General features: G+C 63.6%; 102 protein-coding genes and 1 riboswitch (1 of these 103 cut by a window edge). Of the genes, 66 read left to right on the top strand and 36 right to left on the bottom strand.

Annotation, left to right across the window (positions count from 1 at the left end; all coding sequences use genetic code 11):
* Both C2L66_RS15865 and C2L66_RS15860 read right to left on the bottom strand, forming a co-directional pair.
* Window positions 1-888, bottom strand: partial view of a DegT/DnrJ/EryC1/StrS family aminotransferase gene (locus C2L66_RS15865; RefSeq protein WP_082670301.1) — the 5' portion only. 354 nt of this gene lie to the left of the window's left edge; only the first 888 of its 1,242 coding nucleotides appear in the window; its start codon is at window positions 886-888; its stop codon lies off the left edge, out of view.
* 208 nt (window positions 889-1,096) lie between these two features.
* On the bottom strand, window positions 1,097-2,800 hold the full coding sequence (locus tag C2L66_RS15860; protein WP_060599527.1) for a methyltransferase domain-containing protein: 1,704 nt from the start codon (window positions 2,798-2,800) through the stop codon (window positions 1,097-1,099).
* 558 nt (window positions 2,801-3,358) lie between these two features.
* Between C2L66_RS15860 and C2L66_RS15855 the strand changes: the two genes are divergently transcribed.
* The 7 genes from C2L66_RS15855 to C2L66_RS15825 are packed head-to-tail and all read left to right on the top strand — an operon-like array spanning window position 3,359 to window position 15,116.
* Complete coding sequence (locus C2L66_RS15855) at window positions 3,359-4,048, top strand: glycosyltransferase family 2 protein (RefSeq protein ID WP_054929289.1); 690 nt, start codon at window positions 3,359-3,361, stop codon at window positions 4,046-4,048.
* A gap of 32 nt (window positions 4,049-4,080) precedes the next feature.
* Window positions 4,081-6,210, top strand: a complete 2,130-nt coding sequence (locus C2L66_RS15850) for an O-linked N-acetylglucosamine transferase, SPINDLY family protein (RefSeq protein WP_060599528.1) — start codon at window positions 4,081-4,083, stop codon at window positions 6,208-6,210.
* Entirely contained in the window at window positions 6,207-8,090 is a 1,884-nt protein-coding gene (locus C2L66_RS15845) for an O-linked N-acetylglucosamine transferase, SPINDLY family protein (RefSeq protein WP_082670302.1), read from the top strand. The genes C2L66_RS15850 and C2L66_RS15845 overlap by 4 nt, the downstream gene beginning before the upstream one ends.
* A complete protein-coding gene (locus tag C2L66_RS15840) occupies window positions 8,087-9,028 on the top strand; it encodes a UDP-glucuronic acid decarboxylase family protein (protein WP_098021570.1) in 942 nt (313 codons plus the stop codon). The genes C2L66_RS15845 and C2L66_RS15840 overlap by 4 nt, the downstream gene beginning before the upstream one ends.
* A complete protein-coding gene (locus tag C2L66_RS15835; RefSeq protein WP_060599529.1) occupies window positions 9,025-10,230 on the top strand; it encodes a class I SAM-dependent methyltransferase in 1,206 nt (401 codons plus the stop codon). The genes C2L66_RS15840 and C2L66_RS15835 overlap by 4 nt, the downstream gene beginning before the upstream one ends.
* 20 nt (window positions 10,231-10,250) lie before the next feature.
* Window positions 10,251-12,623, top strand: coding sequence for a tetratricopeptide repeat protein (locus C2L66_RS15830; RefSeq protein ID WP_060602424.1), 2,373 nt, complete (start codon window positions 10,251-10,253; stop codon window positions 12,621-12,623).
* Between the two features lie 48 nt (window positions 12,624-12,671).
* A complete protein-coding gene (locus C2L66_RS15825) occupies window positions 12,672-15,116 on the top strand; it encodes a tetratricopeptide repeat protein (protein ID WP_060599530.1) in 2,445 nt (814 codons plus the stop codon).
* A gap of 150 nt (window positions 15,117-15,266) precedes the next feature.
* Here C2L66_RS15825 and fliT read toward each other — a convergent pair whose 3' ends face one another.
* From fliT to C2L66_RS15810, 3 genes are all read right to left on the bottom strand, one after another.
* Window positions 15,267-15,560 carry a flagellar protein FliT gene (gene fliT, locus C2L66_RS15820; protein ID WP_224101592.1) on the bottom strand — a complete coding sequence of 98 codons (294 nt, stop codon included), beginning with the start codon at window positions 15,558-15,560 and terminating at the stop codon, window positions 15,267-15,269.
* Window positions 15,561-15,593: 33 nt separating this feature from the next.
* On the bottom strand, window positions 15,594-17,027 hold the full coding sequence (gene fliD / locus C2L66_RS15815) for a flagellar filament capping protein FliD (RefSeq protein ID WP_060599531.1): 1,434 nt from the start codon (window positions 17,025-17,027) through the stop codon (window positions 15,594-15,596).
* 163 nt (window positions 17,028-17,190) lie between these two features.
* Entirely contained in the window at window positions 17,191-18,009 is an 819-nt protein-coding gene (locus C2L66_RS15810; RefSeq protein WP_054929282.1) for a flagellin domain-containing protein, read from the bottom strand.
* A 240-nt stretch (window positions 18,010-18,249) separates the two neighbouring features.
* Between C2L66_RS15810 and C2L66_RS15805 the strand changes: the two genes are divergently transcribed.
* A complete protein-coding gene (locus C2L66_RS15805; RefSeq protein ID WP_060599532.1) occupies window positions 18,250-19,191 on the top strand; it encodes an aldo/keto reductase in 942 nt (313 codons plus the stop codon).
* 294 nt (window positions 19,192-19,485) lie between these two features.
* Window positions 19,486-19,698 (top strand): 30S ribosomal protein S21, encoded by a 213-nt coding sequence (rpsU, locus tag C2L66_RS15800; RefSeq protein ID WP_007581560.1) that lies wholly within the window; start codon window positions 19,486-19,488, stop codon window positions 19,696-19,698.
* Between the two features lie 150 nt (window positions 19,699-19,848).
* Here rpsU and C2L66_RS15795 read toward each other — a convergent pair whose 3' ends face one another.
* Both C2L66_RS15795 and C2L66_RS15790 read right to left on the bottom strand, forming a co-directional pair.
* Complete coding sequence (locus C2L66_RS15795) at window positions 19,849-20,274, bottom strand: hypothetical protein (protein WP_054929280.1); 426 nt, start codon at window positions 20,272-20,274, stop codon at window positions 19,849-19,851.
* Between the two features lie 442 nt (window positions 20,275-20,716).
* Window positions 20,717-21,373, bottom strand: coding sequence for a DNA-3-methyladenine glycosylase I (locus C2L66_RS15790; protein ID WP_176056852.1), 657 nt, complete (start codon window positions 21,371-21,373; stop codon window positions 20,717-20,719).
* A gap of 97 nt (window positions 21,374-21,470) precedes the next feature.
* Between C2L66_RS15790 and C2L66_RS15785 the strand changes: the two genes are divergently transcribed.
* A complete protein-coding gene (locus C2L66_RS15785; RefSeq protein ID WP_060599533.1) occupies window positions 21,471-22,355 on the top strand; it encodes a glucosamine kinase nucleotide-binding domain-containing protein in 885 nt (294 codons plus the stop codon).
* Between the two features lie 91 nt (window positions 22,356-22,446).
* Window positions 22,447-23,268, top strand: coding sequence for a Cof-type HAD-IIB family hydrolase (locus C2L66_RS15780; protein WP_060599534.1), 822 nt, complete (start codon window positions 22,447-22,449; stop codon window positions 23,266-23,268).
* A 136-nt stretch (window positions 23,269-23,404) separates the two neighbouring features.
* Here C2L66_RS15780 and C2L66_RS15775 read toward each other — a convergent pair whose 3' ends face one another.
* Window positions 23,405-23,719, bottom strand: coding sequence for a PXPV repeat protein (locus C2L66_RS15775; RefSeq protein WP_060599535.1), 315 nt, complete (start codon window positions 23,717-23,719; stop codon window positions 23,405-23,407).
* A gap of 360 nt (window positions 23,720-24,079) precedes the next feature.
* On the bottom strand, window positions 24,080-24,829 hold the full coding sequence (aqpZ, locus tag C2L66_RS15770) for an aquaporin Z (RefSeq protein WP_060599536.1): 750 nt from the start codon (window positions 24,827-24,829) through the stop codon (window positions 24,080-24,082).
* Window positions 24,830-25,128: 299 nt separating this feature from the next.
* Here aqpZ and C2L66_RS15765 point away from each other — a divergent pair, with 299 nt between their 5' ends.
* Window positions 25,129-25,431, top strand: a complete 303-nt coding sequence (locus tag C2L66_RS15765) for an H-NS histone family protein (RefSeq protein ID WP_007581545.1) — start codon at window positions 25,129-25,131, stop codon at window positions 25,429-25,431.
* Between the two features lie 313 nt (window positions 25,432-25,744).
* Here the strand turns inward: C2L66_RS15765 and C2L66_RS15760 are convergent, their stop codons facing one another.
* Complete coding sequence (locus tag C2L66_RS15760; RefSeq protein ID WP_054929274.1) at window positions 25,745-26,809, bottom strand: glycosyltransferase family 4 protein; 1,065 nt, start codon at window positions 26,807-26,809, stop codon at window positions 25,745-25,747.
* A gap of 673 nt (window positions 26,810-27,482) precedes the next feature.
* Here C2L66_RS15760 and flhD point away from each other — a divergent pair.
* From flhD to flhA, 17 genes are all read left to right on the top strand, one after another.
* Window positions 27,483-27,803: a flagellar transcriptional regulator FlhD gene (flhD, locus tag C2L66_RS15755; RefSeq protein WP_007581541.1), complete on the top strand. Its 321-nt coding sequence runs from the start codon at window positions 27,483-27,485 to the stop codon at window positions 27,801-27,803.
* Window positions 27,804-27,933: 130 nt separating this feature from the next.
* Window positions 27,934-28,545, top strand: coding sequence for a flagellar transcriptional regulator FlhC (flhC, locus tag C2L66_RS15750; RefSeq protein WP_060599537.1), 612 nt, complete (start codon window positions 27,934-27,936; stop codon window positions 28,543-28,545).
* Window positions 28,546-28,704: 159 nt separating this feature from the next.
* Entirely contained in the window at window positions 28,705-29,565 is an 861-nt protein-coding gene (motA, locus tag C2L66_RS15745; protein WP_007581537.1) for a flagellar motor stator protein MotA, read from the top strand.
* A 12-nt stretch (window positions 29,566-29,577) separates the two neighbouring features.
* Complete coding sequence (gene motB, locus C2L66_RS15740; protein ID WP_060599538.1) at window positions 29,578-30,696, top strand: flagellar motor protein MotB; 1,119 nt, start codon at window positions 29,578-29,580, stop codon at window positions 30,694-30,696.
* A 70-nt stretch (window positions 30,697-30,766) separates the two neighbouring features.
* Window positions 30,767-31,129: a response regulator gene (locus C2L66_RS15735; RefSeq protein ID WP_035987510.1), complete on the top strand. Its 363-nt coding sequence runs from the start codon at window positions 30,767-30,769 to the stop codon at window positions 31,127-31,129.
* Window positions 31,130-31,202: 73 nt separating this feature from the next.
* The gene (cheA, locus tag C2L66_RS15730) at window positions 31,203-33,512 is read left to right on the top strand and encodes a chemotaxis protein CheA (protein WP_060599539.1); all 2,310 of its coding nucleotides are present in this window, start codon (window positions 31,203-31,205) and stop codon (window positions 33,510-33,512) included.
* Window positions 33,513-33,551: 39 nt separating this feature from the next.
* A complete protein-coding gene (locus C2L66_RS15725; protein ID WP_035987516.1) occupies window positions 33,552-34,079 on the top strand; it encodes a chemotaxis protein CheW in 528 nt (175 codons plus the stop codon).
* 43 nt (window positions 34,080-34,122) lie between these two features.
* Window positions 34,123-35,910: a methyl-accepting chemotaxis protein gene (locus C2L66_RS15720; protein ID WP_060599540.1), complete on the top strand. Its 1,788-nt coding sequence runs from the start codon at window positions 34,123-34,125 to the stop codon at window positions 35,908-35,910.
* A gap of 248 nt (window positions 35,911-36,158) precedes the next feature.
* Window positions 36,159-37,097, top strand: a complete 939-nt coding sequence (locus C2L66_RS15715) for a CheR family methyltransferase (protein ID WP_054929351.1) — start codon at window positions 36,159-36,161, stop codon at window positions 37,095-37,097.
* The gene (gene cheD, locus C2L66_RS15710) at window positions 37,094-37,894 is read left to right on the top strand and encodes a chemoreceptor glutamine deamidase CheD (protein WP_054929269.1); all 801 of its coding nucleotides are present in this window, start codon (window positions 37,094-37,096) and stop codon (window positions 37,892-37,894) included. The genes C2L66_RS15715 and cheD overlap by 4 nt, the downstream gene beginning before the upstream one ends.
* A gap of 5 nt (window positions 37,895-37,899) precedes the next feature.
* A complete protein-coding gene (locus C2L66_RS15705; protein ID WP_054929350.1) occupies window positions 37,900-39,003 on the top strand; it encodes a protein-glutamate methylesterase/protein-glutamine glutaminase in 1,104 nt (367 codons plus the stop codon).
* A gap of 74 nt (window positions 39,004-39,077) precedes the next feature.
* Complete coding sequence (gene cheY, locus C2L66_RS15700) at window positions 39,078-39,473, top strand: chemotaxis response regulator CheY (RefSeq protein ID WP_028364056.1); 396 nt, start codon at window positions 39,078-39,080, stop codon at window positions 39,471-39,473.
* 1 nt (window position 39,474) lies between these two features.
* Window positions 39,475-40,194, top strand: a complete 720-nt coding sequence (gene cheZ / locus C2L66_RS15695) for a protein phosphatase CheZ (protein ID WP_054929268.1) — start codon at window positions 39,475-39,477, stop codon at window positions 40,192-40,194.
* Window positions 40,195-41,197: 1,003 nt separating this feature from the next.
* Window positions 41,198-41,764: a DUF2844 domain-containing protein gene (locus C2L66_RS15690; RefSeq protein WP_054929266.1), complete on the top strand. Its 567-nt coding sequence runs from the start codon at window positions 41,198-41,200 to the stop codon at window positions 41,762-41,764.
* A 16-nt stretch (window positions 41,765-41,780) separates the two neighbouring features.
* Entirely contained in the window at window positions 41,781-43,067 is a 1,287-nt protein-coding gene (locus tag C2L66_RS15685; RefSeq protein ID WP_060599541.1) for a DUF3443 domain-containing protein, read from the top strand.
* A gap of 242 nt (window positions 43,068-43,309) precedes the next feature.
* A complete protein-coding gene (gene flhB / locus C2L66_RS15680) occupies window positions 43,310-44,518 on the top strand; it encodes a flagellar biosynthesis protein FlhB (protein ID WP_060602425.1) in 1,209 nt (402 codons plus the stop codon).
* Window positions 44,515-46,611, top strand: coding sequence for a flagellar biosynthesis protein FlhA (gene flhA, locus C2L66_RS15675; protein ID WP_054929264.1), 2,097 nt, complete (start codon window positions 44,515-44,517; stop codon window positions 46,609-46,611). The genes flhB and flhA overlap by 4 nt, the downstream gene beginning before the upstream one ends.
* A gap of 723 nt (window positions 46,612-47,334) precedes the next feature.
* On the opposite strand, the gene C2L66_RS41250 is transcribed toward flhA, so the two are convergent.
* Window positions 47,335-47,529: a hypothetical protein gene (locus tag C2L66_RS41250; protein ID WP_167352340.1), complete on the bottom strand. Its 195-nt coding sequence runs from the start codon at window positions 47,527-47,529 to the stop codon at window positions 47,335-47,337.
* A gap of 98 nt (window positions 47,530-47,627) precedes the next feature.
* Between C2L66_RS41250 and flhF the strand changes: the two genes are divergently transcribed.
* Genes flhF through C2L66_RS15655 form a run of 3 tightly spaced genes read left to right on the top strand, consistent with a single transcriptional unit; the run spans window position 47,628 to window position 51,088 of the window.
* Window positions 47,628-49,469: a flagellar biosynthesis protein FlhF gene (gene flhF / locus C2L66_RS15665; RefSeq protein WP_060599542.1), complete on the top strand. Its 1,842-nt coding sequence runs from the start codon at window positions 47,628-47,630 to the stop codon at window positions 49,467-49,469.
* A complete protein-coding gene (locus C2L66_RS15660; protein WP_054929262.1) occupies window positions 49,462-50,331 on the top strand; it encodes a nucleotide-binding protein in 870 nt (289 codons plus the stop codon). The genes flhF and C2L66_RS15660 overlap by 8 nt, the downstream gene beginning before the upstream one ends.
* Before the next feature lie 22 nt (window positions 50,332-50,353).
* Window positions 50,354-51,088 (top strand): RNA polymerase sigma factor FliA, encoded by a 735-nt coding sequence (locus tag C2L66_RS15655; protein WP_028364064.1) that lies wholly within the window; start codon window positions 50,354-50,356, stop codon window positions 51,086-51,088.
* Between the two features lie 1,019 nt (window positions 51,089-52,107).
* On the opposite strand, the gene C2L66_RS15650 is transcribed toward C2L66_RS15655, so the two are convergent.
* The 3 genes from C2L66_RS15650 to flgA all read right to left on the bottom strand — a co-directional run bounded on the left by C2L66_RS15650 (window position 52,108) and on the right by flgA (window position 54,362).
* Window positions 52,108-52,554, bottom strand: coding sequence for a flagella synthesis protein FlgN (locus tag C2L66_RS15650; RefSeq protein WP_035991474.1), 447 nt, complete (start codon window positions 52,552-52,554; stop codon window positions 52,108-52,110).
* 98 nt (window positions 52,555-52,652) lie between these two features.
* Window positions 52,653-52,994, bottom strand: a complete 342-nt coding sequence (gene flgM, locus C2L66_RS15645) for a flagellar biosynthesis anti-sigma factor FlgM (RefSeq protein ID WP_054929261.1) — start codon at window positions 52,992-52,994, stop codon at window positions 52,653-52,655.
* Between the two features lie 105 nt (window positions 52,995-53,099).
* Complete coding sequence (flgA, locus tag C2L66_RS15640; RefSeq protein WP_060599543.1) at window positions 53,100-54,362, bottom strand: flagellar basal body P-ring formation chaperone FlgA; 1,263 nt, start codon at window positions 54,360-54,362, stop codon at window positions 53,100-53,102.
* 242 nt (window positions 54,363-54,604) lie between these two features.
* Here flgA and C2L66_RS15635 point away from each other — a divergent pair, with 242 nt between their 5' ends.
* The 12 genes from C2L66_RS15635 to flgL all read left to right on the top strand — a co-directional run bounded on the left by C2L66_RS15635 (window position 54,605) and on the right by flgL (window position 67,817).
* A complete protein-coding gene (locus C2L66_RS15635) occupies window positions 54,605-55,096 on the top strand; it encodes a flagellar basal body rod protein FlgB (RefSeq protein WP_054929259.1) in 492 nt (163 codons plus the stop codon).
* A 110-nt stretch (window positions 55,097-55,206) separates the two neighbouring features.
* Entirely contained in the window at window positions 55,207-55,632 is a 426-nt protein-coding gene (flgC, locus tag C2L66_RS15630; RefSeq protein WP_042316746.1) for a flagellar basal body rod protein FlgC, read from the top strand.
* Between the two features lie 11 nt (window positions 55,633-55,643).
* Window positions 55,644-56,357 (top strand): flagellar hook assembly protein FlgD, encoded by a 714-nt coding sequence (locus C2L66_RS15625; RefSeq protein WP_054929258.1) that lies wholly within the window; start codon window positions 55,644-55,646, stop codon window positions 56,355-56,357.
* 33 nt (window positions 56,358-56,390) lie between these two features.
* The gene (locus C2L66_RS15620; RefSeq protein ID WP_060599544.1) at window positions 56,391-57,899 is read left to right on the top strand and encodes a flagellar hook protein FlgE; all 1,509 of its coding nucleotides are present in this window, start codon (window positions 56,391-56,393) and stop codon (window positions 57,897-57,899) included.
* A 22-nt stretch (window positions 57,900-57,921) separates the two neighbouring features.
* A complete protein-coding gene (flgF, locus tag C2L66_RS15615) occupies window positions 57,922-58,680 on the top strand; it encodes a flagellar basal-body rod protein FlgF (RefSeq protein WP_060599545.1) in 759 nt (252 codons plus the stop codon).
* Between the two features lie 52 nt (window positions 58,681-58,732).
* On the top strand, window positions 58,733-59,521 hold the full coding sequence (gene flgG / locus C2L66_RS15610; RefSeq protein WP_035991488.1) for a flagellar basal-body rod protein FlgG: 789 nt from the start codon (window positions 58,733-58,735) through the stop codon (window positions 59,519-59,521).
* Window positions 59,522-59,559: 38 nt separating this feature from the next.
* Window positions 59,560-60,270: a flagellar basal body L-ring protein FlgH gene (flgH, locus tag C2L66_RS15605; RefSeq protein WP_054929255.1), complete on the top strand. Its 711-nt coding sequence runs from the start codon at window positions 59,560-59,562 to the stop codon at window positions 60,268-60,270.
* 2 nt (window positions 60,271-60,272) lie between these two features.
* The gene (locus tag C2L66_RS15600; RefSeq protein WP_060599546.1) at window positions 60,273-61,463 is read left to right on the top strand and encodes a flagellar basal body P-ring protein FlgI; all 1,191 of its coding nucleotides are present in this window, start codon (window positions 60,273-60,275) and stop codon (window positions 61,461-61,463) included.
* Between the two features lie 12 nt (window positions 61,464-61,475).
* Entirely contained in the window at window positions 61,476-62,408 is a 933-nt protein-coding gene (gene flgJ, locus C2L66_RS15595) for a flagellar assembly peptidoglycan hydrolase FlgJ (RefSeq protein ID WP_054929253.1), read from the top strand.
* Window positions 62,409-62,825: 417 nt separating this feature from the next.
* Window positions 62,826-63,575 (top strand): flagellar brake protein, encoded by a 750-nt coding sequence (locus tag C2L66_RS15590; protein WP_054929252.1) that lies wholly within the window; start codon window positions 62,826-62,828, stop codon window positions 63,573-63,575.
* A 1,033-nt stretch (window positions 63,576-64,608) separates the two neighbouring features.
* Window positions 64,609-66,582 carry a flagellar hook-associated protein FlgK gene (flgK, locus tag C2L66_RS15585; RefSeq protein WP_054929251.1) on the top strand — a complete coding sequence of 658 codons (1,974 nt, stop codon included), beginning with the start codon at window positions 64,609-64,611 and terminating at the stop codon, window positions 66,580-66,582.
* 14 nt (window positions 66,583-66,596) lie between these two features.
* Window positions 66,597-67,817, top strand: a complete 1,221-nt coding sequence (gene flgL, locus C2L66_RS15580) for a flagellar hook-associated protein FlgL (RefSeq protein WP_054929250.1) — start codon at window positions 66,597-66,599, stop codon at window positions 67,815-67,817.
* 934 nt (window positions 67,818-68,751) lie between these two features.
* Here flgL and fliR read toward each other — a convergent pair.
* The 13 genes from fliR to fliF all read right to left on the bottom strand — a co-directional run bounded on the left by fliR (window position 68,752) and on the right by fliF (window position 81,080).
* Window positions 68,752-69,534: a flagellar biosynthetic protein FliR gene (fliR, locus tag C2L66_RS15575; protein ID WP_060599547.1), complete on the bottom strand. Its 783-nt coding sequence runs from the start codon at window positions 69,532-69,534 to the stop codon at window positions 68,752-68,754.
* 31 nt (window positions 69,535-69,565) lie between these two features.
* The gene (gene fliQ, locus C2L66_RS15570) at window positions 69,566-69,835 is read right to left on the bottom strand and encodes a flagellar biosynthesis protein FliQ (RefSeq protein WP_054929246.1); all 270 of its coding nucleotides are present in this window, start codon (window positions 69,833-69,835) and stop codon (window positions 69,566-69,568) included.
* A gap of 22 nt (window positions 69,836-69,857) precedes the next feature.
* Entirely contained in the window at window positions 69,858-70,715 is an 858-nt protein-coding gene (gene fliP / locus C2L66_RS15565; protein ID WP_098021501.1) for a flagellar type III secretion system pore protein FliP, read from the bottom strand.
* On the bottom strand, window positions 70,715-71,335 hold the full coding sequence (gene fliO / locus C2L66_RS15560) for a flagellar biosynthetic protein FliO (RefSeq protein ID WP_060599548.1): 621 nt from the start codon (window positions 71,333-71,335) through the stop codon (window positions 70,715-70,717). The genes fliP and fliO overlap by 1 nt, the downstream gene beginning before the upstream one ends.
* Window positions 71,332-71,796, bottom strand: a complete 465-nt coding sequence (gene fliN / locus C2L66_RS15555) for a flagellar motor switch protein FliN (RefSeq protein WP_035991507.1) — start codon at window positions 71,794-71,796, stop codon at window positions 71,332-71,334. Before fliN ends, fliO begins: the two co-directional genes overlap by 4 nt.
* Window positions 71,789-72,787 carry a flagellar motor switch protein FliM gene (gene fliM, locus C2L66_RS15550; RefSeq protein ID WP_035991509.1) on the bottom strand — a complete coding sequence of 333 codons (999 nt, stop codon included), beginning with the start codon at window positions 72,785-72,787 and terminating at the stop codon, window positions 71,789-71,791. The genes fliN and fliM overlap by 8 nt, the downstream gene beginning before the upstream one ends.
* Window positions 72,788-72,852: 65 nt before the next feature.
* On the bottom strand, window positions 72,853-73,356 hold the full coding sequence (gene fliL / locus C2L66_RS15545) for a flagellar basal body-associated protein FliL (protein ID WP_054929244.1): 504 nt from the start codon (window positions 73,354-73,356) through the stop codon (window positions 72,853-72,855).
* 596 nt (window positions 73,357-73,952) lie between these two features.
* The gene (locus C2L66_RS15540) at window positions 73,953-75,467 is read right to left on the bottom strand and encodes a flagellar hook-length control protein FliK (RefSeq protein WP_060599549.1); all 1,515 of its coding nucleotides are present in this window, start codon (window positions 75,465-75,467) and stop codon (window positions 73,953-73,955) included.
* A gap of 65 nt (window positions 75,468-75,532) precedes the next feature.
* A complete protein-coding gene (gene fliJ / locus C2L66_RS15535; protein WP_060599550.1) occupies window positions 75,533-75,982 on the bottom strand; it encodes a flagellar export protein FliJ in 450 nt (149 codons plus the stop codon).
* Between the two features lie 18 nt (window positions 75,983-76,000).
* Entirely contained in the window at window positions 76,001-77,656 is a 1,656-nt protein-coding gene (fliI, locus tag C2L66_RS15530; RefSeq protein WP_054929241.1) for a flagellar protein export ATPase FliI, read from the bottom strand.
* Window positions 77,650-78,327, bottom strand: a complete 678-nt coding sequence (gene fliH / locus C2L66_RS15525) for a flagellar assembly protein FliH (RefSeq protein WP_082433735.1) — start codon at window positions 78,325-78,327, stop codon at window positions 77,650-77,652. The genes fliI and fliH overlap by 7 nt, the downstream gene beginning before the upstream one ends.
* Window positions 78,314-79,309: a flagellar motor switch protein FliG gene (fliG, locus tag C2L66_RS15520; RefSeq protein ID WP_054929240.1), complete on the bottom strand. Its 996-nt coding sequence runs from the start codon at window positions 79,307-79,309 to the stop codon at window positions 78,314-78,316. Before fliG ends, fliH begins: the two co-directional genes overlap by 14 nt.
* Entirely contained in the window at window positions 79,299-81,080 is a 1,782-nt protein-coding gene (fliF, locus tag C2L66_RS15515; protein WP_060599551.1) for a flagellar basal-body MS-ring/collar protein FliF, read from the bottom strand. The genes fliG and fliF overlap by 11 nt, the downstream gene beginning before the upstream one ends.
* A gap of 233 nt (window positions 81,081-81,313) precedes the next feature.
* On the opposite strand from fliF, the gene fliE reads away from it, so the two are divergent.
* From fliE to C2L66_RS15490, 5 genes are all read left to right on the top strand, one after another.
* Window positions 81,314-81,649, top strand: a complete 336-nt coding sequence (gene fliE, locus C2L66_RS15510) for a flagellar hook-basal body complex protein FliE (RefSeq protein WP_035991525.1) — start codon at window positions 81,314-81,316, stop codon at window positions 81,647-81,649.
* Window positions 81,650-82,029: 380 nt separating this feature from the next.
* Window positions 82,030-82,464, top strand: a complete 435-nt coding sequence (gene fliS / locus C2L66_RS15505) for a flagellar export chaperone FliS (RefSeq protein ID WP_007577111.1) — start codon at window positions 82,030-82,032, stop codon at window positions 82,462-82,464.
* Window positions 82,461-82,790: a flagellar protein FliT gene (locus C2L66_RS15500; protein ID WP_035991528.1), complete on the top strand. Its 330-nt coding sequence runs from the start codon at window positions 82,461-82,463 to the stop codon at window positions 82,788-82,790. The genes fliS and C2L66_RS15500 overlap by 4 nt, the downstream gene beginning before the upstream one ends.
* A gap of 68 nt (window positions 82,791-82,858) precedes the next feature.
* Window positions 82,859-84,253, top strand: coding sequence for a flagellar hook-length control protein FliK (gene fliK, locus C2L66_RS15495; RefSeq protein ID WP_054929238.1), 1,395 nt, complete (start codon window positions 82,859-82,861; stop codon window positions 84,251-84,253).
* Window positions 84,250-84,585, top strand: a complete 336-nt coding sequence (locus tag C2L66_RS15490) for an EscU/YscU/HrcU family type III secretion system export apparatus switch protein (protein ID WP_054929237.1) — start codon at window positions 84,250-84,252, stop codon at window positions 84,583-84,585. Before fliK ends, C2L66_RS15490 begins: the two co-directional genes overlap by 4 nt.
* Window positions 84,586-84,594: 9 nt before the next feature.
* On the opposite strand, the gene C2L66_RS15485 is transcribed toward C2L66_RS15490, so the two are convergent.
* Both C2L66_RS15485 and C2L66_RS15480 read right to left on the bottom strand, forming a co-directional pair.
* The gene (locus tag C2L66_RS15485; protein WP_060599552.1) at window positions 84,595-86,013 is read right to left on the bottom strand and encodes a coniferyl aldehyde dehydrogenase; all 1,419 of its coding nucleotides are present in this window, start codon (window positions 86,011-86,013) and stop codon (window positions 84,595-84,597) included.
* Between the two features lie 39 nt (window positions 86,014-86,052).
* Window positions 86,053-87,726, bottom strand: coding sequence for an isovaleryl-CoA dehydrogenase (locus tag C2L66_RS15480; protein ID WP_060599553.1), 1,674 nt, complete (start codon window positions 87,724-87,726; stop codon window positions 86,053-86,055).
* A 307-nt stretch (window positions 87,727-88,033) separates the two neighbouring features.
* On the opposite strand from C2L66_RS15480, the gene C2L66_RS15475 reads away from it, so the two are divergent.
* Together C2L66_RS15475 and C2L66_RS15470 are read left to right on the top strand one after the other, a co-directional pair.
* Window positions 88,034-89,674 (top strand): GMC family oxidoreductase, encoded by a 1,641-nt coding sequence (locus tag C2L66_RS15475; protein ID WP_060599554.1) that lies wholly within the window; start codon window positions 88,034-88,036, stop codon window positions 89,672-89,674.
* Window positions 89,675-89,855: 181 nt separating this feature from the next.
* Complete coding sequence (locus C2L66_RS15470) at window positions 89,856-91,640, top strand: OmpA family protein (protein WP_060599555.1); 1,785 nt, start codon at window positions 89,856-89,858, stop codon at window positions 91,638-91,640.
* Window positions 91,641-91,704: 64 nt separating this feature from the next.
* Here C2L66_RS15470 and C2L66_RS15465 read toward each other — a convergent pair whose 3' ends face one another.
* Window positions 91,705-92,664 (bottom strand): LysR family transcriptional regulator, encoded by a 960-nt coding sequence (locus C2L66_RS15465; protein WP_054929232.1) that lies wholly within the window; start codon window positions 92,662-92,664, stop codon window positions 91,705-91,707.
* A 114-nt stretch (window positions 92,665-92,778) separates the two neighbouring features.
* Between C2L66_RS15465 and C2L66_RS15460 the strand changes: the two genes are divergently transcribed.
* The 14 genes from C2L66_RS15460 (at window position 92,779) to C2L66_RS15395 (ending at window position 108,988) form a co-directional block, all read left to right on the top strand.
* Complete coding sequence (locus C2L66_RS15460) at window positions 92,779-93,270, top strand: CidA/LrgA family protein (RefSeq protein ID WP_054929231.1); 492 nt, start codon at window positions 92,779-92,781, stop codon at window positions 93,268-93,270.
* A gap of 24 nt (window positions 93,271-93,294) precedes the next feature.
* On the top strand, window positions 93,295-94,017 hold the full coding sequence (locus tag C2L66_RS15455; RefSeq protein ID WP_060599556.1) for an LrgB family protein: 723 nt from the start codon (window positions 93,295-93,297) through the stop codon (window positions 94,015-94,017).
* Window positions 94,018-94,108: 91 nt separating this feature from the next.
* Complete coding sequence (locus C2L66_RS15450) at window positions 94,109-94,918, top strand: glycosyltransferase family 2 protein (protein ID WP_060599557.1); 810 nt, start codon at window positions 94,109-94,111, stop codon at window positions 94,916-94,918.
* 49 nt (window positions 94,919-94,967) lie between these two features.
* Window positions 94,968-95,082, top strand: a riboswitch (S-adenosyl-L-homocysteine riboswitch).
* A gap of 31 nt (window positions 95,083-95,113) precedes the next feature.
* Window positions 95,114-96,535 (top strand): adenosylhomocysteinase, encoded by a 1,422-nt coding sequence (gene ahcY, locus C2L66_RS15445; protein WP_054929248.1) that lies wholly within the window; start codon window positions 95,114-95,116, stop codon window positions 96,533-96,535.
* 170 nt (window positions 96,536-96,705) lie between these two features.
* The gene (locus C2L66_RS15440) at window positions 96,706-97,059 is read left to right on the top strand and encodes a phage holin family protein (RefSeq protein ID WP_035991550.1); all 354 of its coding nucleotides are present in this window, start codon (window positions 96,706-96,708) and stop codon (window positions 97,057-97,059) included.
* A 17-nt stretch (window positions 97,060-97,076) separates the two neighbouring features.
* Window positions 97,077-97,907 (top strand): methylenetetrahydrofolate reductase [NAD(P)H], encoded by an 831-nt coding sequence (gene metF / locus C2L66_RS15435; protein WP_054929228.1) that lies wholly within the window; start codon window positions 97,077-97,079, stop codon window positions 97,905-97,907.
* A 233-nt stretch (window positions 97,908-98,140) separates the two neighbouring features.
* Window positions 98,141-99,412, top strand: coding sequence for an IS256 family transposase (locus C2L66_RS15430; protein WP_409372571.1), 1,272 nt, complete (start codon window positions 98,141-98,143; stop codon window positions 99,410-99,412).
* A gap of 781 nt (window positions 99,413-100,193) precedes the next feature.
* On the top strand, window positions 100,194-101,837 hold the full coding sequence (locus C2L66_RS15425) for an ABC transporter substrate-binding protein (RefSeq protein ID WP_060599559.1): 1,644 nt from the start codon (window positions 100,194-100,196) through the stop codon (window positions 101,835-101,837).
* A 185-nt stretch (window positions 101,838-102,022) separates the two neighbouring features.
* A complete protein-coding gene (locus C2L66_RS15420; protein WP_054929225.1) occupies window positions 102,023-103,654 on the top strand; it encodes an ABC transporter substrate-binding protein in 1,632 nt (543 codons plus the stop codon).
* Between the two features lie 154 nt (window positions 103,655-103,808).
* Complete coding sequence (locus tag C2L66_RS15415; RefSeq protein WP_054929224.1) at window positions 103,809-104,822, top strand: ABC transporter permease subunit; 1,014 nt, start codon at window positions 103,809-103,811, stop codon at window positions 104,820-104,822.
* Window positions 104,823-104,826: 4 nt separating this feature from the next.
* Window positions 104,827-105,744, top strand: a complete 918-nt coding sequence (locus tag C2L66_RS15410) for an ABC transporter permease subunit (protein ID WP_054929223.1) — start codon at window positions 104,827-104,829, stop codon at window positions 105,742-105,744.
* A 1-nt stretch (window position 105,745) separates the two neighbouring features.
* Window positions 105,746-106,750, top strand: a complete 1,005-nt coding sequence (locus C2L66_RS15405) for an ABC transporter ATP-binding protein (protein WP_054929222.1) — start codon at window positions 105,746-105,748, stop codon at window positions 106,748-106,750.
* A complete protein-coding gene (locus tag C2L66_RS15400; RefSeq protein WP_060599560.1) occupies window positions 106,747-107,784 on the top strand; it encodes a peptide ABC transporter ATP-binding protein in 1,038 nt (345 codons plus the stop codon). The genes C2L66_RS15405 and C2L66_RS15400 overlap by 4 nt, the downstream gene beginning before the upstream one ends.
* Entirely contained in the window at window positions 107,777-108,988 is a 1,212-nt protein-coding gene (locus tag C2L66_RS15395) for a TraB/GumN family protein (RefSeq protein WP_060599561.1), read from the top strand. Before C2L66_RS15400 ends, C2L66_RS15395 begins: the two co-directional genes overlap by 8 nt.
* A 36-nt stretch (window positions 108,989-109,024) precedes the next feature.
* Here C2L66_RS15395 and C2L66_RS15390 read toward each other — a convergent pair whose 3' ends face one another.
* The 6 genes from C2L66_RS15390 to pxpB all read right to left on the bottom strand — a co-directional run bounded on the left by C2L66_RS15390 (window position 109,025) and on the right by pxpB (window position 114,488).
* Entirely contained in the window at window positions 109,025-109,747 is a 723-nt protein-coding gene (locus C2L66_RS15390) for a tetratricopeptide repeat protein (RefSeq protein ID WP_060599562.1), read from the bottom strand.
* Window positions 109,748-109,967: 220 nt separating this feature from the next.
* Window positions 109,968-110,924 (bottom strand): DUF979 domain-containing protein, encoded by a 957-nt coding sequence (locus C2L66_RS15385; protein WP_054929218.1) that lies wholly within the window; start codon window positions 110,922-110,924, stop codon window positions 109,968-109,970.
* Window positions 110,921-111,706: a DUF969 domain-containing protein gene (locus C2L66_RS15380; RefSeq protein WP_060599563.1), complete on the bottom strand. Its 786-nt coding sequence runs from the start codon at window positions 111,704-111,706 to the stop codon at window positions 110,921-110,923. The genes C2L66_RS15385 and C2L66_RS15380 overlap by 4 nt, the downstream gene beginning before the upstream one ends.
* A gap of 310 nt (window positions 111,707-112,016) precedes the next feature.
* Complete coding sequence (pxpA, locus tag C2L66_RS15375) at window positions 112,017-112,769, bottom strand: 5-oxoprolinase subunit PxpA (RefSeq protein ID WP_060602426.1); 753 nt, start codon at window positions 112,767-112,769, stop codon at window positions 112,017-112,019.
* Between the two features lie 16 nt (window positions 112,770-112,785).
* Window positions 112,786-113,838 carry a 5-oxoprolinase subunit C family protein gene (locus C2L66_RS15370; RefSeq protein ID WP_054929216.1) on the bottom strand — a complete coding sequence of 351 codons (1,053 nt, stop codon included), beginning with the start codon at window positions 113,836-113,838 and terminating at the stop codon, window positions 112,786-112,788.
* The gene (gene pxpB, locus C2L66_RS15365) at window positions 113,835-114,488 is read right to left on the bottom strand and encodes a 5-oxoprolinase subunit PxpB (protein ID WP_060599564.1); all 654 of its coding nucleotides are present in this window, start codon (window positions 114,486-114,488) and stop codon (window positions 113,835-113,837) included. The genes C2L66_RS15370 and pxpB overlap by 4 nt, the downstream gene beginning before the upstream one ends.
* A gap of 191 nt (window positions 114,489-114,679) precedes the next feature.
* Here pxpB and C2L66_RS15360 point away from each other — a divergent pair, with 191 nt between their 5' ends.
* A complete protein-coding gene (locus tag C2L66_RS15360; RefSeq protein WP_007577159.1) occupies window positions 114,680-115,192 on the top strand; it encodes a winged helix DNA-binding protein in 513 nt (170 codons plus the stop codon).
* Window positions 115,193-115,343: the final 151 nt, after the last annotated feature.

Genomic DNA, 115,343 nt, shown 5'->3' with positions numbered 1-115,343 from the left:
CCGGCGGTAACGCTCGTCAATGAGCGCGCGTTGTGCAAGCACGCGATCCATGTACTTCAATTGCAGGAGGCCGAATGCGGCCTGTACCTCGTTCATCTTTCCGTTGATGCCAGGCGCCACCACGGTCGTTTCGTCGACGAAGCCGAAATTCTTAAGATTGTCGATGCGACGCTTGGTCTTCTCGTCCCGGCAGATAATTGCACCACCCTCGAACGTGTTGAACACTTTTGTGCCGTGAAAGCTCAGCACCGACATGTCGCCGTATTCGAGAATCGAGCGATCGCGAATGCGAACGCCAAAGGCGTGGGCTGCGTCGTAGATGACACGCAGGCCATAGGTATCTGCGATCGTTTCGATACGCTCCACATCGCACGGATTTGCGTACACATGGACCGGCAAGATTGCGGTGGTCTGCGGCGTGATGGCCGCTTCGATCCTTTCCGGATCGAGGTTCATGGTGACGGGGTCGATGTCTGCAAATACCGGTTTGATGCCATTCCAGTGCAGCGCATGAGTTGTAGCCACGAAGCTGAACGGTGTGGTAATCACTTCGCCTGTGATCTTCATCGACTGCAACGCGGTAATGAGCGCCAGCGTGCCGTTGGAGAACAGGGAGAGGTGTTCGATGCCGAGGTACTCGCACAGTTGCTTTTCGAGTTCCCGATGGAAGACGCCGTTATTCGTTACCCATTTGCGCTCCCAGATTTCCTCGAGGTACGGCTGAAATTCGTCGAGCGGCGGCAGGAAGGGCTGCGTGACGGGGATCGGGCTGCCGGGCGCGCCGAGTCCGGACACGCTATGCGAGGCGTGGCTGGCAAGCGCCCGAGCGTCTGGCTGTGCCGGGGCTTCCACCGCGTGAGGATGGGCAAACAAGGTATCGGTGGTCATGAAAGGGATCCGCCTCTTGAGTCGATTTCGTCCGTGCTCGCGCCTCGGAGCAGGAAACTTCGCCTTCAATCAGGGTCGAAGGCGGGCTATTTCAAGTTTGTCACCGACCCGTAAGAGACAGTCGGTGAATTAGCGGGGCGAACACGTGTCAATTCGGCGAAAAGAGGGCGGGCATGCGTTGGCGTCCCTGCGAGTCCAACCACCCGGCTCAGTTCAGGAATGCCGGTGCGGGCCCCTTTGCGAAGAGGAAGAAAGGCTCGCGTTCATTGCAGCCCCAGGCGTTCGGGTCGATATCGCCAAGCACCGTCGTGTGGGGATACAGGTCGCCGTTCAATCCTGCTGCGCGAATGCGGCTGAGAAGATCGCTGCCGAAAAGGCGCACGTGATCACCTTGCCCGAAGTACCGCGTGGCAAAAGGCTTGGACGGGAAAACATTGAGCTCAAACGTGTGCTTGAGTAACGGCGAATAGGGCGTTTGCGCGACAAGATGGCCGCCTGGTGCGAGGCATCGGGTGAATTCGGCGAGCGCTGTATCCGGCCTGTCGACGTGCTCCAGCACATGATTGCAGACGATCAGATCGAAGTAGCCGTCGGGGTAGTCGATCCGCTCGACGTTGATCGCACGGTGGTCGGGCTTTTGTGGAGAAAGATCCCCAGCGACATATTCGAGCGGCGCCAGCGCGCGTACGCGCCGCTCGATCCCGGCCTCGGGCGCAATGTGCAGGATGCGCTTCTGGGCGATGCCTTTGAGGATCTGCGCCCGATCGAGATACAGCCATAGATGCCGCTCGCGATCGTTGCAGTTGCAATGCGGGCATAGATGATTTTCGAGCGTGGAGCCGACCGCACCCATCTGCTGCATGAAGTCGCGGCTGCTATTTGCTTCGGGGTGGGGTATCCAGCCTTCAACCGGAGTCTCGCAGACCGCGCAGAATTTTTGTGCTGGCGAGGCCGAGGCTGCCTTCCTGCGGGCTGCTATACGCGTGGTCAAGGCCTTGCGCGCGTGAGCGAGGTCTGCCTGGAACTGGACCGAATCAAGCAACTCGAGCGGATTGCTTTCGACCAGTTCGTCGAGATTGGCGGCAAAGCGCGCAATCTCTGGCAACGGAACGGCCCAGTGCGTATAGAGTTGCGCGAGTTGACGTTTCACAACTTCAAGCGCGGCGCCGCTCAGATGTCCAGCAGCGGCCTCACTACGTGCGATCAGTTCCCATTCGTACAGTCCTGCGCTGATATGCGGGCTGAACTGATTGGAGGCCTGTTCGGCGTGCCGCCTGAACGCACTGAAGTATCCGCCGACGGCGACGATAGGCGCCTGCTCGGACGCGTTCAGATATGTCGCCACATCGCCAAGGTAGTCAAGTCGCTGCGACCGGTATTCGAATAGTCGCGCCGGATCGAACCGCTCACGATCCAGCATGACATTGCTCGGCTCGCCGATGAAGTTGTTCATCCCGCCCACCATGTTTTGGACCAGGAAGCCACGTTCAATGCGGGCGATCTGGCCATCAGCGAGCAGGCGCGGCGGGGCCGACGTCACCTTGTCGTCGGCGTCGACGAACACCCGCTCGTGAAAGGCCAGCAGCGAATCCGGGTTGGCACGCAGCCCGGCGACCAGCGTCTCAACGGAGGTCGGCAAGAGGATGTCGTCGTCGAAGAGAAACTTGATGTATTTGCCTTTCGCGCGCTCCCACAGTGCAAGGATATTGCGCGTGCCCTTCTGAAAGCCGTGGTGAAAGTAGTGGAGACGAGCGTCGCTCACACCTTTGACGATTCCTTCCAGATTTCCGTCGGGCGTGTCGTCGCCCACGAGAATCTCAATGTCTGTGAATGTCTGATGCTGCGCGCTGATGATCGCCCGCACGAGGTATTGCGGTTTGTACGCAGGTATCAAGATACTGACCGTTGCCATTAAAACGAACTCTCCCGTATTCAATCTGTTGTGGGCGTCACGGCTTTGGTCGGCTGCAGGCCGTTGAGTAGCCTGTACGCGAGCACGGTAGACGCAGCCTGTCAGCGATGCGTCGAGACTACCGCTGATTGCCGCGCCTTAATCCGGGAAACAGACCACTATTTGACGCTTAATTCGCAGGTCTCAACGTGAAGGCCGCGTGTCACGGGCTTCGCAAACCTGATCAGAGGGCGCATTTGCGTTTTTGCTTGCGCCCATGTCGCGCTTGGGTTTCGCGCCGGCGCCGTCAATCCAGCTGTCAGTCCGCTTCTAACGCGCGTGCTGGTCGAGGTTTGGCCGTTTGAACAGTACGGGGAATAGCGACCGTTTACATGGCCTTATCCATCGATCAAGCGCGGCTTGTAGCAACCAGAATGGCGGCAAGGTTCATGCGTCGCGTGATCCGAAGTTTGGTGTCGGGGCGGCAGCGGCGTAGCTTCCTGCGTGACGACAGCATGCACCCGTGCGGGCGCGCCCCGCTGTTGCTGGATCATTCGTCTTTTCCTGGATTTTCCTTTGATGAAGCCCATTCGCCTGGTTTGCGGCACCCGCGCCTCTTACGACGATTTCCCGCAGAAGACCGCGCTCGGCCGGTCGCTTTCGCTGTTCCGTCACGCGAGCCCGCCGCAGCTGATGCTGTTCGACGACAACCGGGCCGGCCTTTCGTCGATCTACAACTACGCGATCGAACAGTCCCGCAACGATCCGGCGATCCTCGTCTTCCTGCACGACGACCTGCATCTGTGCGACTTCTACTGGATGGACCGCATTCGAGACGCCGTCACGCAATTCGACATCGTCGGTCTGGCGGGCAACACGCGCCGCTTGCCTGGCCAGCCGTCCTGGTACTTCAGGGACGCGTCGTTCACACGCGACGACGCTCAATATCTGAGCGGTGTCGTCGGACACGGCAGCGGCTTTCCGTGCACGAACATGTCGATCTACGGGCCGCCCGGCCGCGAATGCAAGCTGCTCGACGGACTCCTGCTCGCCGCCGATAGCGAGCGCCTGATCGACAGCGGCCTCACCTTCGACGAGCGCTTCGACTTCCATTTCTACGACCTCGATTTCTGCCGCCAGGCAGAGTCGCGCGGACTGCGCATGGGAACGTGGCCGATGAGCGTCGTCCACGAAAGCGGCGGATCGTTCGGCACCCCCGCGTGGCGCGGCGGCTACGAGCGCTACATGCAGAAGTACATGGGCGTGTAAGCGCGTCGTTTCGCGTCACGTCAGGATCCCCGATGCAAGCGCCTGCCGACCACGAATCCCGCTCAAGCGGCGACGTCCAGATGGACGGGACGGCGCACGCGCCGTCGTCGGCTGCGCCCGCATTCGATGCCGCCGCCGTGCTGCAAGCCGCATTCGCGCATCATCAGGCGGGCCGCACGGCCGAGGCCGCCGAGTGCTACAAACTGATTCTCCAGCACGACGGCGCGCATGCCGACGCGCTGCATTTTCTCGGCGTCCTCGTGTGCGACGTCGGCAACCTGCCGGCCGGCATCGACCTGATCGAAAAGTCGATCCAGTTGCATCCGAACGCGATCTACCTGAACAATCTCGGCAACATGCGCGGACGCGCGAGCAATCATCAGGGCGCGATTGCTGCATATCGCGCGGCGCTGTCGCTCGCGCCCGATTACGCGGAAGCGCACAGCAACCTCGGCCATGCGCTGCGCCAGGCGGGGGATTCTCTGGCCGCGGTCGGCAGTTGCACGCGCGCTGTCGAGCTCAAGCCGGAGTTCGCGCAAGCCTGGATCAATCTCGGCAACGCGTTGCTGGATCTGGGTAGCGACGAAGACGCGCTCGACAGTTACATCAAGGCGCTCGCGCTGAATCCGAACGACGCGAACGCGCACAACAACGTCGGCAACATCCTGGAAAAGTACGGCCGCGCCGCGCGCGCCGCCGAGGCGTACCGGCGCGCGCTCGCGCTGGAACCGGGGCGCGCGCCACTGCACAACAACCTCGGCAACGTGCTGCGCGATCAGGGCTTGCTCGATCAGGCGACGGCCAGCTACCGGCAGGCTGTCGCGCTTGATCCCGGCTTCGCGCAGGCGCACAGCAATCTGCTGCTGTTGCTGAACACGCGGCCCGATGTGAGCTTGCGCGAGCAGTTCGATGAAGCGCGGGCGTTCGGCGAGCGTCAGTCGGCGAAGGTGCTGCGGGTCGGACATCCGCCGCACGCCAGCGAGATAAAAAAGCGCCTGCGCGTCGGCTTCGTATCCGGGGATCTGAACTCGCATCCCGTCGGCTTTTTCCTCGAAAGCGTGCTCGGCCATCTCGACCGGGAACGCATCGAACTCGTCGCCTACGCGACGCGCCAGCGCGACGACGCGGTATCGCAGCGCCTGATGCCGCACTTCAGCGCGTGGCACGACGTCTCGCGGCTCGACGACGAAACCTGCGCACGCCGCATCCGCGACGACGCGGTCGATATTCTCGTCGACCTGTCCGGGCACACGAATCACAACCGCCTGCCCGTGTTCGCGCGGAAGCCCGCGCCCGTTCAGGCGACGTGGCTAGGCTACTTCGCGACGACGGGCCTTGCGTCGATCGATTACGTGATCGCGGATCGCCACGTGTTGCCGTTCGACGAGTCGTCGCAATTCGTCGAAGCGCCATGGCATCTGCCCCACAGCTATCTGTGCTTCACGCCGCCGCCTTTCGATATCGAGGCCGGTCCTCTGCCCGCCGGCGCACACGGCGCGATCACGTTCGGCTGCTTCAACCATCTGGTGAAGCTCAACGATGCCGTCATCGCGTTGTGGTCGCGCGTGCTCGACGCCGTGCCCGGGTCGCGTCTGCTGTTGAAGACGCGCCAGCTCGACGATCCAGCCGCGCAGCGCGCCACGCTCGAACGGTTCGCCGTGCACGGCATCGACGGCGCGCGTCTGCTGCTCGAAGGCCAGTCGCCGCGCGCCGAACTGCTCGCGGCCTACCAGCGCGTCGACATCGCGCTCGACCCGTTCCCGTATGCGGGCGGCACGACGAGCGTCGAAGCGCTGTGGATGGGCGTGCCCGTGCTGACGCGCCGCGGCGAACGCTTTCTATCGCACGTCGGCGAAAGCATCGTGAACACGACGGGCTTGCCCGAATGGATCGCTGTCGACGACGCCGACTATCTGAACAAAGCCGTGCGCTTCAGCTCGCAGCGCGATGAACTGGCAGCGCTCAGAAGCACGTTGCGCCAACGTCTTCTGGCTTCGCCGCTATGCGATGCGCCGCGTTTCGCGCGGCATCTCGAAGATGCATTTCACGGCATGTGGGCGCGCCACGCCGCATGCCATCACCCCAACAGCGGGCTGCCCGCCCAACCGGATCGACATTCATCAGGAGACGCCCGCCAGCACGCGGAGCGCAATTTCGCATGACAGACTTCAATCAGAATCAGAACGGCTCGTGGCAGCGCATTCCGACGCCTGCCAATTTCGGTGCGGCGTCGCAGCCGCAAGCAGCGCCCGACGCGGCGGCGCGGGCGCAGGTCGCGTCGATGCTGCAGACGGCCGTCGAGCATCACGAGGCCGAGCGCTTCGACGAAGCGGAAACGCTGTACCGCCAGATTCTCGCGATCGATCCGAACCACGCGGATGCGATGCATCTGCTCGGCCTGATCGCGCATGAGTTCGGCCAGTACCAGACCGCCTGCGATCTGATCATGGCGGCCATCACGCGCAATCCGCAGGCGTTCTATTACTACAACCTCGGCAACGTGATGCAGGCCAACAACCGGCCGGCCGCTGCCGCCGAATGTTTCCGCCAGGCGCTCGTGCTGCAGCCGGATTACGTCGACGCGCACAACAACCTCGGCAACGCGCAGCGCGCGCTGAAGGATCATCACGGCGCTGTGCAGTCGTTCTGCCAGGCCATCAACCTGAAGCCGGATCACGCGCGCGCCTACAACAATCTCGCGAACACGCTGATGGAACTCGACGAGCTCGAGGCCGCCATCGAAGCGTGGCGCAACGCGATCGCGCTGCGTCCGGATTTCGCGGAGCCGCGCAGCAACCTGCTGTTCGCGCTGAACTATCAGCAGCAGACCACGCCGCAAGCGTATCTGGAAGAAGCGCTGCGCTTCGGCGAAGCCATGGAGGCGCGCGCGCAGCCGTTCACGACGTGGCTCGCCGACACGGGCTCGCGCGCGGACCGTCCGCTGCGTGTCGGCATCGTGTCGGGCGATCTGAAGAAGCATCCTGTCGGTTACTTCATCGAAAGCGTGCTCGCGAATCTCGATGCTTCGCGCGTGCAGCTGGTGGCCTACCCGACGCGCGATGTCGAAGATGAACTGACGGCGCGCATCAAGCCCGCGTTCTCCGCGTGGACTAGCATCGCCGGTGTCGGCGACGAAGCGGCCGCGCAGCGCATCCGCAACGACGGCATCGACATTCTGATCGACGCTTCGGGCCACAGCACCTATAACCGTCTGCCGCTTTTCGCATGGAAGCCGGCGCCTGTGCAGGTCACGTGGCCGGGCTACTTCGCGAGCACGGGCGTGCGCGCGATCGACTACATCCTCGGCGACGCGCATGTGCTGCCGGAAGCGGAGGAAGCGCATTTCGTCGAAAAGCCGTGGCGCCTTCCCGATAGCTATCTGTGCTTCACCCCGCCCGCCGAATCCGTCGAAACGGGCACGCTGCCGGTGCTCGCGAACGGTCACATCACGTTCGGCTACTTCGGCAATGTGACGAAGGTCACGGATCATGTCGTCGCCGTGTGGTCGACACTGCTGCAGAAGGTGCCGGGCGCGGTGCTGTTCCTGAAGTCCGGCCAGTTCGACGACGCGCACGTGCGCGATTCGTTCGTGCGCCGCTTCGCGATGCGCGGCGTTCCGGCGACGCGGCTGATTATCGAAGGGCGCTCGGCGCGCGACGCGTACCTCGCCGCCTACCGCCGTGTCGACATGATGCTGAGCCCGTTCCCGTACGGCGGCGGCACGACGACGGCCGAAGCGTTCTGGATGGGCGTGCCTGTGCTGTGCCGGGGCGGCGATCGCTTCGTCACGCACATTGCAGAAACGATGTGTCACACGGCAGGCCTCGCCGACTGGATCGCCGCCGACGATGCCGCCTACGTAGACAAAGCCGCCGCCTTTGCCGCGGATCGCGAACGGCTGTCGGCGCTGCGCGGCAGTCTGCGCGCGCAACTGCTCGCCTCGCCGCTGTGCGACGCGACGCGCTTCGCACGCAATCTGGAAGCCGCGCTGCACGGCATGTGGGAAGCGCGCGTCGCGCAGGTCGCGGAGGCGGCGCAGTGAGTGCAAAGTCGGTGCTGATTACGGGCGGCGCGGGGTTTCTCGGCTCGCATCTGTGTGACCGGCTGGTGGCAGCCGGTCACGACGTGATGTGCGTCGACAACTTTCACACAGGCAGCAAGCAGACCGTTCACCACCTGATCGGCAAGGTGAATTTCGAACTGATCCGCCATGACGTGTGGCTGCCGCTCTATGTCGAAGCGGACCGCGTGTTCAACATGGCGTGCCCGGCGAGCCCCGTGCATTACCAGAGCGATCCTGTATCGACGGTGAAGACGGCCGTGCTCGGCGCGATCAATATGCTCGGGCTCGCGAAGCGTTGCGGCGCGCGCATCCTGCAGGCATCGACAAGCGAAGTGTACGGCGACGCGCAGCAGCATCCGCAGCCGGAAACGTATTGGGGCAACGTGAATCCGAACGGCCCGCGCGCGTGCTATGACGAAGGCAAGCGCTGCGCCGAGACGCTGTTCTTCGACTATCACCGGCAACACGGCGTCGACATTCGTGTCGCGCGAATCTTCAATACGTACGGCCCGCGCATGCGTCCCGACGATGGCCGCGTCGTCTCGAACTTCATCATGCAGGCGCTGCAGGGCGAGCCGATCACGCTGTACGGCGACGGCAGCCAGACGCGCTCGTTCTGCTATGTCGACGATCTCGTCGAAGGACTGATGCGCCTGATGGATCACGAAGGTGAGCCGGGGCCGTTCAACATCGGCAATCCGAGCGAGATCAGCATCCGCGAACTGGCGGAAACGGTGCTGCGTCTGACGGGTTCGCGCTCGCGCATCGAATATCGACCGCTGCCGTCGGATGACCCGGTGCAGCGGCGTCCCGACATCGCAAAGGCCCGCCAGCATCTCGACTGGGAGCCGGGCGTGACGCTCGAAGACGGTCTCAGGGAGACCATCGCGTACTTCAAAAAGGTAGTGAAGCAATGAGTTGCGATCTGATCGAAGCGGTTTGCCCGGTTTGCTCGAACACCGTCGCCGCGCGCTTTTTTCCGGCGGGCGAACAGACACTGGCGACACTCGCGTGGCCCGGCTCGGCGGATGCCGCGCAAGCGCTGCCGCGTCATGCGCAGGATTTCGTGCAGTGCCCGTCGTGCACGCACGTGTGGAATCACCGCTTCGAGTACGACGCCATTCCGTATCAAAGCAATCCGAACCGGATGTTCAACAACGGCAGCATCTGGAAAGGCCATCTCGCGGACACGCGCGATCTCGTGCTGTCGCGCCTGCCCGATGCGCCGAACGTCGTCGAAATCGGCTGCGGCGAAGGGCACTTCGTGCGCGGACTCGCGCAGGCACGGCCGGGCGGCCGCTTTATCGGCTTTGATCCGAATGCGACGCCTGAGACGGGACTGGGCGTGGAGTTTCATCCGCGCCTGTTCGAGCCGCTCGCCGACATGAAAATCTTCCAGCCAGACGCCGTCGTGATTCGCCACGTGCTCGAGCATCTGACGGAGCCGGCGCGGCTCATCGAAGCGCTGGCGTGGGGCGCCGTATCGACAGGCAGGGACAGCTGGCTGTTCGCCGAAGTGCCGTGCATCGACCGTGTGTTCGACACGCAGCGTCTCGCCGACTTCTTCTACGAGCATGTGTCGCACTTCACCACGGATTCGTTCCGCGCGCTGATGTCGCGCGCCGGCGAAATCGTCACGCTCGATCACGGCTACGACGGCGAAGTCGTCTACGCGCTCGTGAAACTCGCGGTGCCTGCGCAGGCGCGCTCGCGCGCGGAAGCCGCGACGCGTTTTGCCGCGCGCACCGTCGCGAGCCGCGCGGCCATCGCGCAGCAGTTGTCGCAACTGAGCGCGTCGGGCAAGCGCGTTGCCATCTGGGGCGGCACGGGCAAGGCGGCGGCGTTCATCCATCACTTCGGCGCGGATGCCGAGCGCTTTCCGCTGGTCGTCGATTCGGACCCGGGCAAGGTCGGCACCTTCGTGCCCGGCACGGGACAGCGGATCGAGTTCCGCGATGTGCTGAAGCAAACCGATGTCGACGTGATCGTGATTCCGACTCAATGGCGCGCGCGCGACATCATTGCCGAAATGACGCGCGAAGGCATCGCGACGAAGAGCGTGATGATCGAGCACGACGGCGGTCTCGTCGATTTCTTCGCACAGTCGCATCCCTATTGAAGGCGGCCCGGACGTTGATCATGCACGACATTCCGAGCCTTTTGAACGCAGCGCTCGCCCACCATCAGGCGGGACGGCTCGCCGACGCGCAGACGCTGTACGACACCATTCTTCAGCGCGATCCCGCGCAATCCGACGCGCTGCATTTCTCCGGGCTGCTCGCGTGCCAGACGGATCGCGCGGACGCGGGTATCGCGTTGATGCGCGCGTCGATTGCCGCGAATCCCGATGCGGTCTACTACAACAACCTCGGCAACGTGTTGCTCGGACGCCGCCAGTTCGGTGAAGCGATCGAAGGCTACCGGCATGCCGTGACGCTGCGCCCTGATTACGCGGAAGCGCACAACAATCTCGGCAATGCGCTGCGCGCAGCGGGCGACGCCAACGCGTCGATGCTCAGTTGCGCGAGGGCGATCGAGTTGCGGCCCGGCTATGCGGAGGCCTACAACAATCTCGGCAACGCGCTGAAGGATCTCGGCGATCTCGACAACGCGGTGCTCGCGTATGGGAAGGCCGTGTCGTTCAAGCCCGACTACGCGGACGCGTTCAGCAATCTCGCGCGCGCGCAGGCGGGGCGAGGCAAGGCGGACGAGTCGATTGCAGCGTTCCGTCGCGCGATCGAACTCGATCCGGGGCGCGTCGACAGTCACGACAGCCTTGCGACGCTGCTGCACGCAAGCGGCGACGCGGATGCGGCAATCGCCGCGCTGCAACGTGCAGCGCAACTCGCGCCTGCCGATGCCGCGCGTCACCGCAAGCTCGCCCAATGGCTGCGCGGCCGCAAGCGTTGGGATGAAGCGGCGCAATCGCTCACGCGCGCCGTGGAGCTTGCACCGAACGACGCATCGGGTTATCTCGAACTGGGCGACACATACGAACACGGCGACAAGCTCGACGCCGCGATCCTCTGTTACCGGACGGCAACCGAACTCTCACCGCGCGACGGGCCTGCGCACCATCGGCTGGCTGTCGCGTTGCTCAAGCAGCGCCGCGCCGATGAGGCGCTCGAGAGCGCGCAAAAGGCGGTCGAGCTGGAACCGCATTCAGCCGTGCCGCGCGTGAATCTGGGCGATGTGTTGAGCGTGCTCGGCGACGCGGAGGGCGCGATTGCGAGCTACCGGCGCGGCATCGCGCTCGATGGTGAAATGGAGCTCGCGCATAACCGGCTGCTGTTCGATCTCGCGACCCACGCGCCGACCCCGCCTTCCGTCACGCTTGCTGCCGCGCGCGAATTCGGCGCGCGCATGGCCGCGCGTGCCCGCCGCTGCGAACATCCGGCGCCGCAAAACGATGGACGCAAGCTGCGCATCGGTTTCGTGTCGGGCGATCTGCAACTGCATCCCGTGGGCATTTTCATTGAATCGGTGATGGAGCATTTCGCGGACGGCAGCTTCGATCTGATCGCCTATTCGACGCGCGCCAAGGAAGACGATATTACGGCGCGGCTGAAACAGCGCTTCACCGCATGGCGCAGCCTCATGAACGTGCCCGACGAACAGGCCGTGCAGATGATTCGCGACGATCGTATCGACATCCTCGTCGACCTGTCGGGTCATACGGTGTACAACCGCTTGCCGGTGTTCGCGTGGAAGCCCGCGCCCGTGCAGGTGAGCTGGCTAGGCTACTTCGGCACGACGGGGTTGAATGAAATCGACTACGTGCTCGGCGATCCGCACGTGCTGCCCGTCGACGAAGCGTCGCACTATGTCGAGAAGACGTGGCGGCTGCCCGACAGCTATCTGTGCTTCACGCCGCCCAAAGACGATGTGGCGGTCGGCCCGCTGCCGATGACGCTCAATGGCCACGTCACCTTCGGCTATTTCGGCAAGCTGGTGAAGATCACGCCCAATGTGATCGTCGAATGGTCGCGCATTCTGCATGCGGTGCCGGACGCGAAGCTGATGATGAAAGCGCACGAACTCGGCGCGGAACATGCGCGCCGTTCGACGCTGGAACAATTCGCCGCGCAGGGCATCGACGCGTCGCGTCTGATTCTCGAAGGCGGCTCGCCGCGTCACGAGTATCTCGCGTCGTACAACCGCGTCGACATCATGCTGAGCCCATTTCCGTATCCGGGCGGCACGACGACGGCGGAAGCGCTGTGGATGGGCACGCCTGTTGTCGCGCTCAAGGGCGACCGGTTCGTCACGCATATCTGTGAGAGCGTGCTGAACGCGGCGGGACTTGCCGAATGGATCGGGCGCGATGAAGACGAATATCTCGCGCTGGCCTGCACGTGGGCCGCGCAGGCCGAGCGCCTTGCTGCGTTGCGCGCGGGTTTGCGCGCGCAGACGCTCGCGTCGCCGTTGTGCGATGCGCGGCGCTTCGCGAAGAATCTCAAAGCGGCATTCGAAGGCATGTGGGCGCAGTACCTCGCGCCGCAAGCTGCATGACGCGAGGCGGGCGCGCTCGTCCCGCCTCCGAAGAACCAAAGGATCACAGTGGATCACGCTAAACTTCTCAACACTGCGCTCGCGCATCATCAGGCCGGCAGGCTCGCCGAAGCCAAGGCGATCTACGACGAGATCCTGCGCGTCAATCCGCGGCATTCGGATGCGCTGCACTTTCTCGGGCTGCTCGCGTGCCAGATTCAACAGCACGACGCGGGCATCACGCTGATGCGCCAGTCGATCGCGATTCTCCCGAACGCGATTTATCACAACAACCTCGGCAACGCATTGCGCGAGCACGGCCAGCTGAAGCAGGCGATCGACAGTTATCGCGAGGCTGTGGCACTCAATCCGGGTTACGCGGAAGCGCACAACAATCTCGGCAATGCGCTGCGCGAAGACCGTCAGCCGGATGCAGCGATGCGCAGCAGCGCGCAAGCTATCGAATTGCGGCCGGGTTACGCCGAAGCCTATAACAACCTCGGCAACGCGCTGAAGGATCTCGGCGAGATCGACAGCGCGGTGCTCGCCTATCGCAAGGCGATTTCGTTCAGGCGCGACTACGCCGACGCACACAACAACCTCGGCAACGCGCTGATGGAGCAGGGCAAGTACGACGAGGCGATCGACAGCTATCGCAGCGCGATTGCGCTCGATTCGAACCGCGCGCTGATGCACAACAGTCTCGGCACGCTGCTGCTCGCACGCGGCGAACTCGCCGAGGCAGCGGCAAGCCTTCGCAGGGCAGTCGAACTCGACCCCGATCGGCCCGGCGTGCACAACAATCTGGCCAATACGCTGCGCGATATGGGCGAGCGCGAGGCCGCGGCGATGCATTACTCCGAAGCGATGCGGCTTGCGCAGGCGACCGTCGATTCCTGGCTGGGCGGGGCGGCAACGGCAGTGCCCATGAAGCGCGCGCATTCTACCGAGCCGCGCATGACGTTGGCCGAAGCCTATGCGACGCTCGGCAATGCATGGTACGGACTGTTCCGCTACGTAGAAGCGATCGACAGTTATCAGCGCTCGGTCGCGCTCGCGGACGACGATGCCGAAGTGCATCACAATCTCGCGGTCGCGTATCTGAAGACGGAGCGCCCGAGCGAAGCGCTGCACCATGCGCACAAGGCGCTCGAGCTGAAGGACGGCTCGTCGCGGATGCACATCAACCTCGGCGACGTGTTGCGCTCGCTGGGTGAGCTCGACGCGGCCGCGAGCAGCTATCGGAGCGCGATTGAGCGCTCGCCCGATGCCGATGTCGCGCACACGGCCCTGCTGTTTTGCGAGGCCAGCATGTCGCAGCGGCCCGTCAGCGACTATCTCGCCGACGCCGTCTATTTCGGCAAGCGTATCGCCTCTCAAGTCACGCCGTTTTCGCATACGCGCGCGCCACGCGGGCAACGACCGTTGCGCGTCGGCTTCGTGTCGGGCGATCTGCGCACGCATCCCGTCGGCATCTTCACCGAGAGCGTGCTGCGTCACATCGATAGGTCGCGGGTCGAACTGATCGCGTACCAGACCAACGACATCGAAGACGAAATCACGCAACGTCTGAAGCCGCTCTTCGACGTCTGGACCCCGCTATGGAAGCTCTCTCGCAACGCCGCCGCGCAGCGCATCTTCGACGACGGCATCGACATCCTGCTCGACATGGCGGGCCATACGGCATTCAACCGTCTGCCCGTATTCGCGATGAAGCCTGCGCCCATTCAGGTGACGTGGCTTGGTTTTTTTGCGTCGACAGGTATTGCGGAAATCGACTATGTGCTCGGCGATCGCTACGTGCTGCCGCCAGAAGAAGCGCATCACTTCATCGAAAAGCCATGGCGTCTGCCCGACGGCTATCTATGCATGACGCCGCCGGAGTGCGATGTTCCCGTTGGTCCGCTGCCGATGCGAACCAATGGCTTCGTCACGTTCGGCTATCTCGGCAAGCTCGCAAAAATGACGGATGACGTGCTCGATCTGTGGGCCCGCGTGTTGCGCGAGGTACCCGGCTCACGTCTGCTAGTCAAGGCGCACGAACTCGACCGCAAGCATGCCTTCGATGCGACGCTTCAGCGCTTCGCGGAGCGCGGTATCGACGCCTCGCAACTCATCCTGGAAGGCGGATCGAAGCGCAACGAGTACTTCAAGACGTACCATCACGTGGACATCGTGCTCAGTCCTTTCCCGTATCCGGGCGGCACGACGACGGCCGAAGCGCTGTGGATGGGCGTGCCCGTCGTGGCGATGAAGGGCGACCGCTTCCTTGGCCATATCTGCGAGAGCGTGCTGCATTCCGCCGGCTTCGGCGAATGGATCTCCGACGATCAGGATGGCTACGTCGAGAAGGCCCGCGAACTGGCGGCCAACGTCGATGCACTGGCGACGCTGCGCGCCGGAATGCGCGAGCATGTGCTCGCCTCTGCAATGTGCGACGCGCGGAGATTTGCGAGCAACTTCGAGGACGCGCTGGAAGGAATGTGGCGCGTCTACGAGGAAGGCGCCAACTAGATCCTGCTCGGGCATCTGCGATTGCGCCGGTATGGCGCGGTCGCAGATGCCAGACACGCAGAAGACAAAAAAAAAGCTGCATCGCTGCAGCTTTATCAATCCGCGCATTTTTTTTGGACTACATCGCGCGGTGTTCTTCAGTTCGATTCCTTAGAGCATGCCCGTCGAGTGATACAGGCTCACCGACTTGATGCGCTGCAACGCATTGCCGTGCCGCTCGGTAAGGCGATCCATGCCGGTGCGGGTTTGCTGGCTGATGGCGGCGTCGATGCGCTGGATCGCGCGGATCTTCTCCAGCGCTTCCGGCGTCTGTTCCGGGCGCAGCGACATCAACAGCGGCGAACGCTCTTCGACGATCGCAGACGCGCGTGCCCAGTCTTGTTGCGAAACCGCGGCTTCGAGAGCGCGGGTCAGGTCGAGTGCGCGTGTCAGCGAATCGTTCATCGTCAGTTCCATTGAGCGGAGTGTCTACCCGCGTTATTTCGCGTTCAGCGAGCCCGTCAGGCCGCCGCCGCCGAACAGCTGGTTCAGGTAGGCCGTGTTGTTGGCCATCGTCGTCATCAGTGTGTTCAGCGCCGAGAACTGCGCGTTGTACTGGTCGGTCAGCGTGCTCTGATAGTTTGTGAGCTGCGTCGCCTGATCCGCCAGACTGCTCAGGTCGGTGTTCAGGTTCTGCGTGCGCTGATCGATCGTGCCGCTCGTCTGCGTGTATGTGTTGATGAACGAGTTCAGCGTCGTGCCGATACCGTTCGTCTTGTTGAACACAGCCGCGACAGCCGAACTGTTGCTCGTCAGCGCGGTCTGCAGCGTGGTCGAGTCGACCGACAACGTGCCGTCGTGCTGCAGGTTGATGCCGATCGACGACAAGCTGAAGGTCTTGCCGCCGACGGTGATGCCGCCGGCGACCAGGCCGCCCAGACCGTTCGTGATCGTGTTCGTCATCGAATCGCCGAGCAGCGCGCCCGCTTGCGAGCCCGTCGCCGCCGTCGGGTCCCAGGTCAGGCCCGTTTCGGTCGTGATGTAACTGTTGTACGCCGTGACGAAGTCGTTGATGGCCTTCGTCGACGCCGTCGTGTCGTTGGTGATCGAGATCGTCTGCGTGCTGTTCGCCGACGCGCCCGAGATGTCGATGCTCACGCCCGTGAGTGCGTTCGTGATCGTGTTGCTTGCGCTCGTGATCGTGTTGCCGTCGACTGAGAGCGTGGCGTCCTTGCCGGCCGCGACCTGCGTGAAGCTGGCCGTGTTCAGGCCGGTATCGAGGCCTGCCCCTGCGGAAACCGTCACGGTGTTGGCCGCGCCCGTCTGCTTCGACGTCAGGACCAGATGCTGGCCGTCCGCTGCCGTGATGACGGCTGCCGATACGCCCGGATTGTTGTTTGCCGAATTGATCGCAGTGGCGATGTCCGACAGCGAATCAGTCGATGCGACGTTGATCTGCATCGAGCTGCTGCCGACGCCGACCGTCAGCGTGCCGCTGCCCAGGCTCGCGCCCGACGCGTACGCCTGCGAGGAAATCTTGTTGGCCGTCGCGATGTTGGTGACGGCGAGTGTGTAGTTGCCGGCCACCGCGCCTTTGCTCGGGTCGGCTGTTGCCGTGACACCCGTGCCCGTGCCGCTGACCGCGGCCGCGAGCTGATTTAGCGCCGTGCCGTCCGAGAGGCCGCTCAATGCGGTCTGCAGCGACGCGAGCGCCGATTTGATCTTGCCGATTGCAGAGAGTTCGGCGTTGTCCGAATTCTGCTTGTTCACAATTGCCGACGATTGAGCCGCTGTTTTTGCCGTTACGAGCGCCGACACCAGCGAGTTGACATCGAGCGTCGACTTGGTCGAGCCGCTGATAATGGACTGCGCCGCCTGCTGTAGGAGGGACGTGACGTCAGTTGATGAATTCGAAGTCGACGTGGTGGTCATGCGGGTGCTCCGATTGGCGAAACAGGATGCTATTCGTTCGTGGCTTGTAAATGCATGTTGGGAGGCGAACCTCCCAACCATGCGATCCAGTTGCGTACCGAAGCCGGGCGCGAGCCGCGGCTTCGGGGCGCGGCGCCGTGCTGCGCGCCGCTAGTCGTCACTCTTACTGGAGGAGCTTCAGAACCTGTTGCGGCATCGAGTTCGCTTGCGCGAGCACCGAGATACCAGCTTGCTGCAGAACTTGAGCCTTCGACAGGTTCGCCGTTTCCGTTGCGAAGTCTGCGTCGGTGATCTGCGAGCGTGCTGCGCTCATGTTCGTTGCTTGCGTGTTCGTCGTCGAGATTGCTGCCGAGAACGTGTTTTGCGTTGCGCCCAGCGTTGCCTGGAAGGTGTTGACGCTCGTCAGGACGGTGTCGATCGTGCTCATTGCTGCCTGAGCGCCCGAAGCCGTCGAAACCGACACGCCGCTCACGCCGAGGCTGTTCGAGTCCCACTTCTGCGTACCGAAGTTCGCCGTGATCTGCTGGCCGTTGAATGCGCCGATCTGGAAGTTGACCGAGCCGATGCCGTTCAGGACCGATTGGCCGTTGAACGTCGTTTGTTGCGCGACGCGGGTGATTTCCGTCAGACGGGTCGACACTTCCGACTGGAGGTTAGCCAGTGCGTTCGAGTCGAGCGAGCCGTCGCCTGCTTCCACTGCCAGCTGGCGGATACGTTGCAGGTTGTCGACGATCGATTGCAGCGCGCCGTTCGTGGTTTGCACCATCGAAATGCCGTTGTTCGCGTTTGCAGCACCTTGCGTCAGTGCGTTGATCGAAGCCGTTTGCGACGTCGAGATCGCGAGACCTGCCGCGTCGTCAGCAGCGGTGTTCACACGCTTGCCCGACGACAGGCGGTTGATCGCCTGCGACAGCGCGCTTTGCGAACCCGAGAGGTTGTTCTGCGCGGTCAGCGAAGCGATGTTGGTGTTGATGTTCAGCATTTTGCGTCCTCGTTTTTAAAACGCCTCAGAGAGAGGCTGTTTTTGGCTCGGCGTCGCGCTTACTGTGTGCATTGCGTCGCCGCCTGTCCTGGTTGACGGCGTGGTCAGAAGAAAACTTTAGGGGCGATCTCGCGAAATTTGGGGGCGCATGGGTGTGGCGCGGGGCGCGAGGGCGCGTCTGTGACGAATGTCAGGAGGGCGTATTCTTGTTGGCCCGCCTTCCTTGCTCGTGGAGATGTCATGCAGAAACGCAATCTCGGCACGTCGCAATTGCAGGTCGCGCCGCTGATGTTCGGCGGCAATGTGTTCGGCTGGACGGCCGACGAAGCGACGTCGTTCTCCATCCTCGACGCGTTCGCCGACGCCGGCCTCAATTTCATCGATACGGCCGACGTCTATTCCGCCTGGGTGCCGGACAACCACGGCGGCGAATCGGAGGCGATCATCGGCAAGTGGTTCGCGAAGTCGGGCAAGCGCGACAAAATCGTGCTGTCGACCAAGGTCGGCATGCTGGGGAGCCGCAAGGGATTGTCGGCGGGAAATATCCGCGCCGCTGTCGAAGATTCGCTGCGGCGCCTGCAAACGGACTATATCGACGTGTATTTCTCGCATCTCGACGACGAGGAAACGCCGCTCGCGGAAACGCTGGGCGCGTACCAGCAACTGGTCGAAGCGGGCAAGGTGCGGGTGATCGGCGCGTCGAACTACGGCGGCGCGCGCTTGCAGGAAGCGCTGCAGATCTCGCGGGACAACGGTTTGCCGCAATATCAGGTGATCCAGCCGGAGTACAACCTGTACGACCGCGCGGCCTATGAAACCGACCTCGAGCCGGTTGCGCTCGCTGCGCGGCTGGGCGTCGTCTGCTATTACAGCCTCGCGAGCGGCTTTCTGTCGGGCAAGTACCGTTCGCGCGACGACCTGTCGAAGAGCGCGCGCGGCCGTAAGGTCGAGGGCTATCTGAACGAACGTGGCTTCACGATTCTCCATGCCCTCGACGAGGTGGCGCAGCGGCACGGCAGCACGCCTGCCACGGTGGCGCTCGCATGGCTGATCGCGCGGCCCAGCATCACCGCGCCGATCGCCAGCGCGACGTCCGTCAAACAGCTGGAAAGTCTTGTCGCGGCAGTGCATTTGACGCTCACGGACGCGGATTTGCGCATATTGAACGATGCAAGTGCCTGAGCAGAATCGTTAAAATGCTGGTCTGAAAGCGAATTTCCTGGTATGATCGGGAGTGAATTGAGATCTTTGCTCGTTTCGTCATGGGTTGCTGGTGGCGAAACGCTAGCTAGGCGCGGCGCCGCAACGTGCGCTGCCCGCGTTTCGCGGTGAACTCCCACCTCTCTTTTCCGGCCTCCGTGGCCGCATTGCCTCTCGTTTCAGTTGTGCTTCGCCAGTCTGAGACGACCGGAGGGCCGGCGCGTGAGTGGGTTGACCGCCACGCCATTAACCGTATCAAGCGTTTTTAGGAATTTCATGACGACGATTCTTCTGAAGGAAAACGAGCCGTTCGAAGTGGCAATCCGCCGCTTCCGCCGCGCAATCGAAAAGAATGGCCTGATCGCAGAACTGCGTGAGCGCCAGGCGTACGAAAAGCCGACGACGGCACGTAAGCGCAAGAAGGCAGCTGCAGTGAAGCGCCTGCACAAGCGCCTGCGCAGCCAGATGCTGCCGAAGAAGCTGCACTAAGCACGCTTCCTCCGGTACGCGAAAGCACGCCAACGGCGGTGTGAGCTTCGAAAGAAGCCACACCGCCGTTTTTCGTTTGTGGGTTTTAGTTCGCTTGCCGGATAGGGCGCGCGAAGCTTCGCGCGCTGAGGCCGCTCGTTACGCTGAATGTCAGGCGGCTGATTTCACGCGTTCGTCGGAAAGGACGAATTGGCGGGCAATCGAGCGTAACCGGTCGCGCCATTCCCAGGTCCCGAAAACGTCGTGCACGTTTTGCAGGCAACTGAGCAATTCGACGGTGACGGGATCGTAGATATTCAGGCGCGAGCGCAACAGCGCCTTCTTCAGCGCGGCCACGCCGACGTCCATGTACATGGGCGTTTCTGAAGCGGTCTTGCCGACGTATCGCACGGGAATGCCTTCCATCGCCGTCATGTAGTCGCGCGGATGGATAAAGCTGCCGACCGGGCAACCGCCGCAATAGCCGCGGTAGGCGCCGCCGCCGCGCGGCAGCAGCGCCGCGCGACCCTGGCCGAACAGATGCTCGACTGCCCGGTCGAAAATTTCCTGATGCGTCAGGAAGTTATGATTTTTCATGTTGGTCTCCCCCCGCGCACTGCGCAGCGGTCATTCGTTTCTGGTGCAATCGCCGACAGTATTCCGTGATGTGCTCACGCCCGAAGCCGCGACGAGGGCATCATTTACCGCCCAATTCACGGCATGCAAAGCGCACACCCTGCACCAGCGACGCCGCCGACGTCCGGCTGACCAGCCCCGTCCGGAGGTGCGTCGAACGACGTCGCATGCATTAGTTATAACGAGCGCAATGCGGTAAAGGTCAGCCGTTGTGTTGGCTAGCGCTCAATGCGGGCACGGACCGCCCGCGCCGCGCTCGTCAACCTCTGTTCGAGGCCTTGCGGGAAGCGGGTTTGCGGGTGACGCCATGCAGCACACTCCGCCCGTTCAAGCCGGGCGCGATTATGCCATGTGTTGCAACGGCGCGACACATACGCACAACACGTTGGAACAAGCCGCGCCGTCACTTCGCGCTCTTTTTGCGGCCTTTCTTCCCGAGCAGAGCGCACCGCGAATAGCAGGCGCAATCGGTCTGATGGTCGTTGACCATACCGACTGCCTGCATGAACGCATAGCAGATGGTTGTGCCCACAAATTTGCAGCCATAGCCTTTGAGCGCTTTGCTGAGCGCGTCCGACACATCTGTCGAAGCGGGCGCATGCGTGTAGCTCGTCCAGGCGTTCTGGATCGGCGTGTCGTCGACGAAGGACCACACAAAATCCGCTAACGATCCATGCTCCGCCTGAATCTGCCTGACCGCTTTGGCATTGAGGACCGTCGACTCGATCTTGCCGCGATGGCGCACGATGCCTTCGTCGAGCACGAGCGCGTCGATTTTTTTCGGCGAGTAGCGAGCGACCTTGTCGATGTCGAAGTTCGAGAAGGCACGCCGGTATCCGGCGCGCTTGTTCAGAATCGTCGACCACGACAGCCCGGCCTGCGCACCTTCGAGCACCAGCATCTCGAACAGATGCTGGTCATTGCGCGAAGGGACGCCCCATTCGGTGTCGTGATAGTGTGCGAGCGCTTCGCTCGTCGTCGCCCAGTTGCATCGCTGCTCCGCCACGTTCAGGCTCCTGCATGGTTGGTTGGTCGCCCGTCTGGCGGGCCACGCCAGCATAGCGGAACGGGTTGCCGCCGCAACCTGGCCGATCGGCTAATTGTCGCGGGCGAAAAGACCTGCCACGCTATGCGGTAACACATCAACGAGCATATCGATGAATCAAGACCTCTATCTGATCGGCGTCGACGGTGGCGGCACCGGCACGCGCGTCGTGCTGGCGAACGCCGAAGGGCAGGAACTCGCGCAAGGCACGGCGGGGCCGTCCGGCCTTGCGTTGGGCGTCGAGCGCGCGTGGAACGCGATTCTCGCCGCGAGCGCGCAAGCGTGCGAGCGTGCCGGTATCGTCGCCGACTGGACGCGCTTCGTGTTCGGCTGCGGGCTCGCGGGCGTCAACAATCGCGACTGGCTGGCGGCATTTCGCGCGAAGGCGCCTGCGCTCGCCGGTCTCGCTATCGAAAGCGACGCCTATTCGACCTTGCTCGGCGCACACGGCGGCGAGCCGGGCGTGATCGTCGCGCTGGGAACGGGCAGCGTCGCGGCTGTGCTGGACCGTGACGGCCAAAGCCGGATGGTCGCTGGCTACGGTTATCCGTCTGCCGACGAGGCCGGCGGCGCCTGGTTCGGCCTGCGCGCCATCGTGTACGCGCAGCAGGCGCTCGACGGCCGCATTCCCGCCGACGAACTCTCGCAGGCACTGATCGAGCACGTCGGCGCGACCGATCGCGACGGGCTGGTGGTATGGCTGTGCGACGCGAACCAGACGGCTTATGCGAGCCTCGCGCCCGTCGTCGTCGCGCATCGCGAGCACCCGTTTGCCGCCCGGCTGCTGCGCGAAGCCGGCCAGGAGATCGGCAAGATGATTGCAGCGCTCGACCCAACCGGAAGCTTGCCTGTCGCGCTGTGCGGCGGCCTTGGCAAGCCGCTGAGCGACTATGTGCCCGCGCCCTATCGCGAGCGTCTGCGCGCGCCGCTTTCGGATTCGGCGCACGGCGCATTGCAGATGGCTCGGCGGGCGGCTGCGCAACCCGGCGGTGCATGACGGGCTAAACGCATGGGAGCGGCTGGAAACGGAAGGTGCCGCGCCGAGAGGCGATAAAATGGAGCTTTCCGACGCCGTCTGCCGCCCGCCCATGTACAAAGTCATTGCCAGCGATCTCGATGGAACGCTGCTTAACAGCAACCATCAGGTGGACCCCTTCACGATCAGCACGGTGCGCGCGCTCGAAGCGCAGGGCATACACATCGTGATCGCGACGGGGCGCCACTATAGCGACGTCGCGGGAATTCGCGATGTGCTGGGCATCCGGCCATATCTGATCACGTCGAACGGCGCGCGAGTCCATTCGCCCGACGACGAAATGATCTTCGCCGACGATCTTCAGGCGAACGTGGTCCAGAAACTGGTGAAGCCGGAAATCGCGGGCGAGCATGGACGCGTGATCGTCAATCTGTTCGCCGACCGGGAATGGCTGATCGACCGCGATGCGCCCGAGTTGCTGCGTTATCACCAGGACTCGGGCTTCACCTACAACGTGACCGATTTGCAGCAGCACGACGGCGCGGATATCGCGAAGGCGCTGTACATCGGCGATCCCAAAGATCTTGCCGTGGTCGCTGCCAACCTCGAGCGCAGGTTCGGCGAGGCGCTTTACGTCACGTACTCGTTGCCGGACTGTCTGGAGGTGATGACGGCGAACGTATCGAAGGGGCGTGCATTGCAGTTCGTGCTCGATCGTCTGGATGTTCCGGCCGCAAAGTGCGTTGCGTTCGGCGACAACATGAACGACATCGACATGCTGGAAACGGCGGGCCATCCGTTCATGATGAATAACGCGAACCCCGATCTCATCAAACGTCTGCCAAATGTGCCGCGTATCGGCAATAACTTTGAAGCGGGCGTCGCGCACCACCTGCGCAAATTGTTCGAACTGGACGACGAATTGACGGCGTAGATTCCGTCTGCCGAATGCACATGGCGCGCCCCTGTCTGGAAACGCGCCATGCCGGAGTGAAGCCTGCTAAACAGGGCGGAAGCCTGAAGCCGGCCAGCGTAAGCGTAAGACGATTTACGCCGCCAAAGCCAACTGCTTAGTCACGATAGCCGCCACGGTGGTTGTCGTTTCCCCGGTAGCCATTGCTGTTATCCCAACGGTTGCCGTGATTCCAGCGGCCGCGATCCCAGCCGCGGTCATGCCGATAGCCGTCGTAGCGGCGGTCTCCCCAATACCGGTTGCCGTAGTACACCGGCTGCGGCGCAGGCGCAACGTACGCGGGCGCCACGTCGGCAGGGGCAGGCGTCCCGAGCGACAGGCCGATGCTCAGATTCGAGTGCGCCTGTGCGACACCGCATGCGCCAGCGGCGAGGCCAACTGCAACGAGCATGTGAGTGACGATGCGCTTCATTGTGATTCTCCTGTGAATGCGGCGTGTTTGCCGTACAGGTTCAATCTACGCGTCGCCAGCGAGCGGCACTGCGACAGGATGTTACGAAGTGAAAGCATGCAATGCCGCCGTATCCGCGGGCTTGCGGCGTTCGCGCAATGCTTTCCAGACAGCGCCTTGCGAGTGCCCGGCATTTGCCCGTATAGCGCGGAGCGGAGCGAAGCGGACCTTTCAAGAAGCTAAGGCGCTTCTTCAATGTCGATGAATCCCGCCGTAAACCAGCCTTACATTTGAACCATCTATTAATGCTGGAAGGGATTCGCTAAAACGAAAACGGGGTGCCGAAGCGCCCCGTTTTCATTCAGACGGGATAGCCAGCAATCAGGCCGTCACGCGCACGCGTTCTGCGTCCGCGACATGCCGGGCATCACCAGCCACCGCGGGATAAACGATCGCGGCAATCACGGCGCCGAGAATCGGCGCGACCCAGAAGAGCCACAACTGGTCGACGGCAGCGCCGCCGACGAACAGCGCGGGCCCCGTCGATCGCGCCGGATTCACCGACGTATTCGTCACGGGAATCGAGATCAGATGGATCAGCGTGAGGCAGAGGCCAATCGCGATCGGCGCGAAGCCTGCCGGCGCGCGCTTATCCGTTGCGCCGAGAATCACGAACAGGAAGAAGGCCGTCATCACCGTTTCGCAGACGAACGCAGCCGGCAACGCGAAGTGGCCCGGCGAACGGTCGCCATACCCGTTGCTCGCGAAGCCGCTCGCGACCAGATGGAAGTCCGGATTGCCCGAGGCGATGACGGACAGCACGTACGCGCCGAGCACGGCGCCCAGCACCTGCGCCACGATGTACGGAACGAGGTCGCGCGCCGCGAAGCGCCCGGCGACAGCCAGGCCCACGCTCACGGCCGGATTCAGGTGACAGCCGGAAATATGCCCGATCGCATACGCCATGGTCAGGACGGTCAGGCCGAAAGCGAGCGAAACGCCCACGAAGCCGATGCCGAGCCCATGCACGGGACCGGCGAAATTTGCTGCAAGGACGGCGCTGCCGCAACCTCCGAGTACGAGCCAGAAGGTGCCGAACAGCTCCGCCGCGAGGCGCCTGGAGAGGTTCATCGTGTGTAATCCTAATAAGTACGGGAAAGTACGGGAATTCAAGGACGAGAGCGCATGTGCTACCCGGCACTTGGGAGCGCAAATTTTAAGCAACGTTGCACAAATGGACTGTCAAGAATTGTCATTCACGAACGCGGAATTATTTCGCGATAAAAGTCCAGCGGTTTGAACGATTCAGTGCCGCTTTATAAATACTCAGACGAAAACTTTTGATAACGCGGTATTAGCCGCCATTGCGAATTTCGTTAGCACGGGCTAATCTCCGTGCTAACCACTTTTAGAAAAAGAGGGGAGCCCAAATGTCACAATACGCAGATCTCAAGGCGCAGATTGCCCGCTTGCAGCAGGAAGCGGACGAAGCACGCCGTAGTGAAGTAGGCAATGTGATTGCCGAAATCCGCCAGAAAATCGCCGAATACGGCCTTAACGCGCATGACCTCGGTTTTGCGGAGGCGGCTCGCCGCGGACGCCCGCCCAAAAAGGCGCCGTTGCCCGCGAAGTATCAGGATCCGAAGTCCGGAAACACGTGGAGTGGCCGGGGAAAGCCGCCCAAGTGGATTGCCGGCAAGAACCGCGAGCGCTTTCTGATCGGCCAGGCCTAATTAGGCGAAACGGCGAAAGCCGGCTGAAGGCGATCTGGCGATATGCGCCGCCTTTCAGACTCTGTTAATGCGCGGTAAGGCGTCTGAAGCGGGGATAGCTTCATTCGCTAAAAGAGCGCATTGCGGCGCATTGAAGAAAGCGCTTCCATTGCCGTTCCGGTTCCGAACGCCGGAAAAGAAAAAGCCGCCTGGGGAGGCGGCTTTTTCGTGTGAGCGGCGCAGTAGCTGTCTTTGAATGACAGCGCAAACGTTCAAGTGAACAAATTACGCAATATGTCGGTGCATCGGCAGAGTTGACCTGTGCAATCCAGCTTCAACCCACGGCCACGCGGCGCAGCATCGGACGGCGCGTTGCTTCCAGCATCGCCGAATAGCTGTCGACATAGTTTTGCGCCATGATCTTCGAGCTGAAACGGCGCTCGAACTGCGCGCGGATTTCCGTGCGCGACAGCTCGTCGATGCGTTGCAGCGCGGCCACGGCGCCCTGCACGTCTTCGCAGATGAAGCCCGTCACGCCGTGGTCGATTACCTCCGGCACCGAACCCCGGTTGAACGCGATCACGGGCGTGCCGCAAGCCATCGACTCGATCATCACCAGGCCGAACGGCTCCGACCAGTCGATCGGGAACAGCAACGCCTTCGCCCCCGACAGGAATTCCGGCTTTTGCGCCTCGTTGATCTCACCGATGAACTCGACGTGCGCCTGCGACAGCAGCGGCTCAATTTCCGTCTTGAAGTATTCCTGGTCGGCCTTGTCCACCTTGGCGGCGATCTTCAGCGGCAGACCGCTTTGTGCAGCGATCTTGATGGCTGTATCGACGCGCTTTTCCGGGCAGATCCGGCCGAGGAACGCGAGGTATTCCGGCTTCTTGCCCGTCTGCGGCGTGAGCAGCTGCTCCGGCAGGCCGTGATAGATCGTGTTCAGCCAGTTAGCCTGTTGCAGCGGCAGACGCTGCGAATCCGAAATCGAGATTACGGGCGCATCGGTGAACGTATCGAACACCGGCTGCAGCTCGGGCAGGTCCAGACGGCCGTGCAGCGTCGTCACGAACGGCGTGTCCAGCGTCGAAAATAGCGGGAACGGCAGGTAGTCGAGGTGGAAGTGCAGCACGTCGAACTCGTGCGCGAGCTTGCGCACCTTTTCGAGCAGCAGCATATGCGGGGCGAGCGCGTCGCGAACGGTCGGGTCCAGGCGCAATGCGCGCGGCCACGACGCTTCGAGTTTCGCGGACGTCACCGAATCGCCGCTCGCAAAGAGCGTCACATCGTGACCCAGATCGACCAGCGCTTCGGTCAGATACGACACGACGCGTTCTGTGCCGCCATAGAGTTTCGGTGGGACAGCTTCATACAACGGTGCGATTTGTGCGATTCGCATGCGGGATCTCCTTGTGCAAAGGGGCTTCGCGCGCGCTGCCTTGCGTGTAGCAAAAAAGCGGAAGCCTTTCGGACGGTTGGGCGCGGTGTGCCGCCGCCCGTGGCAGGATGCCCAAATGGGGTTATCCCTAGGTCTCATTATCGGGATCGCGGCCGGCAATTCGAGTTATTTTTCAAACGCTTAACGTTGTTACAGCGCGAAACATGATGCGTAACAACTGCGCGGATGGTGCCGGAAAGCTCGCGGGTATGGGCATCGAGGCAATATCCACCGCACTTCGGGTCGATCGGCGCAGCATGTTGCACCGTCATTTCGTCAGATCAAATGGTGCGGTGCCGAACGGATCGCTGCGAAATTCGCTTGGTTTCCGCCCAAATATGGGCGCATAATCCGCTTCCCAAACCTTTCACGCTTGGTCTCGCGTGTAAGCAGTCGGCGCTTTCCGCCCGGCACTGCCCTCCAAAATCCCCCGTCACAAAAATTTGTAGGAAAAACTCCTACAGAAATCCTGGATTTATCCGTCAATCAGTTGGGGTGACTGTCCGATTTTCGTTCGCCGCCCCTTTCGGGAAAATCCATGCTGACCATAAGCGTGCCGTTCGTGGTTTTTTTTAACGCGAGCGAGCAAACGTTTTACCAGGCCTGACCAGCCAGTTTCGAATCGGGGGATTCAATGAGCACTCAAAGTGACATGCTCAATGAAATTAGGGAAGTGAACTTGTCCTATCTGCTACTCGCGCAGCGACTGCTGCGTGAAGACAAGCCAATGGGCATGTTCCGCATGGGCATCTCGGAGCAGCTCGCCGACGTGCTCGCCAACCTGTCGCTCGCACAGACTGTCAAGCTGGCCGCATCGAACCAGGTGTTGTGCCGCTTCCGCTTCGACGATCACCAGATCCTCTCGTCGCTGGCCGACAAGGGCAAATCGTCCGCCGTCGCCCAGGCGCATTCCGCAATCCTGATGGCGGGCCAGCCCGTCGAGCAGATCGGCTGAGACTGGCCGACGGCCGGCGCGCAGGCGCCGGGACAGACGCACCCTACGCGCGCCGGCGACGGCGCTTTTATCGTTTTTTCCGGCCGGTTCGCGGTCTGGAAAACGACAACGGACGCGGGAAGCCAGGCGGATGGCACAGAAAAGCGTGGTGCTCGAAGTCAGGGAAATCACCCTGGCGATTGAACTGATCGAACTCGGCGCGCGCTTGCAGCTGCTCGAAGCGGAGACGACGCTGTCGCGCGACCGGCTCATCAAGCTGTACAAGGAAGTGAAGGGCGTATCGCCGCCCAAGGGCATGCTGCCGTTTTCGACCGACTGGTTCATGACGTGGCAGCCGAACATTCACTCGTCGCTGTTCTACAACATCTACCGCTTCATGTCGGGGCTGGGCGGCTGCGTGACGATCCAGTCGATCGTCAAGTCATACCGGCTCTACCTCGAACACGCGCGCATGCACCACGACGAACCGGCGCTGAGCCTGACGCGCGCGTGGACGCTGGTGCGCTTCTTCGACTCCGGCATGCTGCAGATGACGACCTGCACGCGCTGCCGCGGACAATTTGTCGCACACGCGCACGATCCGCAGCACGGCTTCGTATGCGGCCTGTGCGCGCCGCCGTCGCGCGCCGGTAAGACCCGGAAAGCCGCCGACGCGCGTTGCGAGGAAGCTCAGGCTGCCCTCGGCGCGCCACTCGGGGATGCGCTTGCAGCCTTGCCTGAGGCCGTCGTCACGGCCGCCTGACGCGCGGCGGGTGCGCCCGTCGCGTCGCCTTCTTCGGGTGCACGGCGGCACTCTGGTTAACACCGCCCCGCTCCGGCGCGCATTCCGCCAAAGTTTTCCGACTGCTTGCCGTAAACCTGAATAACGACGGTCTCCGTCGCTTTTCGAGAGGGCTCGGCAGTGCTGATTTTCGTGGGAACACTCGTTACGCTGTTGTCCGTCTTCGGCGGCTATGCGCTGGAGGGCGGCCACCTGGGCGCGCTTATGCAGCCCGTCGAAGTGCTGATGATCGCGGGCGCGGGTCTCGGTGCGTTCATCCTCGGCAACGGGATGAAGACGATCAAGGCTACGTTGCGCGTGATTCCGACGCTGTTCAAAGGCGCCAAGTACAACAAGGACGTTTACATGGAGCTGATGGCGCTCCTTTACGTCCTGCTGGCGAAGGCGCGCAAGGAGGGCACGCTCACGCTCGAAGCCGATATCGACGATCCGCAGAAGAGCCCGATCTTCACGCAGTACCCGAAGATTCTTGCGGACCATCACATTGTCGAATTCCTGACGGACTATCTGCGCCTGATGGTCGGCGGCAACATGAATGCGTTCGAGATCGAAAGTCTGATGGACGAAGAAATCGAAACGCATCACGCCGAAGGCGAAGCGCCCGCACACGCGCTGATGAAGGTCGGCGACGCGATGCCCGCATTCGGTATCGTCGCGGCCGTGATGGGTGTGGTGCACACGATGGCCTCCGCCGACAAGCCGCCCGCCGTGCTCGGCGAAATGATCGCGCAGGCGCTGGTCGGTACGTTCCTCGGCATTCTGCTGTCGTACGGTCTGATCGGCCCGCTCGCGAGCGTCGCGGAACAGCGCGTCACCGAGTCGACCAAGATGTTCCAGTGCATCAAGGTAACGATCCTCGCGAGCCTGAACGGCTACGCGCCCGCAATCGCTGTCGAATTCGGCCGCAAGGTGCTCTTCTCGACCGAACGCCCGTCGTTCGCCGAGCTTGAAGAACACGTGCGCCGCGTGAAGGCGAAATAAGGAACGCGGGCGATGAGCAAGGACAAAGACCGCGCAATCGTTGTCAAGCGCGCAGCGCCGAAGAAAGGCGGCCATCACGGCGGCGCGTGGAAGCTCGCGTATGCGGACTTCATGACGGCGATGATGGCGTTCTTCCTGCTGATGTGGCTGCTCAGCTCGGCCTCGACGGTGCAGTTGAAGGGCATTGCCGATTACTTCAACCAGCCGCTGAAGATCACGCTGTGGGGCGGCGACCGCAGCGCTGTCGATTCGAGCCAGATTCCGGGCGGCGGGCGCGACATTTCGACCGACAAGGACGGCATCACGCGTCAGACGGACGGTTCGACCAATCGTGCCGAGCACACGGCCGCACGCGCCGACGACCAGGCGCTGCAGCAGTTGCAGGGTGCAGTGGAGCGCCGCGAGCAGGTTCGCCTGCACGACCTGCAGGTCAAGCTGATGGCCGCGATCGAGGCGAACCCGGTGCTGCGCCAGTTCAAGCAGCAGATCCGCATCGATTCGACGCTGCAGGGCTTGCGCATCGAGATCGTCGACACGCAGAAGCGTCCGATGTTCGCGACCGCGCAGGCGATCGTCCAGCCGTACATGCACGACATTCTGCAGGCGATCGGCAACACGCTGAACGACGTGCCGAACCGCATCGTCGTGCAGGGCCACACCGACGCCGTGCCGTATGCCGGCGGCGAGAAGGGCTACAGCAACTGGGAATTGTCGGCGGACCGCGCGAACGCGTCGCGCCGCGAGCTGATCGCGGGCGGCATGGACGAAGCCAAGGTACTACGCGTGCTGGGCCTCGCGTCGACGCAGAACCTGAACAAGGCCGATCCGCTCGACCCGGAAAACCGGCGCATCAGCATCATCGTGTTGAACAAGCGCTCGGAAGACGCGCTGATGCAGGACGACTCGTCGTCGACCACGTTGTCGAACGATGCGGCGGGCGCGAACAAGCCGCTGCTGCAAAAGATCATCCAGCCGGCTTCACCGCCCGCCGCGCAACCGCCGTCGCCGCCCGCCAAAGCGCCGCACGCGATGCAAAAGGACGCGGAGCCAATCAGCGCCGTCGCGCAGGGCGAGGCGAAACCGGCTGAAGCGACAGACAAGAGCGCGGCGCCTGCAACGGCGACGCAATGACAGATAGCGGGATAACGGATGCGCCGATGGCGGCGCTACCTTGATCCAACGTGAGCGCAGTGAGGATTGAATGATCAGGCACATTCTGGCAATCGACGATTCGGCAGCGATGCGGCAAATCCTTGCCGCGACGCTGACGGGTGCCGGCTATCAGGTGACGCTCGCGGCCGACGGCGACGAAGGGCTCGAAAACGCGCTCGCGATGCCGTTCGACCTCGTGCTGACCGACCAGCACATGCCCGGCCGGACGGGCCTCGATCTGATAGCCGCGCTGCGCGGCAACCCCGCGTACCGCGAAACGCCGATCCTGGTCCTCACGACCGAATCCGGCGAGCCCTTCAAGGCAGCGGCGCGCGATGCGGGCGCCACAGGATGGATCGAAAAACCGCTGGACCCCGACATGCTGACCGAACTGGTCGCGGCGCTCGCCTGAGCGCGGCAGCCAGCAGGCAGCAACCGATATTTGGAAGTGGCATAGCAGCCAGGACTCTCGCGGTGACACACGCATGACACTCGACATCACTCAGTTCTACCAGACGTTCTTCGACGAAGCGGACGAGCTGCTCGCGCAGATGGAGCAGCTGCTCCTGAACCTGGACGTCGGCCATCCCGATCCCGAGGATCTGGCCGCCATCTTTCGCGCGGCGCACTCGATCAAGGGCGGTGCGGCCACCTTCGGCTTCACGGCGCTGACCGAGACGACGCACATTCTCGAATCGCTGCTGGACCGCGCGCGCAACAACGAGATCGTGCTGCGCAAGGACATGATCGACACGTTCCTCGAAACCAAGGACGTGCTCTCGGGCCAGCTCGCCGACTATCGCGCGAGCGCCGAGCCGGATGCGGCCGTCGCCGCCGCGATCTGCGCGAAGCTCGAACAGCTCCATAAGGAAAGCAGCGGCGCCGCGCCCGCAGCAGCGGCACCGGCTCCGGCCGCAGCACCGGCAGCAGCGCCCGCCGTCGCGGATGGGCACGCGCCGGAGCATGTGGTCGAACAGGCTGAACAGGCAGTAGAAGCCGCAGGCGTTTGGGCAGACAACGAACCGGCAGAGACCGGCGCTGCTACATCCGATGCGGCTGCAGGACCCCATCTGAAAATTACGCTACGGGGCGTTGGGGAAAAGGACCAGGAACTGCTCACCGAAGAGTTGGGCAACCTGGGTCGTATCGTCGGGCAGGTGAAGACGGGCAGCGATATCACGCTGTGGCTGGAATCCGATGTGTCGTCCGACGATATCGTCGCCGTGTGCTGCTTCGTGATCGACGAAAGTCAGATCGTGATCGGCCGCGGCGCGGCGCCGGCGAGCGGCGCGGAACAGGGTGCGCCTGGAGCATCCGAAGCCGCGCAAAGCGAGCCGGTCAATGCGGGGGGCACGGCGAGCGGCGGCGCGGGGGCGCCGGCCGCTGTCGTGCAGCCGGCAGTGGCTGCTGCGCCGGCGCCTGCCGCCGCGCAGCCGGTCGCGCAACCCGCAGCACCAGCGACGCCGGCTCCCGCCGAGCCCGCAATCGTTACACCAGCCGCCGCAGCCGCGCCGGCTGCGACTGCGCCTGCCGCGCCGAAGGCCGCGCCTGCATCCGCTGAAGGCGATCGCAAGGCGCGTCCGGCGGCCGCTGCGAACGCAGGCGAAGGCAGTTCGATCCGCGTGGGCGTCGAGAAGGTCGACCAGCTGATCAACCTGGTCGGCGAACTGGTGATCACGCAGGCCATGCTGGCCGAGACCACCAGCACCTTCGACCCGGCGCTGCACGACCGCCTCTTCAACGGCATGGCGCAACTGGAGCGCAATGCGCGCGATCTCCAGGAAGCAGTCATGTCGATCCGCATGATGCCGATGGATTACGTCTTCAGCCGCTTCCCGCGTCTGGTGCGCGATCTGGCAGCGAAGCTCGGCAAGCAGGTTGAACTCGTCACCTTCGGTCAGGCGACCGAACTCGACAAGAGCCTGATCGAGCGCATCATCGATCCTTTGACTCACCTCGTGCGCAACAGTCTCGACCACGGCATCGAAACGGTCGAGGCGCGCAAGGCGGCGGGCAAGGATTCGACGGGCCAGCTGGTGCTGTCGGCCGCGCATCACGGCGGCAACATCGTGATCGAAGTCAGCGACGACGGCGCCGGTCTGCGCCGCGACAAGATTCTCGCGAAGGCCGCCAAGCAGGGCATCACCGTCAGCGACACGATGACGGACGACGAAGTCTGGAACCTGATCTTCCTGCCGGGCTTCTCGACGGCGGAGCAGGTGACGGACGTCTCGGGGCGCGGCGTCGGCATGGACGTGGTGAAGCGGAACATCCAGTCGATGGGTGGTCACGTCGAAATCACGTCGCATGCGGGCAAGGGCAGCACGACGCGCATCGTGTTGCCGCTGACGCTCGCGATTCTCGACGGCATGTCGGTGAAGGTAGGCAGCGAGATTTTCATTCTGCCGCTGAACTTCGTGATGGAGTCGCTGCAGCCGCAAGCCGACGACATCTACACGGTGGCCAACGGCGAGCGCGTCGTGCGCGTGCGAGGCGAATATCTGCCGCTCGTCGCGCTGCACGAAGTGTTCTCCGTCGAGGACGCGCGCACCGATCCGACGCAGGGCATCGTCACCATCATGCAGACGGAAGGACGGCGCTTCGCGATGCTGATCGACGAACTGGTCGGCCAGCAGCAGGTGGTGGTGAAGAACCTCGAAACGAACTACCGCAAGGTACACGGCATTTCAGCCGCGACCATTCTCGGCGACGGCAGCGTCGCGCTGATCGTGGACGTGGCGGCACTGAACCGCGAGACGCGTGCGTCGCATAGTGCGTCGCTGGCGATCGCCTGAAACTGAAATTCAACTCATCCCAACCGTTTGGGGGCTAACGTGGCAGAAGTCCAATCCATCAATTCGAACGGCGTAGCCGGTTCGATCGGCCGCCGCGACGCGCAAGCCGACGCGAGTGGTCAGGAATTCCTGATCTTCACGCTCGGCGCCGAAGAGTACGGCATCGACATCCTGAAGGTGCAGGAAATCCGCGGCTACGACAGCGTGACGCGGATCGCGAATGCGCCGGAGTTCATCAAGGGCGTCATCAATCTGCGCGGCATCATCGTGCCGATCGTCGACATGCGCATCAAGTTCCACCTCGGTCGCGTCGAGTACGACCATCAGACGGTGGTGATCATTCTGAACGTTGCGGGCCGCGTGGTCGGCATGGTCGTGGACGGCGTGTCGGACGTGCTGACGCTCGCGACCGACCAGATCATGCCCGCGCCGGAATTCGGCGCGACGCTGACGGCGGAGTATCTGACGGGCCTCGGCACGGTCGACGGCCGCATGCTGATCCTGATGGACATCGAAAAGCTGATGACCAGCCGGGAAATGTCGCTGACGGAAACGCTGGGCAAGTAACGAATCATCTTCAGGCATCTTCAGGCAATCAGGGAGTACAACAATGCTGAGCAGATGGTCGATCCGGACGACGCTGACCGTCGTGGGGATCATTCTCGTTGGGCTGACGGTGATCGTCGGGGCGCTCGGGCTCACCGCGCTGAGCCGTTCGGGCGACGCGCTCGACAGCATGGCGCACGGCGACATGGTCGCGATCCGCACGCTGAACGACTCGGGTTCGTTCCTGCTGCGCTCGCGCCTGTCGCTCGACCGCGTCAACGCGCTGACGGCGGCAGGCGAGATCGAGCAATCGAAGCAGGTGCTCGACCGCGCAGCCGAACTGCTCGGCAAATCGAACGAAAGCTGGCAGGCGTTTCTGAATACGCCGAAGAATGGCATCGATCAGTCGCTGATCGACGCCGTGGTCGCGAAGCGCACGGCGCTCATCAACGACGGCGTGAACCCCGAGTTCACGGCGCTGCGCGCCAGCGATCTGTCCGGCTATCACGCGATCGCCGACACGAAGATCAGCCCGATGTTCGTCGCCTACGACAACGCGGCATCGCCCGTCGCCAAGGCATTGCAGGCACACGCCGAACAGCAGCAGGCGGACACCGTCGCGCAGATGTCGATGCTGCGCGCGGCGATTATCGGCGTCATCGTGGTGGCGCTGGTGCTGGTAGTGGCGCTCCGCTTCGCGATGCGCGGCATGATCGTGCAGCCGCTGGATAATGCCATTACCTGCTTCGAGCGCATCGCGAAGGGCGACCTGTCGCAACAGGTGGATGCGTCGGGCACCAATGAGATCGGCCGCCTGTTCAAGGCCGTCAAGGTGATGCAGGACAGCCTGTCGACCATGATCCGGTCGGTGCATACGAGCGTCGAGTCGATCGACACGGGTGCGCGCGAAATCGCCATGGGCAACACGGACCTGTCGCAGCGCACCGAGCAGCAGGCCGCGTCGCTACAGGAAACGGCGTCGAGCATGGAGCAGCTGACGGGCACCGTGAAGCAGAACGCCGACAACGCGCGTCAGGCGAGCCAGCTGGCCGTCAACGCGTCGGACATTGCGACGCGCGGCGGCGAAGTAGTGGGTCAGGTGGTGAGCACGATGCAGGGTATCGCGACCAGCTCGAACAAGGTCGTCGATATCATCAGCGTGATCGAAGGCATTGCTTTCCAGACCAACATCCTCGCGCTGAACGCAGCCGTCGAAGCGGCCCGCGCCGGTGAACAGGGACGCGGCTTCGCGGTCGTCGCAGGCGAAGTGCGCAGCCTCGCGCAACGCAGCGCGAGCGCGGCGAAGGAAATCAAGGAACTGATCGGCGACTCGGTCGACAAGGTCCAGAGCGGCTCGGCGCTCGTCGGCCGCGCCGGCACGACGATGGACGAGATCGTGCAGGCCGTGCGCCGCGTGACGGACATCATGGGCGAGATCAGCGCGGCGTCGGAAGAGCAATCGGGCGGCATCGAACAGGTCAACCGCGCCGTCGTGCAGATGGACGAAGTGACGCAGCAGAATGCGGCGCTGGTCGAACAGGCTGCCGCTGCGGCGGCGTCGCTCGAAGAGCAGACGCGCTCGCTGCAGACGGTGATCGGACAGTGGCGCGTGAGCGGCGCGCAGCAGGCAACGAAGACGCTACCGACGGCCAACACGGCGAAGAGCCGCGTGAAGGCGGCCGTCGCTCACGCGAAGCCGGTTCACGCGCAACCTGCCGTCGCGAAGCCGGAAGCGGCAGCGCACCCGCGCGCCGAACCGGTGGCGCGCAAGGCGAGTGCCGCGGCGGCTGAACCCGCGCCGCGCCAGGCGGCTGTGGCAGCCACGTCGGATGCCGACTGGGAAACGTTCTGAAGGACGATGGATCGAGATGCGGACTTCCGGCACATCGTCCCGCGATGGACGTTTCAGCGCGACGCGTCGTGAAGGCGCGCGTGCGGCAGGCTGGACCGGGCCGCTGGCAGTGCAGTGGGAACAGGTAGAACAGAAGGCCGCAGCGCTGACGACGGCGCATGCAACATCGCAAGCAGTATCGACGGCAACAGCGGCATTGGCGGGATCGACGGGCGGTGCGGCGCTCCTTATGGCAGACGGAAGACATCATGATGGCAACGCGCGCGCAATCACGCCCTGAGCGGGCAGAGCCGGGAAGATCCGGCGAACAGGCACGCGACTTCGAGTTCACTTCGGCGGATTTCGCGCGGATTCGTGAACTGATTCATCGCAGCGCAGGCATTTCGCTGTCCGACCACAAGCGCGACATGGCGTACAGCCGTCTCGCCCGGCGGCTGCGGGCGCGCGGGCTCGACTCGTTCCGCCAGTATCTCGACATGCTCGAGGCGGACAACGATCCCGCCGAGTGGGAAGCCTTCACGAACGCGCTCACGACCAACCTCACCGCGTTCTTTCGCGAAGCGCATCACTTTCCGATCCTCGCGGACTTCGTTGCGCGCCGGCCGGCGCCCGTGTCGGTGTGGTGCTCGGCGGCATCGACGGGCGAGGAGCCGTATTCGATCGCGATGACGCTGATCGAAGCGCTCGGCGACCATGCCGCGCGCCAGGCGACGGTGCTCGCCACCGACATCGACACGCAGGTGCTCGCGAAGGGCGAAGCGGGCATGTACCAGTTCGACCAGGTCAAGCATCTGTCGCCGGAACGGCTCAAGCGCTTCTTTCTGAAGGGTACGGGCGCGCACGCGGGCATGGTGAAGGTGCGTCCCGAAGTGCGCGCGATGATCCGCTTCGAACAACTGAACCTGACGGATCGCGATTACCGGCTGAACACGCAGTTCGACGCGATCTTCTGCCGCAACGTGATGATTTACTTCGACAAGCCGACGCAGGGGCAGGTGCTGTCGCGCTTCGAGCCGCTCGTGAAGCCGGGCGGCCTGCTGTTCGCCGGGCATTCGGAAAACTTCACCTACGTCACGCAGGCGTTCCGTCTGCGCGGACAGACCGTCTATGAACTGACACGCGATGGCGGCACCGCGACGGCTGCCGGCCGTGCGGCGCAACGTGCAACGAGCGGGGTGCCAGCATGAGCAGCACCCTGCCGATCGCAACCAACCTGTATTACGACAATCACTTCCAGCGCCCCGGCGTGAAGCTGTTGCCGAACGAGTTCTACACGACGAGCGAAGACATGGTGCTCGTCACCGTGCTCGGCTCGTGCGTGGCGGCCTGCATCCAGGACCGCACGGCGGGCATCGGCGGCATGAATCACTTCATGCTGCCCGACGATGGCGCAGACGTCGCGCAAGCCGCGTCCGACTCGATGCGCTACGGCGCGTACGCCATGGAAGTGCTGATCAACGAGCTGATCAAGGCGGGTGGACGGCGCGAGCGCTTCGAAGCGAAGGTGTTCGGCGGGGCGGCCGTGCTGGCCGGTATGACGACGATGAACATCGGCGACCGCAACTCCGAGTTCGTGCGCCGTTACCTTGCGCTCGAAAAAATCCGCATCGTCGCCGAGGACTTGGAAGGCAAGCATCCGCGCAAGGTCGCGTTCATGCCGCGCACCGGTCAGGTGATGGTGAAGAAGCTGCGTCTTCAGCAGGAAGAAGGCGTCGCGGAACGCGAACAGGCGCTCGCCCGGCAATCGGCCGAAGAGCGCGCCGAGCGGCTCGCGAAAGCACGCGCGCGCGTCGAGTTGTTTTCGTCGCCCGCTGCCGCGAAGCCGCGCATCGAGCTGTTTGGCTCGGGCGGATCGGCGGGAGCCAACCAGGCTTCGGGAACGGGCGCCGCGCGCCCGGCTGGCGCGAAACCGCGTATCGAACTATTTGGCGCCACCGGGCGCCCGGCCCAACCAAATAACGCCAGGACAGTAGAGGAGGCGTGAGCACCGTGCAAAAGATCAAAGTATTGTGCGTCGATGATTCGGCGTTGATTCGTAGCCTGATGACGGAAATCATCAATTCGCAACCCGACATGACGGTCGTCGCCACCGCGCCCGATCCCCTCGTCGCGCGAGACCTCATCAAGCAACACAATCCGGACGTGTTGACGCTCGACGTCGAAATGCCGCGCATGGACGGCCTCGACTTTCTCGAGAAGCTGATGCGCCTGCGTCCGATGCCTGTCGTGATGGTGTCGTCGCTGACCGAGCGCGGCTCGGAAATCACGCTGCGCGCGCTCGAACTCGGCGCCGTCGATTTCGTGACGAAGCCGAAAGTCGGCATTCGCGACGGCATGCTCGACTACTCGGAAAAACTCGCCGACAAGATCCGCGCGGCAGCCCGCGCGCGCGTGCGCCAGGCCGCGCCCGTGCAGCATGCTGCAGCGGCCGCCGGGCACCCGGGCGCCGCCGCGCATGCCGCGTCGCCTGCGCCGCTCTTCAACAATCCGCTCGTGTCGACGGAAAAGCTGATCATCGTCGGCGCGTCGACGGGCGGCACGGAAGCGATTCGCGAAGTGCTCGTGCCGCTGCCGCCCGATGCGCCCGCTGTGCTCATCGCGCAACACATGCCGCCCGGTTTCACAAAATCTTTTGCGCAACGCCTTAATGGTTTGTGCCGGATTACCGTTAAAGAGGCAGAGCACGGCGAACGCGTGCTGCCCGGTCATGCGTATATCGCACCCGGCCACGCTCACCTGTTGCTCGCCCGTAGTGGGGCCAACTATATTGCGCATCTGTCAGACGACCCGCCGGTCAACCGGCATCGTCCGTCTGTCGATGTGTTGTTCCGCTCGGCGGCGCAGCATGCGGGGAAGAACGCGGTCGGCGTGATTCTCACGGGCATGGGACGCGACGGCGCAGCGGGTCTGCTGGACATGAGGAAAGCGGGTGCGTACACGCTCGCGCAGGACGAAGCGAGCTGCATCGTGTTCGGCATGCCGCGCGAGGCGATCGCGATGGGCGCCGCGGACGAAATCGCGTCGCTGTCGGAAATGAGTCGGCGCGTGATGACACGTTTGTCCGCAATGGGCGATCGCGTTCAACGCGTATGATGCGAGCCTCGGCGCAAAATTGAGATAAGCCGAAGACCACCGCACGATCTGGATTGGGGAAAAAGGAACAGGAAATGGATAAGGGAATGAAGATTCTGGTTGTGGACGACTTTCCGACGATGCGCCGGATCGTTCGCAATCTGTTGAAGGAACTGGGTTACTCGAACGTCGACGAAGCGGAAGACGGCGCGGCGGGTCTTGCGCGTCTGCGCAGCGGTGCGTACGAGTTCGTGATTTCGGACTGGAACATGCCGAACCTGGACGGCCTGGCGATGTTGAAGGAGATCCGCGCGGACGCGACGCTCTCGCACCTGCCGGTGCTGATGGTGACGGCCGAATCGAAGAAGGAGAACATCATTGCGGCGGCTCAGGCTGGCGCAAGTGGCTATGTGGTGAAGCCGTTCACGGCTGCGACGCTCGACGAGAAGCTCAACAAGATTCTCGAGAAGATGGCAAAAACCGGGAGCTGACGTGAACCCACCCATCGACGAGCAGGGCGCGAGAGAAGACGGCACCGACCTCGCCACCGACCGCATCCTTGCGCGCATTGGACAGTTGACGCGCACGCTGCGCGATTCGATGCGCGAGCTGGGGATCGACAAGCATGTCGAGCGCGCGGCGGAGGCGGTGCCGGATGCTCGCGACCGTCTGAAGTACATCGCGACGATGACCGAGCAGGCGGCCGAGCGCGTGCTGTCGGCGCTCGAAGTGGCGAAGCCGATGCAGGAGCAGTTGCAGCAGGATGCGGCGGAACTCGACGCGCGTTGGGAGCAGTGGTATGCGGCGCCCATCGAGCGTGAGGAAGTGCGGGCGCTGATGAACGACACGCGGACTTTTCTCCGCGGGGTGCCGGAGGTGACGACTGCGACCAACGCGCAGATGCTCGAGATCATGATGGCGCAGGACTTTCAGGATCTGACGGGGCAGGTGATCAAGAAGATCACGGATGTTGTTTATCTGATCGAGCAGCAGTTGCTCGGGGTGCTGATCGACAATATCGCCGCCGAGCGGCGGGAGCAGTTTGCTGCTACGGCGCAGCAGCTTGTTGCCGAGGCGCAGCATGAGGCGATTTCTCCGACGGGGAGTCCGGAAAGTTTGCTGAATGGGCCGCAGATTAATCCTGAAGGTAAGGCCGATGTTGTGCAGGATCAGGGGCAGGTTGATGATCTGCTGGCTAGTCTCGGGTTTTGATTTGGGTTTTGGTTTGGGTTTGGTTTTTGGTTTGTCTGCGACGCGGGGTGGTCTGCCGGGGTTTGCGCTGGCATCCGCGTTTTGCTTTTGCTTTCGCTGGCATCCGCGATTCGCTAGCGTGCTTCACGCGTCGCCCCTGTGCGGGGCGGCACCTACTTTTCTTTGCCGCCGCAAAGAAAAGTAGGCAAAAGAAAGCGGCTCACACCGCCAGCGCTAATTCTTGCCTGAGGGCCCCCAAAGGTTCTTACGCTTCACACGGCAATCACGTGACCCACGTTCGTTGCCAACGCTCTGAATGAGCGCCTCACCCGCTTCACGCCCCCGCTTTTCAGCACGCCGCGCCAGACAGTCTACCGCCGCCCAGGTGGCAAACTGTGTGTAGGCCGTGGTGCCTCGCACGCCTCACTCCGGACCGATAGCGCACGCGTCCCACCCTGTAAGAGCGCCAAGCCATACGACGCGACAACCTACACACAGTTTGCCACCTGGGCGGCCCATACCGTTCGCTGCCGCTGGCCTTTGTACGGGAGTCTGAAGCGGGTGAGGCGCCAGTTCGAAGCGTTGGCAACGCACACGAACAAGGGCGTTGCCGTGTGAAGGGTGGGGACGTTGGGGGCCCGTGGGTAAACGTCAAGAATTGGCGGTGTGAGCCGCTTTCTTTTGCCTACTTTTCTTTGCGGCGGCAAAGAAAAGTAGGTGCCGCCCCGCACAGGGGCGACGCGTGAAGCGCGCTAACAATTCGCGGATGCCAGCAAAAGCAAAAGCAAAAGCAAAACCAAACCAAACAGCGTCGCAGACAAGAAACCCAAAAACCCGTCACAGACACAAACCACTGTCATACTACCCATAAGGGAGACAGGCGAAGACAGTCCCGCGACGCGATCGACGCCCCATTACGCATAACGCGCATCAGCACGCGCCGTGCCGCTTGCTCCCTGAATCAACAAGCCGGGCCCGCGAATTGCGGGCATTGTCCGCTGTCGATGGTGGGAGGCTCACAACCATGTTGATCCGCTTCAGCCGTGCTGTGTTTGCTTCAGCTCTGGGATTCTGCTGCTCGCTGCCCGTCCTGCTCGTTCCCCTACCCGCGAACGCCGCGCTAGGCGGAGATCCAATGGCGCCGCCCGCAGGGTCCAGCGCTACCACCCGCACCATTGCCGCGCCATCGTCGAATGGCATTGCAGTGATGCGCAGCGCGTCATCCGCCAGTTCGGGGGCCGCAACACCCTCTTCCTCGACCGGCGCATCGGCGTCATACACCGTCCGGCAAACGACGCTCGGCAACGGCACGGTGATCCGCGAGTACATCTCGGCGGCGGGCAGCGTGTTCGGCCTCGCATGGAGCGGGCCGCAAATGCCCAATCTGTCCGAGCTGCTCGGCAGCTACTTCCCGCAATACGTGGCAGGCGTGACCAGCGCGCGTCAACTGCGCGGCGGCGGCCACGGCCCGGGCATCGTGCAGGACAGCGGACTCGTCGTGCATTCGGGCGGCCACATGGGCGCGTTCTCCGGCCAGGCCTATCTGCCGCAGGCATTGCCCGCCGGCGTGAGCGGCACCGACATCCAGTGACGACGGGAGATCCATCATGCGATTTGCGTTGAAGCTCGAAGCGTGCGCCAGCGTCGTGAAGGCCGTGCTCGCCGTGTCCGTCGTCGCGATGACGGCATTCGTCGCCGGCTGCGGCGGCGGAGGCGGCGATTCGTCGTCGTCTTCGTCGAACAACAACAGCAACAGCGGCCCCAACCAGCAGCCGATCGCCGCGAATGCGGCAAACACGGTGGCCGTTTCCGTGGGACGGGGCGTCGCGGGCATCATCAATATTCCGACCGTTTCCGTGACGGTCTGCGCGCCGAACTCCACAACCAACTGCACGACCGTCGATAACGTGCTGCTCGACACCGGCTCGTTCGGCTTGCGCGTCATCAATTCGGCACTCGGCTCGCTCGCGAACTCGCTGCCCGTCCAGCAGGCCACGGCAGGCGGCCAGCTCGCCGAATGCACGCACTTCGCGGACGGCTTCACGTGGGGCACGACGCGCACCGCGACCGTCAAGATCAGCGGCGAAGTGGCAAGCAACATCCCGATCCAGGTCATCGGCGACATGCCCGATTCGACCATTCCCGCGAGCGGCTGCGTGAATGGCGCGAACGAGAACACGGCCAGTGCGCTCGGCGCAAACGGCATCCTGGGCCTTGGCGTCGCGCCCGTCGATTGCGGTGCGGCCTGCTCGGTGCAGGCCAACGTTGCACAGTTCAGTAACTATTACGCATGCCCGAACGGCACGAACTGCACGCGCACGCTGGCCGAGACGGCGAAACAGGTGGCCAACCCGATCCCGAACTTCCCCGTCGACAACAACGGTGTGATCGTGCAGATGGCGCCGATTTCGTCCAGCGGCGCGGCGACGGCGACGGGAACGGTCGTATTTGGCATCGGCACGCAGTCGAACAACGGCAACGCGGCCGCCACGACCTATACGACCGATGCGTCCGGCGACCTCGTCGCCAGCACGTTCAACGGTTCGACGATCCGCACGTTCATGGATTCGGGCTCGAACGGCTACTTCTTCCAGGACAACTCGCTGGCGCTGTGCGGCGGCAACCTGGCGTCGTTCTATTGCCCGGGCTCGACCCAGCAGCGCACCGTGAACCTGGTCGGCGCAAACGGCGCGACGGGGGCCGTGACGATCAACATCGCGAACGCGCAGACGCTGCTCAGCAACGCGAACAACTACGCGTTCAACGATCTCGGGGGGCAGATCGGCTCGCTGAGCGCGTTCGACCTCGGCTTGCCGTTCTTCTTCGGGCGTTATGTCTACTACGGCGTCGACAAGCGCGCGACGGGCGGCGCGGCGCCATTTGTCGCGTTCTGACGCCGCTGCCTGCTGGCCGGGTTTCCGGCCGAATTTCGATGCCGGCGCGGCGGACCGCTCCCCGGCGGGCCGCCCCGCGTCGCGCCATGCCCGCCCGGAAAGCCGGCGGCGCGCCCTTGCGCCGTCCATCGGTTGAAATACCCCGGTTTCCCCGCCCTTATCCGCCAATCGCCACTCGACGTCTGCAGGAATAATCGCTCTCACTGAAAAAGGGCATGGTGCCCGACCAGCTGGAGAGCGCATTGGCAGAGGATAGCGACCTCGAAAAAACCGAATCAGCCACTCCCCGGCGCCTGGATAAGGCGCGGGAGGAGGGGCAGGTTGCGCGTTCGCGGGAGCTGGCAACGTTCGCGCTCGTCGCGGCCGGGTTTCTCGGCGCGTGGGCCATGTCCGACATGATCGGTGAGCACGTGCAGACGATGCTGCGCACCGCCTTCACGTTCAACCACGACACGGTCTTCGACCAGAAGCGCGCGCTGGCGAGTGCTGGCACGGTGGCGCGCGAGGGCGGCTTCGCGCTGCTGCCGCTGCTCGTGCTGACGGGCCTCGCGGCGCTGCTCGCGCCGATGGCGCTCGGCGGCTGGCTGCTGTCGACCAAATCGCTGGCGCCGAATTTCGAGCGGCTGAACCCGGTCACGGGCCTTGGCCGCGTCTTTTCGATCAACGGCGTGATCCAGCTCGGCATGTCGATGGCGAAGATCCTCGTGGTCGGGGTGATCGCCGCGACGGCGATCTGGCACCGGCGCGACGACATGCTCGCGCTGGCGACGCAGCCGCTCCACATCGCGCTGTCGAATGCCGGGCATCTGGTTGCCGTGTGCTGCGCGATGACGGTCGCGGGCATGTTCGTGATCGCCGCGCTCGACGTGCCGTATCAACTGTGGAGCTTTCACAAGAAGCTGCGCATGACGAAGGAAGAAGTGAAGCGCGAGCACCGCGAAAGCGAAGGCGATCCGCACGTGAAGGCGCGCTTGCGTACGCAGCAGCGTGCGATGGCGCGGCGCCGGATGATGGCGAACGTGCCGAAGGCGGATGTCGTCGTGACCAACCCGACGCACTTCGCGGTCGCGCTGCAATACACGGACGGCGAAATGGGCGCGCCGAAGGTGGTGGCGAAGGGCGTGAACCTGGTGGCCGCGCGCATCCGCGAACTGGCTGTCGAGAACAACGTGCCGCTGCTCGAAGCGCCGCCGCTCGCACGTGCGCTGTATCACAACGTCGAACTGAATCGCGAGATTCCGGGCGCGCTGTACGGCGCTGTGGCGGAAGTGCTGGCGTGGGTCTATCAACTGCGCCGCTTCAAGGAAGACGGCGGCGTCGCGCCTGTTGCACCGAAGGATCTTGAAGTGCCGGCGGAACTGGACAAGGGCGGCGTGCGGGACGACGACGCCGACCAGGAAGCTGCCGATGCGCTCGGCGGCGACAATCAAAGTAATGGAGTATCAGCATGAACGCGCGCGCGGGTTTCCTTTCACGACGGCCGGACGCGCTGAGCGGCACGAACTTGCGGGCGCTGGCGGGCCCGCTGCTGATCTGCATGATCCTCGGCATGATGATCCTGCCGTTGCCGCCGTTCCTGCTGGATCTGCTGTTCACATTCAACATCGCGCTGTCGATCATGGTGCTGCTCGTCAGCATGTACACCATGAAGCCGCTCGATTTCGCTGCCTTCCCGAGCGTCCTGCTGTTCTCGACGCTGCTGCGGCTGTCGCTGAACGTCGCATCGACGCGTATCGTGCTGCTCGAAGGCCACACCGGCCCGGGCGCGGCAGGCGCGGTGATCGAGGCGTTCGGCCACTTCCTCGTGGGGGGCAACTTCGCGGTCGGTATCGTCGTGTTCGTGATCCTGATGGTGATCAACTTCATGGTGATCACGAAGGGCGCGGGGCGTATCGCGGAAGTGTCCGCGCGCTTCACGCTGGACGCGATGCCCGGCAAGCAGATGTCGATCGACGCCGACCTGAACGCCGGCATGATCAACGAGGACCAGGCCCGCAAGCGCCGTCTGGAAGTCGGGCAGGAAGCCGAGTTCTACGGCTCGATGGACGGCGCGAGCAAGTTCGTGCGCGGCGACGCGATTGCCGGTCTGCTGATCATGGTGATCAACATCATCGGCGGGCTGATCGTCGGCGTCGTGCAGCACGGCATGGACTTCGCCGACGCGGGCAAGACCTACACGCTGCTGACCATCGGTGACGGTCTGGTCGCGCAGATTCCGTCGCTGGTGATTTCGACGGCAGCGGGCGTGATCGTGTCGCGCGTGGCGACCGACGAAGACATCGGCACGCAGCTGACGGGCCAGCTCTTCACGAACCCGCGCGTGCTGATGATCACGGGCGCGATTCTCGTGCTGATGGGTTTGATCCCTGGCATGCCGCACTTCGCGTTTCTGCTGCTGGGTGGCGGCGCGATCCAGCTTGCCCGCACGATGAAGAAGCGCGCGGCGCAGAGCAAGACCTCGACGGCCCTCGCCGAAGTTGCGCCGCAGGCGCTCACGCCGGCGGATGGCGCGGAAGCCAGCTGGGACGACGTGACGATGATCGACGCGCTGGGGCTTGAAGTGGGTTATCGGCTGATTCCGCTTGTCGACAAGAACTCGGATGGCGAGTTGCTCAAGCGCATCAAGAATATCCGCAAGAAGTTCGCGCAGGAAATCGGCTTTTTGCCGCCGGTCATTCATATTCGCGACAATCTGGAGTTGCGGCCGAACGGTTACCGGATTGCGCTGAAGGGCGTGGAAGTGGGCGTCGGCGAGGCTTATCCGGGGCAATGGCTGGCGATCAATCCTGGGCAGGTGACGGCCGCGTTGCCGGGCACGCCGACTACTGATCCTGCGTTTGGCCTGCCGGCGATCTGGATCGATACGAATTTGCGTGAACAGGCGCAGGTGTACGGCTACACGGTGGTGGACTCGAGCACGGTCGTCGCGACGCACCTGAATCACCTTGTCGTCACGCACGCGGCGGAGTTGCTCGGCCGCCAGGAAGTGCAGGCGCTGATCGAGCGGATGCAGAAGGATGCCGCGCCGCTGGTCGACGATGTGGTGCCGAAGATGTTGCCGGTTGCCACGTTGCAGAAGGTGCTGCAGAACCTGCTTGAAGAGGGTGTGCCGATCCGGGATATGCGGACGATTCTCGAAGCGCTGTCGGAGCATGGGTCCAAGATTACCGATCCGCATGATCTCACCGCGGCTGTGCGGCTATCGCTTGGGCGCGCGATCACGCAGCAGTGGTTCCCTGGCAATGGCGATATTCAGGTGATGGGGCTTGATGCGCATCTGGAGCGGCTGTTGACGCAGGCGCTTGCGACGGGGGCGAATCCGGGTCTTGAGCCGGGCCTCGCGAATACGCTGTTGATGGAAACGCAGAAGGCGATGACGCGGCAGCAGAATATGGGGCTGTCGCCGGTTATGCTTGTGCAGCATTCGCTGCGGGCGATGTTGGCCAGGTTTTTGCGGCGTAGCTTGCCGCAGTTGAAGGTGCTTTCTTATGCGGAAGTGCCGGATACCCGGCATGTTAGGGTTGTTAATGTGGTTGGGACGTAAGGGTTTGGTTTTTGGTTTTTGGTTTGTCTGCGACGCTGGGTGGTTTGCTGGCGTTTGCGCTGGCATCCGCGTTTTGCTTTTGCTTGCGCTGGCATCCGCGTTACGTTAGCTCGCTTCAAGCGTCGCCCCTGTGCGGGGCGGCACCTACTTTTCTTTGCCGCCGCAAAGAAAAGTAGGCAAAAGAAAGCGGCTCAAACCGCCAGCGCTAATTCTTGCCTGAGGGCCCCCAAAGGTTCTTACGCTTCACACGGCAACCACGTGACCCACGTTCGTTGCCAACGCTCTTGCGATGCGCCTCACCCGCTTCACGCCCCCGCTTTTCAGCACGCCGCGCCAGACAGTCTACCGCCGCCCAGGTGGCAAACTGTGTGTCGGCTTTCGCGCCATACGCGCACCACTCCAGACCGATAGCGCATGCGTCCCACCCTGTAAGAGCGCCAAGCCATACGACGCGACAACCTACACACAGTTTGCCACCTGGGCGGCACATACCATTCGCTGACGCTGGCCAAAGTACGGGTGTTTGAAGTGGGTGAGGCGCTCATTCGAAGCGTTGGCAACGCACACGAACCAGGGCGTTGCGGTGCGAAGTGTGGGGACGTTGGGGGCCCGTGGGCAAACGTCAAGAATTGGCGGTGTGAGCCGCTTTCTTTTGCCTACTTTTCTTTGCGGCGGCAAAGAAAAGTAGGTGCCGCCCCGCACAGGGGCGACGCGTGAAGCGAGCTAACGTAAAGCGGATGCCAGCGCAAACCCCGGCAAACCGCCCGGCGTCGCAGACAAACCAAAACCAAAACCAAAACCAAAACCAAAACCAAAACCACACAAAAAACCCACATCCCATCCCGCAAAGTCACAAACCCGAGCCCCTTGCGGGGAACCCGCAAAAACATTCCATCGCCCGAATTGCCAGCGTTTCACCGTCTTTATTGCCCGATGGCCAATAGACGTCTACCGCAATAATTCATCTCATCGGGAAACGGTATGTCACCGGACCGGGCAGCTCATCGGAGATCAGCTTGAACATTCGCAAATTTGTCGGTGCAACGAGTCGTGACGCGCTGCGTCTCGTCCGCGAGGCATTGGGCTCCGATGCAGTCGTGCTGTCGAACCGCACCAACGAAGATGGCAGCGTCGAAATCGTCGCCGTCGCCGACCGCGACCTGAGCGCGATCACGCCGCGCAGCCAGGAAGGCGCCGCCAGCCAGGGCACAGGCCCGACCGCGACGCCCGCCGGCGCACGACCGATGCTCCCCTCGATGCCCGTCAACAACCCGTATGCGAGCGGAATGCCCGACGTGTTCTCGTCGGTATTCGGCGCGAGCCCCGAGGCAGGCACGGAACGCATGCCCGCCTCAAGCGAAGAGAAGACCGAGCCGCAAACGGCATCCGCCGAAAACGCGGCAGCCGAAAGCCAGCCGAACCCCGCGCGCCCAACGGACGACGTGCGTGTCGACCTGCGCAGCGAAATGCCCGCCGCATCGGCGAAACCCGCAGCGGCAGCCATGCCGGAAACATCGGCCCGTCACCGCACGATGGCCGAAACGAACCCCTGGCTGATCGATCACGCGCGCCGCATCGCGTCGAAGGACGTGGTCCACGCGGCCAATCCGACGATGACGCCCGCCGCCGCCATGGCGCGCGGCCTGGGTACGCCCGTCGATGCCGTCCAGGAAGAAGCGAAGCCCGACTGGGCCCGCGAAGCCGCACAACTCGCCGCGCGCCGCGCCACGCAGAAAAACAACGTGATTCCGACGACGGCGGAGGGCGCAGGCGACATCAACATGTCGCGCGACCCGCGCAAGAACGCAGCCGCCGCCGACATGACGCCGAAGCAGGCCGCCGCGCTGACGGAATCGATCAAGTCGCGCATCGAGCAGATTGTCAACGAGACCGTGATGCAGGAACTGACCTCCATGCGCGGCATGATGGAAGAACAGTTCGCCGGTCTCGTGTGGGCCGACCGCCAGCGCCGCAGCCCGACGCATGCCGCATTGACGCGGCACCTGTTCGCGGCCGGCTTCTCGGCGCAGCTCGTAAAGATGGTGATCGACAACCTGCCCGAAGTCGAAGGCATGGACGAGGGCATGGAGTGGGTCAAGACGGTGCTCGAATCGAACGTGCCCGTGATGGAAAACGAAGACGCGCTGATGGAGCGCGGCGGCGTGTTCGCGCTGATGGGCCCGACGGGCGTCGGCAAGACCACGACCACGGCCAAGCTCGCCGCGCGCTGCGTGATGCGCTTCGGCGCCAGCAAGGTCGCGCTGCTCACCACCGACAGCTACCGGATCGGCGGTCACGAACAACTGCGTATCTTCGGCAAGATTCTGGGCGTGTCGGTGCATGCCGTGAAAGACAGCGCCGACCTGCAGCTCGCACTCTCCGAGCTGCGCAACAAACATATCGTGCTGATCGACACGATCGGCATGAGCCAGCGCGATCGTCTGGTTTCGGATCAGATCTCGATGCTGTGCCGCGCGGGTCAGCCCGTGCAGCGCCTGCTGCTGCTGAACGCGACGAGTCACGGCGACACGCTGAACGAAGTCGTGCAGGCGTACCAGAACGCACCGGACCAACAGCCGCTCGCCGGCTGCATCCTGACCAAGCTCGACGAAGCGACCAACCTGGGCAGCGTGCTCGATACGGTGATTCGCTACAAGCTGCCCGTGCACTACGTGTCGACGGGACAGAAGGTGCCGGAGAACCTGTACGTCGCGACGAAGAAATTCCTGATCAAGAGCGCCTTCTGCATTCCGCGCGAGAACTCGCCGTTCGTCCCACAGGACGAGGACGTGCCGGCGTTGCTGTCGGCCCTGTCGGCCCGCTCGACCGCCGATCTGCACGAGGTTCGCTTTGGATAAGTTCGTGCTGGACCAGGCTGAAGGACTGCGGCGTCTGCTTGCGCGCTCCGGCTCGCGGGTCATAGCGGTCGCAGGCGGCTCGCACGGCGTAGGCGTGACGACGACGGTGGTGAATCTCGCCGCTGCGCTCGCCGAGCAGGGCAAGGATGTGCTCGTCATCGACGAAAGTCTCGGCGCGCGTTCGGTGAGCACGATGCTGGGCGGCGTGCGCGGCGCGGGCAATGTCGCTGCCGTGATGCGCGGCGAGATGACGCTCGACGAGGCGGCTGGACGGCACGCGCTGGGCTTCGCGGTGCTCAACGCGTCGCGCGGCAATCGCGAGAGCTGCACGCGCGAACAGATGGGCGTGGTGCTGAGCGGACCGGCGGACGTGGTGCTGATCGACGCGCAGGTGGACCGCGAAGGCTCGCTGTCGGCGCTCGCGATGCAGTCGCACGACGTGATGGTGGTGACGCGTGTCGCGGCGCAGGCGATCACCGATGCGTATGCATGCATGAAGCGTCTGCATTTTGCGCACGCGATCGCACAGTTCCGCGTGCTCGTGAATCACGTGCAGAGCGTGGCCGATGCACACACTGCGTTTGAGAACCTGGCGGGCGTGGCGGGGCGTTATCTCGCTGTGTCGCTTGAAGATGCTGGCTGCGTGGCGGCCGATCCTTTGATGGCGCGGGCCATGGAGTTGTCGCGTTGTGTCGTCGATGCGTTCCCATCGGCACCTGCTGCGCGCGATTTCCGTCATATCGCAGCCGAACTGCAGTACTGGCCGATGCGGCCAGCGATTTCGTCACGGACGCATGGCGTGCCGCCGACGACCGTAACAACGGCGCAATACGCCGATCAACCGTCAGCGCAGCACGCGTGAAGGCAAGGACAAGGGGAGCACGATGTACAACGCTCAAGGAAAAATCTCGCAAGCCGAGGTTCTGACGAAGTACGCACCGCTGGTGCGCCGTCTCGGCTTGCAGCTCGTGGCGAAGATGCCGGCGAGCGTGGATCTCGACGATCTGATTCAGGCGGGCATGATTGGTCTGCTGGATGCGGCGAGCCGCTACAAGGAAGACCAGGGCGCGCAGTTCGAGACATACGCGAGCCAGCGGATTCGCGGCGCGATGCTCGACGAGTTGCGCAGTAATGACTGGTTGCCGCGGAGTTTGCGGCGCACGTCGCGCGAGGTGGAGTCGGCTGTGCATCAGGTTGAGCAGTCGCTCGGGCGCTCGGCGAGCGAGACCGAGATTGCTGAGCATCTGAAGATGCCGCTCGATGAGTATCAGTCGATGTTGCAGGATCTGCACGGCAGTCAGCTGATCTATTACGAAGACTTTGATCGTTCGGCCGATGATGAGCCGTTTCTTGACCGGTACTGCGTTGATCATTCCGATCCGTTGTCGGCATTGCTCGATGAGTCTTTGCGTGGCGCTCTGGTCGAGGCGATTGACCGGTTGCCCGAGCGGGAGAAGCTCTTGATGTCGCTGTATTATGAGCGTGGGTTGAATTTGCGCGAGATCGGCGCGGTGATGGAAGTCAGCGAATCGCGGGTTTGTCAGTTGCATTCGCAAGCTGTTGCAAGGCTTAGGACTCGTTTGCGGGAGCAGGCATGGGCTTCTGCTGAAACTAGCTGATGCGCTGTTGATTTTTGCTTTTGCTTTTGTTTTTTTGCCCTGCGGGCTGCTTTGCTCGTTTCTTACTCTTCGAGAGCCGATCTTTCTTTAAGGTCGGCTTTTGCTTTTTGGTTTGGCTGCGGCGCTGGGCGGGTTATCTGGGTTTGGCGCTCGCATCCTTTTGCTTTTGCTTTCGCTTTCGCGGGCATCCGCGTTACGTTAGCGTGCTTCACGCGTCGCCCCTGTGCGGGGCGGCACCTACTTTTCTTTGCCGCCGCAAAGAAAAGTAGGCAAAAGAAAGCGGCTCACACCGCCAGCACTAATTCTTGCCTGAGGGCCCCCAAAGGTTCTTACACTTCACACGGCAATCACGTGACCCACCTTCGTTGCCAACGCGCTGAATGAGCGCCTCACCCGCTTCACGCACCCGCGTCGCAGCACGCCACGCCAGATAGTCCACCGCCGCCCAGGTGGCAAACTGTGTGTCGGCCCTCGGTGCTCCACGCGCTTCACTCCAGACCGATTGCGCACGCGTCCCACCTTGTAAGAGCGGTACCCTATACGACGCGACAACCTACACACAGTTTGCCACCTGGGCGGCACGTACCATTCGCTGACGCCAGCCCTTGTACGGGTGCGTGAAGTGGGTGAGGCGTTTATTCGAAGCGTTGGCGACGGGCACCAATCGAGGCACTGTCGTGTGAAGTGTGGGGACGTTGGGGGCCCGTGGGTAAACGTCAAGAATTGGCGGTGTGAGCCGCTTTCTTTTGCCTACTTTTCTTTGCGGCGGCAAAGAAAAGTAGGTGCCGCCCCGCACAGGGGCAACGGTTGACGCGAGCTAACGAATCGCGGATGCCAGCGAAAGCAAAAGCAAAAGCGAAAGGATGCGAGCGCAAGACCTACGCAACCCACCCAGCGTCGCAGACAAACCAAAACGCAAAACGCAAAAACCAAAAAGCCGATACTCAGATCGAGCACCGGCCAGGTAAAAAAACAAAAACCAGGGAATCCAGAAGGGGAGCACCCCCTTCGCAAAAAACTCACATTCCGAATGCAGGAACCCGCCCATCGGGCCCATAAAGCGCCCCCCGCTCGGGCCCAACCGCAACGTTCAGCGCGGCGAGCGCCCGCCGGTTGTACTCCATTCGAGTCCGAATCAAAGCACCATTCGTGGTATTAAACCGCCGCGCCCGCTCAACCGCCTTCTGCAACAAGGACCACTGCGTCGCAAGCCGCGAATCAGCTGCCACCGCCAGCTCCATCCCCTTCCATCCGCCCGGATACCCCAACTCCGCCAGCTGCGAATCCCGCGCCTTCTCCAGCGTCGAGAGCCGCTCCACCAACTCCATCTTCTTTTCGACGATGGGCGGCAGCGTGTCGATGGGATGCACCGTGGTCAGCGCCTTCTCCTCTGCAGCGAGGACGGAAGCAAACAGCTCCACAGCGGAATATTCGTCAATGACGGTGGCAAGCAGGGCGTCTTTCATCACAAAGCAACTCGCTAGGCACCGGCTCGCGCATCACGCAAACCGGATTTGTCACAATTACCGCCCGGCACCCGCCGCACCGTCCATCGGTGCGTCCATCAGTTGCCGGACGACTGGCTCTTCTTCTGCAACAGGTCGCGCGCCGTCGCCAGCACGCCATCGGCGATCTTGCCGGAGTCGATCGTCAACGTGCCGTTCTTGATCGCCGACTTGATCGACTCGACATGCGCCGTGTCGATGTCCGACGAACCGGCGCTCGCGAGGCTGTGCAAATGCGACGACAGCCCCGACAGATTCACATTGGCGTCGCCCGACGCGCCCGTGGCCGTCGACGTCGCCGTGCCTGCGCCGCCCGTCGTGGCGGCCTCGCCTTGCTGCGTGCGCTGCAGCCCGTCTTTCAACGTCTGCAGGCCTGAATGGGTAGTGGAATCAACTTTCACGATTGGCTTCCTGAACGATTTGAATGAATTAACGGCATCCATCCCTCGAACTTTAGGTCAGCCGATCCGGTACGTTTTTCAAGTTGTAACCACAGGTAACACCCGTCAGAGCTGGATCACGACGGTTCCGCCGTCCTTCACGATGCCCTGGATGATCTGCCCATTCGCCGTCTTCACCCGCACCGGCTGACCCGGCGACGCGTTGTTCATCGCGCTGCCTTCCGCCGAAATTGCAAAATTGGCACCCTGCGCCACCACTTTCACCGACTGCCCGATCGTCACCGAGTCCGCGCTCTTCAGCATGTCCCGCCGCAGCGGCAGCCCCGCCGACACACGCATCAGCGACACGGCGCCGACAGCCTGCGCCGGGTCGGTGATCACGGCTTGCGGCAGCATCGTCAGATCGCCGTCGCGCGCGATGAGATCGGCGGCGGACAGCAGCTCGCCCGGCGCAATCGAGCGCGAGGCAAGAAAGTAGGTCGCGTGAATCGACACCTTGGCCTGCAGATACAGCGTCCACGGACGTTCGCCCGAGCAGCGCACGCCGACCGTGGTGCGGCCCCAGACGCGCGCGCCCGTCGGCAGGAACGGCTCGAGCGTGGTGCATGCGGCCAGGCCGCGCGGAAACACGGTCGCGACGCTGATGTCGACCTTGCCCGGTAATCCTGCCGACTGCTGTTGCAAATACGCGAGTGCGGCGCGGCGGATCGATTCACCGTCCTGCTGTCCGGGGGGCACGGGCGCAGCCGGTTGCGCGGCGGCCTGCGCCTGAGCCGGTGCGGCGGCCGCGCCGCGCAACTGCGCCGCTGCGGCAATGCCGGCAGCGGGATTCGCCGCAACCGGTTGAACACCCGCCGTGGGCCGCACGGCGGCCTGAGCCGGCGCAACCACCACGGGCATCACCTGACGCGATGCCGGTTGCAGACTCACGCGCATCATGCCCGGCGCGCCCGCATTCATATTGGCGGGCCCAACGGCCATGGCGGGCGCTGCGGCAACACCTTGCTGCGCCGGCGTCTCGGCCGCGCCGGGAATCACGATCGCGCCATCCGCATGCGCGGCCTGGGCGAAACGGTCCGCCTCGCTGCGCGGATTCGCGGCAAGCGTTGCGGGCGCAACCATCGGAGCAGGCGCGCTCGCGCGCGGTGCGGCGGCCGGCGCAGGCGTGTTGATCCTCTCGGCCATCGCCTGAAGATCGGCGGGATTCTTCTCGCCGGGTCCGGCAATGACGATCGGTCCGTTGTTCTCTTGCGCATGCGCCACGGATGCGGCCGCGCAAGCGCCGACCAGCGCCATCGCCGACAGCGTCCGGGCAGCACGCGCGCTCTTACGGCGAGCTTTGCGTGAAGCGTTGACGGGCAAGGGCATGGTCTGACTCCTTCGTTGATGCATGGGTACGAATCGCATTCTAGAGATCGCGCCTGCGGTGCAAACGGTGAATAGAGGCGTCCTTCCCCGGCTATTCGTCCGATTAAGACTTGCGCACCGCCCGCACAATTCACCACATGCAAAAAGGCCATCCCGGCCAGCGCAGGCGAAACGCCTCTTGTCGAACAAGGCGGATCGGCGGTGCGAAACGGGAAGCCTCGGACCGTTCCACGGAGAACCCAATGCTGGACAAACTCGATGCCGAATTTGCCTTTGGCCGCCAGGCGCTCGATGTGCGCGCCTATCGCCAGGAACTGCTGTCGTCGAACATCGCGAACTCCGATACGCCTGGCTACAAGGCGCGCGATGTCGACTTCGGTTCGGCGCTCGCGGGCGCGCTGAAGAAAAGCGGCGGCTCGACGGCGGGCGCCTCGAACAACGCGCCGCTCGCGATGACGCAGCCAGCGGGCGTGTCGCAAGGCATGTCGATGGCCGCGACAGAGCCGGGCCACATGACGGGCAAGGCGCGCCTCATCCCGACGGGCGGCCCGGCCGACGACTTCGGCAAGGTCGCCTACCGCATTCCGTCACAGCCTTCGCTCGACGGCAACACGGTCGATCTGGACGCCGAGCGCGTGCAGTTCGCCGACAACTCGCTGCACTTCGAGTCCGGCATGACGGTGCTGTCGCAGCAGATCAAGTCGATGCTGTCGGCGATCACGTCGAACGGTTAAACGACATTGCGCCGCCTTCCATACAGAGGGCAGCGCGCTGGACCAACGCTAAAAACTGACAACGCTACGGGATTAGACGCCGGCACGCCGGCAAGAGAGGTCGAAAAGCCATGCCATCCCTGATGAACATTTTCAACGTCGCCGGCTCGGCGATGTCCGCGCAAGCACAACGCCTGAACGTGACGGCGTCGAACCTCGCGAACGCCGACAGTACGACGGGCCCCGACGGCCAGCCGTACAAGGCGAAGCAGGTGGTGTTCGCCGTCAACCCGATCGGCGGCGCGCGCACGGGTTCGGGCCAGCAAATCGGCGGCGTGCAGGTGACGGGTGTCATCGACGACCCGACGCCGATGAAAACGTCCTACGACCCCGGCAACCCGGCCGCCGACGCAAACGGTTACGTCCAGATGCCGAACGTCGACCCGGTGCAGGAAATGGTCAACATGATTTCGGCCTCGCGCTCTTACCAGGCCAACGTCGAAACGCTCAACACCGCGAAACAGCTGATGCTGAAGACGCTCACGATCGGAACCTGAGGAGAGTTTCCTTGACTACGCAATCCACAATCGGCAACAACGGCGCGACTGTTTCGCAGACGTTGCTCGACACGATGAACGGCACGGGCAGTGCGTCGTCGAGCTCCTCGTCTTCCAGCGCGACGTCGGGCAGCGACCTGCAGAACACGTTCTTGCAGCTGCTCATCGCGCAGATGAAGAACCAGGACCCGACCAACCCGATGGACAGCTCGCAGATGACCTCGCAGCTGGCCCAGATCAACACGGTGACGGGCATCGCGCAGCTGAACACGTCGCTGACTTCGCTCGCTTCGCAACTGACCACCAACCAGCAGACCCAGGCCGCGAACCTGATCAGCTCGACGGTGCTCGCCCCGGGCGACAGCTTCTCGGTGGCGTCGGGCAAGGCGACGGGATTCGGCGTCACGCTCGCGAACGACGCGACGGATGTGCAGGTCACGGTCAAGAACTCGGCCGGCCAGATCGTCAACACGATCGACCTCGGCAAGCAGTCGGCAGGCACGATTCCGATCGGCTGGACGCCCGTCGACAAGGCCGGCAACGCGCTCCCCGACGGCAACTACACGTTCACCGCAAGCGGCACGACGGCAGACGGCACGTCCAGCCCGGCCACGCTGTCGGCGGCCACGGTGCAGGGCGTCATCAAGCAGCCGGACGGCTCGCCGGGCCTCGTCCTCTCGAACGGCAAGACGGTCGGCCTGACGTCGATCGCCGCCATCATCTAAACGCATTCAGCATCAGCAGATACGGAGACCGTCATGGGTTACCAACAAGGATTGAGCGGACTGGCAGGCGCGTCGAGCGACCTCGACGTCATCGGCAACAACATCGCCAACGCGAATACCGTCGGCTTCAAGCAAGGTGCTGCGCAGTTCGCGGACATGTACGCGAATTCGGTCGCCACGGCCGTCAACAACCAGATCGGTATCGGCACGCGCATGTCGGAAGTCGAGCAGAACTTCTCGCAAGGCACGATCACCAACGACGACATCGCGCTGCACGTCGCCATCAACGGCAACGGCTTCTTCCAGATGTCGAACAACGGCTCGGTGACGTACTCGCGCAACGGCGTGTTCCAGCTCGACAAGAATGGCTACATCGTCAACGCCGACGGCCTGAAGCTGATGGGCTACGCGGCGAACGCGAACGGCGTCGTCAATACGGCGGGCACCGTGCCGCTGCAGGTGCCGACCGCCAATATTCCGCCGACGGCCACCAAGGGCATCACAGCGGGCCTGAACCTGAACGCGCAGGACAAACTCGCGCTGGGCACGCCTACCGCGACTTTCGCCGCGACCAACACGGGCACCCTGACGAACAATGGCGTGTCGATCACGGACGGCACGCAGGGCACGAACGCCAACACCTACACGGTCAGCTTCACCAGCCCGACGGCCTACACGGTGACGGGCAGCGACGGCTCGAGCGTATCGGGCACGTACTCCGCCAACTCGCCGATCAAGCTCGGCAACGGCGAAACGATCACGCTCGCCGGCACGCCGGCCACGGGCGACTCGGTAACGGTCACGCCGACGCCGCTGGCCTTCGACCCGAACAACAGCGCGACGTACACGTACTCGACCTCGGTGCCCGTCTATGACTCGCTGGGCGGCAAGCAGCAGGTCGACATGTATTTCGTGAAGACCGCGGCCGGTTCGTGGGACGTGTATGCGGGCAAGGACGGCAGCGTCCCGACCAGCAAGATCGGCACGGCTAAGTTCGACACGTCGGGCAATCTGGTCAGCACGCTCGACGCGTCGGGCAACCCGACCTCTACGCTGTTCGCGTTCAACTTCTCGATCCCGAACTCGGACGGTTCGGCGACGCCGCAAGGTCTGACGCTGAACATCGCGGGCACGACGCAGTTCGGCAGCAAGGACGGCGTCAACTCCCTGACGCAAGACGGTTTCGCGGCGGGTCAGTTGACGAGCTTCTCGGTCGGCGCCGACGGCACCATCACGGGCAACTACTCGAACAACCAGACGGCGGCGCTCGGCCAGGTCGCACTCGCGACGTTCGCGAACCAGAACGGCCTGATCAACCTCGGCAACAACCAGTTCCAGGCAACGGCTGCTTCTGGCGTCGCCGTGATCGCGGCGCCCGGCTCGACGAACCACGGCGTGCTGCAAGGCGGCGCGACGGAAAACTCGAACGTCGACCTGACGAGCGAGCTGGTGAACCTGATCACCGCGCAACGCGATTACCAGGCGAACGCGCAGACGATCAAGACCCAGCAGGCCGTCGACCAGACGCTGATCAACCTGTAATAGCTGACGCACCGACACCATCATGGACCGGCTCATATACACCGCGATGTCGGGCGCGACCCAGGCGCTCGAACAGCAGGCCGTGGTCGCGAACAACCTCGCGAACACCTCGACCACGGGCTTCAAGGCCCAGCTCGCGACGTTCCGCGCCGTGCCGATGGCGTTCGGCGACGGCAGCACGATTCAGGACGACACCACGCGCACTTTCGTGCTGTCGTCGACGCCGGGCGCGGACTACACGCCCGGCCCGATCCAGCAGACGGGTAACCCGCTCGACGTCGCCATCCAGGGGCCGGGCTGGCTGTCCGTGCTGACGCCCGACGGCCAGGAAGCGTACACACGCGCAGGCAACCTGCACGTCGACGAAAACGGCCAGCTCGTGAATGCCAGCAACATGCCCGTGGTGGGCGGCGGCGGCCCAGTGTCGATTCCGCCCGGCGCGGAGGTGACGATCGGCAAGGACGGCACGGTATCGGCGTTGATGCCGGGCGACCCCGCCACGACGATTGCGCTCGTCGATCAACTGAAGCTGGTGAATCCCGCTCCCGGCGCGCTCACGCGCGGCAACGACGGGCTCTTTCACACGAGCGACGGCAACCCCGCCGATGCCGATCCCAGCGTGGTCGTCGCGGCAGGCGCGCTCGAAGGCAGCAACGTGAACCCGGTGTCGGCGATGGTCTCGATGATCACCAACGCCCGTCAGTTCCAGATGCAGACCAAGATGATCGAGTCCGCCGACCAGAACGAACAGTCGGCCAACAAGCTGCTGAACTTCAGCTAATCGCGACGCAGATTTAACGGAACGCAGAACGCGCTTCCACGGAGAGAAACAAGTGAACCGCTCACTCTATATCGCCGCCACGGGCATGAATGCGCAACAGGCGCAGATGGACACGATTTCGAACAACCTCGCGAACGTCAGCACCAATGGCTTCAAGGGCTCGCGCGCGGTGTTCGAAGACCTGCTGTATCAGACGATCCGCCAGCCGGGCGCAAACTCGACGCAGCAGACCGAGCTGCCGTCGGGCATCCAGCTCGGCACAGGTGTGCAACAGGTTGCGACCGAGCGTCTGTACACGCAGGGCAACCTGCAGCAGACGGGCAACTCGAAGGACGTCGCGATCAACGGCCAGGGCTTTTTCCAGGTGCAGATGCCGGACGGCACGACCGCGTACACGCGCGACGGCTCGTTCCAGACCAACGCACAGGGCCAGCTCGTCACGTCGAGCGGCTACCAGGTGATGCCCGCGATCACGATCCCGCAGAACGCGACGTCGCTCACGATCGGCAGCGACGGCGTGGTGTCGGTGACGACGGCAGGTTCGACGGCGACCACGCAGATCGGCTCGTTGCAGGTCGCCACGTTCATCAACCCGACCGGTCTCGATGCGAAGGGCGAAAACCTGTTCGCGGAAACGACCTCGTCGGGCACGCCGAACGTCGCGACGCCCGGTCTGAATGGCGCCGGGACGCTGAATCAGGGTTACGTCGAAGCATCGAACGTCAACGTCGTGCAGGAACTGGTGAACATGATCCAGACCCAGCGCGCATACGAAATCAACAGCAAGGCCGTGACGACCTCCGACCAGATGCTGCAGACACTCAGCCAGATGCCCGTTTAAGCAGGCTGATAGTCGGAAACACTTAGGCGGTAATCAAGATGTCGCACTTCATTCGAACCCAGATTCCTCTGCGCAGCGCGCGGGCCGTGTCGATGCTCGCTGGCGCTGGCGTGCTCGCAGCCGCGCTTGGCGGTTGCGCGCTCGTGCCGAGGGAGCCGATCACCCAGCAACCGATGACGGCCGTGCCGCCGCCGGCGCCCTCGCTGCAAACGCCCGGCTCGATCTACAACCCGGGTTACGCTGGCCGGCCGCTGTTCGAAGACCAGCGTCCGCGCAATGTCGGCGACATCCTGACCATCGTCATCTCCGAAAACATCAACGCGACGAAGTCGTCGGGTGCGAACACGAACCGCAACGGCGAGACCAAGTTCGGCGTGCCGACGGCGGGCTTTCTCGGCGGTCTGTTCGGCAAGGTGAACCTCGACGCGACGGGTGCCAACACGTTCAAGGCGACGGGCGGCGCCAATGCGTCGAACACATTCAACGGCACGATCACCGTCACGGTGATCGGCGTGCAGCCGAATGGCAACCTTGTCGTGAGTGGCGAAAAGCAGATGCTGATCAACCAGGGCAATGAGTTCGTGCGTTTCTCGGGTGTCGTCAATCCCAACACGATCAGCAGCCTGAACGCGGTTTACTCGACTCAGGTCGCGGACGCAAAGATCGAATACTCGGCCAAGGGCTATATCAACGAATCCCAGGACATGAGCTGGCTGCAACGATTCTTCCTCAACGTCGCGCCGTTCTGATCATGCGTACCTTCTCTTTCCTCCGCCTGACGTCCGTTGCCGGTTTCGCCGCGCGCGCGTTCGCCGTGGTCGCGCTCGCGTGCGCCGCGCTGCCCGTCACGACGCACGTCGCCCATGCGGAGCGCCTGAAGGACCTCGTGCAGATCCAGGGCGTGCGCGACAATCCGCTGATCGGCTATGGCCTCGTCGTCGGTCTCGACGGCACGGGCGACCAGACCACGCAGACGCCGTTCACGACGCAGACGCTCGCGAACATGCTCGCGAACCTCGGCATCTCGATCAACAACCAGCAGGCGGGCTCCAACAACTCCGGCTCGTCCTCGCTGTCGAGCATGCAGCTGAAGAACGTCGCCGCCGTGATGGTAACGGCGTCGCTGCCCGCCTTCGCGCGGCCCGGCGAAGCAATCGACGTGACGGTCTCGTCGCTCGGCAACGCCAAGAGCTTGCGCGGCGGCACGCTGCTGCTCACGCCGCTCAAGGGCGCGGACGGCCAGGTGTATGCGCTCGCGCAGGGCAACATGGCCGTCGGCGGCGCGGGTGCCAGCGCGAACGGCAGCAAGGTCCAGGTGAACCAGCTTGCAGCGGGCCGCATTACGGGCGGCGCGCTCGTCGAGCGCGCGGTGCCGACCACGATTTCGCAGGCGGGCACGATGCAGCTCGACCTGAACGACATGGATTACGACACGACGCAGCGCATCACGTCCGCAATCAACAACGCGTTCGGCTTCGGCACGGCGGTCGCACTCGACGGCCGCACGATCCAGCTGCGCGCGCCGACCGATCCGGCGCAGCAGGTGCAGTTCATGGCGCAGTTGCAGAACCTCGACGTGAAGCCCGCGCAGGCGGCCGCGAAGGTGATCCTGAACGCGCGCACGGGCTCGATCGTAATGAACCAGATGGTGACGCTGCAGACGTGCGCGGTGGCGCACGGCAATCTGTCCGTGGTCGTCAACACGCAGCCGGTGGTGAGCCAGCCGGGCGCGTTTTCGAACGGTCAGACGGTCGTTGCGCAACAGTCGCAGATCGCGCTGAAGCAGGACAACGGCGCGCTCAAGATGGTGAGCGCGGGCGCGAACCTCGCGGACGTCGTGAAAGCGCTCAACGCGCTCGGCGCGACGCCCGCCGATCTGATGTCGATTCTCCAGGCCATGAAGGCAGCAGGTGCGCTGCGAGCCGATCTCGAGATCATCTAAGGAACAACAAGAATGAACTCCGACACGACGCGCAACGCCGCCAACGACCTGACCAATCGCTTCGCTCTCGACACGCAGGGCTTCGATGCGATGCGCGCGCAGGCTGCGGCGAATCCGCGTGAAGCGATGAAGTCGGCTGCCAAGCAGTTCGACGCCGTTTTCACGCAGATGATGCTCAAGAGCATGCGCGACGCGACGCCGTCCGACGGTCCGTTTGATTCGCACGACACGGCGACCTTCACATCGATGATGGACCAGCAGCTTGCGCAGCAGATGTCGTCGAAGGGCATTGGTGTCGCCGACGCGATGCTCAAGCAGTTGATGCGCAACTCCGGCATGTCCGCCGACGATGCGAACGCGGGCAACAACGTCGCGTTGAATGCGCTGGCGAAGGCGTACGCGAACCCGGCGAACAACGGTGCGCTGAAGATGGGCCGCGGCTACTCCGCGAACAGCGCGTTGACGCCGCCCGTGCGCGGCGACGGCTCGTCGGACAAGGTGGACGCATTCGTCGACAAGCTTGCAGCGCCCGCGCAGGCGGCGAGCGCCGCGACGGGCATTCCGGCGCGCTTCATCATCGGCCAGGCCGCGCTCGAATCGGGCTGGGGCAAGCGCGAGATTCGCAAGTCGGACGGCTCGACGAGTCACAACATATTCGGCATCAAGGCCACCGACGACTGGAATGGCAAGACCGTCGCGACGGTCACGACCGAGTACATCAATGGCCGCCCGCAACGCGTGGTCGAGAAATTCCGCGCGTACGATTCGTACGAGGAAGCGATGACCGACTACGCGAGCTTCCTGAAGTCGAATCCGCGCTATGCGCAGGTGATCAATTCGTCGCGCGACGTGAACGGCTTTGCGCAGGGCATGCAGCGCGCCGGATACGCGACCGATCCGCACTACGCGAAGAAGCTCATTTCGATCATGCAGAAGATGGTGTGATGCGCGCGAGCGCGGCGCGTGCCGCGTTCGTTCTGGTCACTCGCCGTCGACACGCAAATCTTCAATGGCTCATGCCGGCGACAGGGCCTTGTCGCGCCATACTCTGACGAAACCGCCGGCAGGGCGGCTGACTCGAACCGCATGGCTTCTCGTTTTTGTCTTTTGTCACTTTCGGACCGCGAGCAGAATTCGCGTATCCTGTCTTCGTTGCGGTGTCAAACGTTTGCGGAAAATATTTCGTAAAACCGGTCTAAACTTTGGGGCGACGCTGCCGCTAAACAGTCAGACCCGATACCGGAATGGTGTAAGGAATTCCGGACCCACGCGTGTTTCGCGACGTAAGCCGGCCGTGCCGAGCCCCGGGCCGGCGGAGCGTTCGCGAGGTGCCCGCAAGAACGAAGAGAAATTGGCAAGGCCATGAATACCACCCAGTCGAATGGTGACAACCGCGAGATGGAAGGCGTCGACTTCGGCCGCCGCAATCCGCTTGAGATCGGTGTGCAACTGCGCAATCTGCTTAATCGCGGCGATTTTCTGACCGTGCAGTACAAGGGCGGCCAGCTTGTGACGAAGATCCTCGAAGTGGACGTGCGGGAGCGCACCTTCACGTTTGACTGGGGCGCGCTTGCCGAGCAGAACCGCGGGCTGCTGACTTCGCCCGAAGGGCATTTCCATGCGACGCCGGACGGTGTGCGTGTCCACTTCGTGACGCAGACGCCGCGCGAAACGACGTTCGAAGGGCGGCCTTCGTTCGAGGCCAATTTTCCCGAGGTTTTGTATTACGTGCAGCGGCGCGAGTATTTCCGTGTCGATGCGCCGTTGCTCGATCCTTATATTTGCCGTGGGCGCTTGCCGGATGGTGAGGGGTTTCGCTTCGAAGTGCAGGATCTTTCGCTTGGCGGCATGGCGATGCGGACGAGTGATGAGCGTGTGTCGACGCTCGAGCATGGGGTGCAGTTGCTCGATACAGAAGTCATCCTTGGGTCGCTCGGGACGTTGCGGCTGGATCTTGAGTTGATGTCGAATCGGGCCGTCGATTTGCCTAACGGGACGCAGCGTTACACGCTTGGGTTTCGGTTTTTGTCCCTGCCGGGGAATGCTGAGAATACGCTTCAGCGGTTGATTACTCAGCTTGAGATGAAGAGGCGGTCGTTGGTGCGGGCTTAAGGTTTGGTTTTTGGGTTTTGGGTTTGGTTTTTGGTTTTTGGTTTGTCTGCGACGCTGGGTGGTTTGCCGGGGTTTGCGCTGGCATCCGCGTTACGTTAGCTCGCTTCAAGCGTCGCCCCTGTGCGGGGCGGCACCTACTTTTCTTTGCCGCCGCAAAGAAAAGTAGGCAAAAGAAAGCGGCTCACACCGCCAGCGCTAATTCTTGCCTGAGGGCCCCCAAAGGTTCTTACGCTTCACACGGCAACCACGTGACCCACGTTCGTTGCCAACGCTCTGAATGAGCGCCTCACCCGCTTCACGCCCCCGCTTTTCAGCACGCCGCGCCAGACAGTCCACGGCCGCCCAGGTGGCAAACTGTGTGTCGGCCCTCGGTGCTCCACACGCTTCACTCCAGACCGATAGCGCATGCGTCCCACCCTGTAAGAGCGCCAAGCCATACGACGCGACAACCTCCACACAGTTTGCCACCTGGGCGGCACATACCGTTCGCTGCCGCTGGCCTTTGTACGGGAGTCTGAAGCGGGTGAGGCGCCAGTTCGAAGCGTTGGCAACGCACACGAACAAGGGCGTTGCGGTGCGAAGTGTGGGGACGTTGGGGGCCCGTGGGCAGACGTCAAGAATTGGCGGTGTGAGCCGCTTTCTTTTGCCTACTTTTCTTTGCGGCGGCAAAGAAAAGTAGGTGCCGCCCCGCACAGGGGCGACGCTTGAAGCGAGCTAACGTAGAGCGGATGCCAGCGCAAAGATCAAAACACCGAACGGCGACGCCTGAAGCGAGCTAACCTAAACCGGATGCCAACGCAAAGCCTGAAAACACCGAACGGCGACGCCTGAAGCGAGCAAACAAATCGCGGATACCATCGCAGAGCAAAACCAAACCCCATCCAGCGCTCCGCGCAAAAAAACCCCTGGTGCGCTGCGCGCAAAAAAAACATTCCCGCCCTCAATCTTCCCGCCGGAAGGCCGATATACAAATTATCCGGTCAACCTGGCGGTGCACACACACCGCCCCTTACGCCGTCTTTCAGGATGACGCATGTCGAGTAACCTTTTTAGCATCGGCCTTAGTGGACTCAACGCAGCCCAATGGGGTCTGACGACTACAGGTCAGAACATCTCCAATCAGGCGACGCCTGGCTATTCCGTCGAGCGTCCCGTCTACTCGGAATCGAGCGGACAGTACACGGGCTCGGGCTATCTCGGCAGCGGCGTGTCGACCACGACCATCCAGCGCCAGTACAGCCAGTACCTGACGACCGAACTGAACAACGCCCAGTCGCAGTCCGGTTCGCTCAACACCTACTACAACCTGATCGCGCAGCTCAACAACATGGTCGGCAATCCGACCTCGGGCATCTCGAGCGCAATCACGTCGTACTTCACCGGCATGCAGAACGTCGCGAACGATGCGTCGAATCCCGCGATGCGTCAAAGCGCCATCAGCAACGCGCAATCGTTGGCGGACCAGATCAACGCAGCAGGCGATCAGTACGACCAGCTGCGCACCAGCGTCAACACGCAGATCGGCGATACGGTCAAACAGATCAACACCTACAGCGCACAAATCGCGCAGCTCAATTCGCAGATCCAGTCGCTGAGCACGCAAGGCCAGCCGCCCAACCAGCTGCTCGACCAGCGCGACCTCGCCATCTCGAACCTGTCGCAACTCGTCGGCGTGCAGGTCGTGCAAGGCGATAGCGGCTACAGCGTGTTCATGGGCAATGGCCAGCCGCTCGTCGTCTCCGACAAGAGCTTCAATCTCACTACCGTCACATCGCCGTCGGACCCGACGGAAACGGCCGTTGCCTACGCAGGTCTTGCGAGCCAGGCCGGAACGACGACGCCGCAAATCCTGCCCGACAGCGTCCAGCTGGGAGGGCAGATCGGTGGGCTGATGACGTTCCGCAGCCAGACACTCGATCCCGCCGAAGCGCAACTCGGCGCGATCGCGACGAGCTTCGCCGCGCAGGTCAACGCGCAGAATTCGCTCGGTATCGACCTGAACGGCAACAAGGGCGGCGCGCTGTTCACGGTCGGCAATCCGACCATCTTCGCGAACCTGAAGAACACGGGCGGCGCGACGCTGGGCGCTTCGCTGTCCAATCCGTCGCAGCCCGTATCGGGAAATTACACGCTGTCGTACGACGGCTCGAACTACACGCTCACCGATCGCGAGACGGGCCAGGTCGTCGGCCAGGCGGCCAACCTGACCAACCCGATCGGCGGCATGCAGTTCTCGCTGACGGGCACCATGAACCCCGGCGATTCGTTCACCGTCGAGCCGACGCGCGGCGCGCTGAACGGCTTCGGCCTGACGACCAGCGACGGCGCGGCCATCGCGGCTTCGTCGCCCGTGCTGGTGTCGAAGGGTACGTCCAATACGGGCACCTCGTCGGTGACACAGGGCACGGTGTCGGCGGGCTACACGCTGCCGGGCACGACCACCACGCTCACGTACAATTCGACGACGGGATCGATCTCCGGCTTCCCGGTTGGCTCGACCGTGACCATCGCCGGCACGCCGCCGACCTCGTACAACATCACGGCAGCGACGCCCAATGTGCCATACAACCCGGCCATGGGCGCGTCGATGACGATCACGGGCAGCACCATCAACAACGTGTCGCTGCAGATCACGGGCACGCCCGCGAACGGCGACACCTTCACGATCGCGCCGAACCCGGCGGGCGGCAAGGACGGGCGCAACGCGCAGGCGATCTCCAATCTCGTGACGACGAAGTCGATGGGCAACGGTACGCTCACGCTGACCGACTCGTACGCGAACTACGTGAACGACATCGGCAACCAGACGAACCAGATCCAGGCGTCGAGCAAATCGCAGACATCGCTCGTGACGCAGATCACGACCGCGCAGCAGGCGATCTCCGGCGTGAACATCAACGAGGAAGCGGCGAACCTGCTGCAATACCAGCAGTTGTATCAGGCGAACAGCAAGGTCATCCAGACGGCCCAGACGCTGTTCCAGACGATCCTCGGCATTTTCAATTGAGGCGTTGAACGACTATGCGCATCTCTACTTCACAGTATTTCGGCATGAACGTCCAGACGATGGACGATCAGCAATCCACACTGGCGTCGCTGTATCAGCAACTTTCGAGCGGCGTGAGTCTCGCGACGCCGTCGGACAACCCGGTCGGCGCAGCGCAGGCCGTGCAGCTCAGCATGCAGGGCGCGACGCTGTCGCAGTACGCCGACAACCAGAACACCGCGCTCGCTGCGCTGCAATCCGAGGACGGCTCGCTCTCCAGCATCAACAACGTGCTGACGTCGATCAGCACGCAGCTGGTGCGCGCGGGCGACGGCTCGCTCAACGATGGCGACCGCGGCGCGATCGCGACGCAGCTGCAGGGTTTGCGCAACCAGCTGATGGGTCTTGCGAACGGCACAGACGGCTCGGGCAGCTATCTGTACGCTGGTTATCAGGCAGGGACGCCGCCGTTCTCGATCAACGCGAGCGGCGCTGTGCAGTACAACGGTGACAACGGCGTGCAGAACGTGCAGGTGACGGGCACGCGCAACATCGCGATCGGCGATACAGGCCAGGCGGTGTTCCTGAGCATCTCGCCGGCGGGCAGCGCGGCGGTGACGGCGGGCAATTCGGCGAACACGGGGACGGGCACGATCGGCAATGTGTCGGTGAGCAATCCGACTGATCCGACGAACCAGCACAAGTTCACGATCAACTTCACGTCTGCGACGACGTACACGATCACCGACGCGACCACATCGACGACGAGCGCGCCGCAGACCTTTGCGACTGGCCAGGCGATTTCGCTTGGCGGCGGCGGCCAGAGTGTGACGATTACGGGTGCGCCCAATGCTGGCGATTCGTTCTCGGTGACGCCTGCGGCGCAGTCGAGCAAGGACGTATTCGCGAATCTCGACAGCGTGATTGCCGCGCTGCAAACGCCCGTTTCGGGCACGGGCGGCCAGGCGAACCTGACGAACGCGCTGGGCACGGCGATGACCCAGTTGCATAACACGATGAACAACGTGACGTCGATTCAGACGTCCGTGGGCGGCCGGGAGCAGGAGGTCGAGGCGCTGCAGACGGTGACGCAGACGAACTCGTTGCAGACGACGAGCAATCTTGCGGATTTGACGCAGACTGATTTGACGTCCGTCATCAGCAAGTACACGATGACGCAGTTTTCGCTGCAGGCAGCGCAGCAGGGTTTTTCGATGATTCAGAAGTTGTCGTTGTTTGATTACATTGGAAACTGATTTTTTCGTTGTTCATTTTTGGTTTTTGTTTTTGTTTTTGATTTCGATTTTGTAGGTGCGAGACGCCTGGCTCTTTGAATAGGGCTGGGCGTTTTTTTTTGTCTTGCGACGCTGATGTGGTTTTCTCGGGTTTTCGCTGGCATCCGCGATTCGTTAGCGTGCTTCAGGCGTCGCCGTTCGGTGTTTTGGTCTTTGCGCTGGCATCCGCTCTACGTTAGCTCGCTTCAAGCGTCGCCCCTGTGCGGGGCGGCACCTACTTTTCTTTGCCGCCGCAAAGAAAAGTAGGCAAAAGAAAGCGGCTCACACCGCCAATTCTTGACGTTTGCCCACGGGCCCCCAACGTCCCCACACTTCGCACGGCAGTGCCCAGGTCGGTGCGCGTTGCCAACGCTTCGAATAAACGCCTCACCCGCTTCAAGCACCCGTACAAGGGCTGGCGTCAGCGAATGGTATGTGCCGCCCAGGTGGCAAACTGTGTGTAGGTTGTCGCGTCGTATAGGGTGGCGCTCTTACAGGGTGGAACGCGTGTGCTAACGGTCCGGAGTGAGGCGTGTGAGGCACTACGGCCTACACACAGTTTGCCACCTGGGCGGCGGTAGAGTATCTGGCGCGGCTTGGTGCGACGCGGGAGCATGAAGCGGGTGAGGCGCCCGGCAAGAGCGCTGGCAACGAGCAAGAATGATGTGATTGCCGTGTGAAGCGTAAGACCCTTTGGGGGCCCTCAGGCAAGAATTAGTGCTGGCGGTGTGAGCCGCTTTCTTTTGCCTACTTTTCTTTGCGGCGGCAAAGAAAAGTAGGTGCCGCCCCGCACAGGGGCGACGCTTGAAGCGAGCTAACAATTCGCGGATGCCAGCGAAAGCAAAAGCAAAAGCCAATCGCAGATACTAGCGCAAAGACAAAAACACCCCATCAAAGCATGCGCAGCAAAAAACCTTTACCTCAACCCAGCCACCACCCGCCCCATCTCCTCAATCCCACTCTCAAACAACCGTGCAAAGAACGGCATCATATTGGGCAACATCAACTGAATCAGCAGCAAACCAGTAATAACAGTAACCGGCAGCCCAACCTGAAACACCCCAATCTGCGGCGCAGCCCGATTAAGAATCCCCAGCGCAAGATTGGTGATAAGAAGCGCAGTGACAATCGGCAGAGAAAGCAGCAGTGCAGCACTGATCACAGTGCTCCCCCATCCAGCCAGCACACGCCATCCATTGGCGCCGAGCAGATTTGCCGACACAGGCAGCGCCTGAAACGTCTGAATCAGAGCAGAAATGACCTGCAAATGCCCATCGAACGCGAGAAACGTCAAAATCGCGAGCATGTTCATATACCGCGACATGACGTCAGTCGAACCAGCGGCATGCGGATCGAAGAACGTCGCGAACCCGAGCCCCATGCTCATGCCCATGATGTCGCCGGCCGCCTGAATCGCCCCAAACACGAGCTGCATCGTAAAACCGAGCGCCGCACCAATCAAAAACTGATTGACGATGATCCACACGCCCTGCGCGGAAAACACAGTAACCTGCGGCAACGCACCGATAGTCGGCGCAACGATCAGCGTAATGAATCCCGCAAGAGCGACCTTCACGCGAGTCGGCAACGACTTGTCGCCGAACGCGGGCGCCGTCGCCATCAGCGCGAGAATCCGTACGAACGGCCACAGGAACGCCGTAAGCCAGACGTTCAGCTGTTCGTAGGTGACGGAGAACATCGCGCGTCGAAAGAAGGAAAGAGAAGGGCGCTCAGTTGGCGAGCGTCGGAATGCTGGTGAACATGTGGCGCGTGTAATCGAGCAGCTTCGCGAGCATCCACGGACCGATCAGCACCAGCGTCACGGCAATCGCGAACAGCTTCGGAATGAACGACAGCGTGGCTTCGTTGATCTGCGTCGCCGCCTGAAACAGGCTCACGACGAGACCGACAACAAGCCCGACGAAAAGCGGCGGCGCAGCCAGCAACAACGCGATGTACATCGCTTCGTGCGCAAGCGTGGTGACGGTTTCCGGCGTCATGGCGTGATTCTCCCTGCGGAATTCAGACGAAGCTCTGTGCAAGCGAGCCAATGATCAACTGCCAGCCATCCACCAGCACGAACAGCATCAGCTTGAATGGCAGCGAAATTGTCGCGGGCGAAATCATCATCATGCCCATCGACATCAGCACGCTCGCCACCACCATGTCGATAATCACGAACGGAATGAACACGGTAAAGCCGATCTGAAAACCCGTCTTCAGTTCGCTCGTCACGAACGACGGCACCAGCAGCGACAGCGGCACATCTTCCGGACCCTGCATCGGCGCGGCGTGCGAGATGCGCGCGAACAGCGCGAGATCGCTCTCGCGGGTCTGCTTCAGCATGAATGCCTTGAACGGCGCGACACCGCGCTTCACGGCCTCGTCCATCTGGATCGTGCCTTCGGAGAAGGGCTTGTAGCCATCGGTGTACGCCTTGTCGAGCACGGGCGTCATCACGAACAGCGTAAGAAACAGCGCAAGACCGACCATTACCTGATTGGGCGGCGTGGTCGGCGTGCCGATCGCCTGACGCAGCAGCGACAGCACGATGATGATGCGCGTGAAACTCGTCATCATCAACACCATCGCGGGCAGGAACGACAGCATCGTGAGCAGCAGCATCGTCTGCACGCTCAGCGAGTAAGTCGTGCCGCCGTTCGGGCCGGGGCTCGTGTTGAAGGCGGGCAGACCGTTGGCCTGCGCGTGCGACAGCGTCGGCAGCGCGAACAGCAGCGCGGGCACGGCGAGCGGCGCAATCAGCGCGGCGCCCTTCAGGATGCGCTTTTTCATCGAAGCGGGAGCCTGCCTTGAAGCCTGTGAAAGGACGTGGGAAGTCACAGCGCAGCGGCGCCGCGCGTCAGATCGGTCGTACTGCATTACTGTTCTCCGCTCGCGCGTCGCTGGAAACGTTTGGCCGCTTCGTTTTTGAGCGCGTCGCGAAAGCGTTGTCCGAAAGTGCCGCTCAACTGGACCGGGCCGCCGGGACTGGATGCGCCGGGCACTGAAAAAGGCGTGCCGGTGGGAAGGGGTGCGCCCGAGGACGCGCCGGCAGGCATGGTATGCAACAGGCGCACATTGCCGGGCGCAGCGCCGAGCACGAGCCACGTATCGCCGATCTCGACGACGGCCACGCGCTCCTTGCCGCCAAGCGACGTCCCGCCGATCGTCTTCACGATCCCGCCGCGCTGGCCCGGTTGCAGGCCGAAGCGGCGCGCGAGCCATGCGAAGCCGAACACGAGGCCGATCACGACAGCAAGACCTACGATCGTCTGCAGCACGGCGCCGACGCCGAGCGACGGCACCGCCGTTCCCGCGCCGACGCTCGAGGCGATCTTCGCGGCGTTGTTGACGGCATTCATGTCGGCGGCATGCGCAAGATGGAAAGTGCTGGCGCAGAGCATGAGCCCGGCCACGATCACCGTCGACATGAAACGGGCGCGGCGCGGCAGCGGCATGCCGCCTCCATGGAACGCGGCCCGGGTTACTGCGTGTTTCATCGGTTCAGCTTCCGGATACGCTCGGACGGCGTGATGATGTCGGTCAGGCGAATACCGAACTTGTCGTTCACGACCACCACTTCGCCCTGCGCAATCAGGCAGCCGTTGACGAGCACGTCCATCGGCTCGCCCGCGAGACCGTCCAGCTCGACGACGGAACCCTGCGCCAGTTGCAGCAGGTTACGGATCGCGATCTTCGTGCGGCCCAGTTCGACCGTCATCTGAACGGGAATGTCCAGAATCATGTCGATGTCGTTGCGCGTCGTGGACGGCTCGACCTTCGACAGCGGCTGGAACACACCCGCCGTGGTCGCGCTGACCGACGTGTTGTCGTTCTGCTCGGCGAGCGCGCTCGCCCAATCGTCGAGGGCCGCTTCTTCGGCGCCCGAGCCGGGCAACGGATCATTCACCTTCGACTCTTCCGGCATGTCCATATCGGGTGTCGAGTTCAACTCAGTCATATCCCGCTTCCTTCATCTGTTCCGCTGCGCTGATCATCTTTTGCACGCGCAATGCGTATTGACCATTGAAAATTCCGTAGCCGCATTCCATCACCGGCACGCCGTCGACCTTCGCCGTGATGTGCTCGGGAATGTTGATGGGCAGCACGTCGCCCGCCTTCATGTTGAGAATCTCCTGGAACGTCACGGGGACCTGCGCGAGATCGGCCGTCAGTTCCACTTCGGCTGCCTGCACCTGCTGCGACAGCACGCGCACCCAGCGGCGGTCCACTTCGAGCGCTTCGCCCTGGATCGGCGAGGACAGCACGTCGCGGATCGGCTCGATCATCGAGTACGGCATGCAGATATGCAGCGTGCCGCCTGTCGGCCCGAACTCGATCGAGAACTGCGTGACGATCACGATTTCGTTCGGCGTGGCAACGTTTGCGAACTGCGTGTGCATTTCCGAGCGCACGTATTCGAACTGCAGTGGGCGCACGCTCTTCCATGCCGTCGTGTAGTGCTCGAACACGAGGCCGAGCAGCTTGCTGATGATGCGCTGCTCGGTCTGCGTGAAGTCGCGGCCTTCCACTCGCGTATGGAAACGCCCATCGCCGCCGAACAGGTTGTCGACCACGAAGAACACGAGGTTCGGATCGAACACGAACAGCGACGTGCCGCGCAGCGGCTTCACGTGGACGAGGTTCAGGTTCGTCGGGATCGGCAGGTTGCGGGTGAACTCGCTGTACTTCTGCACCTTCACCGGGCCGACGGAAATTTCCGCCGTGCGCCGCATGAAGTTGAATATGCCGACGCGCAACAGGCGCGCGAACCGGTCGTTGATGATTTCGAGGCCGGGCATCCGGCCGCGAACGATGCGTTCCTGCGTCGCGATGTTGTACGGGCGGACACCGGAGCGCTCGGACTGGTCGGATTGCGAGTCGGACTCGCCGGTGACGCCCTTGAGGAGGGCATCGACCTCCTCCTGGGACATGAACTCTTCGTGGCCCATTCCTATTCCTCGTACGTCCCTTCAGTGGCGCGGTGAAAGATCAAATCAGTCGGCACAAGGCGCCGTTACTGGACGACGAATTCGGTGAACAGCACGTCGGAGACGTGCACGGGTTGACCGTTGGCCTCGGTCGGCTCTTCGATCAGCTTTTCGAGTTCCGTGGCGAGTGCTTTCTTGCCGTCGAGCGTCGCGAGTTCCTCGGGATGCTTGTTCGACAGCGCGAGCAGCACGCGGCTGCGGACTTCGGGCATGTGTTCGGTCAAATGTTCCTGAACCTTCTGGTCGGTCAGCTTCAGCGTCAGACCGATGCGCAGATAGTGCTGCTGGCCGTCGTCGGACTGCAGGTTCACCGTCATCGATTCGAGCGGAAAGAAGATAGGTGCAGGCGCGGGCGCCGGCGCAGCTGCCGTTGCGGCGGCGGGCGCACGCTTGGACATGAAGAACCAGGTGGCGGCGCCGGCGGCGCCTGCCGCGACCAGTACGATCAGCAGGATCACCAAAATGCGCTTGACGAGGCCCGGAGAGGAGGGCTTCGCGTTGGCTTGCTGGTTTGCGGTCGTGGTTGCCATGGAATTGATTGCCTCAATGCTGTAGGTTGAATTTTCAGGTGTCCGACGCTGCTGCGATGGGTCGAAAAGAAGGGATATTCAGGGTTAGCTCGTGTGTTTGCCTGCTGGGGTGGGTTTGTTTTTTTGCTGCGCAGGCATCTGGCCGCTTGGCTTTGCGCTGGCATCCGCGTGATGTTGCCGGTTTTCATGCGTTGCCCCTGTGCGGGGCGGCAGTTACTTTCTTTGCCGCCGCAAAGAAAGTAACCAAAGAAAGCGGCTCACACCGAGCCGCTTGACCATCGCCGGGGAACAGGAGCGGCCCAAGCTGCGGCAAACTGTGTGTAGGTTTTCCCGCCTTAAGCGCGAGCACTTCGGACCAGGTCCGGAGTGCTCGCGTGTGCGGCACGACAGCCTACACACAGTTTGCCGCTATAGGGCGCTGGACGCTCTGGAGCAATGGTCAAGCGGCTCGGTGTGAGCTGCTTTCTTTTGCCTACTTTTCTTTGCAGCAGCAAAGAAAAGTAGGTGCCGCCCCGCACAGGGGCAACGCATGAAAACCGGCAACATCACGCGGATGCCAGCGCAACAGCAAACCGCGAACCGCAAACCACATCACGTCACGCGAACGTATCCACCAACCCAACCGTGCGTCGCACCGGCATGCTCACCGTCGTCACGCCACTATCCGCGACGTCGATGCCCACATCGCCACGGCCACTACCGCGGCCACCGCGAGCGCCGCCGCTCTGCTCCTGGCCCTGCTGGCTGCTCTGGCGGGCAAAGCCGTCGCTGACGCTGGCGCTGCCCAGGCCGATGCCGCCTTGCTCCATCGCTTCGCGCAGTTTCGGCAGAGCGGCTTCGACCGCCTCCCGCACCTGCTGATGCTGCGAAACAAAAAGGGCATGTGCATGGTTATCGGCAACCTGGAGGACGACCTGTAGCGGGCCGAGATCGCGCGGGTTGAGCGTGAGCTCCGCCGTCTGCTGATGCGCGTTGGTGAGGAACACGACCTTCTGGCTGAACGCGTCTTCCCAATCGTGCGCGCCGACTTGCGGCGCGATCGCGTTCGCCATCGCGGCCGTTGCCGGGTTGGAACCCTGCGTTGCCGTCGTCGTTGCGCTCGCAGCCGCTGCCGCCGATGCGGCCTGAGTCGCCGCGAGCGCGGCGTTCGTGTCGGCGCTCGCGGCGGGCACGGAGTTCGTCTGCGAGAGGTTCGCGCTGGCGGCGGCGAGGGTTTCGGCGGGGCTCGGCTGCGCGGCTGCGGCGGCGGGTGTCGTGGCGGCGGTGGCATTCGCGCCGTTCGCCGTCGCCTCGCCCTTCATGTTGCGCAAGTCGCCGAGCGTCAGGCCCTTGCCCGCGCCTGCGCCCGAACCGCCGAGCGTCGCGTCGCCCGTGGCCGACGTGCCCGAGCCAGCGGATCCGCTCACGCCCGTCGCGGGCGCCGCGCCCTGGCCGTTCGCCATCGCGGCGAAGGCGGCCTGCAATGCGTCTTGAGTCGCTTTCGGATCGAGCGATGCGATCTTCTTCGACGGCGTCTGGATCACAGGCGTGGTCGTGTTGCCGGCGACCGGGGTCGAAGCAGGTGTCGACGGCTGTGCATCGGCCACTGCCGCATTCGCTGCGTCGGCCGCGCCGCTCGCCTGTGCCTGCGCTTGCACGGCGGCGGCTGCGGCCGCTGCGGCTGCCGCCGTCTCCGCGGCTGCGGCGTCCTTGGTCGGCGCGCCGTCGTTGGGCTTCGAGGCCGTGTCGGTCTTGTCCTTGCCGTTCGCGCCGTTCGTGCCGTCCGCACCATTGGCGCCGTTCGACGCGCTGCTTTGCTGCGTGTTGTCGGTCTGGCCTGCGGACTTGGTGCTGTCGGTGCCGTTCGAGCTGTCGGCGGCGCTGGTGTTGTTCGAGCTGTTATCGGCGGGCGGCACGTCGTGCACGCTGGAACCATTCGATGCGGATGGCGCCGGCGTCGGCGCGGGAGCCGGCGTGGGCGAGGGCGCGGCAATCTGGTTCTGCGCGGCGATGCTTTGCTGCAGCGTCGTCGAGAACGGCAGCGCGCTGGCGTTCACGCCGTTCGACGCGCTGCTGCCCGATGTGCCGCTCGTCGAGCCGAGCAGCGAGTTGATCAGTGAAAGAGGCGACATGCTGGATCTCGTGTGGTCGTGTCAGTCCCGTTGCGCACCGCAGCGCTTCGCGGCGTGCGGCGTCTTCATGCGCCTTCTGCGCGCATCCGGAGAATTCGTGCGCCGAACTCGTCGGCGTCCCGTTGCTCGCGGCGCGCCGCGACTTTTGCTTCAGCGGCGATGCCGCGTGCTTCCAGTACTTCGTAAGAACCGAGCTTCTGCTTGCTGTGCTGCCATTCGGGCTTGGCCGCTTCGACACGCGCCGTTGCCGTCGTCAGCAAGCCGCGCTGCTGTTCGATAGCGGCGTCGAGCGTGTCGATGAACGCCTGAAAGTTGCGCATGTTGCCGGCGGGCATGCCCGCCTTGGCGGTTTCGGTGAAGCGGCGGTGATACTCGTCGCGGTATTCGATGAGCGCGGTCAGCTGCGCTTCGACTTCGTTGCGCTCGCGCTGCACGCGGCCGAGCTTGCGCGCGGCGGCGTCGACGTCGTCCTGCGCGAGGCCAATCAGCGTCTTGATCGGAAAGTGCTTGCTCATTCAGTCTCTCCTGGCTTGCTAGCCGAACAGCGAGTCGAGGTACGCGATGCTGGCGTCGAAGCCGGCGCTTTCGCGAAAACCTTGCTGCAGGAACGCTTCCATGCGCGGATACAGCGCGATGGCCTTGTCGAGCACGGCGTCGCGTCCCGACGAATACGCGCCGACATTGATCAGATCGCGATTGCGCTGGTAGCGCGACAGCATCTGCTTGAACTGACGCGTGCGGTCCAGATGCGCGTCGCTGATGAGCGAGGTCATTGCGCGGCTGATCGACGCTTCGATGTCGATGGCGGGATAGTGGCCCGCTTCGGCGAGTGCGCGCGACAGCACGATATGGCCGTCGAGAATCGCGCGCGCCGAGTCGGCGATCGGGTCCTGCTGGTCGTCGCCTTCCGTCAGCACCGTATAGAACGCCGTAATGGAACCGCCGCCTTCCGGCCCATTGCCCGTGCGTTCGACGAGCGCGGGCAGCTTGGCGAACACGGAAGGCGGATAGCCCTTGGTCGCGGGCGGCTCGCCGATCGCCAGCGCGATCTCGCGCTGCGCCATCGCGTAACGCGTGAGCGAGTCCATCAGCAGCAGAACGTGCTTGCCCTGATCACGGAAGTATTCGGCGAGCGACGTCGTATAGGCGGCCGCCTGCATGCGCAGCAGCGGCGACACGTCGGCGGGCGCGGCCACGACCACCGAGCGCGCGAGACCTTCCTCGCCGAGAATCTGCTCGATGAATTCCTTCACTTCGCGGCCACGTTCGCCGATCAGGCCGATCACGATCACTTCCGCGCTGGTGTAGCGCGCCATCGTGCCGAGCAGCACCGATTTGCCGACGCCCGAACCCGCGAACAGGCCCATGCGCTGGCCGCGTCCGACGGTGAGCAGCGCGTTGATTGCGCGCACGCCGACGTCGAGCACCTTGTGAATCGGCTCGCGATGCAGCGGGTTGATGGTCGGCGCCGTGAGCGGCGCATCGTTGCGCGCGTTGAGCGGGCCGAAGCCGTCGAGCGGCTTACCCGATGCATCGACCACGCGGCCGAGCAGTTCCCAGCCAACGGGCAGACGCTTCGCGCCCGCCATCGGATCGGCGATGGGCGCGACTTCCAGCGGATAAACGCGCGCACCGGGCAGCAGACCGGCGACTTCCGTGGTCGGCATCAGAAACAGCTTGTCGCCGTGAAAGCCGACCACTTCGGCTTCCGCCATCGTGCGCGAGCTGCCGGGCGGAAGCTCGATCATCACTTCCGAGCCGACGGCGAGCCGCAGGCCGACGGCCTCGAGCACCAGACCGGCGGCGCGCGTCAGGCGGCCGCAGGCGCGCAGCGGGCGCGCTATCTGATTGCGCTCGCGCAGGCCGTTCAAACGATTGCGCCACGCCTGCAGATGCGGATTGGATGCAAGGGCGGGATCGGGCGCGCGCTTTGGCGCAGCCGCCGATTCGCGGCTCGCGGGCGCGGCAGCGGGATGTGCGCTGCTGGCGTGGTCGTTTGCGTCGTGGTGGGATTCATCGCGCGATTGGCCCGCCGAATGCGCGTCGGAAATCGCGGATTCCAACGCCGCCAGCGACTCCTCCATCTGCGCGACGGTGAGCGCTTCCGCGCCGAACGACGCCAGCGCCAGCTCGCGCTCGAGCGGCGTGAGGTCGCTGTGCTGAATGTCTTCGATGGTCGGCTTTACCATGTGCTTGCCTTGCCGAGCGCAGCCGTCACGCGCTCCCAGCGCGTGCCGATGCCGGCGTCCACTTCGCCCGTCGTGGAGACCGCGCGGCAGCCGCCGCGTTCGACCGCGGGATCGGTGCGCACGCTCCAGCCGCGCGTCTGCAGTTCTTCCAGCAGATACGCTTCGACGACGGGCAGATCGGCAGGGCTCACGATCAGCGCCGGCGCGCCGACCAGCGCCGGTTCCGTCGCCATCACCTCACGCGCGGCGGCGATCAGCGCCGTCGGGTCGTGCTGGACATGCTGGCGAACCACTTGTTGCGCGATGTCGAGCGCGAGCGCGACGATCGTTTCTGACAGTTCATGCTGCACGTTGTCGAGCGCGGCCTTGAACGTTTCGGCGAGCGCGGCAAGCTGCGCGGCTTCCGAGTGCGCTTCCGCCTGGCCCTGCTCGAAACCTTGCGCGCGGCCCTGTTCGTAGCCGGCCTGATAGCCGAGCGCCTGGCCGGCCACATGGCCGGACGCAACGCCCTGCGCATGCGCGGTGTCGCGCAGGCGTTGCAGTTCGGCTTCGAACGCGCCGTCGTCGACTTCGGGTTCCGGCTCGGGCACCGGGTCGAACGAGGCCATCTCCCAGCGCTGGTAGGCCGAGAGGCTTTCCTTGCGCGTGGAGTCGTGCTCAGACATATGCATCTTCCGCCTTGCCGCCGATCACGATTGCTCCAGACTCGGCGAGATTGCGCACGACCTGGAGGATCTTGCGCTGTTGCGTTTCCACTTCCGACACCCGGACCGGGCCGCGCGCGTCGAGGTCTTCCGCGAGCAACTCGGCTGCGCGCTGCGACATGTTGGACAGGAACTTCTGGCGCAGCGCGGGCTGCGCGCCCTTGAGCGAGATGATCAGCGTTTCCGACTCGACTTCCTTCAGCAGCAGCTGGATCGCGCGGTCTTCCAGGTCGAGCAGGTTGTCGAACACGAACATCTGATCGATGATCTTCTGCGCCAGTTCCGCGTCGTACTGGCGGACGTTGTCGATGACCGACTCTTCGTGATTGCCCGGCAGGAAGTTGAGAATTTCCGCCGCCGTGCGAATGCCGCCCATCGGGCTGCGCTTCAGGTTGTCGCTGCCCGAGAGCAGGCCCGTCAGCACGTCGTCGAGTTCGCGCAGCGCGGCGGGCTGAATGCCGTCGAGCGTCGCGATGCGCAGGAGCACGTCGTTGCGCAGGCGCTCCGTGAAGCACGAGACGATCTCCGACGCCTGATCGCGGTCCAGGTGCACGAGAATCGTCGCGATGATCTGCGGGTGCTCGTTCTTGATGAGTTCCGCGACAGCCGCCGAATCCATCCACTTCAGGCCTTCGATGCCGCTCGTATCGCTGCCTTGCAGGATACGGTCGATGATCACGCCCGCCTTGTCGTCGCCGAGCGCCTTGGTCAGCACCGAGCGGATGTAGTCGTTCGAATCGAGCGAGAGGGCCGTGTGCTTGTCCGCCTCGGAGACGAACTCGTGCAGCACCTCGTCGATCTGCTCGCGGGTGATGTTCTTCAGCGACGCCATCGCGACGCCGATCTTCTGGACCTCACGCGGCCCCAGAAACTTGAATACCTGAGCTGCCTCTTCCTCGCCGATCGACATCAGCAGGAGCGCGCTCTTCAATACGCCTTCAGTGCTCATCGGACACCCAGCTCTTCACGACGGTTGCAACGATCTTCGGATCCTGACGCGCGATCTGACGCGCATATTCGAGGTTCCGCTCATATTTGGCCTTGTCGCTTTCCAGCGAGACCAGCGTTCCTTCCACTTCCTCTTCGGCGGCGATGGCGGCCGCGCTCGGCAGGCCGTCGAGCACCGGCTCGTCCGGCGACGGCAGCGCGGCGACAACCGGTTCCGGCGGCGGGAAGGCGCGGCGCAGCGCCGGCTTGACCATCACGAAGTAGAGGAACAGGGCGACTGCGCCGATGCCCACGTACGTCGCGATCTGCTTGTACATCGCGATCATGTCCCTGGTGCGCCACCACGGCAGGTCGGCATCCGGATCGACGACCTGGGTGAACGCGCTGGTCACCACGTTGACCGAGTCGCCGCGCGCCTGGTTGTAGCCCATCGCGTCGCTGACCAGCAGCTTGACCTGCGCGAGCTTGTCGGCGGGTACCGGCTGCATCGTCGCGTGGCCCTTCGCGTCGACGACGCGCATGTAGTTCACCACCACGGCCACCGACAGACGCTTGATGCCGCCAATCGCCTGCTCCGTGTGGCTCACGGTCTTGCTCAGCTCGTAGTTGGTGGTCGAATCCTTGTGGTCGCTGATCGGTGTCGTCGTCACGCCGCTGGCGCCATTCGCGCTGGCGACGATCGGCGCGGACGCCGGCTGCGGCGGCTGGTTCGACAGCGCGCCCGGCACGCCCGAGGCGCCGCTCTGCGACATTTCCGTCGCGGTGCTGGTCTGCTGGCTGCGGATGGCGGCCTGCTGCGGGTCGTTGTTCGGCGCATAGCGCTCCGAGGTCGACTCCTGCTTCGAAAAATCGATGTCCGCGCTCACCGACGAATGCGCGTTGCCGGCGCCGAACATCGGTCCGAGGATCGCGTCGATGCGCTGCTGCGTGTTGCGCTCGATCTGCTGCACGTACTTGAGTTGGGTTGCGTCGAGGCCGCTGCCGGTGACGCCCGCCTGCGTGAGCAGATTGCCGTCCTGATCGATGATCGTCACGTTGCGCACGGGCAGGTCGGGCACGGCGGAGGCGACCATATGCGTGATCGCCACGACCTGGCCTTCGTCGAGCATGCGGCCCGGATACAGGTTGACCATCACCGAGGCCGACGGCGCCTCGCGGTCGCGCACGAACACGGTCGGCTTCGGAATCGCCAGATGGACGCGCGCCGTCTTGACCGTCGAAATGGATTCGATCGTGCGCTGCAGCTCGCCTTCGAGCGCGCGCTGATAGTTGATCTGCTCGGCGAACTGGCTGATGCCGAACTTCTGGTTGTCCATCAGTTCGAAGCCGACCGAACCGCTCTTGGGCAGGCCCTGCGACGCGAGGCGCAGACGCATTTCATGCACCTGATCGGCGGGGATCAGAATGGCGCCGCCCGCATCGGAAAACTTGTACGGCACGTTCGCCTGCTGGAGCGCGGCAACGATTGCGCCGCCGTCCTGATCGGAGACATTGCTATACAGGACCTTGTAGTCCGGCGCCCGCGACCAGAGGATCAGCCCCGCGACCACGGCCACCAGCAACGCGACGGCGAAGATCAGCGGCGCGCGCGGGTTGCCGCGCATCTGCGACAGCGACGCGGGAAGGCCCGGGAAGCGCGTGGCGAAGCCACTGCCCGTGCCGCCGAGGTCGAGGCCTGCAGCGCCGCCGGCTGCTCCCGCTGTGCCCGGCTGCGCGCCGGCGAGGCCCATGCGGGCGTCGGGGTTGATCAAAGAGTTGGCTGACGAATCCATGCGTCGGGTTTCTCCGGAATGCTTTTGCGTTCTGCGGCTTACGGCGCCTTACCTTGCCTGCCGACAGAGACTTTCACGTTAGGGATTATCCGCATGGGTAAGCAACCCGATGCGCCGAATAGCGGGGGGTTTCCCCCTTACTTTCACGGCTTTCGCAGCAGGGCCGCTGCTATGCTTCCTGTCCAATCGGTGTATGGCGCGAACGCTCGCCTGCATCTCACTCAGGAGAGAACATGACGGCACTCATCAATCCGATCCAGTCGGCCTTGCAGCAGATGCAGGAGATGGCGGCCCAGGCCACGGGTGGCAGCGCCCCGGTTGGGAACGGCAATGGCGCGGCCACGGCAGGCGGTTTCGCGTCGGCCCTGAAAGCCTCGATCGACAAGATCAGCGGCGACCAGAAAAGCGCGATTGGCGAAGCCCATGCGTTCGAACTCGGCGCGCCGAACGTGTCGCTGAACGACGTGATGGTCGACATGCAGAAGGCCAACGTCGGCTTCCAGTTCGGACTGCAGGTGCGCAACAAGCTGGTGTCGGCCTACAACGACATCATGCAGATGGCCGTCTAAGACGCCTGCGACCGCGTGCCGTCGCCAGCCTCTGGTCGGCGGAGCGCGGTCGATGCAGGCGCTAGCGCGTGCGCCGCAAGCGTGCGCCGCGCAACCGGCGCGCCGCCCGCCTCGCCGGGCGGGCATGCGCGCCGGTTCGATGCACCGTGCCGGTGCGGCGGCCCGCCGCTTGCAGCCGCTTGCAGCCAACCCGCGCCCGGGCGCGGCGCCGCGCATCTTTCCTGACGCTTCCTTCCAGCGGGCTAAAGCTTTATTCGGATGAACCGATAACCTTGATACAAGGGCTGGCGGGAACGCGTGCGGCAGGATGCGCAGCGCTCCGGCGGGCTGTCCGCTGTCAGTCTGATCTGATCGTCATCTGCAATACAGGAGGAGCGCCGATGTTTTCCCCGGGACACTCTGGAGCCAATGCCTACGCTCGCGTTGGCGTGGAGACAGGGGTGATGGGCGCCAGTCCACATCGCCTGATCGTGATGCTCTACCAGGGGGCACGCAAGGCCGTTGCGCAGGCGCGCATGCATCTGCAGCAAGGCGACATTGCGGCGCGCGGCGAGGCGATCGGCAAGGCCATTCAGATCATCGGCGACGGGTTGCAGCAGGCGCTCAACGTCGAAGCAGGCGGTGAAATCGCGGAGCGTCTCCACGCGCTCTATAGCTATATGACGCGGCGACTGCTCGAGGCTAACCTCAAACAAAGCGATGCGATGCTCGTCGAAGTCGACGGCTTGCTGGCCACGCTCGAGGAAGCCTGGATTGGAATCGCGCCGGAGATTGCGCGGATGGCGATGCAGTCGTCCGCGGAAAGCATGAGATGAGTTCGAACGCAGAATATTTCGCCCGCTACGAGGCGATCGCAGCGATTTCGGTCCGGATGGTGATGGCAGCGCGGGACGCGCTCTGGAACGATCTCGTCCTGTTGCAGGACGAGTACCGGCATCTCGTCGACGCGCTGAAGCACGCGGAAGACGGCGTACGCCTGTCCGACGACGAACGCTCGCGCAAATTCGACCTGATCCGCCAGATCCTCGCGAACGACGCGACGGTCCGCGATCTCGCGAACCCGCGCATGGCCAAGCTGCAGGCGCTGTTCGCGCCGAGCCGCCCGGCCATCGTGCTGAAAGAACTTTACCAGGCGCGCTGAGCGCTTTCATAACGTCCCACACGAGCCGCTAGCGGCCACGCAGCGTCAATGCGCGAGAGGAAGCGGGCATGAACGGAATCGACACGGCGGTGGCCTCGCTGCTGGCTAGCCGCATCGACAGCCTGCTCCCCATCGGCGCGCGATCCGGCGCGACCACCTCGCAGACGGACGCGTCGCTCAACGTCAGGCAACCGCCCGGTGCGCCCATCGCGATGATGCCCGCGCCGTTGCCGGCGTCTGCGCAGACGGTGCTGTCGGCCGTGGCGCTGACGCTCGACGCGATCACACGCTCCGGCGGCGAGGCGACGCCCGCGCTGGTCGGGCAAGTCCCCGTCTGGCCCGCCGCGCCCGCCATCGATATCGCGCCGTTGCCGCTCTTCGACACGGGCGCGAACGCATCGCAGGCCGCGGCTTCCGGTAACGCCGCAGCGGGCGCCGCGACGGCGCAGAACGCGGGCGGCGCGACCGCCGCGCATGGCGCGGACGCGGCGGCGAACATCGTCGCCGCGCCTTTGCCCGTCGCCGAGCTGGCGGCCGCACTCAGGCGCACCGTCGACGAAAGCGGGCTCTTCTACGAATCGCATCTCGCGCAATGGCTGTCGGGGCAACGACCCGTCGAATCGCTTGCGGGCGAGGCACAGAATCGCCTCGCCGACGCGGCGTCGCAAATGCCGCTCGACTTGAGCCACGACGCCGATGAATCGAATTCGTGGGCGCAAGGCCACCCGTCGGGCAACTCGGGCGCCGCGGCATTCGCGGCCGCCGTCGCCGCTGCGCGCGGCACGCCGGAAGGCCCGCAGACACAGTCGGCGCGCTTCACGACATTCGATCTGGCGACGCACGACATCATCGACACACCCGACCAGCCTGGCCAGACGTCGCAAAATCCGGCGGCGGCTCATGCAGCGAGCATGGACGACGCCAGCGCGCGCCAACAGCAATCGATGGCGGCGGCCTTGCATCCCGCGACGATACCCCTCGTGCGCCAGCAGCTCGATCTGCTCGCGACGGGGCAGTTCCGCTGGACGGGCGAAGCGTGGCCGGGCGCGCGTCTCGACTGGACGATCGAGCAGGAAGGCGATGAATGGCGGCGCAGCGGCAACGGCGCGGCCTCCGCCGACGACGAATACCCATGGCGCACGCGCCTCACGCTGTCGCTGCCGTCGCTCGGTACCGTCGACGCCGAACTCACGCTGACGGGCTCGCGGCTCGTCGCGCGCGTGCAGGCGAGTCCCGGCGGCGCGGCGCGGCTCGCGGCGCAGGGCGACACCTTTCGCGAGCGCCTCGCGCAAGCGGGCATCGAGCTGAGCGGCCTGTCGATCCGCGAGATCGGCGGGAGTATGCCGGCGGCCGGCGCGGCGGCGGCTGCCGCTGCGGCGTCGGCGTATGCGCGCTCGACGGCGGACAAACCCGCGCGGAACGACGCCGCCGACAACCGCGATGTCGACTGGGATATGCAATGAGCCGCACGAGTCGAAAGAGCGCGGCGGCGCTGGTCTACGATTCGCACGGTCACGACGACGCGCCGCGCATTGTGGCGAAAGGCTACGGGATCGTCGCCGAGATGATCGTGCAGCGCGCGAAGGAGGCTGGCCTGTACGTGCATCAATCGCCCGAAATGGTGTCGCTGCTGATGCAGGTCGATGTCGACTCGCGCATTCCGCCGCGGCTGTATCAGGCCGTCGCGGAGTTGCTCGCGTGGCTGCATCGGCTGGAGAGCGGCGCCGGCGACGCTTCACCCGTCATCGACGTCGTCGCCACCGACCTTCCGCCTGACACCTCCAGCGAGCTTTGACGCCCGGCGTCAGAACCGCATCATCAAGCTGAGCAGCGCCCGTACGCGCCTGCCGTACGGCGGCGCGATCAGGCTGCGCGCATTGAAGCGCGCCTGCGTCAATACCGGCTTCATCTTCGAGAATGTGACGAAGCCTTCGTACCCGTGATACGCGCCCATCCCGCTCGCGCCGACGCCCCCGAACGGCAGGCTTTCGCACGCGAGATGCATCAGCGTTTCGTTGACGGACATGCCGCCCGCGATCGTTTCATGCGTGACGCGCGCGATCGCCGCCTTGTCGTCGTCGTACAGATAGAGCGACAACGGTCGAGGACGCGCGTTGATATAGGCGATGGCGTCGTCGAGCGAATCGTAGGGAATCACGGGCAGTAACGGCCCGAAAATCTCTTCCTGCATCAGCGTGGACGTGTCGGGCGCTTGCGTCACGGCGACGAGCGGGAAGCGGCGCACGCTCGCATCGGGCGCGGCATCGGTGAGCGGGTGCAGTTGCGCGCCCTGTTCGCGTGCTTCGTCGGCGAGCCGTTGCAGGCGCTCGAAATGACGCGGCGAAATGATCGACGTGTAGTCGGGGTTGCGCGCGAAATCCGGATAGAGCCGCGCCATGCGCGAGCGCGCCCGCTCGATGAACGCCTGTTCCTTGCCGCGCGGCACGAGCACGTAGTCCGGCGCGATGCAGGTTTGCCCCGCGTTGAGCGTCTTGCCCGCGACGATGCTGTCGACGGCGTAGTCGAAGCGCGCCTGCAATCCGACGATGGCTGGCGACTTGCCGCCGAGTTCGAGCGTCACGGGCGTCAGATGCGCGGCGGCGGCGCGCATCACTTCATGGCCGACCTTGGTCGAGCCGGTGAACAGCAGGTGATCGAATGGCTGGGCGCTGAATGCCGCCGCGAGCGCAGCGTCGCCGTTCACGACGGCGACGTGATCGCGGGCGAAGGTCTGCGAGATGAGTTGTTCGAACAGCAGCGAGGTGCGCGGCGTCAGTTCCGACATCTTGATGATCGCGCGATTGCCGGCCGCGAGCGCGCTGATGAGCGGCCCGGCCGCCAGCAGCACAGGATAGTTCCACGGCACGATGATCCCGACGACGCCAAGCGGCTGCGGTACGACCTTCGCGCGGGCGGGCAGGAGCCACTTGTTGGTCGCGCGACGCTGCGCTTTCATCCAGCGCTTGCCGTGACGCAGCGCGCCGTCGATTTCCTCTTTGACGAGCAGAAATTCGGCCAGCAGGATTTCTTCCTTCGCGCGATTGCCGAAGTCGGCGTGCATCGCATCGGCGAGCATGTCTCGATTGTCGAGCAGCACGTCGCGCAATGCTTTCAGATGCGCGGCGCGCTGTTCCCATGGCGGATAGGGCGCGCGCAGACAGGCGGCGCGCTGTTCGCGCAGAAGCTCTTCCAGGGCCGCGATGTCCGGGCGGTCGTTTTTCATTTCGTTGTGTCTCCCGATGTGGTTGTGTGCTGCGTGCAGTCAGCTGGTGAACGCGCGGTCGACGATCGCCTGATGATCGAACGAGGCGGGCAGCGTACCGTACACGCGGCCGCTTTCGCCGCAGCCGTCGCCCAGCCGCGTCGCGATGAACGCATCGGCGACGAAGGCGGGCGCATGCTGCGCGAGCAGCACCCCTTGCGCGATCAGCACGATCTGCTGCGCGATGCGGCGCGCGGAAGCTTCGCGCGTTTCGGGTGCGGACGTCAGCGCGCGCAGCAGACCTTCGAGCGCCGTGTTCAGCGCGGGATGGGTTTGCGCCACGTCACGCCATGCGGCCAGTAAGGCCTGCGCGGCATCGGGCTCGCGCTCCATCGCGCGCAATACGTCGAGACACATCACGTTGCCCGAGCCTTCCCAGATCGAGTTCACGGGCGCTTCGCGGTAGAAGCGCGCCATCGGCCCTTCTTCGACGTAGCCGTTGCCGCCCCAGACTTCCATCGCTTCGCCCGTGAATTCGAGCGTGCGCTTGCAAACCCAGTACTTCGCGGCGGGCGTGACGAGCCGCCGCCACGCACGTTCTTCAGGGGCGTTCGTGGTGTCTTCGAAAGCACGCGCGAGGCGCATGAACAGCACCGTCGCCGCTTCCGTTTCGAGCGACAGGTCGGCGAGCACGTTGCGCATCAACGGCTGATCGGCGAGATGCCTGCCGAATGCACTGCGATGCCGCGCATGGTGGATTGCCTGCACGAGCGCCGCGCGCATCAGCGCCGCGCTGCCGATCACACAGTCGAGCCGCGTGTAGTTCGCCATTTCGATGATGGTCGGCACGCCGCGTCCTTCGTCGCCAATCATCACGCCGTAGGCGTCGAAGAATTCGACCTCGCTGCTGGCGTTGGAGCGGTTGCCGAGCTTGTCCTTCAGGCGCTGCACGCGCACGGCGTTCTTGCTGCCGTCGGGCGCGAAGCGCGGCACGAAGAAGCACGACAGGCCTTCGCGATCGTCGGTGCGTGCGAGCACCAGGTGCGCATCGCACTGCGGCGCGGAAAAGAACCACTTGTGGCCGACCAGCCGATACGCCGCGCCGCGTCCGCCGCCGGCCTCCGCAATTGCCTGCGTGCGGTTGCTGCGCACGTCCGAGCCGCCCTGCTTCTCGGTCATGCCCATGCCGATCATCATCGAAATTTTCTGGTCGAGCGGGGCGTCGCGCGGATCGTGCTCGCGCGCATACAGCTTGTCGCGCAGCGTGTCGAACAGCGCAGGCTCGCGTTGCAGCACGGGAATGCTGGCGAAGGTCATGGTCAACGGACATAGCGAGCCGGATTCGAGTTGCGCGTGCAGAAAATAGCCCGCGCAGCGCGCGACCATCGCGCCGGGCTGCGGATCGGAAAATGGCAGCGCGTGCAATCCTTCGCGGCGCAGCAGGCTCAGCAATGTGTGCCACGCAGGATGAAACTCGAGCGCGTCGATGCGCTCGCCGCGCGGGCTGAAGCTCGCGAGTTCGGGCGTGTGGCGGTTCGCCAGATCGGCGAGCGCGAGCACGTCGGGTGTGGTCAGCGCGGCGCCGTCGCGCGCGAGCGCCTCGCTATGCCACGCCGCGCCTTCGCGCCCGACGGCGGCGGCCAGCGCGGCATCGCTCGAAAACAGGTTGTAGTTCGCAAGCGGCGGGACCTGATTGGTCACTTCGTGCGTGTTGCCGGGGCCGAACCGTTCCATCTGATGTCTCCATTCGATACACGCGCGCCTGCCATCGTGCAGGGCACTGTTTTATTGGAGCGCGCGAGCCGGGTGCGGAAGCGGCGGCGCGCGAAAGACCGTGTTTGAACGAGGTCCGCGCGCGGCGGGGCGCGGACAGCACCTTTCATCATAGGGGCGCGTTGCGGATTCCGTTTAGAGTGATCGCTCTGGCGCCGGCGGCGCGCGAACGGCCAGCGCTCCCTACAATGCGCAAGCAAATACACGTAGACAAGTGTGCACGAGACAGATGCCGCCAGCAATTCAGCGCGGTCGACAGGAGGAGCGGATGCAATATGACTACGTCATCGTCGGCGCGGGCTCGGGCGGTTGTGCGCTCGCCGGGCGTCTCGCGGAGCAATGTCCCGATGCGACCATCGCGCTCGTCGAAGCCGGGCCGCACACCGAGCGCAATCTGTTCGTCAACATGCCGCTCGGCGTCGCGGCCGTCGTGCCGTTCCGGCGCAAAACCAACTACGGCTATCTGACGACGCCGCAACCCGGCCTCGGCGGCAGGCGCGGTTATCAGCCGCGCGGACGTGGCTTCGGCGGGTCGAGCGCGATCAATGCGATGGTGTACACGCGCGGCCATCCGCTCGATTACGACGACTGGGCGCGTCTCGGCTGCGACGGCTGGGCATTCGGCGACGTGCTGCCGTATTTCCGCCGCGCCGAGGGCAACGAGCGCGGCGCCGATGCGCTGCATGGCGCGGACGGCCCGCTCAGCGTGTCGAACCTGCGTTTTCAGAATCCGTTCTCACATCGCTTCGTGAACGCTGCCGTCGAAGCAGGCTTCCCGCTCAACGACGACTTCAACGGCCCGCAGCAGGAAGGCGTCGGCTTCTATCAGGTGACGCAGCGCGACGGACAGCGCTGGAGCGTCGCGCGCGCTTATATCTATGGCCGCGCGCGCCCGAACCTGCACACGATCGCCGACGCAGCCGTGTTGCGCGTGGTGTTCGACGGCAAGCGCGCGAAGGGCGTCGAAGTGATGCGCGGCGGACTCACGGAGACGATCGAGGCGCGCGCGGAAGTCGTGCTGTCGGCGGGGACGTTCAATTCGCCGCAACTGCTAATGTGCTCGGGCATCGGTCCCGCCGATCATCTGCGTGCGCTCGGCATTCCCGTGCTGCACGACGCGGCCGAGGTCGGGCGCAATCTCACGGATCACGTCGATTTCACGATCAACAAGCGCGTGTCGTCGGCACAAACGATCGGCTTTTCGCTCCGCGGCTTCGCCAAGATGGTGCCGGGCTTTGTCTCGTATTGGCGCAGCGGGCGCGGCATGCTGACGAGCAACGTTGCGGAAGCGGGCGGTTTTCTGAAAAGCCGGCCGACGCTCGACCGGCCCGATCTGCAACTGCACTTCTGCACGGCGCTCGTCGACGATCACAACCGCCACATGCATTGGGGGCACGGCTATTCGCTGCACGTGTGCGTGCTGCGTCCGTATAGCCGCGGCGCTGTCACGCTGGCGAGCAGCGATGCGCGCGAAGCACCCGTGATCGATCCGGCGTTTCTCAGCGATCCGCGCGATCTCGACCTGCTCGTCGAAGGCGTGCGTCTGTCGCGGCGCATTCTCGACGCGCCGTCGCTCGCGCTGTGCGGCGGTCGCGAGCTTTATACGCGGCATGGCCAGACCGACGCCGAACTGCGCGCGACGATCGCAGCGCATGCCGACACGATCTATCACCCCGTTTCGACGTGCCGGATGGGCGGCGACGAGGGGTCCGTCGTCGATACGCAATTGCGCGTGCGCGGCGTGACGGGTCTGCGCGTGGTCGATGCATCCGTGATGCCGACACTGATCGGCGGCAACACGAATGCGCCGACGGTGATGATTGGCGAGCGAGCCGCCGATTTCATTGCCGCGACGCGCCGTGCTACCCCGCGCCAGGCGCTCGCGGGCGAGCCGGTGCGTGTGACGTGACACGCCGTGATTGCGGCGATGCACGCCGTCGATTGTGACAAAGCGCAAAGAACGCCGTAAGAGAATTCCGATAAAGTTTGGAAATCATTGATCGCTTCAATTCTGAGATTTTCCCGCTCCTATAATCGCGGCCCAACGAAGGGCGCATGGGCGCGCGTTCGAAATTCAGGGAAGCGAATCGATGAGTGTCAATGTGATTCAACTGGTCCGGTCGGCGTTGCCGGACGCCGTGGTTCAACAACTGTCGAACTGTCTCGGATTGCCGCCGGAAGCGACGGCGAAAGTCATGGACGTCACCGCGCCCGCGCTCGTCGCCGGCCTGCTGAACAAGTGCGCAACGCTCGAGGGCGCGCGTACGCTGTTCGCGACGATCCTCGGTCAGAAAGTCAATGCGGACGTCGCCGAACAGCTGCCGCGCCTGTTGTCGAGCACGACGGGTGTCACGCAGCTGTCGTCGACGGGGCGTCAGTTGCTCGAGCATACGTTCGAGCGCCGCATCGACGGGCTGAGCGACACCGTGTCGATGCAAACAGGCGTGCCTGCGCACGCGACGCATGCCGTGTCGGGCATTGCGGGCAGCATTCTGCTGGGCGTGCTCAAGCGCCACATTCTCGAGCATCGGGGCAACATCGGTCAGTTGCCGACCGTGCTCGGCCAGCAGTTGCAGACCATCGCGCCGTTTCTGAACGACGGCCTCACGACCGTACTGGGCCTGGGCGGCGCGGCTGCCTTCGCGCAGACGATCGGCTCGCAGGTGCGCGCCGTCTCATCGCATTTCGAACATCCCGCCACAGCGCCAGCGCCGACGGCCGCGCACGGTCCCGTCGAACCCGCGTCGTCCACCACGGCGACCTCCGTTGTGCCGTCCGCGCGCGAAGTGCGCCATGTCGGCCCGAAGGCGAAGCACTGGTTCGGCATCGCCGCCTTGTCCGCGCTGATCGGCGCGATCGTTGCGATGCTCATGTGGATGGCACTGGCCTTGTGTCCGGCGGCGACCAGTTTGCTCGGTTACCGTGCCGCCGCGGCGACGGTCGAGGCGCCGGCTGTTCCGAAGCAAGCGGATGTGCGGCCCGCTGCGCAAGCGCCGCAGGACGATGCGGCAAGCGCCGCCGGTAAGATCGAAGCCCAGGCGGCACCCGCCGTCGCGAAGGACTCGCAACTGATCGTGGCCGTCGACGCGAAGGGCAAGCCGACGCTTACCGCGACGGTTGAGAATGTCGCTGAGAAAGCGGCGCTGCTGAACGCGCTGACAAAGAAATTCGGTGCTGGCAACTTCAACGCCGACATCACCGTCGACGAAAACCGTAAGCCTGCCGACTGGCTCGCGCAGATCGACGCGCTGATGCCGCTACTGTCTACGCCCGGCGCGGAAGTGAAGATCGACGGCACGCATGTCGAACTGAGCGGCGCGGCCGCCGACCCGAAATCGGGCTGGCTCGACCGGCTGAAATCGCTGTTCGGCGCGCCGTACCAGGTGAGCGCATTCGACGCAGCGCAAGCCGTTGCGAGCGCCGCGCAATCGTTCAGGAACGCGGCGAAGTCGCTGGGCGCCTCGTGCGCGAGCGCGGATGTCGTCAAGACGCTGAACCTGCAGGTCGTCAATTTCGCCTCGCGCGATGCGCACGTGCCGCAGTCCGCACTCGACGATCTGAACCAGTCCGCGCAACTCCTCAAGTCGTGCTCGGCGAGCGGCCACGCGTTGAAGCTCGAAGTGGCGGGCTTCTCGGATAACGTCGGCAGCGAATCGGCGAATCTGGAACTGTCGAAGGAACGCGCGGACGCCGTGCGCGCCTTCCTCGTCAAGGCTGGCGTGTCCGCCGATGCGCTCGTCGCGCATGGCTACGGCAACGTCCGTCCTGTGGCGAGCAACGCGACGGAAAGCGGACGCTTCGCGAATCGCCGGATCGAATTCAGCGAGACGCAAGCTCAGACGACGCAGGATCAGGCGCAGACTCCGGCGAAGTAAGCTTCGCCAGACAGGATCTAGATGCGGCACACGAAGCCGCCCGGTGCAAACCGGGCGGCTTTTTTCATTTCGGCGGCGGTTTCGCGCGATCCGGCGCCGGCGCTGGCGCGTCGAAGGTCAGCGGGTGCGTGAAGTTGTCGGTGGTCAGTCCCGGCAGCGTTTCGCGCGCCACCTCCAGCCATGCGCGCGCCGCATGCGACAGATAACCGTTGCGCCGCCAGCCAATCGCCATTTCCCACGGAATCTCCGGCGCGACGACGGGACGGCAGGTGAATTGCGCCGCGTCGAGCCGCCGGCAATACGGCGCGGGCAGAAGCGCAATGCCGACGCCCGCCAGCACCAGCGCCGCCATGAAATCCCAATGCCCGCTGCGTCCGACGATGGTCGGCGCGAAACCGGCCGTGCGGCACGCCGTCAGCACCACGTCGTTGAGCGCGAGGCTTTCGCCGTAGAAGACGAACGGCTCGCTGGCGAGATCGGCGAGCGGCACTTCCTTCAACTCGTCCCAGCGCGAGCCCTGGCGCGCGACCAGCCAAAGCACCTGGCGGCTCATCGGCAGCACGTCGATCATGTCGTCGACGGGTTGCAGCACGCCGCCCAGTTCCAGTTCGCCGGAAATCAGCGCGGCTTCGATGGCCTTCGAGCCCTGTTCGAAAAGCTTCAGCTCGATCTTCGGATGGCGCTGGCGGAACGCGGCGATGGCGGGCGTGAACAGCGACCCGCCCATCGGCGGAATGCCGATGGTCAGCTCGCCGCGCCCGAGTTTGTCGAGATCTTGCAGTTCGGCCTGCAACTGCGCGTAGGCGGCGAGCACGTCCTGGCCGCGCTGATAGACGATGCGTCCGGCATCCGTGAGCACCATTTGCCGGCCGTCGCGCAGCAGCAGCGGGGAGCCGGTTTCGTCCTCCAGCGCCTTCACCATCTTGCTGATGGTCGGCTGCGTGACGAACATCTGCTCGGCTGCCACGGTGAAGCTCTGTTGCCGCACCACTTCAACGAAATAGCGGAGTGCGCGCAGTTCCATATTCGTAGCCCTCGGAATTCCAATTTGGAATGAAGCGGATAATTCTAAGTCATTATATTTATGTTGCACTGCACCCTATACTGAATCTCATCCAAAAGTCACCTAGGGTTTGCCATGATCTCGCCGCTGATCGCTCGTCTTGCCGCTTCAGTCCGCCTCGATGCGACGTCGCCCGTCGCGAAGATCGGCCGGATCGTCGTGCAGAGCGCCGGGATCGCTGGCGTCTGGTTCGTCGCCGACTGCGTCGTGCGCCGTTTCGGCTTGCCGGTGCCGGGCGGCGTCGTGGGCCTCGTCGCGTTGCTCGCGCTGCTGTTCTGCGGCGGCGTCGCGCCGCGCTGGGTGAAGGCGGGCGCCGACTGGCTGCTGTCGGACATGCTGCTGTTCTTCATTCCCGCTGCCGTTGCGGCAGTTCAGTACGGCGGCCTGTTCCGCGAGGACGGCTGGCGTCTTGCGCTGGTCGTGGTCGCGGGCACGCTGATGGTGATGGTGGCTGTCGCATTCGCCGTCGAACAGGCCGCGCGGCTCGAACGCCGTCTTGCGCTGCGCCGCGCGATGGTTCAGCGCTCGCCCGGCGAACGTCGTCCTGTCAGCCGCAACTTCCTCTAATCCACGTCCCGGACCGTTCCGCCGATGAGCGCCCTCTACACGTCTCTTTTCGCCGACGACGCCTCCCGGCTCATTGCCGCTGGCTGTTTCGTGCTGACGGTGGCGCTCTATTTCGCGTCGAAGGCGCTGTATGCGCGCTTCAAGTCGCCGTGGCTGACGCCGCTTCTCGCCGTGCCCGCCGTGCTGGCTGCGATTGTCGTGATCGCGCGGATTCCGTACGCCGTCTATTTTCAGGACACGCGCTGGCTGATGTGGCTGCTCGGCCCGGCCACGGTCGCCTTCGCGGTGCCCATCTACGAATACCGCGATCTGCTGCGGCGGCACTGGATTTCGCTCACCGTTGGCGTGACGGTCGGCATCGTCGTTGCCGTGGGCGGCTCGCTCGCGCTGTCGAAGCTGCTGCATCTGTCGCCAGAACTGCAGCGCAGCCTGATGACGCGCTCGGTATCGACGCCTTTCGCGCTCGCCGTCTCCGACAAGATTCACGCGCCGAAGGACCTGACCGCGCTGTTCGTGATCGCGACGGGCGTCTGTGGGATGCTGTTCGGTGAACTCGTGCTCGCGCTCGTGCCACTGCGCACACGGCTTGCACGCGGCGCGCTGTTCGGCGCGGCGGCGCACGGCGTCGGGACCGCGAAGGCGCGCGAGCTGGGCAGCGAAGAGGGCGTCGTCGCGAGTCTGACGATGATGATCGCCGGCGTCGTGATGGTGCTGCTCGCGCCGCTGTTAGGGATGCTTCCCCTTTGACGTAGCCGGGAACGGCAGCTAATTTGGGATGGTCGGCGGCGCGCTCGCTTTATGATGTCGGCGTCGTTGATTCGAGAGACCGGTCCAGGCGATGCTTCCCATTTCCGTCATCATTCCCTGCTACAACGCTGAGCAGACGCTCGCACGCACGCTCGACAGTTGCATCGCCCAGCCCGAGGCCGCGCAGATTCTGGTGATCGACGACGGCTCGCGTGACGCTTCGCCCGACATCGCTGCGCAATATGCGCAGCAATACCCGCAGATCGAACTGCTGCGCATGCCGCAAAACGGCGGTGCGGCGCGCGCGCGAAATTGGGGCGCGATGTACGCGTTACACCCGCTGCTGGCTTTCATCGACGCCGACGACGAATACATGCCGCACGCGCTCGCCGCTGCCGCAGCCTTCCTGCAGGGTCATCCGGGGCAGCCCTCGATCCGCCTCGACGTCGAGTTTTGCGGCTTTCCCGCCGACATCACAGGCCATCCGCAGTTCCACAATCACGCCGCAACGCTGAGCAACACGGTGCCGAGCAGCCTCGTGATCAGGCGCTCCGTCTATGCCGCGTTCGGCGGCTTTCCGCTCGACGACGTGTTCCGGCGTCATGGCGGCGAGGACGGTGCGTTTTCGCTGGCGCTGCTGAATATCTTCGGCAATCCGCGGCTCGACGACAGCAAGCGCGTGCGCATGCACTATCACCCGAACATCCATGCGGAGCGCTATTTCCGCATTTCGATGGGCATGCTGGAAGCGACGGACGAACTCGTCAACTCGACGCGCGAAGCATCCTGGCAGTTCGTGCGCCGCGCGTTTGCAGCGATAAACGAATTGCGTGGCCTCGAGCTCGCGCCGCATCTGAGCGCGCAACCAGGCGCGGATTCAGCGCCGGATCAATCGGCATAAGCTGAATCGTCATACCGCAAGCCATCTCGTTTTGCTACAATCGCCGTTCGTCTTCGAGGAGCGTTGCGACGGGTTCGGCCCGCCAGGCTCGAAGACTTTCAATCGGAAGGATTGGACGCGCGCCGCGCCAACAAACCAACCGCATCGAACGGCGCTCACGTCAAATTTCTAGTCATTTTTAGAAAGGAGGGCGTGATGAACGCCGCAGTCTACGATTCCAAAGATTCCAAAGATTTCGTTGTTGCCGACCTGTCGCTGGCCGACTGGGGCCGCAAGGAACTCACCATCGCCGAGACCGAAATGCCCGGTCTCATGCAAACCCGCGAAGAGTACAAGACGCAGCAGCCGCTGAAGGGTGCGCGCATTGCGGGCTCGCTGCACATGACCATTCAGACGGGCGTGCTGATCGAGACGCTGACCGCGCTGGGCGCTGACGTCCGCTGGGCATCGTGCAACATCTTCTCGACGCAGGATCACGCTGCCGCCGCCATCGCGAAGGCCGGTACGCCCGTGTTCGCGTTCAAGGGCGAATCGCTCGACGAATACTGGGAGTTCTCGCACCGCATCTTCGAATGGCCGAACGGCGAGTTCGCCAACATGATTCTCGACGACGGCGGCGACGCAACGCTGCTGCTGATCCTCGGCTCGAAGGCCGAGAAGGATCGCTCGGTGATCGCGAAGCCGACCAACGAGGAAGAAGTCGCGCTGTACAAGTCGATTGCTGCGCATCTCGACATCGATCCGACGTGGTACTCGAAGCGCCTCGCGCACATCAAGGGCGTCACGGAAGAAACGACCACGGGCGTGCACCGCCTGTATCAGATGGAGAAGGAAGGCCGTCTGCCGTTCCCCGCGATCAACGTGAACGACTCGGTCACGAAGTCGAAGTTCGACAACCTGTATGGCTGCCGCGAGTCGCTCGTCGACGGCATCAAGCGTGCGACCGACGTGATGATCGCTGGCAAGATCGCGGTTGTCGCGGGTTACGGCGACGTGGGCAAGGGTTGCGCGCAATCGCTGCGCGGTCTGGGCGCCACGGTGTGGGTCACGGAAATCGATCCGATCTGCGCGCTGCAAGCGGCGATGGAAGGCTACCGCGTCGTGACGATGGAATACGCGGCTGACAAGGCCGACATCTTCGTGACGGCAACGGGCAACTACCACGTGATCAACCACGATCACATGAAGGCGATGCGCAACAACGCGATCGTCTGCAACATCGGCCACTTCGACTCGGAAATCGACGTTGCGTCGACGCGCCAGTACCAGTGGGAAAACATCAAGCCGCAAGTCGACCACATCATTTTCCCGGACGGCAAGCGCGTGATCCTGCTGGCTGAAGGCCGCCTCGTGAACCTGGGTTGCGCGACGGGCCACCCGTCGTTCGTGATGTCGAACTCGTTCACGAACCAGACGCTCGCGCAGATCGAACTGTTCGTCGACGGCGCCAAGTACGAGAACAAGGTTTACGTGCTGCCGAAGCAACTCGACGAAAAGGTCGCGCGCCTGCACCTGGCGCGCATCGGCGCGAACCTGACGGAACTGTCGGCGGAGCAGGCTGGCTACATCGGCGTCGACAAGAACGGTCCGTTCAAGCCGAACCACTACCGTTATTAAGCCGCAAACCAAACTGCAAAAGGCGGCATGACAGATGCAGCGGCGTGCTTCGGCACGCAGTTGCATCGGATGAAGCACAGGCCCATGCGAAGCATTGCATGGGCTGATGCTTCTCGCGTGCCTTCGAGTTCAATCCGGACTTCACGCTCACAGACGACCAGGAGCTGTTCATGACTGTATTGCTGACCTGGGTGATCAATGCGCTCGCGCTGCTGATCATCACCTACCTCGTGCCGTCGATCCACATTCGCAGTTTCGGCACTGCGCTGATCGTCGCGCTCGTGCTGGGGCTCATCAATGCCGTCTTGCGGCCGGTGCTGATCCTGCTGACGTTGCCCGTCACGATCCTGACGCTTGGGCTCTTCATTCTGGTGGTGAATGCGCTGTGCTTCTGGTTGTGCGCGTCGCTGCTGAAGGGCTTCGAGGTGTCGGGATTCTGGTCGGCGTTCTTCGGCTCGATCCTGTACAGCATCGTTTCGTGGCTGCTGTCCGCGCTCATCTTCGGCAACCGCGGCCTGGGCTGACGGGTGCCAACAGAACCATGAACCCCATCGAACTTTCATTCGAATTCTTCCCGCCGAAAACACAGGAAGGGCTCGACAAGCTGCGTGCGACGCGCGCGGAACTGTTGCCGCTCAAGCCCAAGTTCGTGTCCGTCACGTTCGGCGCGGGCGGTTCGACCCAGCAGGGTACGCTCGACACGGTGCTCGACATGGCGAAGGACGGACTCGAAGCCGCGCCGCACCTGTCGTGCATCGGCTCGTCGAGGGAAAGCCTGCGAGCGATTCTCAACGAGTATCGCTCGCATGGCATCCGTCATATCGTCGCGTTGCGTGGCGATTTGCCGTCGGGCATGGGTGCGGTCGGAGAACTGCGCTACGCGTCGGAACTGGTGAGTTTCATTCGTGCCGAATTCGGCGACTGGTTTCGGATCGAAGTCGCGGGATATCCCGAGTATCACCCGCAGTCGCGTTCGCCGAAGCACGATCTCGAGAACTTTGCGCGTAAGGTGAAGGCGGGTGCCAATTCAGCGATCACGCAATATTTCTTTAATGCTGATGCGTATTTCCGCTTCGTCGACGATGCGCGTAAGCTCGGCGTCGATGTGCCGATCGTGCCTGGGATCATGCCTATTACGAACTTTTCGCAGTTGATGCGGTTCTCCGAAATGTGCGGCGCTGAAGTGCCGAGATGGGTCGCGCGGCGGCTCGAAAGCTTCGGTGATGATCGCGAGTCGATTCGCGCGTTCGGGCTGGATGTGGTGGCTGATCTTTGTCGTCGTCTTGTTGAGGCGAAGGTGCCGGGGTTGCATTTTTATACGCTTAATGGCGCGGGTGCGACGAAGGCTATTTGTGAGCGGTTGGGAGGCTGAAGTTTAGGTTTGGTTTTGGTTCGGTTTTGGTTCGGTTTTGGTTTTGCTTTCGCTGGCATCCGCGAATTGTTAGCTCGCTTCAAGCGTCGCCCCTGTGCGGGGCGGCACCTACTTTTCTTTGCCGCCGCAAAGAAAAGTAGGCAAAAGAAAGCGGCTCACACCGCCAGCGCTAATTCTGGACCTATCCGTCATTTTGTGGGCGAGGCATATCATGAGAGGTAAAAGTCATGGATATGCCAATGAAGAAGAAACGCACGGTGGCGTCTCAGGCAGCGGCCCGAGGGCCGCTGCCTGAACTGCCCAAAGCGCTGCTGGACGAGCTGGTCAAGGGGCCGATGACGCCGACCGAGGTGCAGGATCTGATGCTGGCGTTTAACAAGGCGATTATCGAACGCGCGATGGGTGCGGAGATGAATCTGCATCTGGGGTATCCACCGGGCGAATCCAAACCCGCTGGCCAGGCCAACGAGCGCAACGGCGCCAGCCGCAAGACGGTCATCACCGATCGTGGCGTCGTCCGGGTCGAGTTGCCGCGCGACCGCGACGGCAGCTTCGAGCCGATCCTGATCCCCAAACACGAGCGCCGCTTCACCGGCTTTGACGAGCGCATCATCGCGATGTACGCGCGTGGCATGAGCGTGCGCGAGATCCAGGCCTTTCTGGCCGAGAGCTACGGCACCGAGGTGTCGCCCGATTTCATCAGTTCGGTCACCGACGAGGTGATGGCCGAAACGCTGGCCTGGCAGAACCGTCCGCTCGAGACGATGTATCCGGTGGTCTTCTTCGACGCGTTGCGGGTCAAGATCCGCGATGACGGTGTGGTCAGCAACAAGGCGGTGTATCTGGCTCTGGGCATTCAGGCGGACGGCCAGCGCGATGTGCTGGGCCTGTGGATTGAGCAGACCGAGGGCGCGAAGTTCTGGCTCAAGGTGTTCAACGAACTCAAGAACCGCGGCTGCCAGGACATCCTGATTGCGGTCGTTGACGGCCTGAAGGGGCTGACCGACGCGATCGGCGCAGCTTACCCGAAGACGGCGGTGCAGACCTGCATCGTGCATCTGATCCGCAACAGCCTGGAATACGCTGGCTGGAAGGACCGCAAGGCTGTCGCCCAGGCGCTGCGTCCGATCTACGCAGCTGCCAGCGAAGAGGCAGCGAAGCAGGCTCTGCAGGCCTTTGCTGATGGGCCATGGGGCGCGAAATACCCGACTATCGTGCAGTCCTGGCAGCGCGCCTGGGAGCACGTCACGCCGTTCTTCGTGTTTCCACCCGAGATCCGGCGGGTCGTGTACACCACGAACGCCATTGAGAGTCTGAACATGCAGTTGCGCAAGATCATCAAGACCCGCGGTCACTTCCCCAATGACGAGGCTGCAATCAAGCTACTCTGGCTGGCATTGCGCAACGTCCTGGCCAAAAACGTGCGCTCAGCCTTCGACTGGAAGTCAGCCATGAACCAGTTTGCTATTCTGTTTGGCGATCGATTTACGCAGGCGCGCGGCTAACGATTCCTTTAACCGCCTCGCCCACAAAAATGCGGACAGGCTCCTAATTCTTGCCTGAGGGCCCCCAAAGGTTCTTACGCTTCACACGGCAATCACGTGACCCACGTTCGTTGCCAACGCTCTGAATGAGCGCCTCACCCGCTTCACGCCCCCGCTTTTCAGCACGCCGCGCCAGACAGTCTACCGCCGCCCAGGTGGCAAACTGTGTGTCGGCTTTCGCGCCATACGCGCACCACTCCAGACCGATAGCGCATGCGTCCCACTCTGTAAGAGCGCCAAGCCATACGACGCGACAACCTACACACAGTTTGCCACCTGGGCGGCACGTACCATTCGCTGCCGCTGGCTCATGTATGGGTGTTTGAAGTGGGTGAGGCGCCAGTTCGATGCGTTGGCAACGCACACGAACAAGGGCGTCGCCGTGTGAAGTGTGGGGACGTTGGGGGCCCGTGGGCAAACGTCAAGAATTGGCGGTGTGAGCCGCTTTCTTTTGCCTACTTTTCTTTGCGGCGGCAAAGAAAAGTAGGTGCCGCCCCGCACAGGGGCGACGCATGAAGCGAGCTAACGTAGAGCGGATGCCGGCGGAAAGGCAAACTGGGGATGCCAACGAAGGCAAAACCAAAACCCAAACCAAACCCAAACCAAACCCAACCCAAACCAAACCCAAACCAAACCCAAACCAAACCCAAACCCAAACCCGGAGTGAAAACCCATATTGAACCTGAATATTGGCTGACTATGATCCAAAGGCACTGCCCCCAGTTGCCTCGCGGAGAACGCCATGCAAATGTCATCGACGCTGTCTGCCGTCCGCAGGTCTTTCCTGCCGATCCTATCCGCAATCGCCGCAACCACCGCCTGCATTGCACCTGAACTGTGCGCGGCAGCCCCGCTCCCCGACAAAACGGTCGTCTTCTGCTCCGAAGGCAGTCCCGCCGGATTCGACACCGCGCAATACACGACCAGCGTCGAATTCAGCGCCGGCTCATACACCGTCTACAACCGGCTAGTCGAGTTCGGCCACGGCAGCACCGACATCGAGCCAGGCCTCGCCGAAAAGTGGGAGGTCTCCAGCGACGGCCTGCAATACACCTTTCACCTGCGCAAAGGCGTGAAATTCCAGACGACGTCGTTCTTCAAGCCCACACGTGACTTCAACGCCGACGACGTCGTGTTCACGTATACGCGCATGCTCGATCCCGAACAGCCGTTCCGCAAGGCATACAACGTGCCCTTCCCGTACTTCAGCGATCTCGGTCTCGCGAAGAACATCACCAAGGTCGAGGCGCTCGACCCATACACCGTCCGCTTCACGCTGAAAGAAGTCGACGCCCCGTTCCTGCAGCAGATCGCCATGCCGTTCGCATCGATCCTGTCGGCGGAGTACGCGGATCAGCTGTTGAAGGCAGGCAAGGCCTCCGACATCAACCTGTTCCCGGTCGGCACAGGACCGTTCATTTTCCGCAGCTATACAAAGGACGATTCGATCCGCTTCGACGGTAACCCGAACTACTGGAAACCCGGCGTCGTGAAGGTGAGCAAGCTGATCTTCGCGATCACCGTCGACCCATCCGTGCGTCTGCAAAAACTCAAACGCAACGAATGCCAGGTGATGAGCTATCCGAAGCCCGCCGACATCGCGCAGATTCAGGCGGATCCGTCGATCGCGCTGCCGCATCAGGTGGGCTTCAATCTGGGCTTCATCGCGTACAACACGACGAAAAAGCCGCTCGACAACGTGCTCGTGCGCCGTGCGCTCGATATGGCCGTCAACAAGAAGGCAATCATCGATTCGGTCTATCAGGGCGCGGGCCAGGCGGCGACCAATCCGATGCCGCCCACCCAATGGGGCTACGACAAGAGCCTGAAAGACGCACCGTACGACGTCGACAAGGCTAAAGGCCTGCTCAAGCAGGCGGGCTACCCGGATGGCTTCGATCTGACACTGTGGGCAATGCCCGTTTCGCGTCCGTACAACCCGAACGCGCGCCTGATGGCCGAAATGCTGCAGGCAGATTGGGCGAAGATCGGCGTGAAGACGAAAATCGTCACCTACGAGTGGGGTGAGTACATCCGCCGCGGGCACAGCGGCGAGCACGAGGCGATGCTGATCGGCTGGACGGGCGACTACGGCGACCCGGATAACTGGCTCGGCGTGCTGCTCGGCTGCGACGCGGTGAACGGCAGCAATTTCTCCAAATGGTGCTACAAGCCGTTCGACGACCTCATCAAGGCCGCCCGCAGCACCACCGATACGGCCACGCGCACCAAGGACTACACCGAGGCCCAACAGATCTTCAAGGATCAGGTGCCGTTCACGCCAATTGCGCATTCGACCGTGTACCAGCCGCTATCGAAGGCGGTCACGGGCTTCAAGATCGACCCGTTCGGCCCGACCCAGTTCTGGAACGTCGGTCTCAAGTAGACAATTCACAGCTTCTCACCCCAATTTCACTGAAATCCGACGTGGTTGCCGCGCCAGGCGCGGCAACCCGGTTGAAAGCTGTTTCCTATCGTCAACAAAGTTAATTTCCTCCAATTGCGGCCCCTGGCAAAGCTCAGTAATATCGCGCTACGCTGGTTTTTGCCGGCGCCGATCCTGGAGGAAACATGAAGCAAAACAAACTGTTGCGCGCGGCACGGCTCACGATGCTTGTCGCGACGGCAGCGGCATCGATGGCGGGGACCCAACTGGCGAACGCCGCCGATATCCCGAACAAAACTCTCGTCTACTGCTCGGAAGGCAGCCCGGCGGGTTTTGATCCGGCGCAGTACACCACGGGCGTGGATTTCACGGCCAATACGTTCACCGTTTATAACCGCCTCGTCGAATTCGAACGCGGCGGCACGAAGGTCGAGCCGGGTCTCGCGGAAAAGTGGGATGTCTCGCCGGACGGCAAGACGTACACGTTCCATCTGCGCCACGGCGTCAAGTTCCACACCACGTCGTGGTTCAAGCCGACCCGCGAATTCAACGCGGACGACGTCGTGTTCACGTTCGAGCGCATGCTGGACACGAACCAGCCGTTCCGCAAGGCCTACCCGGTGCAGTTCCCGTACTTCACCGACATGGGCCTCGACAAGCTGATCGACAAGGTCGAAAAGGTCGACCCGTACACGGTCAAGTTCACGCTCAAGGAAGTCAACGCGCCGTTCATCCAGAATCTGGCAATGGAATACGCGTCGGTCCTCTCGGCTGAATATGCGGATTCGCTGCTGAAGTCCGGCAACGCCGCCGACATCAACCAGAAGCCGGTCGGCACGGGCCCGTTCATTTTCCGTAGCTACACGAAGGACGCGACGATCCGTTTCGACGGCAATCCGGACTACTGGAAGCCGAATACGGTCAAGATCTCGAAGCTGATCTTCTCGATCACGCCTGATGCGGGCGTGCGCGTGCAGAAGTTGAAGCGCGACGAATGCCAGGTGATGAGCTATCCGCGTCCCGCCGACATCGCACCGCTGAAGGCCGATTCGAACATCGACATGCCGTCGCAACCGGGCTTCAACCTGGGCTACCTGTCGTACAACGTTTCGCACAAGCCCGTCGACAAGCTCGAAGTGCGTCAGGCGCTCGACATGGCGATCAACAAGAAGGCGATCATCGATTCCGTGTATCAAGGCGCAGGCCAGGCCGCGACGAACCCGATGCCGCCTACGCAATGGTCGTACGACAAGAGCCTGAAGCTGCCGGCATACGATACGGAAAAGGCCAAGGCGCTGCTCGCCAAGGCTGGCTTCCCGAACGGTTTCGACATCACGCTGTGGGCCATGCCCGTGCAGCGCGCATACAACCCGAACGGCAAGCTGATGGCGGAAATGATCCAGGCCGACTGGGCCAAGATCGGCGTGAAGGCGAAGATCGTCACGTACGAATGGGGTGAGTACATCAAGCGCGCGCACGCGGGCGAAGACGACACGATGCTGATCGGCTGGACGGGCGACAATGGCGACCCGGACAACTGGCTCGGTACGCTGCTCGGCTGCGACGCGGTCAACGGCAACAACTTCTCGAAGTGGTGCTACAAGCCGTTCGACGACCTGGTCAAGAAGGGCCGTGAAACGACGGCTCAGGCAGATCGCACGAAGGCGTATGTGCAGGCGCAGCAGATCTTCGCGCAGCAACTGCCGTTCTCGCCGATCGCTCACTCGACGGTGTATCAGCCGGTCAGCAAGAAGGTTGTCGACATGCGCATCGAGCCGCTCGGCTATGCGCGCTTCGACGGCGTCAGCATGAAGTAAATCACGTGATGCGGCGGGCTTCGTTGCCTGCTGCATCCCTTACGCAGTACGCTTTTCGTTCGGTTAGAAGACTGGTCGAAATGGTCCGGCGACCGGGGTCACGAGCCCTCGTCGCCGGTTGCGTTTTTTCTCACCAAGACCATAGGGACGAACCATGTTCCGATTCGTTTTGCGCCGCATCGGGATGGTCATACCGACTTTCATCGGTATCACGATCCTCGCGTTCGCGCTCATTCACCTGATTCCGGGCGACCCCATCGAAGTCATGATGGGCGAGCGCGGCGTCGACCCGGCCATGCACGCGGCTGCGATGCATCGCCTCGGGCTCGACGAGCCGCTGCCCATCCAGTACCTCCATTACGTCGGCCACGCGCTGCAAGGGAACCTTGGTACGTCGATCATCACCAATACGAGCGTGATGGACGAGTTCATTGCCCGTTTCCCAGCCACCGTCGAACTGTCGATCTGCGCGATGCTGTTTGCGCTGATCGTCGGTCTGCCCGCCGGCGTGTTCGCTGCGCTGCGGCGCGGCACCGCCGTCGACCACGGCGTGATGGGCACGGCGCTCACCGGCTATTCGATGCCGATTTTCTGGTGGGGCTTGATCCTCATCATGTTCTTCTCGTCGAAGCTCGGCTGGACGCCCGTGTCGGGCCGCATCGCGGTCGAATACGACATTCCGCACGTGACGGGCTTCCTGCTGATCGACTCGCTGCTGCCCGGCACGGACGAAGGCTCGTTCCGCTCGGCGCTGTCGCATCTGATCCTGCCGTCGATCGTGCTCGGCACGATTCCGCTTGCGGTCGTCGCGCGGATGACGCGTTCCTCGATGCTCGAAGTGCTGCGCGAAGACTACATCCGCACGGCGCGCGCGAAGGGCTTGTCGCCGGCGCGCGTGATCGTCGTGCATGCACTGCGTAACGCGCTGATTCCCGTCGTCACGGTGATCGGTTTGCAGGTCGGCACGCTGCTCGCGGGCGCGGTGCTGACGGAAACGCTGTTCTCGTGGCCGGGCATCGGCAAATGGCTGATCGACGCGATCGGCCGGCGCGACTATCCCGTCGTGCAGGGCGGTATCCTGATGATCGCGACACTCGTGATCGTCGTGAACCTCGTCGTCGATCTGTTGTACGGCGTGCTCAACCCACGCATCCGCCATACGAGGTAATACCGTGGCAGACATCCAAAATACAGTCCCCCAGGCAGTCACCCCTCCGAGCGGCCGTGCATTGGCCGCCCGCGAGTTCTGGTCCAACTTCTCGCGCAACCGCGGCGCCGTCAGCGCGGGCATCATCGTGCTGGTGCTGGTCTTCGTCGCGATCTTCGCGCCGTTGATCGCGCCGCACAGCCCGATCGAGCAATACCGCGATTCCGTGAAAATTCCGCCTGCATGGCTCGACGGCGGCAACTGGAAGTTCATTCTCGGCACCGATGAAGCCGGCCGCGACATTCTTTCGCGCCTGATGTACGGCGCGCGGCTGTCGTTCTGGATCGGCTTTGTTTCCGTGGTGCTCGCGCTGATCCCCGGCATCGTGCTCGGTCTGATCGCCGCGTTCTTCGAGAAGTGGGCCGACACGCCCATCATGCGCGTCATGGACGTGCTGCTCGCGCTGCCGTCGCTGCTGCTCGCGGTGGCCGTGGTTGCCATCATCGGTCCTGGCCTCGTGAACACCATGCTCGCCATCGCGATCGTCGCGCTGCCCGGTTATGTGCGTCTGACGCGCGCATCGGCGCTCGGCGAGTTGCACAAGGAGTACGTGATGGCCTCGCGCGTCGCGGGTGCGGGCACGGCCCGGCTGATGTTCTCGCAGGTGCTGCCGAACTGCACGGCGCCGCTGATCGTGCAGGCCACGCTCGGCTTTTCGTCGGCGATTCTCGATGCCGCCGCGCTTGGCTTCCTCGGCCTCGGCGTGCAGCCGCCGTCGGCGGAGTGGGGCGCGATGCTCGCGTCGGCACGCGATTACATCGACAGCGCGTGGTGGATCGTCACCATGCCCGGTCTCGCCATCCTGATCTCGGTGCTCGCGATCAACCTGCTCGGCGACGGGCTGCGCGACGCACTCGACCCGAAACTCAAAAGGCTGGCCTGACATGAGCAACGGTAATCTATTGACCATCCGCAATCTTGCGGTGAACTTCAGCGGCCTGCCCGCCGTCGATCGAATCAATCTGAACGTGGCGCCTGGCGAAGTGGTCGGCGTGGTCGGCGAATCGGGCTCGGGCAAGAGCGTGACGATGATGGCGCTGATGGGCCTGATCGACGCGCCCGGCAAGGTCACCGCCGACGAAGTCACCTTCGACGGCAAGGACCTGCTGAACGCGACGCCGGCGCAACGCCGCAAGATCATCGGCAAAGACGTGGCGATGGTGTTTCAGGACGCGCTGACGAGCCTGAACCCGAGCTACACCGTCGGCTATCAGATCAAGGAAGTGCTGAAGCTGCACGAAGGCCTGCGCGGCGACGCATTGCACAAGCGCGCGCTCGAACTGCTCGATCAGGTCGGCATTCCCGACGCGAAGAACCGCATCAACACGTTCCCGCATCAGATGTCGGGCGGCATGAACCAGCGCGTGATGATCGCGATGGCGGTCGCTTGCAACCCGAAGCTGCTGATCGCCGACGAGCCGACCACGGCCCTCGACGTGACCATCCAGGCGCAGATCATGCAACTGCTGGTGCAGTTGCAGAAAGATCGCGGCATGGCGCTCGTGCTGATTTCGCATGATCTGGCCGTGGTGTCGGAAGTCGCGCAGCGCGTGGCCGTGATGTACGCGGGCGAAGTCATCGAAACGAACCGCGTGCCCGATATCTTCAAGGCGCCGCATCATCCGTACACGGAAGCGCTGCTGGCGGCGATCCCCGAGCACAACGTCGGCGCGGTGCGGCTTGCCGCGCTGCCGGGCATGGTGCCGGGACGCGATGACCGTCCGAAGGGCTGTCTGTTCGCGCCGCGCTGCAAGTACGTCGTCGACGATTGCAACAAGGCGCGGCCTGCGCTGTCGCCGCTGGCCGATCACGATCCCGCCGCCCAGGTCCGCTGCATCAAGCCGCTGAACCTGGTTCGCGATGCCATTCAACAGGGAGGCGCACGATGAATGCAGTACCCGAAACGCGGCGCCCCGATGGTGACAGGCCCGGCAAGCCCGCAGGCGATCACGTGCTGATCGCCGACAACCTCGCGCGCCACTATGACGTGAAGCGCGGCATGTTCGGCCACGGCACGGTCAAGGCGCTGAACGGCGTGTCGTTTCATCTGGAGCGCGGCAAGACGCTTGCCGTGGTCGGCGAATCCGGCTGCGGCAAATCGACGCTCGCGCGCCAGCTGACGATGATCGAAGCGCCGTCGGCCGGACGTCTATTGATCGACGGCGAAGATGTCGCGGGCGCAAGCCGCGAGAAAATCGCGCAGTTGCGCCGCCGCGTGCAGATGGTGTTCCAGAACCCGTTTGCATCGCTCAATCCGCGCAAGACCGTCGAGCAGACGCTCGGCGAGCCGCTCGCGATCAACACGCAATTGAGCGCCAGCGAACGCGGCGAACGCATTGCGCACATGATGCGTACCGTCGGCCTGCGGCCCGAGCACGCGAAGCGCTATCCGCACATGTTTTCGGGCGGCCAGCGCCAGCGTGTCGCGATTGCACGCGCGATGATTCTGGACCCGCAGATCGTCGTCGCCGACGAGCCCGTCTCCGCGCTCGACGTGTCGATCCAGGCGCAGATCCTGAACCTGTTCATGGACCTGCAGGATCAGTTCAAGACGAGCTATGTGTTCATCTCGCACAACCTGTCGGTGGTGGAACACATCGCTGACGACGTGATGGTGATGTACTTCGGCGGCGTTGCCGAGCTCGGCGACAAGAAGCGGATCTTCAGCAAGCCGCGTCATCCGTACACGCGCGCGCTGATGTCGGCGACACCGTCGATCTTCGAAGCCGACCGCCGCATCCAGATCAAGCTGCAAGGCGAAATGCCTTCGCCGCTCAATCCGCCGTCGGGCTGTACGTTTCACCAGCGTTGCCCGTATGCTATCGAGCGTTGCCGCAAAGAAGAGCCAAAGCTGCGTGAAGTGGATGGTCGCCAGGTGTCGTGTCACCGCGCCGAGGAGGTGGGGGACGACACGAATGCATGATGGGGTGGCGGCGCGTGATGTTACGCGCCGTCACGCGCGTCGTTTGCATGTGAAGCATGCGGGCGGCGCGCGCGCTGTGCTTTCGCATCGGCGGGTCGTGCGTGTCCTGATGGGCGCGCTGCTCGCGGCGGCGGCGCAATGCGCCTTGCTTCCATTTCAGCCTTTCGCCTCGTTCGACCCGATCGCCTCCGCGCATGCCGCAGGGGCTTCGGCGAATACGCCCGTGCAGGCCGCGCAGGCCAACCAGGTCGGCCGCCCGGCCGTTCCCGTGCCGCACACGCCGCCGCAACCGCGCGCGACGCTGCCCGGCTTCAATCCGCCGCCTTCCTATGCAAGCGGCACCACGGCGAGCGGTCCCGTGCGCGCGCAACCGGCGCGCATGCCTTTCTACGTCGCAACACGCGGCAAAACCACGATTTATCTTCTGGGCACGCTGCATGTCGGCGACCCGAACGACTATCCGCCGAACCAGCCATTCCGCGCGCCGATCCTCGGTGCGCTAGCCGCATCGCCGACGCTTGCACTCGAACTATCCCCCGACGATCTGCTCGTCTCGCAGGACGATGTGTCGAAATACGGCATCTGCTCGTATGAATGTCTGCCGAAGCTGTTGCCCGAGCCGCTATGGCACAAGCTCGCGACGCGTCTGCGCGGCAATCCCGCCGCGCTTGGTGAAATCCGCAAGATGCGGCCGTGGCTCGCGTCCTTGCTGGTGGAAACCTACGATTCGCTGAGCGCCGGGCTGCAAACCGAATTCGGCACGGAAGCGCAGTTGCAGAATGTGTATTTGCGGCAGAAGGGAAAGATTGTCGGGCTGGAGACGCTCGCCGAGCAGATGCGGGCGTTCACGGGGCTCACGCTGGCGCAGCAGCGCGAAATGCTCGCGCAGGATCTCGTGCAGACGCCCGCCGAGAATGTCGCCGATGTGCAAACCTTGCACCGGCTATGGCGCCTCGGCGATGCCGATGCGATTTCCGCGTGGGAAGCGGCGAAGTCGGAGAAGCTCGCACGTGACAAGCGCATCTCCGCGCAGGTGGACAACAAGATTCTGTTCGATCGCAACCGGCGCTTCGTTAACCGGATGCTGCTGATCGCGGCGCCGAACAAACCGGTATTCGTCGCGATCGGCGCGCTGCATCTGGGCGGGCAAAAGGGCGTGCTGCAGTTGTTGCGGCAGCGCGGGTTTGTTGTCGAGCCTTATTGAAGAGCGCGCTGCCTGCGCGCTCAACGAGAGCGGCGGTTAAACGGCTGCGCCTACCGCGCCAAATGCGCCGTTGGCGACACGTCTACGTCCCGCTTGCGACGCGAGCTTCAGCGCCGCTTCCAGCGCGTCGAGCGACAGGTCTTTCGAACCATTCGTCTTCAGGCGGACGTTGACCGTGCGCGCATTCAGCGACAACAACGCGCGATAGTGCTCGTCGGCGTCGTCGAATCGCATCAGGCGGTCGAGCGCCGAGCCGAGATTGAGATGCACGTCGGCGAGCGTCGGGTCGATCTTCAGCGCCTCGCGATAATGATGCACCGCTTCGCCGAGCTTGCCTTGGGCTTCGAGCCCAACGGCGATGTTGTTGTGTGCATCGGGCGAGCGGGGATCGAGCGCCAGCGACACACGATAGCAGCGCTGTGCGAGCGCTTTATCTCCGAGTGCTTCGGCCACGAAGCCACGGTCGTTCCAGCACTCCGCGTTATCCGGCTCGAGTTCGAGCGAAAGGTCGATGTATTCGAGCGCAAGCCCATGCTGGCCGCGCTGATGCAGCAGCACACCGTAATAGTGCAGCGCGTCCGGTTGTTCCGGGCAAATCGCGAGTGCTTCGCGGTACAGCGACTCGGCTTCGATGAAACGGCCCGCGCGATGCGCCTCGAGCGCGAAAGCGAGCGTGACGGGAAAAAGCCGGGTGTTGGAGGAAGTAGAAGCGGAGGAAGTAGAAGCGGAGGAAACAGAAACGGCGGACTGCGGTTGCATGGCGTGCTCTCCAGACTCTCGAAAGAGCCGGCGCAAACCTGTCGATGCGCCGGTAAGTGAACGATGGAACATTCACAGATTAGGTCCGGGGCTTCGGCCAAACTATCAGATGCATCCTAAAAATGGCGGTAAGCCTTTTGAAATCAGTCGCGCGGGCGGGTCACATATCTCATAAATAGGCAGTGGCGAACCGCCCGCGGTCGGGATTACAGCACAGGCGCTACAGGAACATCAGGAAGTTGAGCAGGAAGATATTCACGACGAGCAGCGTGAGCGCCGTCGGTACCTGCACCTTGATCACCGCGTTCTTGTCGGGCAGTTCGAGCAGCGCGGCGGGCACCATATTGAAGTTCGCGGCCATCGGCGTCATCAGCGTGCCGCAGTAGCCGGAGAACATGCCGATCGCGACCATCACGGCCGGGTTGCCATGAAACACGTTGACGAGGATCGGTACGCCGACGCCGCCCGTCATGACCGGGAACGCGGCGAAGCCGTTGCCCATCACCATCGTGAAGAGCGCCATGCCGATGCAGTAGACGGCCACCGCGATCAGCCGGTAGTCGAGGCTGATGTACGCCGTCGTCACGTGTGCGACTGCCTTGCCGACGCCCGCGTCGGAGAACACGAGGCCGAGCATGCCGAGCATCTGCGGCAGCACGGCCGCCCACGACAGCGCATCGACGAGTCGCCGCGCTTCCTTCATCGACTGGCCGACGGTGTCGCGCGTCATGATGCAGGCGAACGCCAGCGCAATCACACAGCCGATGCCGAAGCCGATCAGCGTGACGTTCTTCTGCTCGACCAGCGGCGTGCCGCCGAACACCAGATGACTCGCCGACAACGTGACGATCACCGTGACGACGGGAATCGTCAGCGCGGGGACGAACAGCTTGTTGCCGAGGCGCGCGGCGCTCGCCTTGCGCGTTGCTTCGGACAGCACTTTGGGTTTGGCAGCCGTCACGCCGCCGAAGCCCGCGATCAGCGCCATTGCGATGACGAGCACGCCGACCAGTTCGGCGGGCAGCTTGTCGCCGACCAGGAAGATCAGCGCGTAGATGATCCAGAAGCCGCCCGCCGTGAGGCGGCGCGGATGATCCTTATCGGTGGCGATCATGCCGCCGATCACCAGCAGCACGATGCCGAGCAGCCAGAACAGATAGTTGATGGTGAGTGTCATGCTTCGTCCCCGGTCGTGCGCGTCGCGTTGTGGTTTGCGTTCTGGTTCGCGTGGTTGTTCGTGTTGAGGCTCGCCGCCCCCGGCGATGCCGCGTTGCCGCGCAACTCGCGTTCGAGCCTGCGATCGAGCAGCCAGAGCCGGAAGCCGTGGATCAGGAAGGCGCTGATGGCCGTCGGAATGCCCCACAGCGCGACGTGCATCGGCTCGACGGTGATGCCCGCTTCCTTCAGGAACGTGACCATCAGCACGATCGCGCCGAACGCGACGAAGATGTCCTCGCCGAAGAACAGGCCGACGTTGTCCGTGGCCGCCGAGAACGCGCGCAGCTTGTAGCGCACGGCATCGCTGAGCTTGCCGAAGCGCGTTTCCGTGGCGCCTTCTGCCATCGGCGCGATCAGCGGACGCACCATTTGCGGATGCCCGCCGAGACCTGTCAGGCCGACGGCCGCCGTCAGCTCGCGCACGAGCAGATAGACGATCAGCAGACGCCCGGCCGTCGCGGCCTTGATGCTGGCGATCCACGTTTGGGCGCGCTCGCGCAGGCCGTGCCGTTCGAGCAGGCCGATCACCGCGAGCGGCAACAGGATGATGAGGGGAATATTGCGTGTCTTGATGAAGCCGGTGCCGATCGCGGCCAGGATCTTGTCCGGAGGAAAGTGCGCGGCGATGGCGGTGATGACGGCGGCGGCGGCCACGATCAGCATCGGGTTGAAGCGCAACACAAACCCGACGATGATGACCGCGACGCCAATGAGCGGCCATAGGTTGACGGTTGACTGCATCTAGATCTCCAGAGGTGGTCCTGCATTGGGACACCGCTCGTGGCGGCGCACTGTAATGACGCCGGGCCCTGGTTATTTGGGGTCCGGCTTTCCTCGTTGCCCTGCGGCTCTTCAATGGCCGCTCAGGCTGCTTGCCCTGTCGTTGTTGCGGGTACTTCTCTACGGTTGCTGCCGCACTTGTGCTGCTTCAAAAAGCCGTTGGCAACTGGCGATGTTGCTTTCTGGCCTACTTTCTCGAAAACGCCCCGCGAAAAGCGGGGCGTCGAATGTTGCGTAATGGCCTTTAATCAGCGGCGTCAGCGCGGAAAAATCAGGCGCGTGCCGCGCCGGCTGCATGCACGTCGATGCCTGCCTCTTCGAGCGCCTTGCGGATGCGGCGCGCGAACGCGAGCGCATGCGGGCCGTCGCCATGCAGGCAGATGGTTTGCGCGTTGAGGGGCACCCATTCGCCGCTCACGGCTTTCACGCGCTGCTCGCGCACCATCGCCAGCGTGCGGTGCAGCACTTCGTCTTCGTCGTCGAGCAGTGCGCCCGGCTCCTTGCGCGGCACGAGCGAGCCGTCCGCGCGATAGCCGCGATCGGCGAACACTTCTTCGATGGCGATGAGCCCCGCGTTGCGCGCGGCCGTCACGAGCCCGCTGTTGGCGAGCGCGAACACGGCCACGGACGGATCGAAGTCATGCACGGCGGAGACGATTGCATCGGCGATCTTCGGGTCGCGCGCAGCCTGGTTGTAGAGCGCGCCGTGCGGCTTCACGTGCGCGATGCGGCCGCCCTCGGCTTGCGCGATCGCCGACAGCGCGCCTAGCTGATACAGCACACCCGCGTAGATCTCGCCCACGGGCAAGTCCATTTCCTTGCGGCCGAAGTTTTCCGGGTCGTTGAAACTCGGATGCGCGCCGATCGACACGCCTTTCTGCACTGCCCAGCGCACGCATTCGCGCATCGCGTTGGGTCCGCCTGCATGCCAGCCGCAAGCGATATTCGCCGAGCTGACGAGATCGAGCAGCGCCTCGTCGGAGCCGCATCCTTCGCCGAGATCGGCGTTCAAATCGATTTCCATGATGTCCTCGTAGGTCTTACACCGCTGCGGGCGCGGCGAGGCGCGCGCAGCGTTCTTCATGCATGCCGATTGCGGCATCGATCTGCCGCAGGTACTTGCGTTCTTCGATCAGCGCCTGGCGAGCCTCGTAAGGCGTGGTCGGAATGAAGCGGACCGCGCCGTTCAGGCGCACCTGCGCGAGCTTCCATAAATCAGCGTGAATGACTGCGCCGATCTTCGGATAGCCGCCCGTGGTCTGCGCGTCGCTCATCAGGATGATCGGCTGGCCGTTCGGCGGCACCTGGATCGTGCCGGGCATCACGGCGTGCGAGAGCAGATCGCTCTTGTGGGTGCGCTTCAGTTCGGTGCCCGCCAGCCGGAAGCCCATGCGGTTGCTGTTCGGCGTGACGAGCCATTCGTCGTTCCAGAAGGCGTTGTGCGCCTCGGCAGTGAAGCTGTCGTACTCGGGGCCCGCCAGCACGCGGATCGGCGGCGCCCACGCGACGCCCGACGGATGACGGCCGCGCCGCACCGGCTCGTCGACCAGTACGAACTTGCACCAGGCGGGCGCCTTCACACCGAACTCGGGCGCATCGGGCGAAAAGCCCGAGCCCGCGCCGGCGCGCGGCACGCCGACGGGCAGGCGGTCGCCGTCGCGCAGCGCGCGGCCGCCCAGGCCGCCGAAGCCCGCTTGCAGGTCGGTGCTGCGCGAACCGAGCATCGGCAGCACATCGACGCCGCCCGCGATGCACACGTAGCCGCGCATGCCGCGTTTCGCCGCGTTCAGGGTCAACTCCTGACCGGCCTGCACGGGCAGGCTCCAGTACGAATAGACGGGTTTGCCGTCGAGCGTCGCGCCGAACTCGGTGCCTGTGATCGCGACGCGTGTCGCGCGCAGAAAACGCAGCACGGTCGGGCCGAAGGTGATTTCGAGCCCGGCGGCATCCGGCCGGTTGCCGACCAGGCGATTGCCGACTTCGAGCGACAGCCTGTCGAGCGCGCCGCCCATCGCGACGCCGAGGTGCCGGAAGCCGTGCCGGCCGAGGTCCTGGATCGTGGTCAACAGACCCGCGCGTATTACGTCGATCATGCGTGCAGCCCCGCGATGGTGAAGCGGACGCGATCGCCCGGTTGTAGTAGGGTGGGCGGCGTGCGCGACGGGTCGAAGAGCTTCAGCGCGGTGCGGCCGATCAGTTGCCAGCCGCCCGGCGAAGTGGCGGGATAGATGCCCGTCTGGGCGCCGCCGATGCCGACCGAGCCGGCGGGCACTTCCAGACGTGGCTCGGCGCGGCGCGGCGTGTGCAGTGCCGCCTCGAGTCCGCCCATGTACGCGAAGCCGGGCTGGAAACCGAGGAAGAACACGATGTACTCGCCGCCGGCGTGCCGCTCGGCGACTTCCTTGACCGTGAGGCCCGTGTGATCGGCGACCGTCTTCAGGTCCGGGCCGAATTCGCCGCCGTAGTGGACGGGGATTTCCACCTCGCGGCCGAGGTCCTGGGCGATGCCTGGCTGGGCCCACGCGGCCTTGAGCCGGGCCGTCAGGTCGTCGGGATCGGCTTCGAGGGGATCGTAAATCACGGTCAGGTTGTTCATGCCGGGCACCACCTCGAGCACGTGCGGCCAGTCGCGCGCCGCCTGGGCGGCCGACCACACGCGGCGCTGGCAATCCAGCGTGGCAGGTGGCGGCGCTTCACAGACCAGCGCGGTATCGCCAAACGGAAAGATGCGGGGTTCAGTCATCAATATCCTGAGTCAAGTAGAGAAGCAGCAGATTCGTCCGACGATGCATGCGAACTTCTCACGATCGAGCTAGCCTACATTCTCAATAAAATATCGACAATTTATCAATAAGCGATGTCCCCAGGCTCGCCCGTGGTGGAGGGAAGTCGTACACTTCGGTCAACCACCACGCTTCGCTTAGAAAAATCACCATGGCGCGCCATCCGACCAAAATCGTCTCATCGGAACATCTTGTGTCTGAATTCAGTGCGGAGTTATCCGAACTCGAATATGGACTGATCATGGCGAGCAACGCGTTCAACCGGTGGATGGTCCGTTGCATGGCGGCGGCGGGCGACAAGGACATGACTGCGATCGAAGTTTCGCTGTTGCACCATGTGAGCCATCGCGAGCGGCGCAAGAAGATTGCCGATATCTGCTTCGTACTGAATATCGAGGACACGCATGTCGCGACTTATGCGCTGAAGAAGCTCGTAGCTAGAGGGTATGTAAAAAGCGAAAAGACCGGCAAGGAAGTGTTTTTTTCGGCTACGCAGGCGGGGCGTGATCTGTGTATGAAGTACCGGGAGGTCAGGGAGAGTTGTCTGATCGCGACGCTGAAGGAGAGCGGGCTCACCAATGAGCAGATCGGAGAGGCGGCGCAGTTGATGCGGAATGCTTCCGGGCTTTATGACACCGCGGCGCGGGCGGCTGCATCGTTGTAGGTTTTTTTTGTTGTCTGGCTACGATTTTGGGTTTTGGGTTTTCGCTGACGTTCGCGTGGCTGTGTTTGCTGCGCAAGCAGTGTGGGTTTTTGGGGCTTCTCGCGGGCATCCGCGATTTGCTTTCGTGCTTCACGCGTTGCGGTTTGGTGTT

Origin of the sequence: Paraburkholderia caribensis, assembly GCF_002902945.1 — a bacterium.
GTDB lineage: Bacteria > Pseudomonadota > Gammaproteobacteria > Burkholderiales > Burkholderiaceae > Paraburkholderia > Paraburkholderia caribensis.
Note: the sequence above shows the minus strand (reverse complement) of the source record. Positions and strands in the feature narration are given on the sequence as shown.

Bases quoted from the DNA above. Each gene is read 5' to 3' on its own strand.
- C2L66_RS15860 (WP_060599527.1), bottom strand. From the start codon at position 2,800: ATGGCAACGGTCAGTATCTTGATACCTGCGTACAAACCGCAATACCTC.
- C2L66_RS15655 (WP_028364064.1), top strand. From the start codon at position 50,354: ATGTACAACGCTCAAGGAAAAATCTCGCAAGCCGAGGTTCTGACGAAG.
- C2L66_RS15430 (WP_409372571.1), top strand. From the start codon at position 98,141: ATGCCAATGAAGAAGAAACGCACGGTGGCGTCTCAGGCAGCGGCCCGA.
- C2L66_RS15390 (WP_060599562.1), bottom strand. From the start codon at position 109,747: ATGCAACCGCAGTCCGCCGTTTCTGTTTCCTCCGCTTCTACTTCCTCC.
- motB (WP_060599538.1), top strand. From the start codon at position 29,578: ATGAGCAAGGACAAAGACCGCGCAATCGTTGTCAAGCGCGCAGCGCCG.
- C2L66_RS15485 (WP_060599552.1), bottom strand. From the start codon at position 86,013: ATGAAAAACGACCGCCCGGACATCGCGGCCCTGGAAGAGCTTCTGCGC.
- C2L66_RS15420 (WP_054929225.1), top strand. From the start codon at position 102,023: ATGAAGCAAAACAAACTGTTGCGCGCGGCACGGCTCACGATGCTTGTC.
- flhC (WP_060599537.1), top strand. From the start codon at position 27,934: ATGGCACAGAAAAGCGTGGTGCTCGAAGTCAGGGAAATCACCCTGGCG.
- C2L66_RS15835 (WP_060599529.1), top strand. From the start codon at position 9,025: ATGAGTTGCGATCTGATCGAAGCGGTTTGCCCGGTTTGCTCGAACACC.
- flgH (WP_054929255.1), top strand. From the start codon at position 59,560: ATGTCGCACTTCATTCGAACCCAGATTCCTCTGCGCAGCGCGCGGGCC.
- fliN (WP_035991507.1), bottom strand. From the start codon at position 71,796: ATGACTGAGTTGAACTCGACACCCGATATGGACATGCCGGAAGAGTCG.
- fliE (WP_035991525.1), top strand. From the start codon at position 81,314: ATGACGGCACTCATCAATCCGATCCAGTCGGCCTTGCAGCAGATGCAG.
- C2L66_RS15850 (WP_060599528.1), top strand. From the start codon at position 4,081: ATGCAAGCGCCTGCCGACCACGAATCCCGCTCAAGCGGCGACGTCCAG.
- fliM (WP_035991509.1), bottom strand. From the start codon at position 72,787: ATGGGCCACGAAGAGTTCATGTCCCAGGAGGAGGTCGATGCCCTCCTC.
- C2L66_RS15795 (WP_054929280.1), bottom strand. From the start codon at position 20,274: ATGAAAAATCATAACTTCCTGACGCATCAGGAAATTTTCGACCGGGCA.
- pxpB (WP_060599564.1), bottom strand. From the start codon at position 114,488: ATGACTGAACCCCGCATCTTTCCGTTTGGCGATACCGCGCTGGTCTGT.
- metF (WP_054929228.1), top strand. From the start codon at position 97,077: ATGAACCCCATCGAACTTTCATTCGAATTCTTCCCGCCGAAAACACAG.
- C2L66_RS15685 (WP_060599541.1), top strand. From the start codon at position 41,781: ATGCGATTTGCGTTGAAGCTCGAAGCGTGCGCCAGCGTCGTGAAGGCC.
- C2L66_RS15805 (WP_060599532.1), top strand. From the start codon at position 18,250: ATGCAGAAACGCAATCTCGGCACGTCGCAATTGCAGGTCGCGCCGCTG.
- flgK (WP_054929251.1), top strand. From the start codon at position 64,609: ATGTCGAGTAACCTTTTTAGCATCGGCCTTAGTGGACTCAACGCAGCC.
- C2L66_RS15845 (WP_082670302.1), top strand. From the start codon at position 6,207: ATGACAGACTTCAATCAGAATCAGAACGGCTCGTGGCAGCGCATTCCG.
- C2L66_RS15810 (WP_054929282.1), bottom strand. From the start codon at position 18,009: ATGCTGAACATCAACACCAACATCGCTTCGCTGACCGCGCAGAACAAC.
- aqpZ (WP_060599536.1), bottom strand. From the start codon at position 24,829: ATGAACCTCTCCAGGCGCCTCGCGGCGGAGCTGTTCGGCACCTTCTGG.
- fliI (WP_054929241.1), bottom strand. From the start codon at position 77,656: ATGGTAAAGCCGACCATCGAAGACATTCAGCACAGCGACCTCACGCCG.
- C2L66_RS15415 (WP_054929224.1), top strand. From the start codon at position 103,809: ATGTTCCGATTCGTTTTGCGCCGCATCGGGATGGTCATACCGACTTTC.
- C2L66_RS15405 (WP_054929222.1), top strand. From the start codon at position 105,746: ATGAGCAACGGTAATCTATTGACCATCCGCAATCTTGCGGTGAACTTC.
- fliP (WP_098021501.1), bottom strand. From the start codon at position 70,715: ATGCAGTACGACCGATCTGACGCGCGGCGCCGCTGCGCTGTGACTTCC.
- pxpA (WP_060602426.1), bottom strand. From the start codon at position 112,769: ATGGAAATCGATTTGAACGCCGATCTCGGCGAAGGATGCGGCTCCGAC.
- fliR (WP_060599547.1), bottom strand. From the start codon at position 69,534: ATGTTCTCCGTCACCTACGAACAGCTGAACGTCTGGCTTACGGCGTTC.
- fliJ (WP_060599550.1), bottom strand. From the start codon at position 75,982: ATGAGCAAGCACTTTCCGATCAAGACGCTGATTGGCCTCGCGCAGGAC.
- flgA (WP_060599543.1), bottom strand. From the start codon at position 54,362: ATGCCCTTGCCCGTCAACGCTTCACGCAAAGCTCGCCGTAAGAGCGCG.
- C2L66_RS15715 (WP_054929351.1), top strand. From the start codon at position 36,159: ATGATGGCAACGCGCGCGCAATCACGCCCTGAGCGGGCAGAGCCGGGA.
- C2L66_RS15620 (WP_060599544.1), top strand. From the start codon at position 56,391: ATGGGTTACCAACAAGGATTGAGCGGACTGGCAGGCGCGTCGAGCGAC.
- C2L66_RS15720 (WP_060599540.1), top strand. From the start codon at position 34,123: ATGCTGAGCAGATGGTCGATCCGGACGACGCTGACCGTCGTGGGGATC.
- C2L66_RS15460 (WP_054929231.1), top strand. From the start codon at position 92,779: ATGATCTCGCCGCTGATCGCTCGTCTTGCCGCTTCAGTCCGCCTCGAT.
- C2L66_RS15385 (WP_054929218.1), bottom strand. From the start codon at position 110,924: ATGACACTCACCATCAACTATCTGTTCTGGCTGCTCGGCATCGTGCTG.
- C2L66_RS15635 (WP_054929259.1), top strand. From the start codon at position 54,605: ATGCTGGACAAACTCGATGCCGAATTTGCCTTTGGCCGCCAGGCGCTC.
- C2L66_RS15780 (WP_060599534.1), top strand. From the start codon at position 22,447: ATGTACAAAGTCATTGCCAGCGATCTCGATGGAACGCTGCTTAACAGC.
- C2L66_RS15600 (WP_060599546.1), top strand. From the start codon at position 60,273: ATGCGTACCTTCTCTTTCCTCCGCCTGACGTCCGTTGCCGGTTTCGCC.
- C2L66_RS15540 (WP_060599549.1), bottom strand. From the start codon at position 75,467: ATGTCGCCTCTTTCACTGATCAACTCGCTGCTCGGCTCGACGAGCGGC.
- C2L66_RS15360 (WP_007577159.1), top strand. From the start codon at position 114,680: ATGGCGCGCCATCCGACCAAAATCGTCTCATCGGAACATCTTGTGTCT.
- flgF (WP_060599545.1), top strand. From the start codon at position 57,922: ATGGACCGGCTCATATACACCGCGATGTCGGGCGCGACCCAGGCGCTC.
- C2L66_RS15470 (WP_060599555.1), top strand. From the start codon at position 89,856: ATGAGTGTCAATGTGATTCAACTGGTCCGGTCGGCGTTGCCGGACGCC.
- C2L66_RS15395 (WP_060599561.1), top strand. From the start codon at position 107,777: ATGCATGATGGGGTGGCGGCGCGTGATGTTACGCGCCGTCACGCGCGT.
- C2L66_RS15735 (WP_035987510.1), top strand. From the start codon at position 30,767: ATGATCAGGCACATTCTGGCAATCGACGATTCGGCAGCGATGCGGCAA.
- C2L66_RS15490 (WP_054929237.1), top strand. From the start codon at position 84,250: ATGAGCCGCACGAGTCGAAAGAGCGCGGCGGCGCTGGTCTACGATTCG.
- C2L66_RS15425 (WP_060599559.1), top strand. From the start codon at position 100,194: ATGCAAATGTCATCGACGCTGTCTGCCGTCCGCAGGTCTTTCCTGCCG.
- C2L66_RS15440 (WP_035991550.1), top strand. From the start codon at position 96,706: ATGACTGTATTGCTGACCTGGGTGATCAATGCGCTCGCGCTGCTGATC.
- C2L66_RS15760 (WP_054929274.1), bottom strand. From the start codon at position 26,809: ATGCGAATCGCACAAATCGCACCGTTGTATGAAGCTGTCCCACCGAAA.
- cheA (WP_060599539.1), top strand. From the start codon at position 31,203: ATGACACTCGACATCACTCAGTTCTACCAGACGTTCTTCGACGAAGCG.
- C2L66_RS15830 (WP_060602424.1), top strand. From the start codon at position 10,251: ATGCACGACATTCCGAGCCTTTTGAACGCAGCGCTCGCCCACCATCAG.
- flgC (WP_042316746.1), top strand. From the start codon at position 55,207: ATGCCATCCCTGATGAACATTTTCAACGTCGCCGGCTCGGCGATGTCC.
- C2L66_RS15380 (WP_060599563.1), bottom strand. From the start codon at position 111,706: ATGCAGTCAACCGTCAACCTATGGCCGCTCATTGGCGTCGCGGTCATC.
- C2L66_RS15775 (WP_060599535.1), bottom strand. From the start codon at position 23,719: ATGAAGCGCATCGTCACTCACATGCTCGTTGCAGTTGGCCTCGCCGCT.
- flgL (WP_054929250.1), top strand. From the start codon at position 66,597: ATGCGCATCTCTACTTCACAGTATTTCGGCATGAACGTCCAGACGATG.
- flgJ (WP_054929253.1), top strand. From the start codon at position 61,476: ATGAACTCCGACACGACGCGCAACGCCGCCAACGACCTGACCAATCGC.
- C2L66_RS15500 (WP_035991528.1), top strand. From the start codon at position 82,461: ATGAGTTCGAACGCAGAATATTTCGCCCGCTACGAGGCGATCGCAGCG.
- C2L66_RS15765 (WP_007581545.1), top strand. From the start codon at position 25,129: ATGTCACAATACGCAGATCTCAAGGCGCAGATTGCCCGCTTGCAGCAG.
- C2L66_RS15650 (WP_035991474.1), bottom strand. From the start codon at position 52,554: ATGAAAGACGCCCTGCTTGCCACCGTCATTGACGAATATTCCGCTGTG.
- fliG (WP_054929240.1), bottom strand. From the start codon at position 79,309: ATGAGCACTGAAGGCGTATTGAAGAGCGCGCTCCTGCTGATGTCGATC.
- C2L66_RS15790 (WP_176056852.1), bottom strand. From the start codon at position 21,373: ATGCTGGCGTGGCCCGCCAGACGGGCGACCAACCAACCATGCAGGAGC.
- fliO (WP_060599548.1), bottom strand. From the start codon at position 71,335: ATGAAACACGCAGTAACCCGGGCCGCGTTCCATGGAGGCGGCATGCCG.
- fliH (WP_082433735.1), bottom strand. From the start codon at position 78,327: ATGCATATGTCTGAGCACGACTCCACGCGCAAGGAAAGCCTCTCGGCC.
- flhD (WP_007581541.1), top strand. From the start codon at position 27,483: ATGAGCACTCAAAGTGACATGCTCAATGAAATTAGGGAAGTGAACTTG.
- fliT (WP_224101592.1), bottom strand. From the start codon at position 15,560: ATGAACGATTCGCTGACACGCGCACTCGACCTGACCCGCGCTCTCGAA.
- C2L66_RS15480 (WP_060599553.1), bottom strand. From the start codon at position 87,726: ATGGAACGGTTCGGCCCCGGCAACACGCACGAAGTGACCAATCAGGTC.
- C2L66_RS15465 (WP_054929232.1), bottom strand. From the start codon at position 92,664: ATGGAACTGCGCGCACTCCGCTATTTCGTTGAAGTGGTGCGGCAACAG.
- C2L66_RS15450 (WP_060599557.1), top strand. From the start codon at position 94,109: ATGCTTCCCATTTCCGTCATCATTCCCTGCTACAACGCTGAGCAGACG.
- C2L66_RS15455 (WP_060599556.1), top strand. From the start codon at position 93,295: ATGAGCGCCCTCTACACGTCTCTTTTCGCCGACGACGCCTCCCGGCTC.
- C2L66_RS15400 (WP_060599560.1), top strand. From the start codon at position 106,747: ATGAATGCAGTACCCGAAACGCGGCGCCCCGATGGTGACAGGCCCGGC.
- rpsU (WP_007581560.1), top strand. From the start codon at position 19,486: ATGACGACGATTCTTCTGAAGGAAAACGAGCCGTTCGAAGTGGCAATC.
- C2L66_RS15855 (WP_054929289.1), top strand. From the start codon at position 3,359: ATGAAGCCCATTCGCCTGGTTTGCGGCACCCGCGCCTCTTACGACGAT.
- C2L66_RS15590 (WP_054929252.1), top strand. From the start codon at position 62,826: ATGAATACCACCCAGTCGAATGGTGACAACCGCGAGATGGAAGGCGTC.
- fliL (WP_054929244.1), bottom strand. From the start codon at position 73,356: ATGGCAACCACGACCGCAAACCAGCAAGCCAACGCGAAGCCCTCCTCT.
- fliQ (WP_054929246.1), bottom strand. From the start codon at position 69,835: ATGACGCCGGAAACCGTCACCACGCTTGCGCACGAAGCGATGTACATC.
- fliD (WP_060599531.1), bottom strand. From the start codon at position 17,027: ATGACCACCACGTCGACTTCGAATTCATCAACTGACGTCACGTCCCTC.
- ahcY (WP_054929248.1), top strand. From the start codon at position 95,114: ATGAACGCCGCAGTCTACGATTCCAAAGATTCCAAAGATTTCGTTGTT.
- cheY (WP_028364056.1), top strand. From the start codon at position 39,078: ATGGATAAGGGAATGAAGATTCTGGTTGTGGACGACTTTCCGACGATG.
- fliK (WP_054929238.1), top strand. From the start codon at position 82,859: ATGAACGGAATCGACACGGCGGTGGCCTCGCTGCTGGCTAGCCGCATC.
- C2L66_RS15690 (WP_054929266.1), top strand. From the start codon at position 41,198: ATGTTGATCCGCTTCAGCCGTGCTGTGTTTGCTTCAGCTCTGGGATTC.
- fliF (WP_060599551.1), bottom strand. From the start codon at position 81,080: ATGGATTCGTCAGCCAACTCTTTGATCAACCCCGACGCCCGCATGGGC.
- cheD (WP_054929269.1), top strand. From the start codon at position 37,094: ATGAGCAGCACCCTGCCGATCGCAACCAACCTGTATTACGACAATCAC.
- C2L66_RS15475 (WP_060599554.1), top strand. From the start codon at position 88,034: ATGCAATATGACTACGTCATCGTCGGCGCGGGCTCGGGCGGTTGTGCG.
- C2L66_RS15785 (WP_060599533.1), top strand. From the start codon at position 21,471: ATGAATCAAGACCTCTATCTGATCGGCGTCGACGGTGGCGGCACCGGC.
- flhA (WP_054929264.1), top strand. From the start codon at position 44,515: ATGAACGCGCGCGCGGGTTTCCTTTCACGACGGCCGGACGCGCTGAGC.
- fliS (WP_007577111.1), top strand. From the start codon at position 82,030: ATGTTTTCCCCGGGACACTCTGGAGCCAATGCCTACGCTCGCGTTGGC.
- C2L66_RS15370 (WP_054929216.1), bottom strand. From the start codon at position 113,838: ATGATCGACGTAATACGCGCGGGTCTGTTGACCACGATCCAGGACCTC.